The following is a 113376-nucleotide window of genomic DNA, read 5'->3' on the forward strand; positions in this document are numbered from 1 at the left end:
ACGATATCTATACCCAAAACACTTTTGAAAACAATGGTGCCGGTGTTGCGGTCATGTTCTCCAAGTTCATCACCATGAAGAACAATACCTTCCGCAAGAATTGGGGAACTGCCGCTTACGGCATGTTGTTGAAGGAAATCAATGATGCAGAGATCATTGGAAATACCTTTGAGGAAAACACCATCGGTATCAATATTGAGGGATCTAACCGAATCCGGTATACCAACAACGATTTTATAGGCAATGGTTGGGCCATTAGGGTGATAGGGGCCTGCTATACCAATAGTTTCAGGGGCAATAATTTCTTGTACAACTCCTTCGATATTTCTTATAACAGCAAATTGAACGACAATGTGTTCGAGGGCAACTTTTGGAGTGGCTATACCGGATATGATCTGGACAAGGATGGTATCGGGGATGTGCCCTACCGTCCGGTCAAGCTCTTTTCGTATGTAGTGAACCGCACTCCGGAGACCATTGTCCTGTTGCGGAGTCTTTTCATGGATATCATTGATTTCTCCGAAAGGGTCTCCCCGGTGTTCACCCCGGACAATTTAAAAGATGCCCAACCTTTAATGAAAATACGATCATGACCATAACGATAAAAGACCTGCACAAACAGTTTGGCAAGAACCAGGTATTGAAAGGTGTCGACCTGACCATAGACAAGGGCCAGATCTATGCCATTTTGGGCCCTAACGGTTCGGGAAAGACCACCTTGATCAAGAGTATCCTGGGCATGGTGCTTCCTGATAAGGGTCACATAACTGTGCTGGACAAGCCTATCAAAAAACAATGGAAGTACCGCAAGCAGATCGATTATCTCCCACAGATTGCCAACTTTCCACCGAACATCAAAGTGAAGGAGCTTATCCATATGATCAAGGACCTGCGGAACAGTCCCAGTGCTGAAAAGGAATTGATAGACCTATTTGGCCTTGGACCCTTTCTGGATAAAAAACTGTCCACCCTCTCCGGGGGCACCAAACAAAAGGTGAACATTGTACTGACCTTTATGTTCGACAGCCCCTTGCTCATTCTCGATGAACCTACCACGGGGCTGGACCCCATGGCCCTGATTCGTTTGAAGGAGTTGATCTTGAAGGAAAAGTCCAATGGAAAGACCATCCTCATCACCTCCCATATCATGCAATTTGTAGAAGAAATGGCCGACCAGATCGTATACCTGTTGGAAGGTGACATTTACTTTAAGGGAACCATCCCCGAACTTAAGAAACAGACTGGGCAGACCAGTTTTGAACATGCCATTGCAACCCTAACCACTTCTGAAAACCATGCTGAAAATACTGAAATATAGTTTTTACGACCTTATTCGTAGCCGCTGGAGCTATGTCTATTTTTTATTTTACTTGATTCTGGGATTTGTCTTGTTGTTCCTGAACAATGATGTCTCCAAGGCCGTGATCACCTTAATGAACGTGATCATTGTTCTTATACCATTGATAGGTACCATTTTTGGGGTCATGTACTATTACAATTCCCGGGAGTTCACCGAACTGCTCTTGGCACAGCCGATCAATCGCACCTCCATTTTTATGGGCCAATACCTGGGCGTGGCGGGTTCCCTGGCCCTAAGCCTGATACTGGGCTTGGGTATACCTTTTTTACTTTATGGACTTTTACGGAGCGATGCCATTTTTGATTTCTCACTGCTGTTGGTGACAGGGGCGTTTCTGACCTTCATCTTTGTGGGTCTGTCATTTGTCATTGCCATATCCAACGAAAACAAGATCAAGGGTTTTGGGTATGCCGTCCTGTTATGGCTTTTTTTGGCCGTAGTATATGACGGACTATTTTTAATGTCACTCATTGTTTTTGAGGAGTATCCCTTGGATACCTTTTCCTTGGTGGCCACTATGCTCAATCCCATTGATCTTTCCAGGATATTGATACTGCTCAAATTGGACATTTCTGCCCTGTTGGGCTATACGGGGGCAATCTTTAAAAAATTCTTTGGGACCGACATAGGGTTCTTGGTTTCCATGGCAATTCTTGTATGCTGGACCAGCTTGCCGCTGTTGGTGCTGGGATACAAGGCAAAAAGAAAGGATTTTTAGGAAATTCTTGGACAATTTTAATTACTGGTTACATGACACGTGGCCAAGCTCTATTTTAATTGCTCCATGTTTTGGCCTCTTTACTCGAACACATTCCTTGCCTATTTTTGTGGTTCCGCGGTTCCCATTCCATAAACAAGTATCTTTGCAATTCGCTAATCGGATTAATCAAAGAAAATTACCAACAGAAGATACAATGGCCCACTTTATATTTAAACTGAACTACAAAGTATTTTAGATCACAATGATTTTTTCCAAAGCATGTGAATATGGTATCCGAGCGGCAGTCTATGTAACATTGCAATCACTGGACGGAAGACGTGTAGGTGTTAATGAAATTGCTAAAGAGATTGACTCTCCCATTGCATTTACCGCAAAGATTCTACAACAACTCACAAGATACAAAGTCATTCATTCCGTAAAAGGACCCAATGGTGGGTTTGAAATAGAAAGGCCTGATATGGATACGGTGAAATTAAGCATGATTGTGAATGCCATTGACGGTGACCAAATATATGTAGGTTGCGGTCTTGGACTAAAGGAATGTAATGCCCAAAAGCCGTGTCCTTTACATGATAGATTCGTTGATGTTAGGACCGACTTAAGAAGAATGTTGGAAAACACAAGCCTTTTTGATTTGGCTACAGGACTTGAAAAGGGATTGACCCAGTTGAAAAGATAGGGCGTACTTCAAAGAAGTGGATTAGCATTTTAGTGATTGTTTATAATTCATTGATTAATGGTTGCTCCTGAAAACCAAAACATTTGCTTCAAACATCATTATTGACTTTTTTTTGCATACAAAATCGGTTTTTTAATCCCTTGCTTTTGGAAATATTCCTGGTTCATGATAAAATGGGAAACCGTCATTTCGTTCATGCGGTCCACAATCGGAATCAGGCCCATCCGTAATCTTCTCATGTCAATTCCAGTGGTGTCCGACATGTTTTTAGGAAAGGCCTGTCCCAACTCATTGTAATCAAATTGGGTGCCGTAAATCTGTTCTTTACCCATGTTCAGGTTCACCCGGTCCGTCAAAAATGCATAATACTTATGGGAAGCATTGCCTCTTTTCATGTGCTTTTCCATTTCCTTCAACACTTTAAGTTGAAATTCAGGGTCGTGGTCCGAATGTTGGACCATCAGCCAAAAATTATCGGAACCTTCCTCACCCGCCAAATCATACCCTACAAAGCCATATTCATTAAAAATTTCCTCGATTCTTTTTTGATGGGTGGTAAAAACACTGTCTTTGAACGCATTCCATTCCTCGGTTGACATTTTGGCGTATTCCCCTTGTGGAATATAAGCCGCGATTTGGTCCACTTCCTTCATTTTTTCCAGTTCTTCGGCCAATGCTGGGTTGAAAACAATTTTTTTCTCCTCCGGTTGCTGCTCTGCTGGTTTGTCCTTACAACCTACTAAAAGTACGATCAAGGTGAGGGTTACATAAAGTCTTTTCATTGTATTCGAGGTTTATTGATGATGTATATTTTTTGATTTAATCGTCCTTTGGTTCATTAAGGGTATCGTCCACAATATCCAAAATGGATTGCCTTTGTCGATTTACCGTCAATTTGGTGACATCGGGACGGGAGTAATGACCCACGGGGTCAAAGTTTTGTCGTTCTTCCAAAACCCGGTTAAAGTCGATAGTGGCCACAATCAAGTCTTCTTTTTCGATAATTGGCGGGATGATCCACTCACCATCCGGACCAGCTATGCAGGAGCCCCCATTGGCCAAAATCGGTGGGGCATTCTTCAAAATTTCTTCAAGATGTGGTGTGTCTGTTGGGAAATCTTCAATCCGCATTAAACTGGATACAGAAACAACGAACGAACGGGATTCCCTGGCGATGAACCGGGTAATATCTTTGGTGTTGTAGTCCGAACCGGGCCAGACGGCAATATGAAGATCCTCTCCAAGGCCATAAAGTGCCGTTCTGGAAAGGGGCATCCAATTTTCCCAACAATTGAGACCACCCACGGTAAATTGCTTTAAAGGGTGTACTCGTAGACCATTGCCGTCACCGGGCGACCATGTCAATCGCTCCTCATAGGTGGGTTGCAACTTTCGATGTACCGATTGAATTTTGCCATTTGGGTCAATATAGACCAACGAACAATAAAGGCTATGCCCACCTCTGTTTTTTGCACGTTCAATAATGCCCAAATAAATGGCAAGGTGGTATTTTTTGGCTAGTTCAGCAATGGCATCCAGTTCCCCTGATTCTATTTGTATCGCATTTCGGATATAATGTGCATGGATCTCTTTCTGGAGCGTAGAATCAAATTCGGCCCCATTGGTTAGGGAAACCCAAAAAGGATATCCGGGAAGAAACCCTTCACCAAAAACCAAAAGCTCGCAATTCGCCTCAGCGGCTCGTTTGATGGCGGACAGAATCTTGTCAACGGTTTTTTGTTTGTTCAACCAAACCGGGGCCAATTGGGCCATGCCAATTTTTAGGGTGTTGTTCATTTCAAATAGGGATAGATTGAAATACTTATTTTTCTTAAAAATACTCTTGTCACTGGTTTTTTCAAATCGAATGCCCAAATATTATAAGACAACATATGGTCAGAAGAACAATCGCAATGTTAGATTTGGCGTAAAACCAAGCGAATGCCGATGAATAACCTGTTCCAATAGTAAAGTGTTATCGGTTTGATTGGTCCGGTATGTTACGGATAAGGGCACGACCCTGCGGTACAAATTGAGTGCTGAAACCCCGACCTGAAGTTTCGATTGGTTTTGGTTTAACGGAATCTGATACGTAGCCGATGCATCCAACCGATGGAATGTTGGTAATCTTGCACTATTGATGGTGCCAAAATCAACCTGATGGCTGTCTTCATTGTAACTATTGATCGGGGTAAAAGGACTTCCAGTCCGAAGTTGCCAACCTAGGGACAACTGAAAATTATTCAATTGCAAACTATTGGAGAATTGAAAATTGTGGGTAATATCGTTATTGCCCGGAAACGTACCATCCTGAATTGCCTCAAAAGTAAAATTGATATCGTTGAATGCGTAGCCCATCCAAAACCGATAGTTGCCGACTCTTTTTTTGAGCAACAAATCCATACCCAAAATCGAACTTTTGCCCACACTGAGGCTTGGTTGTGGTAGGTTGAAGCCCTGACTGTAACTGGTGAGTCCCGAAAGACGTTTGTAATATCCTTCAATGTCCAGTGTCCATCCATTTTTATGGAACAGCAATCCCGTAGAAATTTGATTGCTCTGCAACAAGGGAAAGTTCACATCATCCGAAAGCCTCCAAAGGTTGTTCTCCAGTCGTAGCTCGGTTTGATTGAACTCAATGAGCTGTGATATGGGTTGGTTTTTTCTTTCCAAGCCTGCCCTGAGCCGCAGCGCTTTGGCAATGGGCAATTCCATATTTAACCGCGGTTCCAGATATACTTGGCCCAAACTACCGTAGTGAACCAGTCGTATTCCGAATTTCAATAGGCCTGTATTGGGTTTGATCAAGGAATATTCCCCAAAAAGCACATTCTTAAAATTGCTTTCATTAGCCGGAAGGTTCACATTGTTTTCAGGGTCCAAGCTTGTGGTGCTAAGGTCTACCTCAACATTGGTATTGGATAGCTGGTAACCGAACATAAAACGGTTGCCGTTTTGTAAATATCGGTCCGATTTTAGATCCAAACCAAAATCGCTGATGCGGTTGCCCCGGATATTGGTTTCTTCTTGGGTGTCCCCGAAAAATTCCTCATTTTGGTAAAACGAATCGTAGGAAGAGAAATAGGCAGTGATTTCTTCAGTACGGTTTGGAGTGCTTTTGTGGGCCCAATTGACACTGAATCCTCCGTTTCCCGTTGTCAGTGAATCCCGTTTCGATTCCCCACTGTTGGCAAATGAGAATTCGGTCCGATTTCGGGTCATTAGGGCGCTGATGGAAATTTTGTCTTGCTCCGTTGGTTGTAAAATGTATTTCGCATTAATATCATAAAATCGAAAATGGGTGTCGCTCGATTCATAGGTATACCCATCATCTGAGGTAACGTTCAAGGGATTACCATCACGGTCCGTAACGGCCCCCATATTATTGAATATTTTTTTGGCATAGGCTTCGTAGGTCGGGCTTTTATACACATCGGGGTACGAGCGTCTGGCATATAGGAAGAAAGAAGATTTTCGATTCAATGGTGCTTTTACATAGCCATCCAAACTCAATCCATCCAGACCAAAACCACCCTCGAACTCCTCGACCACTTCATCGGTTGTGCTGATATCGACCACTCCCGACACCCTATCTCCATAAGCGACACTGGTAGCTGTTTTAAAAATGGTTGCCTTTTCGGTGGCATAGGGGTTGAATCTGGACAACATGCCAAACAAATACCCTGTATTGAACAATCGGATGTGATCGAACAAAATGAGGTTTTGGTCGGGAGTACCGCCGTGTATTTGAATGCCCGAAGCGGACTCGTCCAAACTGGAAACCCCCGGCACCATTTGTATGCTTTGTAAGATATCGGGAGTTGTGAGGCCTGGAATGGCTCCCAAAGGTTTTTGACTTAGGGTAACCGAACCATCCCGATTACGGTCGATACCGGTTGTGATGTACGAAGTAACAACGACTTCATTCAATATTTTATAAACAGGGGATAGGTAAAGGGATGTGCAATGATCTGATGGTTTCACTTCAACCGTTTCATACCCCGTTACCACCAAGGAATGGGCAGGTCGGTCTTCAGCGGCAAAACGGATCAACCCATTCATGGTTGTTTCCAATACTTTGATCGAATCGATTACCACCTGGTTTTCCGAAATGGGCATCCGCGTTTCTTTATCCAAAAGGAACAGACAAATTTCGTTGTTGGGGGTAATGGGAACAACAATGACCTGGGGCTGGCCTACAACTTTTTCAAAATGGAGACCGGTCTGTGCCCCCAATACCGATAAAATGGCCTCGATGGATAAGGGTCCTCTTCGGATTGTTATTTTTTTATCCTTGACCAAATCTTCGGCATAGGAAAAACTGAGTCCGGTTTCTTTTTCTACGTATTGAATGACCGTTTTCAGGGGAGTCTCTTCAAAATCGACCAATGGTAACTCTTGGGCATTGGAAATGCAAATACCCCATAGCAAGCAGGATAAAACGAAAAGTAAGTGCCTCATCTCTTAGTTGGACAAGGTAACAATTCTTTTGTCCTCTGAAATATGATATTTGATACCCATGGGTTCCATGGTGGTTTTTAGGGCACTTTCAAGATTGTTGTGGGCGAATTTTCCGGTGAATTGTCGATTGGTGTTTATACCATTGGTATTTAGGGTAATGGGAAATTGCAGGGCAAGTTCTTCCAGGACATCGGAAAAGGGTTGTTGCACAAAGGCAGAAAACCCTTCCTTCCAATCGGGAACACGTTGCGAAATTTCCCTTGTTTGAAGCGTTGCGCCATCCGATATCAATTCATTGCCGCCATTGAGGGTGAATGGGGCCAAATGTAACAGTGCTGGTGTGAAAACTATCGTTCCTTCATAACATTGGATCTTGATATTTTTTCTATCCCGCACATTGAATTGGGTTCCTAGCACGGTAATGGTTCCCGAAGCGGTTTTTACCGTAAAATCCTTTCCGGCACGTACATCAAAAAAAGCCTCGCCTTCAAATTCAACGGCCCGGTCCTCTTCCCATCCGAAGCGTTTGAACGAAAGCTTGGAATTGGCATTCAGTTCCACCGTGGAGCCGTCGGCCAGTAACACAATTTCCTTTTCACCAATACCGGTTTGGCAGGTTTTGTTACCCAGGAAGTAATTGAAAGCACCAAACAATAAAGCTACCGAAGCAGCAATGGCCGGCAACCACCAAAGTTTTCGAACCGGTGTTTCTTTTTTCGTGTTTTTATTTTTTGCAGTAACGAGGGCCAACGCCTTTTCCACGTCGATTTCCGGTTTTTCCAAAGATTCCATGGCCTGATCGATGCGAACGAGCTGTCTGTGGACATCGGAGGCCAGGAATCCATCCAGTTCCTCCTGGCTCAATTCCCCTGCCATCCATCTGACCAAAAATTCCTCGGTGGCGTACTTTTTATCCATAGACTTTGACTCTCTTATTTATTTGACAGGCAAACACTTGATTACCCTATTTTAAAATTTAAATTCTTTGCCAAGTTCCTCCCTAAGTTGCAGCAAGGCTTTGCTCATTCGTCTTTCCACGGCCTTCACGCCAATGCCCACTAGTTCTGAGATTTCCCCATAGGTTTTCTTTTCCATACGACTCAAAAGGAACACTTCTCGTTCCTTTTCTGGCAGTGCCCCGATGGCTTCCTTCAATTTAAGTTGAAATTCGCCCATCTGCAGTACAAATTCGGGATCCTCGTTATCGATGGGATTGGACTTTTGTTTTACGTGCTTTAGCACAATTTTTTCGTGGGCTTTTTCATTGAGGAATGAATTACTGGCTGCCCGGTACAGATACGCCTTCACTTTTGAGAAAGAAACCGTGGCGCATAACCTCCAAAGTTTTATAAAAACATCCTGTACAATATCCTCTGCTTGCTGCAGGTCGCCACATTTATAATAGATGTATCGGGTAACGCTCCCATAATGGGTGCGAAAGATGCTTTCGTACACTTTTTGCTCACAAATGGAAGGATCTTGTTCTGTCATGCACGTGTTGTTGGCATCCTTTTTTGGGTCGACAACAAAAATAAATAGAAAAAAATAGGGTGAAGCTGCATTTGCCTGTCTAAGTAATGAAAAAGAGATTAAATATCCCGATATGAGTTTTAAAAAAATGATGCTGGCCTTGGTGTTTGGAAGCATATTGACACTAAGCCAAACCCATGCCCAAGAGTGGCAAACCAATTTTGAAAAGGCCAAGACACTGGCCCAAAAGGAAAAACAACATATTGTTTTGGTCTTTCAGGGTTCTGATTGGTGTACCCCCTGTATTAAGCTGGATAGGGAAATATGGAGTTCCCCTGAATTTCAAGAGCTGGCAAAAGGTCATTTTGTGATGCTAAAGGCGGATTTTCCCAGAAAACAGAAGAACAAGTTGCCAGCTGACCAAGAAGCCCATAACAAGGCATTGGCTGCAAAATACAATCCGAACGGGTATTTTCCATTTGTAGTGGTCCTCGATGCTTCAGGCAAAAAATTGGGTGAGACCGGGTATGAAAAAATTCCGCCCAAGGCCTATTTCAACAAGTTGAATGCATTTTAAGAACCGCGATATGTTGCCATTAAAGCGAATATTGTTCATAGGTGTATTCTGGTTGTCCGTGAGTGCTGGATTTGCCCAGCAATCCAATGCCGATCCCAAACTTGGGGTGTACCAGCGAACCTTAAAGTTGATGGGCAGCCGATTCGACCTTACGGTGGTGGCGGAAAACCAACAACAAGGAAATGCCTATTTGGACCTGGCCATTGGGGAAATTTCCCGGATAGAGCGATTGATTTCATCATGGGATCCCAACTCACAAACCTCGGCCATCAATGCCAATGCGGGCATTGCCCCGGTAAAGGTGGATGCAGAACTCTTTCACTTGATCGAAAGGGCTTTAAAGATTTCCAAATTGACCCAAGGTGCTTTTGATATCAGTTATGCTTCCATGGATCGCATTTGGAAGTTTGATGGGTCGGTAACCGAGATGCCCGCTGCAGAGGTAATTCGTCAATCTGTGGAGAAAGTAGGATACCAAAACATTGTTCTGGACAGGGAGAATATGACCGTGTTTTTGAAAAAAGAAGGAATGAAAATTGGTTTTGGTGCCATTGGAAAGGGCTATGCTGCGGATCGGGCAAAGGAACTTTTGATGAAAAACGGGGTAACCTCCGGTATCATAAATGCATCCGGCGACCTGGATGCCTGGGGCACCCAACCCGATGGTAAGGATTGGATGGTGGCCATTGTGAATCCGCTGAACAAGGACAAGGTTTTTTCGTGGTTGCCTGTAAGGGACCAGGCAGTGGTAACCTCCGGCAATTATGAAAAATACATCATTCTGGATGGGCAGCGCTATACCCATATCATCGATCCCCGAACCGGATATCCCAGTAAAGGAATCCTTAGCGCTACCATTTTTACCAAAAATGCTGAATTGGCAGACGCCTTGGCCACTTCCATTTTTGTTATGGGCGTGGAAACCGGTTTGGATTTTGTCAATCAATTGCATGGCGTGGAATGCATCATCGTCGATGAGAACAATACAATCAGTACCTCAAATAACATCAACCTAAAAGAGGTTGGAAAAAAAAGTAGTTAACCCCATATGAAGAAAATAGTGATTGCCCTATGTAGTCTTACAAGCTTATCGTCCTGCGTGGTTCTGCACGAGTACGATAAAGTGAATATCAATGATCCGGACATGGTCTTGGCGGATAAAAAACTGGCAAAATTTGAAACAAGTTATCAAGTGTACCGTGAAGGTGCCTCGGGCGGTAATGGAGGAAAAACAGGAGGGGGTTGTGGTTGTAATTGAAAAATATGTAAGCAAAGCTTTCTGGTTGATCTTGTTGTTACCCCTTATTGGGATGGCCCAACAGGAAAATGTAAGTGCCTATAAAAAACGGGTGTTGGAGTCCACGGAAGTGGATATCCTTTCCAGCTATTACGAACAAACCGGAAACAATGCTTCCGTTACAGGAGGTATCGGTACGGAGCAATTGACCGATGTGGCACCCTCCATTGTGGTGAGTGTGCCTTTAAATGCCGATGACGTACTAAGCGTTGATGTGGGTATCTCTACCTATACTTCGGCTTCTTCCAGTAATTTGAACCCTTTTGATTTGACGCGTTCGGTAGGTGGTGTGAGCGGCGCCAGTAATAGTGCTCCAGCAACCAATAATGGGTATGAGGGAGTCATTGGTAGTCCTTGGGTGGCATCATCTGGTGCTTCCCGTCAAGATACTTGGGGAGGAATTACCGTGGGGTATTCGCATAGCTCGGACAGTCGCGACCAGATTGTAAGTGGCCATGCCTCTTTTGCTTCCGAGTACGATTACGTTTCTGTTGGCTTTGGAGGGGGGTACACAAGACTCTTCAATGAAAAGAACACGGAGGTGAGCCTTAAGGGCAGTGTGTATTTGGATACTTGGCTGCCACGTTATCCCACTGAATTGGACAGCTATCTGGAAGCGGGTGGCAATTTGAACGGTGGATTTTTTAACGGTGTGGATATTTTGAACGCTGATGGGGAAGTAACAGATAAAAATGGGTCCGAGTCATGGCACCCCATCAATGGATTTGGTTTGATTTCGGACAAAAAACGGAACAGCTTCGCACTTTCCGTTTCTTTTTCACAGATTTTGGGCAAAAATACCCAAATGTCCCTTTTTGCCGATGTGGTCAAACAACAGGGTTGGCTGGCCAACCCCATGCAACGGGTCTATTTTGCCGATGTCGACAATTATTTTATTGGGAATCCGGCCAGTATTCCAAATTACACGTCGGCACAGAATACCGATGTGTTCATGTTGGCGGACGATATGGAGCGACTGCCCGATAGCAGGCTCAAAGTGCCGATTGGTGTTCGGTTGAATCATTATTTTAACGAAATCCTGACCGTACGCACTTACTACAGGTATTATTTTGATGATTGGGGGTTGCAATCCCATACGGCAAGTGTGGAGGTGCCCATCAAAATTGCACAGAAGTTTACGCTCTATCCATCGTATCGGTATTACACCCAATCACAGATCGATTATTTCGCTCCTTTTGATTCTCATTTGTCGACCAGCGCATTTTACACTTCGGATTTTGATCTTTCCCAGTACGATGCACATCAAATTGGGTTCGGCATCACCTATACAGACATATTTACCAAGTTCCGTACCTGGAAATTTGGACTGAAAAGTATCGATTTAAAGTATAACAACTATCACCGAACCACCGGGCTGAAGGCCAATTACATCGGGATCGGTTTCAAATTTGAAACGGACTGACACGGTTTTTATGCCATAAAGTTACTTAAAGTGTTGATTCAATAATAAAGACATGATACGAAAGATTTTCACTTCACGTTTTGCCATCATCAATGCATTTGCATTGTTGTTTCTTGCGGTTTCATTTGTTGTACGTACCCTGTTCTTCCTTTGGGATATTTCGCAAGTGGACCATTCGTTTTTGGGTGTGATCAAAGTTTTCCTCATAGGCTTCTTTTTCGATTTGGGGACCATTTCATTCTTCTATATGGTGGGTGCCCTCTATTTTCTACTGGTGCCAAGAAAGTTTTATGGCTCCATATTGGATAGGGTCATCAGTTATTTTGGATTGGCCGTAGGGCTATTGATCGTTTATTTCTCCTTTTTTGCAGAGATCACCTTTTGGGACGAGTTTCAAAGGCGCTTCAACTTTATAGCTGTCGACTACTTGATATACACCTACGAAGTGGTCAAAAACATCAATGAATCCTATCCATTGCCGTTGCTGATCGGGGGTATGGTACTTTTGGTGGTGTTGACCATTTGGATATTCAAGCGCAAAGGGGTGTTCAAAAGTGCTTTTGGTTCGGCAACCACCTTTCGTCAAAAATTGGTGCCCACCAGTATTGGTCTGGCCATAATGGTGTTTTTTAGTGCGGTCATCGAAAATGAAAATGCGGAAACATCGAACAATCGTTACAACAATGAGTTGTCGAAGGCCGGTATTTATTCCTTTTTTGCCGCTTTTCGGAACAACAAACTAAGCTACACTGAATTTTACAGCACCATTTCCGAGAAAAAGGCCCTTAAAAATGTGCAGGAACATGTGGCCAATCCAACCGATAGTTTACTGGCACCCGATTCAGGCATTTTACGCGAAGTAGGGGGAACATCGGAGCAGCAGCCCAATGTTATTTTAATATGTGTGGAAAGTTTGAGCGCCAAGTTTTTGGGTGTTTTTGGCAATCCGGACCGTTTGACCCCCAACTTGGATGCGTTGGCACGGACGGAAACCTATTTTTCGAATTTGTTTGCCACCGGTACCCGAACGGTGCGGGGCATGGAGGCTATTACCCTGAGCATACCACCGACACCCGGCAGGAGTATTGTGAAAAGGGAGGTAAACCAAAACCTGTTTACAATCGGGGAGGTCTTCAAGCAAAAGGGATATAGCCGAACGTTCTTTTATGGGGGCGATGGCTATTTCGATAATATGGACAAATTCTTCAGTGGCAACGGATTCGATATTGTAGATCGTGGCCGAGGTTTTTTACCATCAGGAGATATTGTTACCACCCGAAAGAACATCGAGGATGATGAGGTTACTTTCGAGAATGCCTGGGGTGTTTGCGATGAGGATATCTTCAACAAGGTTTTGAAGGAGGCGGATGCATCGGCCGACCAAGGCAAACCCTTCTTTGATTTTATCATGACCACCTCCAACCATAAGCCATATACCTATCCCGAAGGAAAAATTGATATCCCATCGGGTTCGGGCAGGAATGGGGCCGTAAAGTATACCGATTTTGCCATTGGACAATTCTTGAAGGAAGCACGGACCAAACCTTGGTACGCCAATACGGTTATTGTGATCATGGCCGACCATTGTGCCAGTAGTGCCGGTAGGTGGGAGTTGGATGTGGCCAATTATCGAATTCCGGCCATTATCGTCAATTTGGGCGATGGGCAAAAGGGCGAGATCCAAAAACAATGTTCGCAGATCGATGTGATGCCCACCCTGTTCTCCATGTTGGGATGGCACTACGACTCCAACTTTTTTGGCAGGGATGTATTTTCACTACCAGCGGATGAAGAAAGGGCCTTTATTGGGAACTATCGAAAGTTGGGACTCTTAAAATCCAATACGTTGATGGTGTTGGCCGATGGTAAATCTGCCAACGAATACACCTGGGATAGCCAGGACAACAGTTTGGAAAAAATACCCACGGACAACGCTTTTTTGAACGAAACCATTTCCTATTACCAAGTCGCCGATTTCCTGTATAACCATGGGGGGCTGGAACTTAAAGGCGCCAACCGATGAACAAGCTCCATTTTATAGTAAATCCCATTGCGGGAAAAGGGCAGGCTGTGTTGGACGAAGCATTTTTGACCAAGCATTTCACGGACGACAACAACCAAATTGCAGTAAGTGTTTCGGAGTATCCGGGCCATGCCACCCTTTTGGCCAAGGAGGCCCTGGAGGCCGGGGCCGATACCATTGTGGCCTGTGGGGGCGATGGCACCATCAATGAGGTGGCTTCCTGTTTGGTGCACAGCCATGCCAAACTTGGCATTGTTCCCCTAGGCTCCGGAAATGGCCTGGCGGAATCCTTGAAAATTCCAAGAAATGTCCCAAAGGCGTTGCAAGTGATCAAGACCCAATCCGAAAAGAAAATAGATGTGGCCACGGTAAATGGAAAACCATTTTTCAGCAATATGGGCATAGGTTTCGATGCCCAGGTCATATCGTACTACAATGCCTCGGGCCACCGAAGGATGTGGGCCTATTTCAAGGCATTTTTCAAATCGTTGCGAACCTTTAAAAATGAAGGGGAAATGCAAGTGGAGCTGGATGGTAAAAAGTTTAGGACACAACCCTTTTTATTTTTTGTGTCCAATTCCAAGATCATGGGGTACGATATCTCCTTGACCCGTATGGCCTCGCTGCAAGATGGAATTTTGGATGTGGTGGTCATTGATGCGATGGGTAGGTTGCACATCTTGTTTATGGGCCTGTTGGTATTGCTGCACCTGAACAAATATTTGAAAAGAATACACTACTATAAAACCAAACGATTGCGGGTTTTGTTCAAGGATAAGGCGAATACCCATTTGATGCAGGCAGATGGGGAACTGCACCAACTCCAAACCAAGGAAATGGTGGTTGGGGTGGAGCAGGGGGCCTTAAAGGTGTTGTGTCCGGTATGATCCCTTTTTTGACTTGTATTTCCGATTGGCCCAGCGGTTGAAAAACGTATTCAATTTGGCAAAAGGAATACCCGAATTTCCGAAGTATTCAATACCTTTGCAGCCCTGAATGTCCCAAACGGATTTCAGTACCAATTGCTTTGCAGTATGATCGCCACCATTTGTAGAAAGGCCCATTTTAATGCCGCGCACAGGCTCCACAATCCCAAGTGGAGCGATGAAAAGAACAGGGAAGTTTTTGGAAAGTGCAACAGTCCGAGCTTTCATGGCCATAACTTTGAGCTCGAAGTGCGGATCAGGGGCGAAGTGGATCCCGATACGGGTTTTGTGATGGATTTGGCCGATTTGGGCGTTTTGATCAAGCAAGAGGTCGAAGATCGTTTCGATCACAAGAACCTGAACGAAGACTGCCCGGAGTTTGCCGATTTGTTGCCCACCACGGAATATTTTGTGAAGGTGATCTACGATATTCTAAAACCGAAGCTGAAAAAAGGGCAGTTGCTGCACATTACCTTGCAGGAAACCGCAAAGAATTCGGCGGAGTATGGAGATTGGTAATAATTTCCGATATTGCACCACTTTTTAATGGGATATTAGCTCAGTTGCCTGCCCGCCGTACGAAGTAAATTTGGAGTGTTAGCTCAGTTGGTTTAGAGCACCGCCTTGACAGGGCGGGGGTCGTTGGTTCGAATCCAATACACTCCACTAAGGCAGGCGGGGTTTAGAGCGTTCCGAAAGCTTTCGGAAAGGTCACTGGCCTGCCGGCAGGCAGGTTCGAATCCAGTATATCCCACTTTTTCTACTCGTATTTAGACACCCTTTTTCTTAGTTTTTGATTGATACGCTCCAAGCGTTCGTTTTGGTACCGCAATCGGCCCACTATCTTTTGCAGGGCCTGAAGACTTTCTTGTTGTAGGCCAATGATCTGTTCCAGGTCGGATTTGGTGAATTCTTTTGCCATAATCATGTTTTTGATCATTAAAAATCTTTAAAAGTTTATTTATCTCCCAATAAAGCATATCAAAGTTATGTAAAGATTTTTAAAACACCCAATAAAGCATATTTTAATACTAATAACATTTATTTTTCTTACTTAATTTTAAAGTGAAATCATTGCATTTGCTATGGATAAACCAGTCTATAATAGAGTTAAGGCAGTTTTGGCTGAAAAGGGGAAAACCAACAATTGGTTGGCAGATCAATTGGGCATGAATACAAATACCATCTCGAAATGGTGTAGGAATGATATGCAACCGAGGGTCGAAACTTTATTCCAGATTGCTAAGGTTTTGGATGTGGATGTACGAGAACTTTTGGTCTCGACCAAGTAGGGATCAATAAACGATGATCAAATACATCGATAGTATGCCATTTTGGGGGTATATGGATGTATTGTATGTTTATATTAAAAAGTTGTAAAGCATTTAACAAAAAATGAAGTTTAACCAATTTATTCTTTTAACAATCTTACTTTTTTCTTGCCAACAGAAAAAGAAAGAGAATATGGAATCAATTGTCGAATTGGAAAAAAAAATTGAACAAAATAAAACTGAAAGAGTAGAAAACAAGACAATTGAATTAGAAAAAAGAGTTATAGGATTTGACACAATTAACATCTTTCCAAAGGACACAATTATTAACTCTTGGAATTTGGCTTTCAAACAAATAAACGAATCTGACTTTAAAGCTCAAATCAGGAAACAAGTAACAACCTTATTTGAGCAAGACAACACCAGTGAATTTTTGATTAAAATTGACTCTTGCTACTACTTGACTTTAAATTCAAAAGAAAAAGACACACTTTGTAATTTTGACGATGGAGAATATCACGAAAAATATTCTTTAATAGGGTTTTCAAAAAAAACTAACACATTAATTTTTGACTGGGAAAATTGGGAAGAGGCGCATCCTATTCTGATAAATCTGAATGAAAATAAACACTGGATTTTATGTCCAGAATATGAGATTTCACCAGACCAAAGTTGGGTAACAACATTTTCTAATTATATCGACAATCCTATTTACGAAGAGAACGAACTATTTCTATACGAACTTACCAAGAATTCTGTAAATGAAATTTATCGTTTTTCTAATGAAAACTATGGAGTTTTTGCAGTTAGATGGACTGATACAAATACAATAATAATTGAATTAAAAAAGGTTGATTTTGAAAGTTTTAAAGCTACAGAATCTTACTTTTTCAAACTAACAAAAACGCTTTACAACAATGGCTATAAGTAATTGCTTGTTCTCGCCTACTTCTGAAAATCCTCGCGGATTTTCAGTTTGGTGTGTACTTGGAAAGTTAAGTGCTAACACAAGCAACTACTCATAGCCAAGGCCGTTGGCAACAAGCATAAAAACCGAAAATAATAACACTTGTTTGCATAAAACCACAACCAAACCATAACCTCCTAAACATGAAACCACACTACACCATTGCAACCTGTCTTTTGATCATTACTTTATGCGTAAGCCCTATTTCGGCCATGGCCCAAAACCATACCGGCCTAACATGCAGTGTGTTGCCCGCCGAAGTAAATTCGGAGCTGTTCTTTGGCATGAACTTGGCCGATGTGCAGCAACTATTGGGGAGCAACTTCCAATCACAATCAAACAGTCTTACAGATTTTAGGCTTGTTTATTTGCAGAAAACCTATTTGCGGGAAATATCTTCCATTGTCTATTACTTTGACAATGAAAACAATAAACCCCTTTATGAGGTGATCATCAATTATCAAAACGAGGAACAGGCCCAAAAGGCGGCCACCCATCTTTTTGGAAATCCCAATTATAAACAAACCGATTGGCGAATAAAGATGCAAGGTGTTCCGGAGATCTGGAGCTGGGTCTATAAAAACAAACTGGTAGTGGCTGCAAAAATTCCGGGAAGCGAATGGGCAGAGGAATGGGATAAATAATGACCCATTTTTGATTGAGGTGGATTATCATCATTTTATTGCACCTTACCACTGGGCATAGCTGAAACCATAGCAACAAATGGTATGAAAGAAAGGATCATCAAAACGATTGCAACACACATTGCATTAAGTGCAGAAGAAGAAAATGCAATTGGCACCTTTTGGACCGAAAAAACGCTGGAAAAGGGAGATTACCTGTTGAGAAATGGCGAAACCTGCAAAACCGACAATTTTGTGGTTGATGGAGCCTTAAAGGCCTATTACATCAATGCCGAAACAGGAAAAGAAGAGATTCTCTATTTTGCCATTGAAGACTGGTGGGCAACGGATATGGGGAGTTTTCAAAAACAAAAACCGTCCATGTACAACATTCAGGCCTTAGAACAAACTACGCTGTTGCAGATCAGCTACGACTCTTTTCATGCAATGCTAAGGCAAATCCCAAAACTGGAACGTTTTTTTAGAATCATCCTCGAAAATTATTTGGCAAGCCTGCAAAGACGAATCATCTTGAACAATACCCTTGATGCGACACAGCGCTATTTGGATTTTCTGGAAAACTATCCCAAAATAGCCGACAAAGTGCCCAACTACCTAATAGCCTCGTACCTGGGCATTTCTGCTGAATTTTTAAGCAGGATCCGTAAAAAAAACGAGGCATCTTGAACTACATCAATTTTTTTCACTTTCACGAGTTGGAACTTTGCTTCATAATCAAAATTAAAGGATATGAACAAGGTATTGATCATCAACGCAAGTGTACGAAATGAAAGGTCCCATAGCCGAAAACTGACACAATTGTTTGAGGAAAACTGGAAAAAGAAGAATCCAAACGACCTTTTTACCTACCGGGAAGTGGGATTACAGGAGATACCGCCCATTAATGAAAAATGGATTGCAAGTGCCTTTGTGAAACCAGAAGATCGAACGGAAGAAAACCAGTTGGGCGTAGCATTGAGCGATCAGTTGATCAAAGAGTTCAAGGAGCACAACATCTACGTTATTGGCACGCCGATGTACAATTGGTCGATTCCGAGTGGACTAAAATCCTATATCGACCAGCTGATGCGAATCAACGAGACCTGGAAATTTCGCTCCGGTGAGCCTGATAGTGATTATGTTGGACTGCTGAAAAACAAAAAAATGTTCATTCTGTCCAGTCGAGGCGACACCGGCTATGGAGAAAACGAAAAAAATGAACATATGAATTTCCAGACCACATACCTCAAGTTTGTATTCGGAATAATGGGGATAGAGGATGTTTCGGTCATCTCTTTGGACAACGAGGAATTTGGTGGCGAACTGTTCGAAACCTCAAAACGAAAAATATACCAAGAAATCGAAAGGATCTAAAGGTGGTTGCCCACACTGTATAACCGCAAATATAGCGGATTCGACTTCCCTTCGACTGTGGTCAGGGCTGGCTGAATCTGCTCTACCTGTATGCAGGAAGAGCGGATTTGCTACCAGTGGTGCCAAAAATTAACGTATTTTAACCCCGTTAAGGATGGTTATATTGGAACCTTGGGTGTCAATTGGAAAAAACCTTTACCAAAGGAAAAAGAAATTAAACTTTAAATAGTTGAATTATGAAAACATTCTGTTTGTTCTTAATAAACTTCACTCTCATTGCTGCGTTTGCCTTTGGACAATCAAATGATGACATGGAAATTAGAAAACTAGAAAAACTTTGGACAGAATTGCTTGATAAGGGAGATACGACTTTATTGTTGGAAATATGGTCAGAGAACTATGTGGTAAACAATCCAAATGGAAAAATTGTTACTCCCAAAGAGATTGTAGCGCTTATGAAAGGTGGACATAAATTCCCTGCAGTTAAAAGAATTATTGAAAACATAACATTTAATCAAGACATTGCAATTGTAATGGGAAAAGAGCTACAACAGCCTTCAAATATGAACCCTAACAGTGAAGAATGGATACCGAGGAGATTCACCAATGTTTGGATAAAAACTAAAAGTGGATGGCACTTGGCAGCAAGACAATCATCAAAAGTATTTACAGATTAGCCCAGTAATAAGTTATAAAAGCGAATACACAACAATGGAGATTAGTAATTACGGGTTTTAATTGCCTTTTATAATCCATGCAACCGCTGATTGCCAAGACCCTTATCAAAGTTCACTTTGCCTTTGGATTTTACAACAAATCCAATACCCGTTCCAAAGCCATGCCCCGAGATCCCTTGATCAACAAAGTTCCTTTGGAAAGGGGATGGGAGGAAAGGTGTGCTTTTAGATCTTCAAAAGTGCGGTATTTTTGCAATGGCGTCTGGGTCCCGAAGAAATTTTTACCTACCAAATAGGCCGATTCAAACCCCAGTTCCTGTACCAAATCCGCAATGGCCTGGTGTTCTTCTGCGGCTGTTTCGCCCAGTTCAAACATGTCTCCGATAATGACGGTTTTGTCCGTTTCCTGCATGCCACTGAAATTTTCCAGAGCGGCACGCATACTGGTCGGGTTGGCATTGTAGGCGTCCAAAACAATCTTGAACCCATTTTTGGTTAGGATCTGCGAACGGTTGTTTTGGGGTTGATAGCTTTCCAAGGCCGATTTGACATCCGTTAAGGGCACGTTGAAATACTTGCCCATTAAAATGGCGGCGCAGCAATTGGAAAAATTGTACTTGCCGATCAATTGGGTTTCGATGTCCACATCCTCCACTATTAGGGTAACAAAGGGGTTGGCTTGTACCAATTGAATATTATAAAACTGATGGTCCTCCGTGCTAAAACCCAATTTTTTGGCATAGCTGTTCAATTTTTCCCGTTGAATGGGGTCGTCGGCATTCATAAAAATGTACCTATTGTTCGCCATCAAGAATTGGTACAGTTCGCTTTTCCCTTTGATCACGCCTTCCACGCCTCCAAAGCCTTCCAAATGGGCCTTGCCGAAATTGGTGATATAGCCAAAATCGGGCTGGGCAATGTTGGATAGCATTGCAATTTCACCTTGGTGGTTGGCCCCCATCTCCACAATGGCCATTTCGGTATCTTCTTGCATCGAAAGCAGGGTCAAGGGTACACCAATATGGTTGTTGAGGTTGCCTTGGGTGGCAATGGTCCTGTATTTTTTGGAGATCACGGCATAAATCAGTTCCTTGGTCGTGGTCTTGCCATTGCTCCCGGTAAGCGAAATAACTTTTGCCTTGCAATGCTTTCGGTGGTACGTAGCTAATTGTTGTAGGGTCTCCAACACATGGTCCACCAAAATGGTACGCTCGTCAACATGGAATTCGGCCTCATCGATAACGGCATAAGCGGCACCTTTGTCCAAAGCTTCGGTGGCAAAGGCATTCCCGTTAAAATTATCACCCTTAAGGGCAAAAAAGATAGAATTCTCAGCTATTTTCCGGGTATCCGTGGATATGTGCGGATGCTCCAAAAACAGGGCGTGTAATTGTTCCAAAGTCATAAATCGAAGATAAAAAAAAGCTCCGACCAAAGATCGGAGCTTCAAAAATAAGTTGGCTCAATTTATTTCGCCTTTTTGTGGCGAACTGTTTTGTTCTTCGATTTGGATTTTGATCCCACCCTGGACATGGCACATCTGAAACCGATATCGTCAGTGGCCATATATTGTGGTAGGTATCTTCTTTGTGCTGGATCCAACCAGTAGGCACGATCTCTCCAAGAACCTCCTTTGTACACACGAACTTCATCGTTGATCAATGTGGTTCTGTAATTGGAAGTATCGTACTCACGGATCAATTTTCCGGTGGAATCACGCTCCACGGTAAACTGTGGTGAATCGTACATTTTTCTGTTCTCATCCTCATCACTGAATTTGGATAGGAACCTGGACGATCCTGGATCACCATCGCGATACCCACGGTTGTCACTTTGGTCAAAATTCGTCCTTAAATAGGTTTCTTGATCGCCAACAGGTACTTCCTTGATTTCACCAGGAAGGTTGATGGCCACAATTTTACCATTGGGCAAGGTGTCGTATACAATCTGATCTGTAAGAATTTCGACTTTTCCGTCTTCACCGATGGCTTTCTTCATAAACACGTTGCCACGGTAGTAGTTAAAGTCACTGATTTCATCGTCCACAATGGGGCGATATACGTCGGCAACCCATTCACTTACGTTACCGGCCATGTCGTAAAGACCAAAATCGTTCGGCTTGTATGATTTAACCTCGGCAGTGATGTCGGCACCGTCATCGGACCAACCGGCAATTCCGCCGTAATCACCTTTTCCTTGCTTAAAGTTGGCCAACTGATCCCCACGTCCAACACGTTGTCCGTTTCGGGTATAGTCACCTTCCCAAGGATATTTTTTTCTTCCTCTGTAGTTGTTGTATTCCCTAGATCCTACCAAGGCTTGGGCAGCATATTCCCATTCGGTCTCGGTGGGCAGTCTATATTCGGGCATGATCACACCGCTGCTTCGTTTGGCAAAGGCATTGATCGAATCGCGTTTCTGTTTTCCTTGAAGGGAGTCAATTTCACCACCGTATACCGATTCTGGGTTGTTCAGGTAGGCCTCGGTGCTAAAAGTACCGTTTACCTCACCGTTCAACACTTTGTATTTGGTATCATCGGCCAAATAGCCTTCCCTTTCCAACATGGCTTCGTTCACCCTATCGGTACGCCATTCGGCATATTGGGTGGCCTGAACCCAATTCACACCAACAACGGGATACTCCGCATAGGCTGGGTGACGTAGGTAGTTGTTGGTCATGGTCTCGTTGAAGCCCAATCGGTTTCTCCAAACCAAGGTATCGGGCAAGGCACCGAGATAAATATTGGCATAGGTTGGATTTTCCGGTGGATATACTTCTTTCAAGTAATCCAAGTACTCCAAATACATGACATTGGTAACTTCGGTCTCGTCCATATAAAAGGACTGTACGTGTTGTTGCGTAGGCGTGTTGTTCCAATCGTGCATGATGTCGTCCTGTACCTTACCTTTGGTAAAGGTTCCGCCTTCCACAAAAACAGTTCCTGGAGGCGTTTCCTGTTCCTTGAAATCGGAATTGTATTGGAATCCTCCTTCTTTGGCGTTGATTTTCCAACCGGTGGCTCTGGAGATATCCTTGGAAGATCCGGAGTTTTTACAGCTCGAAAAACTTCCCATCACAATAGCGCAAGAAAGTACAACTTTGATAAAGTGTTTTTTCATAATTTGGGCTTGAGTACTTTATACTTAGGGTTTTTGGGCCCTCAGTAACTTCAACTTGTTTTGATTTTTTTAATCCTTCAATGGCATTAAAACGACGTTTTTGCCATTATATTTTGTGTTGATCAAATATTTGTGGCAATTGCAATTTTGGCAATGGCTACACATTTCTAACGGAAAGGGAAGCAAAATAGTATCGACCATTCACCTTTTAACGTGTATTTGATGTATGATGATTGCTTTATAGGGTAATTAATTTAAAAAAGATGTAAAAATATACCTTGCTTTATAAGAATTTCGCCAATCCATCGTTTAACATGTTATGTATCCGAAGCTTTTTTTGGATCGTGAACTTTACTAAACGCTAAAAACTTCGAATGAAAAAGTTACTCATTTTCGTAGTGTTCTTGGTCCTGGCCCCACAGATCAGAGCACAACAGGAGAGAGCGATTACCACAGCAGTTCCATTTTTGACCATTGCGGCAGATGCTAGGGCATCCGGTATGGGCGATATGGGCGTAGCCACCTCTTTTGATGCGTATTCACAGCAATGGAACCCGGCCAAATATGCCTTTGCCACCCAAAAAATGGGGGTTGGTATAAGTTATACGCCCTATTTGGAGACCATTGTAAACGATGTTTCCCTGTTGAATGCCACCTATTTCAATAAATTGAACGATCGAAGTGCCTTCGCTTTCGGATTGCGCTATTTTGGTTTGGGTGAGATTGAACTCCGCCAAACCATAGATCAAGAGGCCACCTTGGTAAAACCCAATGAGTTTGCCCTCGATGGATCGTATTCCCTAAAATTGAGCCAGAGTTTTTCGATGGCTGTTGGCGGTAGGTTCATCAGTTCCAATCTCAGGTTTCAGGACGGTACCCAGGATTCACAGGCGGCCAACGCATTTGCAGTAGATATTGCCGGATTTTATAGGTCACCAGAAATCGCCTACAGCAATTTTGATGGCCGATGGAGATTGGGATTCAATATTTCCAATATCGGTGGGTCCCTTCAATATGATGAGGGCGGACAGGAAAACTTTTTGCCGACCAATTTAAAATTTGGTGCCGGGTTCGATTTCATATTCGATCAGGACAATGTCTTGGCGATCAATACCGAGTTCAATAAACTTTTGGTGCCCACACCTCGGGATTTTAACGGGGATGGCCAGATCACTGCCGAGGATAATGATGAGTACCAAAATATTGGTTTTTTCAGTGGAATATTCGAGTCTTTCGGAGATGCCCCGGATGGATTCAGTGAAGAGCTGAAAGAGGTTACTTGGGCATTGGGAGCGGAATACCGTTTCCGTGAGGCCTTTATGCTGCGAAGTGGTTACTTTAACGAAAGTCCTGAAAAAGGGGCCCGTAAATATTTCACCTTGGGTGCCGGGTTCAAATTCAAATCGGCCCAGATAGACCTTTCGTACCTGTTCTCCACTTCACAAGTAAAGAACCCATTGGAAAACACCTTGCGTTTTTCGTTGACCTTTAATTTTGGTGAGGAATTTTTCAACGATTAAACAGCTAAAAATATAAAGGAAAGAACCTGTCCCCATGGACAGGTTTTCTTATTTTTGGACATAGCCCGATCACATGGAGAAAAAGAGAATTGCCTTTGATCTGTTCGTTTTTGAGCATGACAATGAGTTGTCACAAAACGAGCAAAAATTGTTACACACGGCCGAAGCTGCCCGTGAAAATGCCTATGCGCCTTATTCCCGTTTTAAGGTGGGGGCAGCGGTGCTCCTCGAAAATGGTGAGACCGTGATCGGAAACAATCAAGAAAATGCATCCTATCCATCGGGTCTTTGTGCGGAGCGCGTGGCGATCTTTCAGGCCGGGGCAAGGTTCCCTGGTGTGGCCATAAAAGCAGTGGCCATCAGTGCTGCTGCCATGGATCATGTAGTGGACCAACCTGCCGCCCCTTGTGGCAATTGTAGGCAGGCCATTATGGAATACGAACAAAAACAGCAATCGCCCATCACTATTTTGCTCAAAGCAGAAAAAGGCCCCATTTACAAATGCAGTTCCATGGCCGATATTTTGCCCTTGGCATTCAACAATTCATTTTTGGGCGATTCTTAATCCAAATCTTTTTCCAAAAGAGATATATATGTATTTTTGCTGTTCCCCACGACAGGGAAAATTCAATTAATTCAACCGTTGATGAAAAAAATCACCAAAGAAGTTTACCTAAAATGGTATGAGGACATGTTGTTCTGGAGGAAATTCGAGGACAAATTGGCCGCTGTATATATTCAACAAAAAGTAAGGGGCTTTCTCCATTTGTACAATGGGCAGGAGGCCGTTCTGGCAGGTGCCTTGCATGCCATGGACCTTACCAAGGACCGTATGATCACTGCATACAGGAACCACGTGCAGCCCATTGGAATGGGTGTGGATCCCAGAAAAGTAATGGCCGAATTGTATGGAAAGGTAACCGGGACTTCCAAGGGAATGGGAGGTTCCATGCATATTTTCTCCAAAGAGCACCGTTTTTATGGTGGTCACGGTATCGTGGGTGGACAAATTCCATTGGGCGCCGGATTGGCATTTGCCGATAAGTATTTTAAACGCGATTCTGTTACCCTTTGTTATATGGGTGATGGTGCGGTAAGACAAGGTTCGTTGCACGAGTCGTTCAATTTGGCCATGCTTTGGCAGTTGCCCGTGGTTTTCATCTGTGAGAACAACGGTTATGCTATGGGAACATCAGTGGCTCGTACCGCATACACCACGGATATCTGGAAATTGGGCTTGGGCTACGAAATGCCCTGTGGTCCTGTTGACGGAATGGATCCAGCTGCTGTTGCCAAGGAAATGGACAAGGCCATTGAACGCGCAAGATCGGGCGGTGGACCAACTTTCCTTGAAATGAAAACGTACCGTTACCGCGGTCATTCCATGTCCGATGCACAGCATTACAGAACCAAGGAAGAAGTAGAGGAGTACAAAAAAATAGATCCCATCACACAGGTTAAGGACGTCATTTTGGAAAAAGGTTATGCCTCCGAAGATGAGATAAAGGTTATTGACAAGCGTGTGAAGGCATTGGTGGATGAGTGTGAAAAATTTGCGGAAGAATCCGATTTCCCACCGATCGAACAATTGTACGACGTTGTTTACGAACAAGAAGACTATCCATTTTTATCACATAAATTATAGCTAGATGGCAGAAGTAATCACCATGCCTAGATTGAGCGATACCATGGAGGAAGGTACCGTGGCAAAATGGCTCAAAAAAGTAGGGGACAAAGTTGAAGAAGGAGATATATTGGCCGAAATCGAGACCGATAAGGCTACCATGGAGTTTGAATCCTTTCACGAAGGAACGCTTCTTCATATTGGGATCCAAGAGGGCGATGGTGCCCCGGTGGACTCCCTGTTGGCCATCATTGGTGATGAAGGGGAAGATATTTCTTCATTGTTGAACGGAAGTGACGCAGCTCCTGCTGCGGAAGATAAAAAGGAAGAACCAGCTCCAAAAGCAGAGGCTAAACCTGCCGCTGCCGGTTCGTCAGCTGCCATTCCTGAAGGAGTGGAAATTGTGACCATGCCCCGATTGAGCGATACCATGGAAGAAGGAACCGTGGCCAGTTGGTTGAAGAAGGTAGGCGATAAAGTGGAAGAAGGCGATATTTTGGCCGAGATCGAAACGGACAAGGCCACCATGGAATTTGAATCCTTCTATTCTGGAACGTTACTCCATATAGGCATTCAGGAAGGGGAAGGTGCCCCGGTTGATTCCCTTTTGGCCATCATTGGTCCCGAAGGAACAGATGTGGATGCCGTATTGAAAGCACAAGCAGGCGGTGGATCATCCGCAGACAGTACAGCAACCGAAACCAAGGCCGAGGAGCCCACAAAAACGGAAGCCTCAGCCCCAACTGAAACCGTAACCACTACCAATGACGGTCAACGCATATTCGCCTCCCCATTGGCTAAGAAAATAGCCAGTGACAAAGGCATCAACTTGGCCGATGTGAAAGGTTCCGGTGACCACGGTAGAATTGTGAAGAAAGACGTAGAGAACTACCAACCTTCCAAAACTGCCTCCGCGCCAGCTGCCGCTGCAACTGAAACGGCTGCTGCCCCAGTAGCTCCAATTTCCTTGCCAGTTGGCGAAGAAAGTATGGAGGAAGTAAAAAATTCAACCATGCGTAAGGTGATTGCCAAGCGTTTGGGTGAATCCAAATTCTCCGCACCACATTACTATTTGACCATTGAGGTGGATATGGACAATGCCAAGGCTTCACGTGCTCAGATCAATGAGTTGCCCGATACCAAGGTATCGTTCAACGATATGGTCCTAAAGGCATGTGCCATGGCACTTAAAAAGCACCCACAGGTAAATACCTCATGGAACGGGGATACCACGGTGTACAAGCACCATGTGCACATGGGTGTTGCCGTGGCCGTGGATGAAGGCTTGGTGGTACCGGTAATCAAATTTGCCGATCAATTGACATTGTCCCAATTGGGTACTGCCGTCAAGGATTTGGCAGGACGTGCCAGAACCAAAAAGATCAAACCTGACGAAATGGAGGGCAGTACATTTACCGTATCCAATCTGGGCATGTTCGGTATTTTGGAGTTCACCTCCATTATCAATCAACCCAACTCAGCAATTTTGTCGGTAGGGGCAATTGTGGACAAGCCAGTGGTAAAAAATGGCCAGATCGTAGTGGGAAGCACCATGAAGATTACCTTGGCCTGTGACCACAGAACAGTGGACGGTGCCACAGGGGCCCAGTTCCTTCAAACATTGAGGGCTTATCTGGAAAACCCTGTGACCATGTTGGCATAAAATCACTTCATCGATTGTCGGTTCAATAGCAGTCGAGAACGTAATAATGGAAGCATCCTTTTTAGGATGCTTTTTTTATCTTTAGAAAATGCAAAAAACGATAGACATGAAAATTGTATGGTATAGTTTGGTAGCCCTGTTCGCATTGAACTGCGGAACAACGCAGGTGGCCCAACCGGCTGGGGAACCCATTTCCGAAACAACAAAGACTACAACTCCGTTTACCGATGCCGGGCGTATTGGGGAAATGATGCATTATTTGGCTTCCAACGATATGAAGGGCCGGGATACCGGAAGTGAGGGTATCGAAATGGCAGCCAAGTACATTGAAAACTATTTCCGTTCGTATGGTTTAAAGCCCTATTTTGAAGCGTATCGGGATACCCTGTCCAATTTTAAAAAGCCGGCATACAACATTGTGGGTGTTGTGGAAGGGTCCGATCCCGAATTGAAAAAGGAGTTTATTGTAATCGGGGCACATTACGATCATATTGGGATCATAGACATGGAAAACGGAGATGCCATTGCCAATGGAGCCAATGACAATGCTTCGGGAACAACGACAGTTCTGGAATTAGCCCGATACTTTGGAAAGCAGAAAACCAATAAACGCACGATCATCTTTGCTTTGTTCAGCGCGGAGGAAAAAGGACTGCTTGGGGCCAAGCATTTGGCGAAAAAGCTTAAGGAGGCAGATTTGAATCTCTATACCATGCTCAATTTTGAGATGACAGGCGTTCCAATGATTGGCAAGGATTATTTTATGTACATCACAGGCTACAATAGATCCAACTTGGCTGAAGTAAGCAACACCTATGCAAAGGAAAACCTGATAGGTTTTTTGCCTACCGCCAAGGAATACAACCTGTACCAACGGTCGGACAATTATGCATTCCACCAAGAATTTGGAGTACCGTCCCATACCTTCTGTACGTTCGATTTCACCAATTTTAACCATTACCACAAAGTGGGTGATGAACCGGACCTAATGGATTTTGAGCACATGGCCAAGGTGGTGAACAAGATGATTCCGGTGTTGGAAGGTATTGCCAATGCACCCATTCAGGAGATTAAGCTAAGTGAATAGGTGTCATTTCGAACCTCTTGTAAAGGTTGGGAAATCCACATATCAGGTGTTGGAAGTATTGGGAATGGAGAAAGGTAAAGTCTGGAGTTTTTCATGGCTATTCGTGCCATAAGTGTAGAGCAAAATAGAAATAAACAATTGGTATTGGATTCCTGCCTTCGCAGGAATGACAAACTATAATTACAATGGCAAATATTATCATCACGGGAACCAGTAGGGGAATAGGATTGGAATTGGTCAAATTGTTTGCCCAAGCAGGCCATCAGGTACTGGCCTTGTCACGGAATGCCAAACCGGTATTGGAGTTGGGATTATCCAATGTACATGCGTTTTCGTTCGATTTGGGCAATCCAACCGATTTTGAAAAGGTCAAAGAATTTCTGAAACAATGGCATGTGGTGGATGTGCTCATCAACAATGCGGGAAAATTGGTGAACAAACCCTTTGAAGAAATCACAGCGGACGAATTCGAGGCCGTTTACAAAGTAAACGTGTTCGGTGTGGCGGAAATCACCAAAACGGTACTGCCCCAAATGGGCAAGAACGGGCATGTGGTCACCATCAGTTCCATGGGGGGCGTTCAGGGCAGTGTAAAGTTTCCGGGATTGTCCGCGTATAGTTCCAGCAAAGGAGCAGTGATTACGTTGACCGAACTCTGGGCCGAAGAGTTCAAGGACACAGGTCCCAGTTTCAATGTGTTGGCTTTGGGAGCCGTGCAAACGGAAATGCTGGAAGAGGCTTTTCCGGGATACCAAGCTCCGGTAACGGCTGTGGAAATGGCCACCTACATCAAAGATTTTGCCTTGAATGGAAAAAAACTATACAATGGAAAGTTGTTACAGGTGAGCAATAGTACGCCTTGATATTTTTTAGCATGTTGGGATGAAGTATTTTCCCATAAGAATAAATTCTTTAAAGGATTGGGGTTTTGGATTTTCTTTAGAATCATCCTTTTGGATGTTAAGAAACTCAAACCTATTTGTGTCTCCGTTCCACTTTAAAGAAAAACTTGTGAAATCAACCTGCTTATTTACATCATATATATTTTTTAATAGGAATAGTTTTTCGGAAAGTTCATCAAGTGATTTGACGGGCCATGGTCCTTCTTCGTTGATTTCCAACTTAAGTATGTTTTTGTCATTTACGGAAATTTCATCAAACTTCTTATTTAATAAGTAGTCGATTGTGGAATCATCTGTTAGCTTTAAAATAACCTCCTTGGTTTTGACAAGTACTTCACTATTGATTGAATTGCCTTCGAGCCTGATGGTTGAGGGTAGAATCAATGATGGGTGCTCTATAAAATTTCCAAAAGGAATCAATGTTAAGTATACAAAAATCTCATCGCCATTAACAGGTATCTCAACATTTAAGGTATAAATAGCAAAGTCTATTTCAGAAGATATTTTTCCATCATTGGTGAAGGATTCGAGTGAAAATATTTCTGATGGCAAAATGCTATAAATAGATTTATTGGAGTGGATTCCTTTTGACATGTCACAACCGTTTTCTTCCTGCATGATCAACGTATAGTCTTCAGTGTCACCAAACGCTTTGATGGTAGAAGAACAATAGCAGTCGCAAGTCGGAAAGTTGCCTGATATGGATAAATATTCACCGGTGTACTGTATGGAAAAATTACCGGGTTCCGTGACATTTATCGTTACTCCATCTTCATTGTTTTGATCGAGCGTAAAACAGCTTTGTAACTCCCATAGATGTGAGCCGGATATTTGGCCATGCCCATTAAAAATTGGAAATTCTAGAATTAGCAAAAGGAGAAGTAATTGTTTACGATTCATAAATTTTAAGTCTGAAATGATAATTTCTGTGGTTAACTAGCCCAATTCTGATACGTTAAGCCCAATTAAAGATGTTAAATTTGGTTGGGCAAAAGCCTTAATAATTGATGAATGGCTAATTTCGTTTGACGAATCCATGAACACTACTCTTCAAAAATATTTACCCGAACGTGCCGTAGATCCCTGTTTTGAACTCATCAAAACACATGGGGTGCATTTGAAAATTGTGGACCATAGAGTAACACGGCATGGGGATTACCGGAAAATGCCCAATGGGTTGCACCTGATCACTGTCAATGCATCTTTGAACAAGTATCGTTTTCTGATCACGCTTATCCATGAAATCGCCCATTTGGTGGCCATAGAGACCTATGGTCGTCGCATAAAACCCCACGGTACCGAATGGAAACGTACCTTTCAACATTTAATGGTTCCATTTATCCGGCCAGAGGTGTTTCCCATGCAATTATTGCCTATTATTGCGAACCATTTTAAGAACCCAAAGGCCAGTAGCAGCACCGATGCCCGATTGTCCATTGCCCTAAAGGCTTTTGATGAAAAAGAACGGAACAACAGCTATGTCTATGAACTTCCGTTTGGAAGTGTTTTTAGACTGTATAATGGCAAGTTGTTCCAAAAAGGGGAACGCAAGGTGAAACGGTACGAATGTGTCGAACTTTCATCGGGACGGGTATATTTGTTTCAACCGAATGCCGAAGTGGAATTGGTGAGGGATGCAGCCTCAGGAAATTGAAAAATTACAAAGAATGAACCAAAATTATTATGCCGTATTGATGGCAGGAGGGGTGGGATCTCGATTCTGGCCCGTAAGTACAACCGCAAACCCTAAACAGTTCCACGACATGCTGGGGAGTGGCAAGACCCTAATTCAAAAGACCTTTGATCGGTTGAACCGTTTTATTCCCACGGAAAATATCTTGATATTGACCAATGAGCGGTACAATGATTTGGTATTGGAACAATTACCAAAGGTAAAACCCGATCAAGTCGTGTTGGAACCCGCCATGCGAAATACAGCCCCATGTATTTTGTACGCTTCCCTTAAAATTCAGAAGATGAACCCGAATGCGGTGATGATCGTGGCGCCCAGCGACCACTGGATCGAGGATGAGGATGCATTCGAAAACGATGTGATAGCTTGTTTCGATAAGTGTGAAAAGGAGAACGTGCTTTGTACATTGGGGATCCAACCCACTTTTCCCAATACAGGATTTGGCTACATCGAATTTGAAAAAGGAAGTGACCAAAAATTGAAAAAAGTGTCCCAATTTCGGGAAAAGCCCGATTATGAAACAGCGAAGGAATTTTTGGCCCAAGGCAATTTCCTTTGGAATGCCGGGATTTTCATGTGGAGTGTGGAAACCATTGTGAACGCTTTTAAGAACTATCAGCCCTCACAATACGAATTGTTTGGCGGTGGCATTTCCTGTTACAATACGCAAGAAGAGCGTGCTTTTATACAGGAAAACTATGCGAAGGCCGACAACATTTCCATAGATTATGCTATCTTGGAACAGTCCGACGCCATTTACACCCTGCCCGCTACCTTCGATTGGAATGATCTGGGAACCTGGGGGGCACTGTACGATAAACTGGATAAGGATGCATCGGACAATGCCGTGGTGAATGCACAAGTGGTCTTGGAAAACGCCAAGGGCAATATGATCCGGTCACCCAAAGGCAAAATAGTAGTTGTGGATGGGCTTGAAGATTATATCATTGTGGATAAGGAAGAGGTGTTGTTGATTTATCCGAAGGCCAAACAACAAGATATTAAAAAGGTGTTGGGAGAAGTAAAGGACAAATTTGGCGACCAGTTCGCATAATATATGATAGAGAACAGTTCAAAAGAGGGAGCCTCTCAGGGCCAAGATAGTGGTGAAGAGGTGAAAAAGGACCTGAAAGGACTTTTGGGCAGTGTCCGGAAGTTTCTATCGGAGCTTTTGGAAATCCGCACCAATACCGACGCTGTGGCCACCAAAGAGTCCATTACGGCGGATATTCCCTTCAAGGGGCATACGTCTTGGATTTTGGTCTGTTCCATTTTTATTGCTTCCATCGGCTTAAATGCCAATTCTACTGCAGTTGTGATCGGTGCCATGTTGATCTCGCCCCTTATGGGACCTATTTTGGGAATGGGGATGTCCTTGGCCATTAACGATATTGATACGTTGCGAAGGTCTTTGAAGAACTTTGCGGTAATGGTGGTGCTCAGTGTGATCACTGCTTTTTTGTTCTTTTACCTATTTCCATTACGGGATGAATCCTCGGAACTTTTGGCGCGAACCAAACCGGATATTCGTGATGTGCTCATTGCCTTTTTTGGTGGACTTGCCCTTGTGATTGCCCGGGCAAAAAAGGGGACCATTGCCAGTGTTATCTTTGGTGTAGCGATTGCCACAGCTCTGATGCCGCCCCTTTGTACGGTTGGTTTCGGATTGGCCATTGGAAAGCCATGGTATGCAGCAGGGGCCATGTACTTGTTCATCATCAATACCATATTTATTGGATTGGCCACGTTCTTGGTCATCAAGTTTTTGCGTTTTCCCATGGTGCGTTACGCCAATTCCCACAGAAGGCGGCTCATTGCACGAATGGCATCCATTACCGGTATTTTGGTAATGATTCCGGCTGGATTTACTTTTTACAAAGTATTTCAAGAATCCCTGTTCACAAAACAAGCACAGGAATTTTTAAAAGAAACCGTGGAGGTCTATCAGTTTGAAGGCGCTGGAAGATATGTGGATAACCTGACCAAGTTGGATTATGTGGACGATGGTACTTCCTTGATTGAGGTTGTGTTCATGGGCGACGAATTGGTTCCGGACAATGTCATCAATACCTGGAGGACCCAAAAGAACCAGTTTTCAAGATTGAAAAATTCTGAATTGCATATCATCCAAGGGGGTAAGGACGACTCGGAAGAAAAGTTCAATTATGTGAGCGAACTCTACGAGAAAAACAAGGCGGAACTACTGAACAAGGATGAACAAATCCGTTTGTTGGAGGCTGAAGTGGCCACTTTGACCAAAAATGCCGGTAAGCAGATTCCATTTAGGGAAGTCAGTGCCGAGGCCAAGGCCAATTACGAGAACATTTCCGAACTGGGCTTTTCTTATCAGGTCAAAACAGATTTCAAAAAGCTGGATACAGTTCCGGTTTTTGAGGTTAAATGGAAAGAGGGGGTACGTAACAGCCAAAAGGAGGCGGATTCCAAAAAAATGCTCGCTTGGTTAAAGTTGAGAATACAGGACAGCACTTTGGTGATCAAAGAGGTGGAATAAGCCTAGTTGCGCTCTTCGATATACATCTGCCGTACCTTTTTGAACAGTTCTGAGGAGTATACAAAATCGGTTACGGCCTGGTTATCGGTCTTAAAGATTTCCTTGTTGGTCCCTTCCCATTCCTTAAAACCATTTTTTAAGAACACGATTTTTTCACCGATTTCCATCACAGAGTTCATATCGTGGGTATTGATTACCGTAGTGATATCGTATTCCTGGGTAATTTCGTGTATGAGGTTGTCGATCAAGATGGCCGTTTTGGGATCGAGGCCCGAGTTGGGTTCATCACAGAACAAGTATTTTGGATTCATCACAATGGCACGGGCTATTGCCACCCTTTTTTGCATGCCCCCCGATATTTCTGCCGGATATTTTTTGTGGGCATCGATGAGGTTCACACGTTTCAATACAAAATCGACCCGGTCCTGCATTTCCGATTTGGACTGGTTGGTGAACATATCCAAGGGAAACATAACGTTGCCTTCCACGGTCATCGAATCGAAAAGGGCACTGCCCTGAAATACCATCCCCATCTCTTGCCGAAGGTTCCGGCGCTCCTTCGCACTTAATTCGGAATAGTACTGGCCATTATAGCAAATGTTTCCTTCATCAGGTTCAAAAAGGCCCAACAAACACTTCAAGAAAACCGTCTTGCCCGAACCACTCTGTCCAATGATCAAGTTGGTCTTTCCTTTGTCAAAAACAGTGGAAATACCTTTAAGTACATGATGGTCACCGAACGATTTATGTATGTTGTCTACCTCGATCATTAGCCAAGAAGCAATTGGGTTAGTATGTAATTCACGATGATGATGACCACACTGGTCCACACAAAGGATGTGGTACTGGCCTTGCCCACCTCGAGTGCGCCACCCTTCATGTAATACCCATGAAAAGAGGGCACCGTGGCAATGATGAAGGCAAAGACCACTGATTTTATAAAGGCATAGGTAACGTGGAACGAATCAAAATCCATTTGTAATCCCTTTATGAATTCACCACTGGGGGCATAGTCACCAAAAACGGCGGCTACCCATCCCCCGGTTACCCCAACGAACATGGAAATGGCCACGGCAAAGGGATACAACATGGTGGCGATGATCTTTGGAAACACCAAATAGTTCAATGAGTTGACGCCCATAACTTCCAAGGCATCGATTTGCTCGGTTACCCGCATGGTGCCTATACTGGACGTGATGTACGACCCCACTTTACCTGCCATGATGATGGAGGTGAACGTAGGTGCAAACTCCAAAATAACGGATTGTCTGGTGGCAAAACCAATAAGGCTTTTGGGCAAGAATGGACTGTTTAGGTTCAATGCGGTTTGAATGGTGACCACCCCACCGATAAAAAAGGAAATAAAAACGATGATACCCATGGCGCCATAGATCAAGTCATCGATTTCCTTTAAGATCAGGGTTTTCATGATCGGCCATTTGGTCGGTTTCTTGAAAACCTCCCAGATCATGATGAAGTATTTTCCAATCGCTTCTAGGTGTTTCATGCGTTTATTTGGACTTGAGTTGATAAAAATAAGAATATTGTCCAGCATTTAACCTTGATTTAAACATTTTAAAGGGGTTATTGAATAGCTTTGCCATTGTTTGATTAAATCCTATTCATGAAAAAGACCAACCTTCTTGTTACGATTTCACTGATTTGTGCCATTGGCTTTTCCTTCGGACAGCGCAAAAAGAAAGATGCTGTTGAAGTGCAAACCACCGAATTTATCGCCCAAACTCCCAAATTGGTAGTGGGCATTGTGGTAGATCAAATGCGTTATGATTACCTCACCCGCTTTTGGAATCAATATGGTGAAGGGGGTTTTAAGCGTATGGTGAACGAAGGATTTAACTGTAAGAACCATCATTTCAATTATGCTCCCACGAGTACAGGTCCTGGCCATGCTTCCGTTTATACCGGCACTTCTCCGGCCATGCATGGAATCATAGGAAACGATTGGTACGATAAGGAAGCGGATAAAATGGTCTATTGTGCTGGAGATGATACTATGACTTCCGTGGGTACCAACTCGGCTGCCGGACAGATGTCACCCCACCGTATGTTGACCACAACGATTACCGATCAATTGCGTTTGCATACCCAACAACGCGGAAAAGTAATTGGAGTGGCACTGAAGGATCGTGGTGCCATTTTGCCAGCGGGTCATTCGGCCAATGCCGCCTATTGGTTTGAGGGGGGCGCCACCGGAAATTGGATTACAAGTTCCTATTATATGGATGCCTTGCCACAATGGGTTGTGGATTTCAATGCATCGGATGCGGTGGAGCAATACAAAAAACCGTGGACCACATTAAGGCCTATCGAAACCTATGTGGAGAGTGGAACCGATGCCAATTCCTACGAAGGATTGCAAAAGGGTGAGACCACCACTACCTTTCCCCATGATTTCCCCAAACTGTGGGAGACCAATGGCGAATTCGAGTTGTTGAGAAGAAGTCCATACGGAAATAGCATGACCACGGATTTTGCATTGGCTGCTTTGGAAGGAGAAGATTTGGGAAAGGACGCCATCACCGATTTTTTGGCAGTCAGTTATTCCAGCACGGATTATGTAGGCCATTTTTATGGGGTAAACTCCAAGGAAATTGAGGATACCTACATTCGTTTGGATCAAGATTTGGCCCGCTTGTTCAGCGAGCTTGATGAGAAAGTGGGCGAAGGGGAGTATACGGTATTCCTGACCGCGGATCATGCGGCCATAAATGTGCCGGCCTATCTGCAAGACCAAAAAATCCCAGCTGGGTATTTGGATATGAATGGGATGAAGGAAAAATTCAATGAATTTTTGAAATACAAATACGGCACTACGGAAATGGTGAAAAACTTGTCCAATTATCAATTGTTTTTGGATCATAGGATTTTATCCAATTTGGACATCGATATTGTAATTGCACAAGAAGAAATGGCAAAGGAACTATTGTCTTACGAAGGTATTGGACAAGTGTACACCGGCCATCAAATGTGGGCCAATGAATATACCCGTGGTATTCCGTACATTTTGCAGAACGGTTACAATCAAAAACGTTCGGGTGATGTGCTGATCGTGCCCAATCCAGGGTTTATTTCTTACGGCAAAACAGGTTCTACCCATGGTTCCCCGCAGATTTACGATACCCATTCCCCTTTGTTGCTTTTTGGTAAGGGCATAAAGCAGGGCAGCACGGTGAACCGGACCGAAATACCTGATATTGCACCGACCATTTCGGCATTGTTGGGCATTGCTTTCCCGAATGGCACTACCGGGAAACCGATTGGGGAGGTGTTGGAGTTTGAGTAGTTATATTTTCGACCAAATCCCCTTCCAGCGATAGTTACGAATAAATTTTCCCTCTGTTTTGGAAACAAAGCGTGGTTTGTTTTGAAACCAGGCAATGAGATAACCCATTACCATTTGAAGGTATAAAATGGGACTTTTGGCCTGCCAGGCCATTTTTAAAGCTGCGATTTTGGCCAAGACAATTCCATATCGCATTTTGTACAACGCTTCCCCTTTGGCTTGATATTTTTTAGTGCTATACCCCTGTCCGGTTGGGCGAAGGTGTTTTACGTGCAGTTCCGGTACGGTCAATGTATCAAATTTGTAAAATTTGGCCAGTAAGGTATCCACCGTGTCCCAACCCACCCCTGGTCGTAAACCACCAATTTTGTTGAAACAAGCCTTGTGGTACAATTTAATCGGGCCACGGATATGGTTTTTGTCCGCGATGTTTTCATGGACCCAAGCATCACCCTTTTTTATAAAAAGAAGTCCCGAACACATGCCCAGCATCCAATTGGATTGGAATTGGTTCACCATGGTTTCAAAATAGTTGGGCGGTAAAACGATATCGGCATCAAACTTTCCGATCAAATCAAATTCGGAAGTGTGCTGCAATCCAAAATTAAAGGTGTCCACCACTTTTTTACCGGGGATGTGCACATCGGTCGATTCGCGTTGGATGACCTTGATCCAATCGTATCGATGGGCATACACCTGAGCAATCTTAAACGTGTTGTCGGAAGAATTATCGTCGACCACTATTACCTCATGGGGCACGTAGGTCTGTACCACGAAGGAATCCAAACAGGATTTGAGGTAAGTTGCCTCATTATGGACGGGAATGACAATGCTGATTCGCATGTGCTAAAATTCCAAAAAAGAAATTATAAAACCTAAAGAAGTTTAAGTTTATGTTTAGGAGACAGGAGACAGGAGACAGGAGACAGGAGACAGGAGACAGGAATTGTCATTTGTTGTCATTCTGAAAGAACAAAGTGATTGAAGAATCCAATTAAAAAGGCGAAGACAAATGATATCGAATTTACAGGCACAGAGTAAATCTTTAGAATTTCTTGACTACGCTCAAAATGACAAGGCAATATTGAACTTTGATAATTGTTTACTGCTAATTGAGCGGACCTATCGTTCTGCGTAAACAATGTAATAGCGATCGGTGAAGTAGCGGAGCAAGGGTCGAAATCCAATTTTTTTGGTAGGATTGGTCCATTTGGCCGAATCTTTTATGGTCCACCCGGCTTTTTCAAGGAGCCAATCAAATTGCCAGTCCTCGAATTCGTGGTAGTGCCTATCCCAAGGGTCGGTTTTACTTCGGTAAGCCGCAGAAAACCAGAGTCGCATGGGAATACTGGCTACCAATTTGTTGGATTTTATTTCTTTCAACACATTGTAAGGGGCCACCAAATGTTCAAAAATTTCGAAAGCAGTCACCACATCGGCATCCGATTGGGTCACGGTGGAAAAATCCACGTCCAAATCCTCACCTTTGGTGTTGGAAACGGTATACCCGTTCGATTTCATGATTTCCGTAAAAGGATTTTCCACGCCCAAATCCAAAATGGTCTCGGTGGTGTTGATGTGTTTCTGCAAAAACGCCAAGGTATGTCTGTAGCGTTTATTGGGAAAGTTGTTCTCGTACATGGGTTAAAATTCCAAAAAACAAATTACAATTCCCAAATTAGTTTTGATGTTTGGCGAATTAAGGAAAAAGGAGTAGAATAGGTATATCTGTACGTGTCAATTGATATAATTCGTGTCAAAAATTCATGGATGACACTTAACCTCGATTCGACTCCAGTTATTGAATTGTTGATTTTAAGTCAAAAAAATCAATAACGATAAACGATTGCGTTGATGTTCATTCCGGCACCAACGCTTGCAAAGATCACAACATCTCCCTTTTGAAGTTCATGTTCCGGTAACTCACCTTTCAACACCATGTCGTATAGCGTGGGAACGGTTGCCACGGAACTGTTGCCCAATTCATGGATGCTCATGGGCATCACATTGGCGGGTACCTCCTTGCCATATATTTTATAGAATCGTTTGATGATGGCTTCGTCCATTTTTTCATTGGCTTGATGGATAAAGATTTTCTTTACATCATCGATGGCCACTCCACTGCCGTCCAAACATTCGGCCATGGCTTTGGGGACATTCACACAGGCAAATTCATAGATTTTACGTCCCTGCATTTTAATGTAGCGTGTATCCGTACAGCCCTTGGGGCTATTGGTTTTATCATAATAGAGATAGTAGGCTTCCTCATTGGCATAGGTAACCGAGGCATGCGAAAGGATTTCACCGGATTCGGGATTAGCTTGCAACACGGTTGCGCCCGCTCCATCGGAAAAAATCATACCGTCGCGATCATAGGGGTCAATAACTCTGGAGAGGGTTTCTGCGCCTATGACCAAGCAATTTTTCGCCATGCCACTTTTGATGAAAGCCGAGGCTTGAATCACGCCCTCGATCCAACCTGGGCAACCGAAAATAAGATCGTAGGCAACGCATTTCGGATTTTGGATGCGCAACAGGTGCTTCACTCTTGTGGCCAAACTGGGTAAGGTGTCCCCTTGGATTTTTCCAGGGGTAAGGTCGCCAAAATTGTGCGCGAAAATGATGTAATCGAGTGTCTCCTTATCGATACCCGCATCCTTTATCGCCTTTTCTGCTGCGAGATAGCCCATATCCGACGTTTTGAGTTCCGGTTTGGCATAACGACGTGCTTCTATGCCAGTAATGGCCTTAAACTTTTCCACAATTACGGTGTTGGATTGCCCAAACGCAGAGCCATCGGTCTCCAAAAATTTGTGGTTTAAAAAATCTTCATTTTTGGTGATGATGGAAGGAATGTAGCAACCTGTGCCGGTGATGCCTATTTTCATATCGAGGTACAATTTGATTCAAGTTACGCGAATCATTTTTGGTTATTATGCATGCATAATACGTGTTACAATGTCCAAAAGGGATTTGCAATGGGTAAAAGATAGAAAAAGCCCTGAACAAAATGAATGATCAGGGCTTAATATCAGTATTTATAACGGTTTTTACGCCTCCATGTACTCCTCGATGGGGGCACAGGTGCAGATCAAATTACGATCCCCAAATGCCTCATCGGTTCTTCGGATACTGGGCCAAAATTTATTTTCGGCCACATAGGCCAATGGATAGGCCGCTTTTTCCCTGGAATACGGAAAGTCCCAGGTATCGCTGGTCAACATGCCCAAGGTATGGGGTGCATTTTTCAATACATTATTGGGTTCATCAGCAGATGCTTCATCAATTTCTGCGCGAATGGACAGCATGGCATCGCAGAACTTATCAAGTTCGGCCAAACTTTCACTTTCAGTGGGTTCGATCATTAACGTACCCGCCACTGGGAAGGATACCGTTGGTGCGTGAAAACCATAATCCATCAAACGTTTGGCGATATCGGTAACTTCAATACCATTGGCTTTGAAAGGACGGCAATCCACAATCATTTCGTGGGCAGCCCTACCGCGTTCCCCGGTATAGAGTACATCAAATTTACCTTTTAAGCGGTCTTTGATGTAGTTGGCATTCAAAATGGCCGCTTTGGTGGCATTGGTCAACCCTTCGGCCCCCAACATTTTAATGTATCCGTACGAAATCAAACACACCAAGGCACTGCCCCAAGGAGCAGCGGAAATGGCTGTAATGGCTTCACTGCCTCCCGTTTTTACCACAGGGTTGGAAGGTAAGAACGGTTTCAATTGCTCTGCCACACAGATTGGTCCAACACCGGGACCACCACCTCCGTGGGGAATGGCAAAGGTTTTGTGCAAATTCAAGTGGCATACGTCGGCCCCAATGGTTGCCGGATTGGTCAAACCAACTTGGGCGTTCATATTGGCACCGTCCATATACACCTGTCCGCCATTATCGTGGATCAATTTGGTTATCTGTTTTATGGACGATTCAAAAACTCCGTGTGTGGAAGGGTAGGTGACCATCAATGCGGCCAGATTATCGGCATGCTGGTGTACTTTTTCCTCCAAATCGGTCATGTCAATATTTCCTTGGTCATCGGTCTTGGTAACCACCACTTTCATTCCGGCCATAACGGCAGAAGCTGGGTTGGTACCGTGTGCGGAGGCGGGTATCAAACAGATGTTCCTATGTCCTTCACCACGCGACTCGTGATAGGCACGGATCACCATAAGTCCGGCATACTCCCCTTGTGCACCCGAGTTGGGCTGTAATGAGGTAGCCGAAAATCCGGTGATCACATTCAATTGTTCTTCAAGGGTTTTCAATACCTCTTGGTAGCCCTGGGCTTGTTCCAAAGGAACAAAGGGGTGGATGTTGCCCCAATGTGGCCAGCTCAGTGGCAACATTTCGGAGGCTGCGTTCAATTTCATGGTACAGCTTCCCAAAGAGATCATGGAATGGTTCAATGCCAAATCCTTGCGCTCCAATTTTTTAATGTACCGCATCAATTCGGTTTCGGAATGATAGGCATTGAATACCTCGTGCTCCAAGAAGGTACTTTTTCGTTGTAAATTGGCAGGAATAACTTCCTTGATGCCACTGGTAAACGAAATATCCTTTTTGTCGCCTTGGGCAACGATGAAGCAGGAAAGCAAAAGCTTGATGTCCTCGTCGGAAGTAGCCTCGTTCAAGGAAATGGAAACGGTCTCCTGATCGATATAATTCAAGTTGATCTCCCTGCTTTCACAGATCTCCCGCAACTTGTTCGTATTGTTGAACCGTACCTTAATGGTGTCAAAATAGGCGGTGTTCACTTGCTCCAAACCAATGGATTCGAGTCCTTTTGCCAATAATCTAGTGGCATTGTGCACCTTATTGGCGATAAATTTCAATCCGTTCGGACCATGGTATACGGCATACATACCGGCCATAACCGCCAATAATACCTGTGCGGTACAAATGTTGGAAGTCGCCTTATCCCTTTTTATGTGTTGTTCCCTGGTCTGCAACGCCATTCGTAGGGCGCGGTTGCCGTCCGTATCCTTGGTAACCCCAATGATTCGTCCAGGGAGGCTTCGTTTATATTCTTCCTTGGTGGCAAAAAAGGCAGCATGTGGACCGCCATAGCCCAATGGAATTCCAAAGCGCTGTGTTGTTCCCACTACCACATCCACTCCCCATTCTCCGGGAGGTGTCAACAATACCAAGCTTAAAATGTCGGCTGCAACGGCCACTTTGATCTCTTGCTCTTTGGCTTTTTGCGCAAATTCAGCATAATCGTGAACTTGGCCATGTTTTCCTGGATATTGCAACAAAGCACCATAAAAGGCAGTTGAAAAGTCAAAGGTTTGGTGGTTGCCCACAACCAACTCTATACCTAAAGGTATAGCTCTTGTCTTTAGAAGATCCAAGGTTTGTGGCAATACTTCTTCAGAAACAAAGAATTTTACGGCGCCGTCCTTTTTTTGCTGTCTGCCGCGTACATCGAACAACATGGTCATGGCCTCGGCAGCGGCGGTACTTTCATCCAACAGGGAAGCGTTGGCGATTTCCATGCCGGTAAGGTCAGTGATCATGGTCTGGAAATTGAGCAAAGCTTCCAATCGGCCTTGTGCTATTTCTGCCTGATAGGGGGTGTAGGCGGTATACCATCCCGGATTTTCCAAGATGTTTCTTTTGATGACGGATGGCGTTAGGGTTTCATGGTAACCCAATCCGATATACGTCTTGAATATTTTATTTTTTTGTGCCAATTCCTGCAGGTGGCCCAAGAATTCATGCTCACTGATACCTGCTGGAAGTTCCAGGGGTAGTTTCAGTTTGATGTCGTCAGGAATGGTTTCGGAAATAAGTTGTTCCAAACTGTCCACTCCAATCGTTTGCAACATGCGGGGCATGTCGTTTTCCGTAATGCCTATGTGTCTGGCGGCAAAAACTTCTGTGTTCATGTTCAATCCAATAAAGTGCACAAAATTAGGGATTAATTCGATGAAAATGGCCATTTTTGAATGGAGGTCGACCAAAGTTGTTAACCACTGATCAACCGTTTTTAACGGACCTTGATATCAATCCCATGAAAACGCTGAAAGCCCTATTTGATTTTTATCTGGATGCCAGTATCCATGTGGCTTTGTCGGTGTTGGCCATGGCCGGGGTCACCTTTCATTTGTTCGACACATTTTCCGATCTGGATCTTTTGGGCTTCATTTTTTTCAGTGTGATCGTATGCTATAATTTCATCAAATATGGAGTAGAGGCCTACAAGTATCTCATTGTCTCGAATGCCTACCATAAAACCATACAGCTATTCAGTTTTGCGTCCTTTGGCGGAGCCCTTTATTTTTTGGTGCAATTGGATGCCCAAATTTGGTGGGGCACCCTTATTTTGGGTTATTTGTCTGCATTGTATGCGGTGCCTCTTTTGCCAAGGGCAAAGAACCTCAGAAATTTGGCGGGACTTAAAATTTATATTGTGGCCTTTGTTTGGGCAGGATTTACCGTGTTGTTGCCCTTATTGGATGCAGGACTACCGTTGAACTGGGATTTTTGGATCACCTTTATCCAACGATTTTTATTGGTGCTGGTTTTGATCTTGCCTTTTGAAATACGGGATTTGCAGTGGGATGATAAAAGTTTGCGGACACTGCCCCAAGTGTTGGGGATTAAAAGCACCCAAAGACTGGGTGTTGTTTTGACCGTACTTTTCTTTAGCCTTACTTTTCTCAAGGATGACATCCATCCCTTGGAAATTGGCCTACGGTTGTTGTTGGCCCTAGTTCTGATTACGGTATTATTGGCCAACAAAAAAATGCAGACGCGCTATTTTGTGTCCTTTTGGGTGGAGGCCATTCCCATTTTTTGGTTCTTGCTATTTTGGGGAATCGAGCGTTATGTTTAGAGTTTTTTCTCCAGATCCCTTTTCATCTGGTCCTTGTCGTCCTTGGAAAGCATATTGAGCCCGGCACGATCGCACATGGAAGTGAGTTCACTGTTCTTTTTCGAATAGGCCTTGCAAGCCTTACAATACAATAGATGGATGCGCAGCTTGAAAATATCCCAAAAGCTTGCCTCCTTATACTGTGACTTGTCACAAATGCTCGATGCCTCTTCGCAACTGATCTTCATAATTAAAACCAATTTTCATTTAAACAGCCCATCAAGGCGGTTCGCGCCCTATGGATCATCACCCAAAGATTGGACGGATTTATTTCCAGTTCATTACATACATCTTCGGTGCTCATACCCTGAATGGTCTTTAATTTAAAGACCAATGCCTGTTTTTGGGGCAGTTTGGATATGCAATCTTGTATGGCCAATCCCAATTCCTCATTTTCCATTACATTGTCACCATCCCTGCTAAAAGGGTCTGCTACTTGTTGCTCCAACCAATCGCCCTCAGCATCGGAATCCGAGCTATAGTTCATACGTACCTCGGCCTTTCCTTTTTTGGAATTGATCTTTCGGTAATGGTCAATCACTTTTCGCTTCAAAATCGAAATGAGCCAAGTGCGTTCGGCCGCATCGCCCTTATAGTTTTTGGAAGAATTTAATCCGGCATAAAAGGTTTCCTGCACCAAATCTTTGGCAATTTCTGCATCGCTTACCCTGGTAATAGCGTAATTGAACAGATAATCTGCATACAGGTCAACCCAATTTTCCGGATGTAGTTCGTTCACGGCCATAGTCCTATTGAGGTACCAAATGTAATCGTTTTTTTGGATAGCACGGCCTAAAGGACCTGCTTGTGGTTAAAATCCCATTAGACGATATGGAGTGGGTTAGCTAACAAATTGATTAAAGTTTAACGCTTATTTAGGATTTGGTTGAAGGAATCTGTGCAAAAACAATGGTGTGTATGTATGGGAAAACAGTTGTAATTTGTATATAATCAGTCACTAACAAAAATACGTGGAACCAAAAATCAGAATAATCATTCCCATAATAGTGCTGGTACTGTTTCCCAGTTGTTACAGTTACAAAAATATGGCGGACACCCAAGATTCCTATAGTGTAGGTGAAAAATATGAGATACAAATTGGTGCTGGAAACTTGGAAAAAGTGACCGTTACGTCGGTTACCGATTCTACAGTTACAGTATTGCAGCGGGGGTAACGAAATTACGATTCAAAGGGCTTTGATTACTGAAAGAAAGCAACGCACTTTTTCCACTGAAAAAACCATTATAGGAATTTCTGTCGGTGTCCTTGTAACCATCTTTACCTTGGGTGTAGGGTCCCTTGCAACTTAATTGGAACTTGTTCTAGGTCTTGGCGAGAAGCCCGGCCCGTTCCAACAAGGCATCAATGTTGGGTTCGGAGCCCCGGAATCTCTTGTATAGATCCATTGGGTTTTCCGTGCCACCTTTGGACAGTACATTTTCCTTGAACTTTTCAGCAATTTCCCTGTTGAAAATCCCATTCTCCTTGAAAAATGCAAACGCATCCGCATCCAACACCTCTGCCCACTTGTAGCTGTAGTACCCGGAGGAATAGCCTCCCTGAAAAATATGGGAAAAGGAAGTGCTCATGCAGGTTTCCGGTGTTTCGGGGAACAAACGGGTGCCTTCGAAAGCCTGGTCTTCAAATGCCTTTACATTATTGATGCTGGAAGGGTCCTTACCGTGCCAAGCCATGTCCAAAAAGCCAAAACTCAATTGACGTAAAGTGGCCATTCCTTCTTGAAAATTGGACGACTCCTTTATTTTTTCCACCAATTCCATGGGGATGAGTTCCCCGGTCTCATAATGAAAGGCAAACAATTCCAAGGCCTCTTTCTCATAACACCAGTTTTCCATTACCTGGCTGGGCAATTCCACAAAATCCCAGTACACGGATGTTCCCGATAGACTCGGGTAGGTGGTGTTGGCCAACATCCCGTGCAATCCATGTCCGAACTCGTGGAACAGGGTAGTAACCTCATTAAAGGTCAATAATGACGGTTTTTTGCTGGTGGATCTGGTAAAGTTGCAGACGTTGGAAATATGTGGTCTGCTGTTTGTGCCATTCAACGTAAATTGGGGTTTGAAGGAAGTCATCCAGGCACCGCCGCGCTTGCCGGGTCGTGGATGAAAATCGGCATAGAACAACGAAATGAAGTTGCCGGCATCGTCATAGACTTCATAGGTTTTGACCTCCTCGTGGTATTTGTCAATAGAGGAAACTTCCTTGAAGGAGAGTCCAAATAGTTTTTCGGCCACTTTAAACACCCCATCGATCACATTTTCCAATTTGAAGTAGGGCTTCAACTTTTCATCATCCAAATTGAACAACTTCTGTTTCAGTTTTTCTGAATAATAGGCGCTGTCCCATTTCTGAAGGGTATCGATGTTGTCCAATTCTTTGGCAAAGGCCTCCAATTCGGCAAATTCACGTTCTGCGGCAGGCTTTGCCTTTTCCAGTAGTTCGTTCAAAAAATCCAGGACCTTCTTCGGGGTCTCGGCCATGCGTTCCTCTAACACAAAATGGGCATGGGTAGGGTAGCCCAACAAATTGGCCCGTTCATGACGAAGGTTCACAATTTTCAATACATTTTCTTGATTGTCCAGTTCATCGCTATGGAACCCTTTGCTGCCAAAAGCCATGGAAAGTTCTTTTCGAAGTTCCCGGTTTTCGGCGTATTTCATGAATGGAATGTAACTTGGATAATCCAAGGTTATGAGCCAACCTTTTTTTCCTTTGGATTCGGCCAAATGGGCGGCCGCTTCTTTTTCACCTTCAGGAAGTCCCTTCAAGTCCTCCTCGTCGGTAAGGAGCATTTCATATTTATTGGTCTCGGCCAACACATTTTCCCCAAAGGTCAATTTCAATTTGGCCAGTTCGGCATCAATTTCACGCAGTCGCTTTTTGTCCGCATCGTTCAAATTGGCCCCATTTCGGCTGAAGCTCTTGTACTTTTTCTCCAATAGGGTGTACTGCTCCGGATTCAGTTCCAGGCTGTCTCGTTGTTCATAGACTGTTTTGATACGTTGAAACAACCCTTGGTTTAGGGTGATATCGTTGCTGAACTCCGATAATAGCGGAGATATCTCCTGGGCTATTTTCTGGATTTCCTCATTGGTCTCCGCAGAATTCAGGTTAAAGAAAACACTGGAAATCCGGTCCAACTGCTGGCCTGCAAAATCCAAGGTGGCCACCGTATTTTCAAACGATGGTGGTTCCGGGTTGTCCACAATGGCATCGATTTCCTTTTTGGCATCTTCAATGGCCTGTAGGAAAGCAGGTTTAAAATGTTCGTTCTTTATTTTTGAAAACGGAGCTTGATCAAATGGCTCCAATAATGGATTGTTCATACAGATTTCTTGTATTCTTGAATTTTTAATCGGGTTACGGTCCAATCGTTGATCAAATAGGCAAAGCCTATGATCGAAGAAAGTGCAGCCATGGTCAAAGGCGCATAAATCCGCACATTGGTTCCGTAGGTTTTTTTGTTCATGGCTTTAATGGCCTCCTCAGAATATTCGTTCAGGTCGACAAAACCGTTACCGTTCAAATCATATTTGTCGGCATAATCGGAAATAAATTGCCAGTGGATCTCGATATAGATCAATAGCGCAGCATATAATGTAAAAACCAGAAGACCACTTTTCCAGATGCTCAAGAGATAGGGATTGTGTACTTTCTTAAAGGTGACTCCAAGAAACAGGAGCATACAAACCCCCAATAAAATGCCAATCTGGTTGTAGTTCATGGTGAAGCGATCGATTAGGATTTTTTCTTTACCTCTTCCGCCCCTTTGATGACTTTTGCTTTTAGTCCTTCTTTGTAGGAAGCAATTTTTTCCAAAACTTCGGGATGTGCACTGCCGATGATCTGTGCTGCCAAAATTCCCGCATTCTTGGCACCATTAAGCGCCACGGTCGCAACCGGAACACCGCCCGGCATTTGCAAAATGGACAGGACCGAGTCCCACCCATCGATGGAATTGCTGCTTTTTACAGGAACGCCGATTACGGGCAACGGTGACAAAGAGGCCACCATTCCGGGTAAATGGGCTGCCCCACCTGCCCCGGCAATGATTACCGAATAGCCATTTTTATGTGCGTTTTTGCCAAAATCGAACAGTTTCTCGGGGGTACGGTGTGCCGATACAATATCCACGTCCACATCGATTCCGAATTCCTTCAGTATATCAACAGCGTCCTGCATTACGGGGAGGTCGCTTGTACTTCCCATGATCACGGCTACTTTGCTCATATCGTTATTTGCTTATCACTTTTATCGTTTCCTTTACTTCTTGGGCCACTTGGCGTGCCCTTGCCATGTTTTCGTCCACAATGGTCACATGGCCCATCTTACGAAAAGGACGGGTTTCTTTCTTTCCATAAATGTGCGGTGTAACCCCATCCATGTGCAGAATTTTTTCCATGTTTTCATAAATCACATCACCAGTATAGCCTTCGGCACCAACAAGATTCACCATAATACCGGCAACCTTGCTGTCTGTTTTGCCCAAGGGTAGTCCCAAAATGGCCCGAATGTGTTGCTCGAATTGATTGGTGTAACTGGCTTCGATACTGTAATGGCCACTATTATGCGGTCTGGGTGCCACTTCGTTCACCAAAATCTGATTGTTTTTGGTTTGGAACATTTCCACGGCCAATAGTCCTACTTGTTCCATCTCTGCGGATACCTTCAAGGCCACTTCCTGTGCCTTTTTGGCCACAACCGCATCGATTCGGGCAGGGCAGATCACATATTCCACTTGATTGGCCTCGGGGTGGAATTCCATTTCCACCACCGGATAGGTGGCCACCTCACCTTTGGTGTTCCGCGCTACGATCACGGCCAATTCATTTTTAAAATCGATCATTTGCTCGGCAATGCACTCCACATTGGGAAGGTTGGTAAGATCTTCCATTTTTCTTACAACTTTCACACCTTGACCGTCATAACCGAATTGGGCACTTTTCCAAACAAAGGGCAGTTGCAGCCCACCGTTGTGGATGCTGTCTTCGATTTCTGAGGTGTATGCAAACCGGGTAAAGGGCGCTGTTGGAATGTCGTGGTCCACATAGAACAACTTTTGTGTTGCTTTGTTTTGGATGGTCCGTAGGGCTTTGGTCGGTGGATATACCGTAATCCCCTCGTGTTCCAATTTTTCAAGGGCATCCAAATTAACGTTCTCGATCTCTATGGTGAGGACGTCAACATCTTTGCCAAAATTGTAAACGGCATCAAAATCCATCAGGCTGCCCAGTACAAATTCATTGCAGGCTATTTTGCAGGGAGCTTCGGGCGAGGCATCCATCACCTTGGTGTAAATGTCCCATTTTCGGGTTTCGTAGAGCATCATTTTGCCCAACTGTCCACCTCCTAAAATGCCCAATTTAAAGTTGGATGAAAAAAATTGCATTGATCAGCGAATTGGAATGAATACAAAAATACGTGAAATCCCCGAAGCTATGAAAGATCGCTGGGAATACCACCTGTAAAAATGCTATCTTTGCCAACCTAAATATAAAAAGAGAACATTGATAAAGCTTCACGACAAGGTTTTTAAGCCCTATTTGAAGGAAGAACAGATTCTTGCGGCCGTTGCCAAAATGGCCAAGGAAATCGCAAAGGACTACAAAGATGAGACACCACTTTTTGTTGGGGTGCTCAATGGTGCCCTTATGTTCGTTGCCGACTTCTTGAAGGCCTATCAACACCCTTGTGAAGTATCCTTTGTTCGATTGAGTTCCTACCAAGGGCTTACCTCCACGGGTATTGTGGAAACGCTGTTGGATGTCCCCGAGGATTTGGATGGCAAAAGTGTGATTATTTTGGAAGATGTGGTGGATACCGGGCGCACACTGAAGCAATTGGTGCACCTGTTTTCGAATGCAAAAGTTAAAGAGTTCAAAATTGCCACCCTTTTTTACAAATCCGAGGTGTACAATGGCGAATATCCCATCGATTACTTTGGAATTGACATCCCGGATAATTTCATTGTGGGCTACGGTCTGGATTATAACGAATTGGGGAGGAACCTAAGAGAAGTTTACCAATTAAATCAATCAGATATGATCAACCTAGTGCTCTTTGGCAAGCCAGGTGCAGGCAAAGGAACCCAAGCAGGGTTTTTGAAGGAGAAATACAATTTGAAGCATATTTCCACAGGGGATGTGTTCCGCTACAACATTAAAAACGGAACCGAACTGGGAGTATTGGCCAAATCTTACATTGATAAAGGCGATTTGGTGCCCGATGAGGTGACCATCGACATGTTGAAGGATGAGGTGGAGAAAAACCCGGATGCCGCTGGTTTCATTTTTGATGGATTTCCACGTACCGCTGCCCAGGCAGAGGCATTGGACAACTTTTTGGAGTCCAAGGATATGAAGGTGAACGCAACCATCGCTTTGGAGGCTGAGGACGATATTTTGGTGGCCCGTTTGTTGGAACGTGGCAAAAGCAGTGGTCGCTCCGATGATCAGGATGAGGACAAGATCCGCAACCGTTTTGATGAATACAACCAAAAAACAGCCCCACTGAAAGCCTACTACGAAAAACAGGGCAAGTTCCATTCCGTTAACGGTATTGGCGATATCGATGAGATTACGGAACGTTTGAGCAACGTTATCGATTCATTGATGTAAGAACCTTGAAGGACCAATGTTAGGTTCCTAAATTAATAGTACTATTTTAGGTGAAGGCCGGCCTAAGGGCTTTTGGCAATACCTTGATACTAAACATTCCAAATATGACCGAGGGCAATTTTGTGGATTATGTAAAAGTGCATATCGCTTCTGGAAACGGGGGTAAAGGTTCTGCGCATTTACATCGTGAAAAATATGTTGCCAAGGGAGGCCCCGATGGTGGTGATGGTGGTCGTGGTGGACATGTGATTATCAGGGGAAACAAAAACCTTTGGACCTTATACCATTTTAAGTTCAAAAAACATTTTAAGGCGGGCCATGGTGAACATGGTGGAAAAAGTCGCAGTACCGGTGCCGATGGTGAGGATGTGTATTTGGAAGTGCCGCTTGGCACCGTAATCCGCGATTCCGAAACCAAAAAGGTCCTTTTTGAAATAACGGAGGACCAAGAAGAAAAAATCATTCTTGAAGGAGGAATGGGAGGTCGGGGAAACTGGCATTTTAAAACGGCCACGAACCAAACCCCAAGATACGCCCAACCAGGGATTCCGGGTCAGGAAACCTACATTACCTTGGAGTTGAAAGTGTTGGCCGATGTAGGGTTGGTCGGTTTTCCCAATGCGGGAAAATCAACACTGCTTGCGGCGATGACCTCTGCCAAACCTAAGATTGCCGATTATGAGTTCACCACACTTAAACCCAATTTGGGCATTGTGGAATATCGGGATTTCAAGAGCTTTGTGTTGGCCGATATCCCAGGAATTATAGAAGGGGCAGCTGAAGGCAAGGGCTTGGGACACTACTTCTTGCGTCACATCGAACGCAATGCCACATTACTCTTTTTAATCCCGGTAGACAGCAAGGACATCAGTCAGGAATACGCCATTCTTTTGGATGAACTGCGCCGATACAATCCGGAATTGTTGGACAAAAACAGGCTGGTCGCCATCTCCAAGTGCGATATGTTGGATGAAGAGCTCATTGAGGAAATGCGGGATGATATGAAAGAAGATTTCAAGGATGTGCCCTACCTCTTTATATCTTCGGTGAGTGGACTGGGTATCCAAGAACTGAAGGATAGACTTTGGGCGTTGTTGAACGAATAAGTCCCAAATTTTCCACTGGCAATCGGTTTATTCCGTAAATTTAGGTGCATCCAAAAACGCCCCAAATGCGGTTTCTTATGTCTTTGGTCTTGTTGTTTTTGATGGTATCCTGTACTACCATCAGGGTGAATTATGATTACGACAAGGAGACCAATTTCTCCAATTATACGACCTATAATTATTTTTCGGATTTGCAAACCGGTCTATCTGAACTGGATGAACGGCGCTTGGTCCGTATACTGGATTCCACTCTGCAATCCAGGGGCTACCGCTTGGCCGAAGAACCCGAAATGTACATCAATATCCTGAGCAGTAAGTTTCGCAATGCACCAAACAATGCTGTGGGTGTTGGTATTGGTGGTACGGGCCGAAATGTTGGAGGCGGCATATCCGTTGGTATCCCGGTTGGAAGTGGTGGCATTCAACGCAGCATTCAGATCGATCTGGTAGATGCCCAGCGCGATGCCCTGATCTGGCAGGCGGTTGCCGAAAGCGGCTATCGCGACAATGCCTCGCCCAGCGTAAGGGAAGCCAATCTAAAAGCATTGGTGAAAAAGGTGTTTTCAAAATACCCGCCCGAGCACAAATAGTCTGAAAACCAGCATTTAGGAGTCGTAATCACACTACAATTAAATCCGTTTACCGCTCAGCTCATCAAATTTACCACTGGTCATAATTTGGTTTCCCACCTTACATCACGTGCTTACATTAGCTGAACAATTACAAATCAATAGTCATGATCGCACTAGCCAAATTGATAATTTCCGTTCTGGTCAGTATTCTGATCTAAGGTGGATAATAATAGTAAAAACGATATGAAAAAGTTCAGTACAACGCAAATTGTAATCATTGCCATTGGTATTATAGGTGGTGCCATTGGTATTTTTGGAAAGTTCGACGGATGGGACTATAACCGTTATTTTCCTTTCTTCTATTCAGGGTTGACCATGGTTTGGATAGCCTTTTTGCCCAAGAAGGATTGTTGTTGCAATCTTTTTAAAAGAAGAACAGCACAGAAATCTTAGTTGTGGTTCTGTGAAGATTGTGGAATCCAATAAACTAGAGGTATATTTGATAAAACTTCCATGTCTCAATGGAATTGAGCGATAAAAAAAGAAATTACATATTTTGGGGGCTCCAATTGTTTGGTTGGAGCTTCCTTAATTTATTGGCGGTATTTGTGCCCAAAAACATCAGTTGGCAACTCACACTATATTCGGTGGTCATCGGTATTTTTATCGGGGTTTTTTCCACATCGTTGCTTCGGTATTATCTTAAACGAAACATTAAGTTTGAATCGTTTGGGGGTCGGGAGCTCATCAAAATAGTGGTTTCGATATTGTTGGCTTCCCTATTGTTTGGTCTACTCAACGTATTTTTCGGCTTTATCTATGTTCATTTTGGACCTGCTTTGACCGATGCGGAGCTCCAATTGTACAGGAGCTATGATAATTTTTGGATCCAGGTCATCAATTCCTTGTTTATGATCGGTTCTTGGGTGGTCACCTATTTGGTCATTAAATTGTTGTTGAAACTCAACCAAGATCGCATTGAACGCCTCGAACTCAACACTACCTTGAAACAGGCGCAGCTAAACACATTGAAAGGCCAGATCAATCCCCATTTTATGTTCAATAGTTTGAACAACATTCGTGGATTGATGTTGGAAGATGTGGAAAAGTCGAGGGAAATGCTCACCAAATTATCCGAGATCCTCCGCTATTCCCTTACCAAGAACAACATCAACGATATTCCGGTGCGTGAGGAATTGGAGGTGGTGGACAACTATATCGACCTCTCCAAGATTCAATTTGAGGACAGGCTGGAGTTTGTCAAAAATGTGGATGCCGATACCTTAGATCTTCGGATTCCTCCGATGGTGATCCAATTACTGATAGAAAATGCAGCCAAACACGGGATAGCCAACCTAAAAAATGGGGGTAGGATTGTTTTGACCATTACTAGGGAAGGGGACAACCTGCTCATTGAGGTACGCAACACGGGTAAATTGAAAATTGAAAAAGGGTCCACCCAATTGGGCCTAAAAAATATCAAGCAGCGTTTAAAACTGTTGTATGCCGATAAAGCATCCTTTGATCTCCAAGAGGTTTCCGAAGAGGTGGTGGCCAACATCATAATTCCCATGTCATGAAGATCAGGGCAGTCATAGTAGAGGATTCCCGTTTGGCCAGAAACGAGCTGAAGGAACTTATCAACCAACACGATGACTTGCTCATTGTTGGGGAAGCCGAAAATGTGGATGCTGGTGTTGAACTTATCCAGAACGAAAGACCCGATTTGTTGTTCTTGGACATCAACATGCCCGAAAAGGATGGTTTTGAACTGCTCGAAATGTTGGATGAGGTACCCATAACCGTTTTTACGACGGCCTACGACGAATATGCCATCAAGTCCTTTGAATACAACGCACTGGACTATCTGTTGAAGCCTGTTAGTGCCAAACGTTTTGATCAGGCGTTGGAGAAGGTGAGAGTGAAACTGGATGAATCCCGGAATACCCATAAGGCCAAAAAGCTCACCGAAAGCAGCCAAATATTTATTAAGGATGGGGAAGCATGTTGGTTGGTTAAAATCGGTGAAATCTCTCTTTTTGAGATTGTTGGGAACTATACCCGTGTCTTTTTTGGGGATCAGAAACCCATGTTGTACAAATCGTTGAACCAAGTGGAAGAGAAGTTGCCGGAGGATTGCTTTTTTCGGGCCAACCGCCAACAGATTGTCAATACCAATTATGTGGTTGATGTAGTGCCGTGGTTCAATGGTAAATTAAAATTGACCCTTCAAAACGGGGAGGAGGTTGAGGTTTCGCGCCGACAATCCTATATTTTCAAAGACAAAATGAGTCTATAAAAAAAAGCCTTCAAATTGAAGGCCTTTTTTATGGTCAGGGTCTTAAAATATCCTTGTATCTGTCCTTGTAGCCGTATAACACCACAATATTTAAAATAAGCAGTGCCAATGCGGGCGCAATCCCTTCCATGGCCATGGTCAGGTGGAACAAAACCGCACACACCGAAACACTCATCAAAATTAGGGCCATCAGGGCGCCATATTTGTTCAGGATAAAGGCAATTCCTGAAACCACTTCCACCAATCCCACCAATAACAAGGTTTTGGATACGGTTAGGCCGGTGAAATAGGTCATCATTGCTTCGGGCATTTCTTCGGGGGCTGGAAGAAAGGGATACAGTTTGTTGGCCCCAAAAACGATGACGAACAATCCCAGAAGGATACGCGCCACCATAAAAACTTTAGAATTCATAGGTGATTGTTTTGAAGGTTGTACACTAAAAGTACCCAAAAAAAGAATAGCCCTGTATTTTTGATACGGTTATTTTACTGAAAATGAATCAGTTTTAAAGCGATTTTAGAAGCCCGCCGTCAATGGGAATATTGGTTCCCGTAATGAAGGCAGCGTTATCGGAGGCCAGAAATGTGACCAAATATCCGTACTCCCTTGGCTCGCCAATACGTTTAACGGGAACCTGCTCTTCCATATTGGAACGCACTTCATTTGGGGAAATTCCCAATTTTTCCGCTTTTTTCGAATTCAGTTGGGCAATGCGGTCGGTATCGAAATATCCCGTTAGTGTACTGTTCACCGTTATGCCGAAGGGGGCCACATCGTAGGCCAGACTTTTGGCCCATGTGACCACTGCAGCTCGAATGGAATTGGACAGTGCCAAATAATTTAGGGGTTCCTTCACCGAAATGGAAGCCACATTGATAATCCGACCCCATTTTTGTTGTTGCATATGTGCCAAGGCCAGTTCAGTAGTGTACACCACCGACTTGAACAAAAGGTCGAATGCCCGTTGGTAATCGTCCACTTTTTTTTCCAAGGCGCCACCGGCTTCGGGTCCCTGGGTGTTGTTCACCAAGATGTCTACGGTGTTGTTCTGAAAAAATTCGGAAATGGTTGCTTTGTATCCTTCGAAATCGGTAAAATCAACCACCAGATATTGATGTGTCTGCCCATGGCTTGTATCCATTTCCGCAATAATGGATTTCATGCGCTCTTCGTTTCGGGCCATCAGTGTTACACTGGCGCCACTGGCCGCCAATTGTCGTGCTATGGCCTCGCCAATGCCTTTGCTACTGCCTCCTACAAGGGCTTTTTTTCCGTTTAGTGCAATGTTCATGTTTACTTGTATTCTTCCCGGGCCGGGCTAAAAATATCCATCAATTTACAAGGCGTCAACGCTTTTCCGCTGTGCGGGGTATGGGAAGGGATGACTACAATATCACCGGGTCTGTATACCTTGGTGTTCCCATCAAGGGTGAATTCAAACGAACCTTCCACCACGTGCATGATCTGTTCGTTCATATGGTGGTGCTCAGGCACTTCGGCATTCTGCTCCACATCCCAAAAAACCCAGCTCATTTGTTCGCCATGTACCAATTTGCCATGGTAGCCGGGCATAATTTCCTTTGATTTGATATCCGATAAGTTCATTGTTCTAAAATTTAAGGCAAGATAAAAATTAATAAGATGGTTTCTTTGTTTGTATTGGGTAGGGCAATGGCTATTTTTGAACGATAATCCATTTTCATGCATATACATTTTATCGCTATAGGAGGCAGCGCCATGCATAACTTGGCATTGGCATTACTGGAAAAGGGCTACACCATTACGGGCAGTGACGATGCCATTTTTGAACCCTCGAAGAGCAGATTGCAGTCCAAAGGACTTTTGCCCGAAGCCCTCGGTTGGTATCCTGAAAAAATCCATGCACAATTGGATGCCATAATCTTGGGAATGCATGCCAAAGCCGATAACCCCGAATTACTGAAGGCGCAAGAGTTGGGACTGAAGATTTATTCCTACCCCGAGTTTTTGTACGAGCAATCAAAGTTCAAGACCCGAGTGGTGATCGGGGGCAGCCATGGCAAGACCACCATTACGTCCATGATATTGCATGTGCTCCAATATAACGAGATGGAAGTGGATTACATGGTCGGGGCCCAATTGGAGGGTTTTGACAGGATGGTGCATTTGACCGATACGAACGATTTTATTGTTTTGGAAGGGGATGAATACCTTTCCTCAGCCTTGGACAGAAGACCCAAATTTCATCTGTACAAACCCAATATTGCCTTGTTGAGTGGTATTGCCTGGGATCATATTAATGTATTTCCAACTTTTGAAAACTATGTGGAGCAATTCCGGATTTTTGTGGACAGTATTGTGAAGGGTGGGAGCATTACCTATAATCTGGAAGATGTGGAGGTTAAGAACGTGGTGGAGGCCACCGAAAATCCCATTCGAAAGTTTCCGTATGGGGTACCCGAGCATCGCGTAGAAGATGGAATTACCTATTTGGAGACCCCAGATGGGGAAATGCCGCTTGAAATATTTGGAACGCACAACTTAAGCAACTTGGCCGGAGCCAAGTGGATTTGTCAACAAATGGGTGTGGACGAGGCGGATTTTTATGAGGCTATAACCACCTTTAAAGGCGCGGCCAAAAGGCTTGAAAAGATTGCCGAAGGTAAAAACAAGATTGCTTACAAGGATTTTGCCCATGCGCCGAGCAAGGTGCGCGCCACCACCAAATCGGTGCGGGAACAATATCCACAAAGAAAATTGATCGCCTGCCTGGAACTACATACCTATAGCAGTTTGAATCCTAAATTTCTTTTGCAGTACAAAGGTGCATTGGATGGGGCAGATGAGGCCATTGTTTTTTATTCGCCCGATGCCCTGAAGATCAAGGGACTTCCCGAGGTTTCCGCCCAACAAATTTTGGAGGCCTTTGGTAGGGAAGACATCCATGTTTTTACCAGGGCCGAAGATTTTCAAGAGTACGTAATTGCGCGGAATTATGACGGAGCTGTTCTGTTATTAATGAGTTCCGGCAATTATGGTAACTTGGATTTTGATGGATTGAAATCAAAATTTACGTCCTGATCAAACCCCGAATTGTCGCAAATGGTGATCTAGGTGCTTGTACTGCATCTGTCCCCATTGTTCTGGGGTAAAGGATCCAAAAGCTGGATGGGGATCCCATTTCTCCTTGTTTTTTTCTTGGTGAAAATCGTTGATGAGTGCTATCAATTTGGCTTTCTCTTCTGCAAAATTCTTGTCTTCGGTCACCCGTAACCCTTTGGCGGTTGGCAGTCCCTTGCGCCATGGCTTGTCGTTATACAGGCTATTACGAAAGAGTTTTCCCATCAGTTTCAACATGGGGTTGGGCTTGTTGTTGGGATTATATCTGCCCAAGGCAATTTTAAGGGGAAATTGACAGTGGTGTAACATTTGTCCGACCTTCATTTTACCCCATTGTCCTTTGGTTTCCTCGGACAAAGCATCCATGCGTTCCAAGATTTCTTGGTAGGCCTCAGTGTTGAAAAGTGATTTCATGGTGAAAGGATTATCTTGAAAATTACATAAAATTATTCTTCTATCTTTAGGCCATGCAAGAAAAGACCGCTTCCTTTTCCATTAAAAATTGGGCTGATGATGACCGGCCACGGGAAAAATTGGTTCAGAAGGGAAGTTATGTCCTGTCAGATGCCGAATTGATAGCCATTCTTATTGGATCGGGCAACCGGGAAGAGAGCGCTGTGGAACTATCCAAGCGTATTTTGGCTTCAGTGAACCATAACCTGAACGAGGTCGGAAAGCTTTCCGTGAACCAATTGATGCGATTTAAAGGAATTGGTGAGGCAAAGGCAGTTACCATTGCTGCCGCATTGGAAATTGGTAGGCGAAGAAGGGTGGAGGCTGTCGACAAAATAACCAAGATCACAAGTAGCCATGATGTTTATGAACTCTTGTATCCCTTGATCGGGGATTTACAGCATGAGGAATTTTGGATTGTATACTTGAACAATTCCAATAAAGTGATTCATAAGGCCCAATTGAGCAAGGGTGGCATTACCGGAACACTGGTCGATGTGCGTTTGGTTTTGAAACAAGCTTTGGAACTCGGTGCAGTGGGTATCATTTTGGCGCACAACCATCCCTCGGGCGCTATGATCCCCTCCCTCGCAGACAAACAGATCACAGATAAGTTGAAGTTGGCATCTGAGGCGTTGGACATCAAAATTTTGGACCATTTGATTTTGGCCCAACAGGATTATTTCAGTTTTGCGGACAAAGGGATTTTATAAACGACCATGTTGTTGATTTTCACACATAAGGTAACGAACAGATTGACCTACACGGCCAAGCAGCTTTTTGAGAAGATTCTTGGTATGGAGGTTTCGTTTACCACCAAAGTGGAGGAATTCATTAAGCACAGTGGACCAAAAATGACCTACTCCAAACAGCCTTTGCAGAACGAATTCTTTATCCGAAGCAACGACCTGTTGTTTGAACAAGGTATCAACGATGTGGATATAAAGGTGGCTGATTGGGACGGTGTGCCTTGCTTTTTTGCGGCTGGAGATAAAAGTGCCATTCCGTTTGATATATTTTCGGCCAGTTTTTTTCTACTGAGCCGCTATGAGGAATACCTGCCTCATGTGAAGGACAGTGTGGGGCGGTTCCCGGTTAAGGAGAGTCTGGCCTACCAACATAAATTCTTGGAAATGCCCGTGGTGGATCTATGGGCCTTTAAATTGTTGGCAGCATTGAAGGAACGATTTCCCAATATACGGCGAAAGGATCGGACCTACAGTTGTACCAGTATCATCAATGTGACCACGTCCCATGCCTATGCCATGCGTGGTTTTATCCGCACGCTGGGCGGTATGTTCCTGGATTTGGGCAAATTGAAATTTGGCCAGGTGGTGCAACGTTTTTCCGTGTTACTTGGAATCAAGAAAGATCCTTACGACAACTTTTTTGAATTGGTGGACATCCATAAAAAATATCCCATAAAAACCATGTTCTTCTTTCAATTTGCCAAGCATTCGGCCCATGATAAAAACATTTCCATCAACAACAACAAATTTCGTTACCTGATCAAGTCCATTGCGGATTATAGTATGGTTTCGTTGAGTACCTCCTTTCTTTCCTCTACCAACAAAGAAGTGCTCAAGGAAGAAAAAAGACAACTGGGCAATTTGATCAATAGGCCCATCAACTATTCAAGATTGCGCTACAACAGGGTAAATGTGCCAGCCGCCTATCGCAATTTGGTGGAAACCGAGTTTACCGATGATTTTTCCATGGGCTATACCCACGAAATCGGTTTTCGGGCAGGTACCTGCACACCATTCCATTTTTATGACATCAACATGGAGGTACGCCAGCCCTTAAAGGTCCATCCCTTTGCCATGCATGATTATGCCTTGGTCAATTATCGGAAGAAAGATGAGGTCTTTGAAAAGATGGATCGCGTATACCGATCGGTAAAACAGGTGAACGGAAACTTTGTCATGGTGTTTTCCAACGAATTACTGGGGGGCAAACAGCATTTGGATTGGATGGATCTCTATCAATCATTTATTAAGCGCTATTATGTTTGAGTATCAGGTAACCGATATTTTTTTCGATCTGGACCACACGCTTTGGGATTTTGAAAAGAACTCATCGCTCACTTTTGCCAAGATTTTGAACGAAAACAACGTTGGTGTGGACCTGAATGGCTTTTTGGAGGTGTATTCACCCATAAACCATCAAATGTGGGCCCTCTACCGTGAAAACCGGGTTACCAAATCCGAATTGCGCTATCAAAGGCTACGGAGAACATTCGACAGCTTGGGTCATCGGATTGCCGATGAGACCATCGACCTTTTGGCCCATGAGTACATAGAACACCTATCTTCCTTTAATCATTTATTGCCCAATACCATCGAAGTTTTGGAATACCTAAGTCCCAAGTATCGATTGCATATCATAACCAATGGATTTCAGGAAGTACAGTCCAAAAAGTTGAGGGGCAGTGCCATCGACCATTATTTTGATAAGATCATCGATTCCGAAACCGCCGGGGTAAAAAAGCCCCATCCCTACATTTTTGAATTGGCTTTGGAGCAAGCTAAAGTGGAACCGCATAAAAGCTTGATGGTTGGCGACAATTTGGAGGCCGATGTGCTAGGGGCAAAAGCAATGGGCATGCAGGTAATACACTATAATTCCAACTTAGAGGCAGTGCATCCAGAATGCATTACGATTCACGATCTTATTGAAATAAAAACCATTTTATAGAGTTATAGTAAAAGCAGTTCACACCCATTTGGGACACTTGAAAATGTTTTTGCTATGAAAAAAAGAATTGACCTGATGCTGCTGGTTACTGCCTGTGCGTTCTTAATGTTTTCGTGCACAGAGGAACAGAACTTCGACCAGATAGACGACCTTACCGTTACGCCTACGTTGGCAACGCCTCTTTTTTATGTGGAATCGGATGAGCAGACCATAAACAATTCGGTAACTACCACTACATTTTACACGCAAACAGTCGATTTTGAAGTCTTTAGCGAAACCTATGTGGCCGAGCGCTTATTGGAGGGGACGATTACGTATGCCATCGATAACACCACAAGTAAGAATCTGTTTTTGACCATAGAATTTCTGGATGCATCGGGCAATGTGCTTGATGTGGAATCGTTCAATATTGAGGCGAATTTATCTGAAACATTCATTCGCGAAGTGGTATATGGCCCCGGTGGTAAAAGTCTGGACATCTTGACTGCTACAACCCAACTGCGCATTACGGCTACCAATCTTGGCGACACCACAAGTACATCGACCAATGCCGACCCAAAAATTGAATTGGGTTCTGCAGCTGAATTTTTATTCCAATTAAAATGAAGGTATTGTTGCGGATAGGTTTTTTGGTACTGTTGGGTGCATTTTCGGTTTGTGCACAGAACAAAGAACTGCTCTACGATTTTTATGAGATTCCCCAGGCATTAATGCTTAACCCAGGGGTAAAGACACCCCAAAAATGGCATGTTGGTGTGCCGCTGATCTCCGGCCTATCCTTTCAAGGTGCCACGAGCGGGGTTACAGTAAACGATCTTTTTGCCAATGATGGCATCGATTTTACTACAAAAGTACAAGAGCGTTTGTTGGATGTGATGACCCGCAAGGACGATTTTAGTACCACAAGCCAGATAGAGGGTATAACAGTTGGTTTTCGGGGAAAGAACAGGCCCGACGATTATTATTCCTTTGGGATGTACGGCGAAACCGATATTATCGCCTATTGGCCAAAAGACTTGGCCATTTTGGCCTTTGAGGGCAATGGGGGTGCCAATTTGGGCAGACGTTTCAATCTAGGAGATGTAAATGTTCGGGGTGAAATGATCAATGTCTTTCATTTTGGGATCAATCGTAAAATGGGAAATGACCTCACCATTGGTGCCAGGGCCAAATTATATTCCAGTGTGTTTCAGTTTCAATCTATCAAAAATAAAGGAAGTTTCACCACCACACAAGGTCAGGATAATATCTATGTGAGTGCATTGGATGCCGATCTACAACTTCAGACCGCCGGGGTTAGGGGTTTCTATGATATTGTGGATGAAGATACTTCGACCACTCAAAAGGATTTGACCAGTTTGTTTACAGAACGAGTGTTGTTGGGCGGTAACCTGGGTCTGGGCTTCGATGCCGGATTCAGCTATCAGTTGTCGCCACAGACCACTTTGACCGCAAGCGTTCTGGATGTCGGGTTTATTTACAATTCCAAAGATGTGTGGAACTACACGTTGAAAGGGAGCGCCAGTACTGAAGGAATCACGGTGTATCTTCCTGAAGACATCAATAACCTGAACAACGACCTTTGGCAGGAGCTTTTGGATGATATTGAGGCCGATCTACCATATGGTGAAAACACTTCGGGGTATATTTCTTTTCGACCGGTTAAGGCTTACGGGTCCATTCGTTACGATTTTGGCGAAGGTGGAAATTCATTGATGGACAATTGTGGCTGTGGTGTAAATGCTGGGGGAGGCAGTAACTCGGATATGTACCGGAACAGTGTCGGTGGCCAGTTGTTCATGATGAAAAGGCCTCGCGGGGTACAAGCGGCCCTAACCGGATTTTACCAAAGGCGATTTGGCAGGGTGCTGGCTTTAAAAACCACCTACACGGTTGATAAATATTCATTTTCTAATATCGGTTTAGGATTGAATTTGCAAGCCGGGCCCGTTAATTTCTATGTCATGGGCGACAATTTGTTGAGCTATCGCAATTTGGCGGATAGCCACTATCTATCTTTACAGTTCGGATTTAATATCATATCTTGGAACGATAATTGATTATTCCATAGGTATGAAGACGAATTGGATATTTTTGATAATGTTTGCCATGGTTATGGGCGTAAATGCCCAAGGCTCTCTAAATGAATACAAGTATATTGTTGTGCCCAAAAAGTTTGCCGCGTTTAAGGGTGAGAACAAGTTTCAGACCAGTACCTTGACCAAGTTTTACTTTACTAAGGCTGGGTTTACAGTTGTTTATGACGACGAAATGCCCATGGATCTTGCCACGAACAGATGTTTGGGTTTAATTGCGGATATCTTGGATGACTCCTCCATGTTATCGACCAAGGTTACCATAACTCTCAAGAACTGTAAAAATGAAGAGGTGTTCAGGACTCTGGTGGGAAAGAGTAAACTGAAAGATTATAACGATGCCTATAGAGAAGCCATTCAGGATGCATTCAGGTCATTTTCAAATATTAATTATAGCTATCAACCCAAAGAGGAGACCTCAAAGGAAGATGCACCCATTATTATCAGTTTTAAAGATGATGTGAAAAACATAAAGAAGAAACCGGATTCCCTTGTTGTGGAGCAAAAAGCAACCTTGGAAGAACAGGTCTATAAAAGTGTGGAACCCGTTCCTTCCAACATTGTAAAAGCCGAAGAAAAAAAGCACATGTCCCCGACTTGGCATGAAAGTTTGCTCTATGCGCAACCGGTGGAAAATGGCTATCAGTTGGTGGACAGTACACCAAAAGTGGTTTTAAGGTTGGAGGCGACTTCCATAGACAATATCTTTTTGACAAAATACCAAGGTAACAGTGCCATGATCTTTAAAAAAGGCGAGCAATGGTTTTTGGAATATTCCGAAAATGGTGAAAAGCACCAGATTGAACTCCAAATCAAATTCTAAAAATCATATTTTTCCTTCCAGCGGCTTTTTAAAAAGTCCTTCATTGCTTTTTCCCTGGGGTTGTTGCCCGGTCTATAAAAAGTAGTTCCTGAGATTTCATCGGGCAAGAACTCAAAATCCACAAAATTGTTTTCGTGATCGTGTGCGTAGGCATAGCCTTTGCCGTACCCCAAATCTTCCATAAGCTGGGTCGGGGCATTCCTAATGGCCATGGGTACCGATAGATCACCAGTTTCCCGAACCTTTTGTTGTGCCTCTTTAATGGCCGCATAACTGGCATTGCTCTTCGGAGAACTGGCCAAATAAGTGGCACATTGGCTTAGGACAATCCGTGCTTCGGGATACCCGATGGTGGTTACCGCCTGAAATGTGGTATTGGCAAGTACCAAGGCAGTGGGATTTGCATTCCCAATATCTTCAGAAGCCAAAATGAGCATCCGGCGGGCAATGAACTTAACATCCTCACCGCCTTCGATCATGCGTGCCAGCCAGTACACAGCAGCGTTGGGATCGCTTCCCCGAATGGATTTGATAAACGCCGAAATGATGTCGTAATGCTGTTCCCCAGTTTTGTCATACAGCACCGTATTTTTTTGAACCTTGTTCAAGACCGATTCGTTCGTAATGATAATGGAATCGGAAGTTTCAGAATTGACGATAAGTTCAAAAATATTGAGGAGTTTTCTGCCGTCACCGCCAGACAAGCGTAACAGTGCCTCAGTTTCCTGTAGTTCAATTTTTTTGTCTTTCAATAACCTGTCCGTAGCGATGGCTCTTTTTAATAGGGATATAAGATCTTCCTTTCCAAAAGGTTTGAGGACATACACCTGACATCGCGAGAGTAAGGCCGGAATTACCTCAAAACTGGGATTCTCTGTTGTGGCGCCGATAAGGGTCACCCATCCTTTCTCCACTGCGCCCAGTAATGAATCCTGTTGGGATTTACTGAAGCGATGGATCTCATCAATGAACAATATGGGATTTTTTGAGGTGAACAAACCGCCACTTTGCTTTGCTTTTTCAATAACTTCCCTAACATCCTTTACACCACTGCTAATGGCACTGAGTGTATAAAAGGGACGTTGGCTTTCCGTAGCGATAATCTGGGCCAAGGTTGTCTTTCCGGTGCCTGGTGGTCCCCAGAAAATCAACGACGGTATAACCCCATTCTTTATCTGGTTGGTAAGCGCCCCCTGTTCACCCACCAGATGTTCCTGACTAATATAATCTTCCAGTGTTTTGGGACGTATCCGTTCGGCCAAAGGTTCATTCATGGTTTAAAAATAATACAATTTTAGGGGCGAAGTGCTGTTTTAAAAGTAGGGGATATCAAATGCCTGACAATTTGTGTAAATTGATGGTTCTGGTAGGATAATTGATTTTCTTGCTCGATATGGGTAATAAGGAACATTTTAAGTTTTCGAACGCTGTGATATTGGCACCCTTGTTGGCGGTGCTTTCCATTTGGACCGTATTTTGGGTGGAAGTGAAGTTTGGCTTCAATTTCAATGATTATGGGATTTATCCAAGAAGAATTTCAGGTTTAAGGGGAATTGTTTTCAGTCCGTTTATTCATGGCTCCGTGTCCCATCTATACAACAACACCATTCCCTTGGCGGTGCTCACTGCTTTTCTTTTCTATTTTTATAGACAATCGGCAGTAAAGGCACTTTTCATTGGGGTTGTCTTGTCTGGATTCATCACTTGGGCAATCGCTAGACCATCCTACCATATTGGTGCCAGTGGTATTATTTATGTATTGGTAAGCTTCATTTTTTTTAAAGGGATATTTACCAAATATTTTCGATTGGTCGCATTATCGTTGGTGGTGGTGTTCATTTACGGGAGTATGATCTGGTATGTGTTCCCGGTGGAAGGCAATATTTCTTGGGAAGGCCATTTGGCAGGTTTTATTACTGGATTGTTAATGGCATTGTTTTTAAAAGTGAATATCCCAGAACCCAAAAAATACGAATGGGAGAAGGAGGACTATGAAGAAGAACATGATCCATTTCTCCGGCATTTTGATGAAAATGGCAATTTTATTGAGGACAAATCAGATGCTGAACCGGAAATTAAGGTCAAATACCATTATAGAGAGTCCAAGGAAGAGTAATATTAGATACTTCGCTGCCGAACTACCTCATAAAGGAAAACCCCACAGGCTACAGAGACATTTAAGGAACCAATAGTGCCAAATAAGGGCAATTTCGCCATGTGGTCCACTATGGATAGAATGGAAGGGGAAATTCCTTTTTCTTCAGAGCCCATAATGATGGCGGTAGGTTTGGAAAAATCAACGGAGTAGATTTCACCTTCAGCCTTTTCTGTGGCAGCGGTAACCTCGATTCCTGACGACTGCAGATAGAAAATGGCGTCTTTAAGATGGTCGACTTTACAAATGGGAACATTGAAAACGGCGCCTGCGGAAGTTTTTACCGTATCATCCGTAATTGGTGCTGCTCCATTTTTGGGAACAATAATGCAGTGAACACCACAACACTCCGCTGTTCGGATGATCGCTCCAAAATTCCGGACATCGGAAACTTGGTCCAATAAAAGAAAAAAGGGTGCTTTTTGAGTGGACATCACTTCTTCCACAACGGTTTCAAAATCTTGGAACTGAACCGGGGAGATTTGTGCCACAGCTCCTTGATGGTTGTTTCGGGTCAGTCGGTTCAATTTTTCCACGGGAACATAGGAAGAGCTGATGCCCATTTTTCGAATGGTGGTTTCCAACTCCTTGAACAGGTCGCCTTTTAACCCTTTCTGTAGAAAAATTTTATTGATGGGCTGATTGGCATTGATGGCTTCTATGACCGCCCTTATACCGTAAATGAGCTGGTTGTCTTTCATAGCGCAAAAGTAACCAAAAAACCGCCCCGGAATAGGGACGGTTTATTTTTTGTACACGGGGCCAAAGTGACCCGAAACTTCGTCGGGAAGTTAAATCTTAATTATAAATTGATATTAGAATTTGCTCCACATCTTCCTCAGAACTGAACGATAGCCGGTTTTCTTTGGCGAACATCACTGCTTGCTCGGTCAATGAAGGGTCTTCAATTTGCTTTAAAACGTTACGCTTGTTCAGATTAAAAGGCTCAAGGGTGTCATCAATGGCAGTATAGTATTTGCTTCTTTTCTTGATCTGGTTGGTTGGCCGATTGATCATAGGATTTGGTGAGCCCTCAACCTCTTTGATGTAATGGTTCTTCAAAATCCTTACTCCGTTGGCGTCATAGATGACTTCGGCAAAAACAATTTTATCCTTGGAGGCCGGGTCATAAAATTTCTTGAACATCTTATTGTTTACCGATATACTATCAACACTGTATTTATTGAAAATGAAGAGTGAATCATTTTCCATTTGAGTGATAAAATGCCCAACCTTAATATCGTAGTTGATATTGCTCAATCGATAGACCTTTTCTCCAACGAAAAGCATAGCATTGTTATCCCAGTCCTCGAACAAAAATTTTTCCCCTTTGGTTTGCATGTCACCATATTTCAGATTTTCCACATTGGTGACGCTACCAAAAGAGTTTATTTTGGAAATATCGTATTGACTGCCGAACAAAGAATTGAAATCGGAAGTAGTCGCTCCTACCAAATTACTGGGGTCGGCATTTGGAATTTGGGCCAAAATAACTATAGGTGTCACCAAGGCCATAAAAAATAGCAAGGATTTTTTTTTGAACAATGATTTCATTTTCAACTGTTTTTTTTTGAGATTTAGGTTTTAATATACTAATAAATACACCTTTGGGCAAACTCTTATTCTATCTTTTGTTGAGCTTCAAATTACTTAGGGCATATTGCCATTTTTATAAAATAAAAATCCATTGATTAGGAATATTGGAATGGAAAAACAGTTTAAATAACAAACGCCTGAATATCGGGCGTTCTGAGTTTTGTATTCTGGAATTGTCCTATTCCATTTGGTTCAAGGTGTGCTTAAGGATCATTGTAACGTCCGAGTCCGAATTGAAGGATAGATGGTTTTCCTTGGCAAAGTTCTTTGCCAAATCCTGTTGTTTGGAATTCTTTAATTGTCTGAGAACGTTTTTTTTGTTCAAATTAAAGGGTACCAATGTATTGCCACTGGTAGTAAAATATCGGGTTCTTTGTTTAATAACATCTTTAGGTCTATTGATCATGGGGTTCGGGGAACTCTCAACCTCACTCAGGTAATAACCTTTAAGGATGTTGATGCCATCGGAATCAAAAATGATCTCGGCGAATACCACCCGATCTGTGGTTGAGGATGGGTCATAGTATTTTTTGTATTTTTTGCCATTTACTGCGATGCTATCAATACTGTTTTTATCATAAATGAAAAGGGAATCCTTGTCGGTTTTGGTCATGAACTGACCCATTTTTATATCGTAGTTGATATTGTTGATTCGAAATACTGTTTTACCAACATAAACGGATCCGCTGTTTTCCCATCCTGAAAACAAATAATGTTCGGGGCTCTTTAATTTACTGGTTGAACCGGTACTGCCACCATAATAGGAAAGGTAATCTCCCATTCTCGTACCGGACATACCACCAATATCTCCGTATTGGGCCAATAGGATGAAAGGTGAGATTAATAGCGTTACGATTAATAGTCGATGTTTAATTGAAATAATCATTCTTGATTGATATTTAAATGGTTAGATTCAAATATACTTAAAAAAAAAGACCGTAAGACTTAGTCTTACGGCCCATTTTCTTAAATAAATGTTATTTGTTATAGACAGTTGGTCACTGCCAAAAGACCAGCAGAACCTTCACCTACGCCAACAGCCAAAAGTAAAGTTCCATCCGGAGCATAAACCTCAAAGGAAATTTCACCATATCTATCACCAGGGAAAGACCAATTGGCCTCTGACGTTCCTGCTGGGATGGTAACAACGGCTGAACCGTCGAAACCGTCGTTGGGAGTACAATCAGAACCTCCAAGGAAAGTTCCTGCTGCTGCAGCATAAGGTGAACAAAGTCCAATTTCAATAACGGTACCATCGTCTAAAGTAACTTGGATACCACTACCACCATTACCGTCGTCAGTTTGCCAACCATCACCATAGGTGTCATGCATGTCCACAACATAATCTCCAGGAACTGGAGTACAGGTCAACAATGCATTGTACTGGAATGGGGACGCAAAGAAACCACCGGTAATGATACCTGCTGCACTAGCTGCACCAAACGTTCTTCCATCAGTCAAGTTCAAGCGTAGCTCAAAGATGAACAAATCGCCAGGAAAATAATCGTCCGATCCAATGCCCAAAGCTGCAACCGATTCACCAAAAGTTGCAGAAAGGGTGGCTCTTGGCAGACCGACAGGACCAGTAGTAAATGCAGAAGCTGGAATGGTCTTCACCAATGAATTGGTTGTCGTTGTGGTTCCGTTGTCTGGTGAAAGGTCACGCATATTGACATAGATATCCACGCTTTCCAACAAAGCACCATCTTGTTCGTCTTGCTCCTCAACCTCTACAATAAAGGAAGAAGAATCGTCACTGGAGTTCAATACTGCGTTTACAACATTGATAGTACGCAGAACCGCTCCGGTTTCATATTGAAGTACCTCATCAATGGTCTTGTTGCCATCCTCACAAGAGGAGAAGCTGAAGACCGTCAGGCATACCAATAGTAAAGTTTTGAATGTATTTTTCATCGAATTAATTTTTTAGTTTGCGGGATTAAGCGTTCCGTTATCCCAGAATACCTGTGTTGAGTTATCCGTACGTTGGTTGATGTTCGGGTTGGAACTTACCTCGTTACCTGGATACAACAAAGTTCTTGGGAACGCTCCTGGGTTAATCTCAACGTTTCTGGCCAAGGTTCTTGGATATCCTGTTCTTCTGATAAAGTTGAACCCATCAGCGCCAGCACCGTACATAGCGATAAAGTATTGTTCGCCCAAAAGATCCATTTTATCTTTTTCAACTGGCCATCCAAAACCGTCAACACCAGTGGATCCAGCTGCATTATCAAACTCGTCCACTTTATCGGCAATAAACTCGAGGATTCTGTCTGCATCTGGTGCTACTGATGTATCAGCTTGACCATCCAGTGCACCAAAAGAAACCACTTTTTCAATTGATTCTGTAATTCCTGCTTCAAAAGCATCCAACGCATCATCAGGATTACCTTGGGCCAAATAAGCCTCGGCTCTCATGAATTCAACGTAAGAAGAGAGCATGATCGGCTCGATACCGGCACCGCCACCACCAGAACCTAGGGCCAAGCGGTTTTTATAACCAGTCAATTCTTCTTGATCGGCTGATAGGATCACATAATCGGGATGATCGTCAAAGTTTCCTCCAGCAGGGTACACACCTACAGCAGTTCTGGTAAAGTTGTCTGGTGGAATACCATCGTCATCACCGTGCATCCTACCCCAGTAACCAATTCGCATAGAACACCAGTAATCTTCGTCTGGAGTAAATTCCAATTGAGAGGGAACGGTTTCCAAAGAGCAGGATAGAGTTTCACCGTTTGGATCACCTGTGTAGTTATAGAAATTATCATCAGCTTCCCACAATAGGGTGGTAAAGCTTCCTGGAGTAACCGCTACTTGTCTGTAAAAATAGTAACGTCTTCTAGGATCGTCGTCACCAGTAACATCACCGCGGTTGCCAACCATGTTGTTCATCAACCAATTGGAACGGTAAATGTTTGCACCATCGCTACGGTAATCGGCTGCGTAATCAGGATGTCTTGTATCAGGAGAGTTGGCATTGGTGCCATAAGTGAATGCAAAATCATCCGCTGCACTTTCAATAACGTTGGACGCGTTAATTACACCAGCGTAGTTGCCAGTTGTCAAATCGGCACGCATTTTTAACGTGTTGGCCAATTTTATCCATTTACTGGCATCACCTCCATAATAGAAGTCTGTACCGGTACCAATGGTAGCACCATTCAACAAAGAGGTTGCCTCATTAAGTAGCGCAATGGCTGCTGCATAAACAGCTGAGTCAGAGTCAACGCTCGGGTTTGGGAATACATCAGGCTGATTGATTTCTGAATAAGGAATATCGCCAATGTAATCCACAAACAACATCAAGAGGTGGGCTTCCATGATTTTACTGATACCCCTGTGGAAAGAAAGATCCACATCGGTATTTGCTTCATCGATCGCTTCAATGGCAGCAAGGTCAGGTACAATGTTGGCATAAAGGTTGGTCCATGCCCCGTTGAAGGTACCGGAACCCCATCTATTGAAATAGTTACGTCCAGACATGTATTCAATCCTACTCAATTGTGAACCCACATTGTTGAATGTAGTTGCAGCTGATAGATAGCTCAACTGAATGGAGGTCAATAGCAAATCGGGATCAGCCTCCGTCAATTGGTTTGGGTTGTTAACCTGTTCAAGTTCAATGGTCTCGCAGGAATGGAATATTCCGACAGCCAGAATCAAACTTAATATTATTGATTTGTTAAAATATTTTTTCATAATTCAATTAATTTTTTTTTAGAAAGTGGCTTTTACACTAAGTCCAAAACGCTTGGAACTAGGACCGTTGATGTAGTCGAAGCCTCTACCGTTACCAATACCCACACCCGCTACGTTGGGATCGAAGTTGGCGGCTTTTGGCGTATTGTAGGCATCGTACCACAAGTTAAATCCACTGGCCGTAATGGTCAACGTTCCAAATGGAGTCTTGTCCAAGAATTTCGATGGGAAACTATAACCCAAAGAAACTTCTTGTAAACGGAGTACGGAACCATCATAGATTTGAAGTTCTTTTGGACCGAACAATACGTTGTTGAAGTAATAGGTAGAGTTGTTGATCTGCTTTCTGTTTAGCTCACCAGTAGTCTGGTTGATACCTGGCAGAATAAACGTATTCTTACGATCTTCCACAATCAAACCACGACCAAGTAATGTAGCAACGGTTGCGGAGGCAATATCACCACCTTTGGTGTGATTTATTTGGAAGTTGAAGTTCCAATTTTTGAAAGACAGGCTGTTGATGAAGTTCATCACATAATCAGGGTTTGGATTACCGATGATCGGTGTGATAGATCTACCATCGGGCAAAACTACGTTGTCTTGTACCAAATAGTTACCATCAGAACCAACAATCAAATTGCCGGCATCATCACGCTGCACACGGGTACCAACGATCACACCCAATTGCTCTCCTCTAATGGCCGCGTTTGCACCCAAAATTGGATCGGTGGAACCGGCATAAAGAATTTGGTCATCCTCTTGCTCGGTAACGATTTGTTCGTTGGTGGTAAAGTTCACTCTGGAATTCCAGTTGAATCCGTCGCCTTGGTTTCTGAAAAGATCAACACCAAGGTCAATTTCCCAACCGGTACCTTCTACCTTACCAACGTTATCTTGGGTTTGGGTATAACCAGAAGAAGAAGCCAAAGGTTTGAATACGATCAAATCCTTGGTTGTTCTATCATAGTAAGAAAGATCAAGGCTGATTCTGTTGTCCCAAAGTCTGGCATCAAAACCAACTTCGAATTCACTGATAAGCTCAGGTTTAAGATTAGGATTCGCTTGGAAGTTGTTAACCGAGTTGGTTACAGTACCTGTGGAACCACCTACCAAACCACCAGGAACCTGCGTAGTCTGGTTAACCGTGTTAACGGTTGGATAACCTTCTGGGAAACCAGCAGACTGACCCAAACCAGCTCTCAATTTCAGGTAGTTCAACACGTTGGAGTTATATCCACCCAAAGAGGTTGGGATAAAAGATCCACTCACACTTGGATAGAACTTGCTGTTGTTGGCGGTTGGAAGGTTTGAAACCCAGTCATTCCTTGCAGAAGCTGTCAAGAACAAGAAGTTGTTATAATCCAAAGTGGTTTCACCGAATACCCCAACAATGTTCTGTTGCTCGTAGTATTGGATTGGAGACTGTGTTTGGAAGTTGAAGTGTCTCAACACGCCAAATACGATCTGACCATTACTTGCAGTACCATTTCTATCATAAGTTCTTTGTCTGGTAGTACCACCCGCAACAAAGGACAGGCCAAATTTCTCGCCAATGTCATAATCACCGTTCAAGGCCAAGTAGTGGTCCCAAATGGTAACGTTATTGTCCCAAGTGTTATAGAAGCCAAAAATTGCAGCATCAAATCCAACGCCATTTTTGTTGGATTGCGCATGGTTTCTTTCGTTATAGAAGTCAAGACCTGCACGATACGTAAGGTTTAAGTTATCATTAATGGTATAGCCCAATGAGGCGCTACCGAACACACGGTGGGTCAACTGACCGTTTTGTGCGTTTTTAACAGACCAACGTGGGTTGATGATGTCGTTACCATTACGATAATAGATACTACCACCGTTCTCGGGAAGTTCGAAAGGTAAGCCCATCAAATCCACGTTACGGGGCGTGAAGAATACGTGACCAAAAGTTGACCAACCCAAAGAACCGTTACCACGGGAAGCGGCAACTGGTGGCGTAACCATGCTGTTTCTTGAGAAGTTCAATGTACCGGTTACGGTGAACTTGTTGCTCAATTGAGCGCTGCCGCCAACAGACAAGGTATTTCTGGCCACTTTGTTGCCTGGAGTAAATCCTTGCTCTTCCAAGTGTCCATAGTTAAGGTTGTAACTAACCGCGCCATCGGAGGAAGAACCTCTAATGTTCAGGGAAGTATTCAAAACTGTTCCTGTTTTAAAGAACTCTTCTACGTTGTTGTATGGCTTCCATTGGTATCTGGTACCCGTGTACTGTTGGTTCAACAGGTTGTTACCGCCCAAGAAGTTGTTCAAGAACGCGGAAGATCCGTAAGGGTGTTCCACAGTTCCATCAGGTTGGATAACACCTGCAGGGTCGTTCAGGTAACCATCAACACCATTGGCGTTGAAAGAAGGTCCCCAGTTACTGAAGAACCATCCGAAAGATTGGTCGAAACCACCACCGTAAGAGTTTTGATAATCAGGAAAAGAAGCGATCTTGTTGAAGAACATGGATTGCGTTACCGAAATCTCTGTTTTCTTTTGGGCAGTTTTTGAAGATCCTGATTTGGTTGTGATCACAATAACACCGTTTCTACCAGCAGTACCATAAAGTGTGGCAGCGGCCAAACCTTTCAATACGTTTACGCTTTCGATGTTGTTCGGATCCAAATCCAAGAACCTGGAAGAACCTGTGTTACCGTTTAGGAAGTTGCCTTGTGCGTTGGTGTCACTACTGAAAGGAACACCGTCAACGATGAATAGTGCCTGGTTACTACCGTTGATGGACGTATAACCTCGGATTACAACGTTTGTACCGGAACCTGAAGTACCACTCTGTGAAGTAATTTGTACCCCAGAAGCCTTACCGGAAAGTACCCTTGCGACGTCACCTTCGGTACGTTGCTCAAGTTCTTCGGATCCAACTTCGCTCACCGCGTACCCCAGCGCTTTTTTCTCGCGCTTGATACCTTGAGCGGTTACCACAACCTCTTCAAGAGCTTGGGTGTCTTCCACCATTTGAACATTGATCACGCTACCAGCTCCGACAACCCTTGTAGAAGGTTTTTGTCCTATGTAAGTAAAGATCAAAGTTTGACCCTGACTTGCACTGATCGAGTAGTTTCCGTCAAAATCTGTTTGGGTACCATTGGTGGTCCCTTCAACGACAATGTTGACCCCAGGTAACGGAAGCCCATCAGCATCCGTAACAGTACCTGTAATCGTCTTGTCTTGTGCAAAGGATATATGCACAACAAACGCCAATAATAGCGTTAACAATCCATTAAGTTTTGTTCTCATTGTTAAATTATTTGAATTAGCTAATCGCTAAAATCATAATTTCATGTTAATAATCCAAACTAATTTTATAAAATCTTTAAGAGTTGATCGTTAAATGCAATAAGTGTAAAATGATGAACTTTCATTGTTAAGTCTTTAATTATTGCGGTAATGATCTGCTCAAAATGCAAAAAGATCCAGGGCAAGGGTTGTGAAGCCTTGATTTTGCAGGCTATTTTAAAATTAACAAATACTTAAGAACGACCTGTGCTTTTTTGGTCGGTGGCATGAGATGAGCCAGATGTGGAAGTGGGAAAACATTTTTTATTGGCCTTTACCTTAATATATATACATAACATTTGGACCTGAAATTTTTGATTAAATGGAAGAGTGTTAATCGCGTAAAAAAATATTTTTGGCCCTTGAAGTAAATTTAATTGGGATGGATTTGAATTATTCCGAATAATCACTACATTTGCAGCCCTCAAAATGAGGGTTATTTAGTTTTTAAAAGAAATTTAATGCCAACAATTTCACAATTAGTACGAAAAGGAAGGGCCACAATTACCAAGAAGAGTAAATCGGCTGCTTTGGATTCGTGTCCTCAACGAAGAGGGGTTTGTACGCGTGTGTACACTACTACGCCGAAGAAACCAAACTCTGCAATGCGTAAAGTTGCAAGGGTAAGGCTGACCAACGGTAAAGAGGTGAACGCATACATCCCCGGTGAAGGTCACAACCTCCAAGAGCACTCGATAGTATTGGTTAGGGGCGGAAGAGTAAAGGATTTGCCTGGTGTTCGATACCATATCGTTCGCGGTGCGCTTGATACTGCCGGTGTTGCCGGTAGAACGCAACGTCGATCTAAATATGGTGCTAAACGTCCGAAGAAGTAATCAACTTTAAGAAGAAGCAATGAGAAAAAAGCAGGCAAAAAAAAGACCACTATTACCAGATCCAAGATTTAACGATCAGCTTGTAACGCGTTTTGTGAACATGATGATGTGGGATGGTAAAAAGTCGATAGCGTTCAAGATTTTCTATGATGCCATCGATATAGTTGACGAGAAAAAGACCGACGAGGAAAAAACGGCTTTGGAGCTTTGGAAAGATGCATTGTCCAACGTAATGCCGCACGTAGAAGTACGCAGTAGAAGGGTTGGGGGTGCAACGTTCCAGATTCCTATGCAAATTCGTCCGGATAGAAAAATATCCACTGCAATGAAATGGTTGATCAGCTACGCCAGAAAGCGTAACGAGAAATCAATGGCCCAAAAATTGGCCTCCGAAATCTTGGCTGCTGCCAAAGAGGAAGGTGCTGCAGTGAAGAAGAGAGTAGATACACACAAAATGGCGGAGGCCAACAAAGCATTCTCACACTTTAGATTCTAATTCACAAAATGGGAAGAGATTTAAAATATACAAGGAATATCGGTATTGCAGCTCATATTGATGCTGGTAAAACAACTACTACAGAGCGTATTCTTTTTTATACAGGTGTGAGTCATAAAATTGGTGAGGTGCACGATGGTGCCGCAACCATGGACTGGATGGAGCAAGAGCAGGAGCGTGGTATTACAATTACCTCTGCCGCTACAACCTGTACTTGGAAGTTTCCAATGGAAAATGCGCAGCCATTGCCTGATACCAAAGATTATCACTTTAACATTATCGACACCCCCGGGCACGTGGACTTTACCGTAGAGGTAAACCGTTCATTGCGTGTTTTGGACGGATTGGTGTTCTTGTTCAGTGCCGTTGACGGTGTTGAGCCACAATCCGAAACCAACTGGAGGCTTGCTGATAACTACAAAGTGCCACGTATCGGTTTCGTGAACAAGATGGACCGTCAAGGTTCCAACTTCTTGAACGTGTGCAAGCAGGTTCGTGAAATGTTGGGTTCCAATGCGGTGCCAATTGTATTGCCTATCGGTGACGAAGCTGATTTTAAAGGAATTGTTGACTTGGCCAAAAACAGGGCTATTGTATGGCACGATGAGAACTTCGGTTCTACTTTCGATGTTGTGGATATTCCTGCCGATATGGAGGCCGAGGTTAAGGAATATAGAGCGGCTTTGATTGAAGCGGTTGCAGAATATGATGAGAACTTGATGGAAAAATTCTTCGAAGATGAGGATTCCATCACTGAGGAAGAAGTGCACGCCGCATTAAGAGCTGCCGTAATGGACAGGGCGATCATTCCAATGATCTGTGGTTCATCCTTTAAAAATAAAGGAGTTCAGTTTTTGTTGGATGCCGTATGTCGTTACTTGCCATCTCCATTGGATAAGGATGATATCGTTGGTATCAATCCTGACACAGAGAAAGAAGAAAGAAGAAAGCCGGACCCAAAAGAACCATTTGCTGCCTTGGCATTTAAGATTGCAACCGATCCATTCGTAGGTCGTTTGGCATTCTTCAGGGCGTATTCTGGACATTTGGATGCTGGTTCCTATATCTTGAACAACCGTTCAGGAAACAAGGAGCGTATCTCCCGTATCTATCAAATGCATGCCAATAAGCAAAACGCCATCGATTTCATCGAGGCTGGTGATATTGGTGCTGCTGTTGGATTTAAAGATATCAAGACAGGGGATACCCTTTCGGATGAAAAACACCCAATCGTATTGGAGAGCATGCAGTTCCCCGATCCAGTAATCGGTATTGCTGTTGAGCCTAAGACTAAGGCTGATGTGGATAAATTGGGTATGGCTTTGGCTAAATTGGCTGAAGAGGATCCAACGTTCCAGGTAAAAACTGACGAAGCTTCAGGACAGACCATTATTTCAGGTATGGGTGAGCTTCACTTGGATATCATTGTTGACCGTTTGAGACGTGAGTTTAAAGTGGAAGTGAACCAAGGTCAGCCACAGGTTGAGTACAAAGAATCCCTTACTGCAAAAGCAAACCACAGGGAAACCTATAAGAAACAGACCGGTGGTCGTGGTAAGTTTGCGGATATCGTATTCGCCATGGAGCCTGCTGAAGAAGGTAAGGTTGGATTGGAGTTTGTTAACGAGATCAAAGGAGGTAACATTCCTAAGGAATATATCCCATCAGTAGAAAAAGGATTTAAGGAAGCCATGAAAAATGGACCTTTGGCCGGATTTGAGATGGATAGTATGAAAATTACCCTTATCGATGGATCTTTCCACCCTGTGGATTCCGATTCATTGTCCTTCGAATTGGCCGCAAAAATGGGTTACAAGTCTGCCGCTAGGGCCGCTAAAGCTGTTTTGATGGAGCCTATCATGAAATTGGAGGTGCTAACACCAGAAGAGAACATGGGTGATATTGTAGGCGACTTGAACCGTAGAAGGGGTCAGGTGAACAACATGGATGATAGGGCAGGTGCCAAAGTGATCAAAGCTGAAGTACCACTTTCTGAAATGTTCGGATACGTTACCGCATTGAGGACGTTGTCTTCAGGTAGGGCCACATCCACAATGGAATTTTCACACTATGCCGAAACACCTTCCAACATTGCGGAGGAAGTGATCAAGGCAGCTAAAGGAGTAACCGCTTAATCAATCAGCAAGATGAGTCAAAAAATTAGAATTAAATTGAAATCTTACGATCACAATTTGGTGGACAAATCTGCTGAAAAGATCGTGAAAACGGTAAAAACAACCGGTGCGGTGGTTACGGGACCTATTCCGTTGCCAACGAACAAAAAAATATTTACGGTTTTGCGTTCACCCCACGTGAACAAAAAATCTAGGGAGCAGTTCGAATTGAGCTCTTACAAGAGACTATTGGACATTTACAGCTCCTCATCCAAAACCATCGATGCCCTTATGAAGCTTGAGCTTCCTAGTGGTGTGGAGGTTGAGATCAAAGTTTGATGAAGTTTCTGTCTTTGGGCAGGAATTACATGTCCTGGACGACGGTTCGGGAAAAACGGTGAAAGAAAAAAAAATCTGGGTCAGAGCAGAATGTTTTTCTTGACCCAATTTTTTTGCCAAGAAATTGGCGCAAGTAAAAAGTAAACAATTAATAATTAATATTTATGTCTGGGTTAATAGGAAAAAAAATCGGTATGACCAGCATCTTCGACGAGAATGGAAAAAACGTTCCGTGTACCGTTATTGAAGCTGGACCATGCGTGGTTACCCAAGTCAGAACCGAAGAGGTTGACGGGTACAGTGCCCTTCAACTTGGTTTCGATGACAAGGCAGATAGACATGCTAATAAGGCCGAAAGTGGTCACTTTAAAAAGGCAGGTGCATCTCCAAAGAAAAAAGTCGTTGAATTCCAAGGATTTGAAGGTGAATACAAATTAGGTGATACCGTTGGTGTCGACATTTTCATGGAAGGTGAATTTGTTGATGTTGTAGGTACATCTAAAGGAAAAGGATTTCAAGGTGTTGTTAAACGCCACGGTTTTGGAGGAGTTGGACAAGCAACCCACGGTCAGCACAACAGATTGAGGGCTCCAGGTTCCATTGGTGCTGCTTCTTACCCAGCCAGGGTTTTCAAAGGAATGAAAATGGCCGGTAGAATGGGTGGTGACCGAGTAACAGTACAGAACCTACGTGTATTGAAAGTAGTGCCGGAAAAGAATCTTTTGGTTGTCAAAGGATGTGTTCCAGGCCATAAAAATGCATATGTAACTATTCAAAGGTGGCAATAATGAAGGTAGCAGTATTAGATATCAAAGGAAAAGAAACAGGTAGAAAGGTAGACCTTTCTGACGATGTTTTCGCCATAGAGCCAAATGAGCATGCCATCTATTTGGATGTTAAACAATATTTGGCACACCAAAGACAAGGAACCCACAAAGCCAAGGAAAGAGCTGAGATTGCAGGAAGTACCAGAAAGCTTAAAAAGCAAAAGGGTACCGGTACCGCCAGGGCGGGTAGCATCAAGTCTCCTGTTTTCCGTGGTGGTGGTAGAATCTTTGGTCCAAGACCAAAAGATTATACCCAAAAGTTGAACAAGGGTCTTAAGCGTTTGGCCAGAAAATCGGCTTTGAGCCTTAAGTCCAAAGAGAATGCTTTGGTGGTTGTGGAAGACTTTAATTTTGAAGCTCCAAAGACCAAGGATTTCGTTAGTTTCTTGACTTCATTGGGCTTAGAGAACAAAAAGTCTCTTATTGTGTTGGGTGATACAAATAATAACGTATATTTGTCGTCGCGTAATTTGGAGCGTTCCGAAGTTGTAACTGGTTCAGAATTAAATACTTACAAAATAGTTAACGCTAATAGTATTGTTCTTACCGAAAGCGCTTTGGAAGGAATTGAATCGAACCTAAAGAAATAAGAAAGTCATGAGTGTGTTGATAAGACCGATAATTACGGAAAAAATGACCGCTGACAGCGAGCTTTTCAATCGTTACGGTTTCTATGTTGACCCTAAGGCCAACAAATTGGAAATCAAAGAAGCGGTAGAGACTACTTATGGTGTTTCTGTGGAAAAGGTGCGAACCATGAACTATGGTCCAACGCGTAAGAGTCGCTATACAAAAACCGGTATACAGCACGGTAAGACCAACGCCATGAAAAAGGCGATCGTTGATGTTGCTGAAGGTGATATTATTGATTTTTACAGTAATCTATAAAGACGAGAAATGTCAGTTAGAAAATTAAAACCGATAACCCCTGGGCAGCGTTTTAGAGTAGTAAACGGATTTGACGCGATTACTACTGATAAGCCGGAGAAAAGCTTGCTTGCTCCGTTAAAAAAGTCAGGTGGTAGGAACAGTCAAGGTAAAATGACCATGCGCCATAGAGGTGGTGGACATAAACGTAGATATCGTATCATCGATTTCAAGCGGGACAAACAAGGAGTGGATGCCACTGTGCAGTCCATCCAATACGATCCCAACAGAACTGCATTTATCGCCTTGGTAGAGTACAAGGATGGAGAAAAAAGGTATGTTGTGGCCCAGAACGGGATGCAGATCGGTCAGACCATCAATTCAGGGTCTGGTGCTGCACCTGAGATTGGAAATGCTCTTCCATTGGGCGAGATTCCATTGGGTACCATCATTTCCTGTATCGAATTGAGACCTGGTCAAGGTGCTGTAATGGCACGTAGTGCAGGTACTTTTGCCCAGTTGATGGCAAAAGACGGCAAATTCGTGACCATTAAATTGCCATCTGGGGAGACCCGTATGATTTTGGCCACATGTATGGCGACGATCGGTGCGGTTTCCAACTCCGACCACCAGTTGCTTGTTTCCGGTAAGGCCGGTAGAAGCAGATGGTTGGGTAGAAGACCAAGAACAAGGCCAGTGGCCATGAACCCTGTAGATCACCCAATGGGTGGTGGTGAAGGAAGGGCTTCCGGAGGTCACCCAAGATCTAGAAACGGTATTCCTGCCAAAGGATTCAGGACCCGTTCCAAGACCAAGGATACCAATAGATATATCATAGAACGTAGAAAGAAATAAAAGAAAAAGTAAATGGCACGTTCGTTAAAAAAAGGACCATTCGTTCATCTTAGTCTGGAGAAAAAAGTCCAGGCCAATATAGAATCAGGAAAGAAATCAGTTATCAAAACGTGGTCTAGAGCCTCTATGATAACCCCAGACTTTGTGGGACAGACCATCGCGGTGCACAACGGAAAACAATTTGTTCCCGTATATGTAACCGAGAATATGGTAGGTCACAAACTTGGAGAATTTTCACCAACACGCTCTTTTAGAGGGCATGCTGGGGCTAAAAACAAAGGTAAAAAGTAAGTAAGCTATGGGAGTTCGTAAAAGACAAATGGCCGAAAGGTTGAAAGAAGAGAAAAAGCAACTTGCTATCGCAAAGCTTAACAATTGCCCGACATCTCCAAGAAAGATGCGTTTGGTGGCAGATTTGGTAAGGGGAAAGCAAATCGAAATGGCTTTGGCCATCTTGAGGTTCAACCCTAAGGAAGCATCCAGAAAATTGGAGAAACTATTGCTTTCTGCCATCGCCAACTGGGAAGCCAAAAATGAGGATGCCAGCATTGAGGATGCCGATCTTTACATCAAGGAAATCCGTGTGGATGGAGGAACCATGTTGAAAAGATTGAGACCAGCTCCGCAAGGAAGGGCCCACAGGATCAGAAAGCGTTCCAACCATGTTACCATGATTTTGGAATCCAATAACAACGTTCAAAGCTAGAAGAAAGAATATGGGACAGAAGACCAATCCAATAGGAAATCGCTTAGGAATTATCAGAGGATGGGAATCCAACTGGTACGGAGGAAACGATTACGGCGATAAGCTGGCTGAAGACGATAAGATCAGAAAATATGTACACGCTCGTTTGGCAAAAGCCAGCGTGTCAAGGGTAATCATTGAGAGAACCTTAAAATTGATCACCATTACCATTACCACGGCCCGTCCTGGTATCATCATCGGTAAAGGTGGACAAGAGGTGGATAAACTTAAGGAAGAGCTTAAGAAAATCACCAACAAAGAGGTTCAGATCAATATCCACGAAATAAAAAGACCTGAATTGGATGCCAATTTGGTTGCTGCAAGTGTAGCACGTCAAATTGAAAGCCGAATTTCATACCGTAGAGCCATTAAAATGGCGATTGCAGCTGCAATGCGTATGAATGCAGAAGGTATCAAAATACAGATATCAGGTCGTTTGAACGGTGCTGAAATGGCACGTTCAGAATCTTACAAAGAAGGAAGGATTCCATTGTCCACTTTCCGTGCCGATGTTGACTATGCCTTGCACGAAGCCCACACTACCTACGGTAGATTGGGAATCAAGGTATGGATCATGAAGGGTGAGGTTTATGGTAAAAGAGAGCTTTCCCCATTGGTAGGATTGAGCAAGAGTCAAGCAAAAGGCGGTAAACAAGAAGGTGGCAAAAAACCACGCCGTAGAAAGTAATAAGATAAAGTAAGGTAAGATGTTACAGCCAAAAAGAACAAAGTTTCGTAAAGCCCAGAAAGGGCGTATGAAAGGAATTTCGCAAAGAGGTCACCAACTTTCCAATGGAATGTTCGGTATCAAATCTTTGGATTCCCACTTCATCACTGCCCGCCAAATTGAGGCTGCACGTATCGCTGCGACAAGATACATGAAGAGACAAGGTCAATTGTGGATCAAGATATTCCCGGACAAGCCCATCACCAAAAAACCGCTTGAGGTTCGTATGGGTAAAGGTAAGGGTGCTCCTGAATACTGGGTGGCCATCGTTAAACCAGGACGTATTATGTTCGAGGTTGCCGGTGTGCCCATGGATATCGCCAAGGAAGCCTTGAGGCTTGCGGCCCAAAAGTTGCCTGTTAAGACTAAGTTTGTGGTAGCAAGGGATTATTCCGCCTAATTTTTAATTGAGGATTAAGATGAGACAATCAGAGATAAAAGAACTTTCAATTGAAGAGCTAAAGGAGAAGTTGGCCGAGTTCAAAAAACAACACGCCGACCTTAAAATGGCTCACGCCGTTACTCCATTGGAAAATCCTTTACAGATCAGAAAAACTAGAAGGACGGTAGCAAGACTTGCAACTGAATTAACTAAAAGGGAATTACAATAATTGGTTCTGCCTTATGGAAAACAGAAATTTAAGAAAAGAAAGAATAGGCGTTGTTACCAGCAACAAAATGGAGAAATCAATTGTGGTTTCTGAGGTAAAACGAGTAAAACACCCCATGTACGGGAAATTCGTTTTGAAGACCAAGAAATATGTTGCCCACGACGAAAAGAACGATTGCAACGAAGGCGATACCGTTAAAATAATGGAAACCAGACCTATGAGCAAAACCAAATGCTGGAGGTTGGTAGAAATCCTAGAAAGAGCTAAATAATTATGGTACAGCAAGAATCAAGATTAAGGGTTGCGGACAATACTGGTGCAAAAGAAGTTTTGACCATCCGCGTACTGGGAGGAACAAAGAGAAGGTATGCTTCCTTGGGTGACAAGATCGTTGTTACCGTAAAAGAGGCTACCCCCAACGGTACTGTAAAGAAAGGTTCTGTTTCGACTGCAGTTGTGGTTCGTACAAAGAAAGAGGTAAGAAGACCAGATGGCTCTTACATCCGTTTTGACGACAACGCATGTGTTTTGTTGAACCCTGCCGGTGAAATGAGAGGTACCCGTGTATTCGGACCTGTTGCCAGGGAGCTTAGGGACAGACAGTTCATGAAGATTGTTTCATTGGCACCTGAAGTGCTGTAAAAGAAATATCAGAGAGATGAAGTTGAAAATAAAAACAGGGGATACGGTCAAAGTCATTGCGGGAGACCACAAAGGCAGCGAAGGAAAAGTACTTCAGGTAGACCGTGAGAAGAACAAAGCCATCGTGGAAGGCATCAACATGGTGTCCAAACACGAAAAGCCAAGTGCTAAGAACCCTCAAGGAGGCATAACAAAGAAGGAAGCACCTATGCACATCTCCAACCTTGCATTGATCGATCCAAAATCAGGTGATGCCACCAGAGTTGGATACGAAGTAAGGGATGGGAAGAAAGTTAGGGTTTCCAAAAAATCCAATGAAGTAATTTAGTCATGAGCTACATTCCAAGATTAAAGCAAGAATACAAGGAGCGTGTGATCAAGGCGCTTACCGAAGAATTTGGTTACCAGAACGTAATGCAGGTGCCCAAATTGCAAAAAATAGTGGTTAGCCGTGGTGTAGGTGCTGCAGTATCCGATAAAAAACTTATCGACCATGCAGTGGACGAGTTGACCATGATCACCGGTCAAAAAGCGGTTGCCACCCTATCCAAAAAGGACGTTGCTACCTTTAAATTGAGAAAGGGAATGCCAATCGGTGCCAAAGTGACCTTGAGAGGAGAGCGTATGTACGAATTTTTGGATCGTTTGATCACTTCTGCCCTTCCAAGGGTACGTGATTTCCAAGGTGTAAAAGCTACCGGTTTCGACGGTAGGGGAAATTACAACTTGGGTGTTACCGAGCAGATCATTTTTCCAGAGATCAATATAGACAGGATCAACAGAATCAACGGTATGGATATCACATTCGTTACCTCTGCTGAAACTGATAAAGAAGCAAAATCGTTGTTAACCGAATTGGGAGTACCCTTTAAAAAGAACTAGTATGGCCAAGGAATCAATGAAAGCCCGTGAAAGAAAAAGGGCAAAAATGGTTGCAAAATATGCCGAGAAAAGAAAAGCGCTAAAAGAAGCTGGGGACTACGAAGCCCTTCAAAAGCTTCCCAAAAATGCCTCTCCGGTACGTATGCGCAACCGTTGCAAATTGACCGGGAGACCAAGAGGGTACATGAGAACCTTCGGTATATCCAGAGTTACTTTCAGGGAAATGGCCAACCAAGGTCTTATCCCAGGAGTTAAAAAGGCAAGTTGGTAATTTAGATAAAGAAAAGAAATGCTTACAGATCCAATTTCAGATTATTTGACCAGAATCAGAAATGCCAGCAAGGCAGGTCATAGGGTAGTGGATATTCCCGCTTCCAATCTTAAGAAACAGATTACCAAAATATTGTTCGATCAAGGATATATTTTGAGCTACAAGTTCGAGGACGACCAAGTTCAGGGTAACATCAAGATTGCCCTTAAGTACGATAAGTTCACCAAAGAACCCATTATCAAAAAATTGCAGCGGGTAAGTAAGCCTGGTTTGCGCAAGTATTCCGGTTCTGAAGAACTACCAAGGGTCTTGAACGGTTTGGGTATTGCCATCGTGTCCACTTCACATGGAGTGATGACCAGCAAGCAAGCCAAGCAAGAGAATGTAGGTGGTGAAGTATTGTGCTACGTATATTAATTGAGAAAAGAGAAAAAAAATGTCAAGAATAGGTAACAATCCAATTGCAATTCCTGAGGGTGTCACTGTAGAGGTGAAGGATGCTGTTGTAACCGTAAAAGGTAAAATGGGAGAGCTTACTCAGGAGTTTTCAGATGTTGACGTAAAGGTTGAAGATGGCAATGTTATGGTAGCAAGGCCTTCCGATTCCAAGGAGCACAAAGCAAAACACGGTCTATACCGAGCTCTAGTGTCCAATATGATCAAAGGAGTATCACAAGGTTGGACCAAAGAATTGGAATTGGTAGGGGTAGGATATAGAGCCAGCAACCAAGGTCAGAAATTGGACTTGGCCCTAGGTTTCTCCCACAATATCATTATGGATATCGCTCCCGAGGTAAAAATCGAGACCGTATCAGAAAAAGGGAAAAACCCGATTGTAAAACTAACATCACACGACAAGCAATTGGTAGGACAAGTTGCCGCCAAGATCCGCTCTTTCCGTAAGCCAGAGCCTTACAAAGGAAAAGGTATCAAGTTTGTGGGTGAAATACTAAGAAGAAAAGCAGGTAAATCAGCTTAATAATTAAGACTATGGGATTATCTAAGACTGAAAGAAAACAACGCATCCGAAGAAGAATACGCAAAGTATCCTTCGGAACTGAAGCAAGACCAAGATTGTCTGTTTTCAGGAGCAATAAAGAAATATATGCCCAATTGATCGATGACAACAAGGGGGTTACCCTGGCCGCTGCATCATCCAGAGACAAGGATGTTGATGCCAAAGGGACCAAATCCGAGGTTGCCACCCAAGTGGGCAAGGCCATAGCGGAAAAGGCCCTTAAGCTTGGTATTGAGGCCGTGGCATTCGATAGGGGAGGAAACCTATATCACGGAAGAGTAAAATCATTGGCTGAAGGAGCTAGGGAAGCCGGACTTAAATTCTAAGAAACTATGTACCAGAATTACAAAAACGTAGAGATAGTAAAGCCAGGTGGACTGGAGTTGAAAGACCGTTTGGTTGGAGTACAACGAGTTACCAAGGTAACAAAAGGTGGTAGAGCCTTTGGTTTTTCAGCCATTGTTGTTGTTGGTGATGAAAACGGTGTTGTTGGACATGGTTTGGGTAAATCCAAAGAAGTTGCCACTGCCATCGCAAAGGCCATCGAGGATGCCAAGAAGAATTTGGTACGTATTCCTTTGAACAAAGGAACCCTTCCACACGAACAAAAAGGAAAATTTGGAGGTGCCAGGGTTTATATCCAGCCAGCTTCACACGGTACCGGAGTAATCGCTGGTGGTGCTGTTAGGGCGGTATTGGAAGCCGTAGGTGTGCACGATGTATTGTCGAAGTCACAAGGTTCTTCCAACCCTCACAACGTGGTAAAAGCAACTTTCGATGCCCTTTTGCAATTGAGAAGCGCGGATACCGTAGCAAAACAAAGAGGAGTTTCTTTGGAAAAAGTCTTTAAAGGATAAACAAAGGATAGTATGTCAAAGATTAAGGTAAAACAGGAAAAGAGTGCCATCAAAAGGCCAGAGAACCAAAAAAGAACATTGGAGGCACTTGGATTGCGTAAAATCGGACAGGTTGTTGAGCATGATGCAACACCCAGTATCCTTGGAATGATTAGTAAGGTAAAACACTTGGTTTCCACCGAGGAAGCTTAAAATATTACAAGCAAATGGATCTAAGTAATCTAAAACCAGCGGAAGGCGCTGTGCACAAAGAAGGAAAACGTGTTGGTAGAGGTGAAGGCTCTGGTAAAGGGGGCACCGCCGCTCGTGGACACAAAGGAGCCAAGTCTAGATCTGGATATTCCAAGAAAATTGGATTTGAAGGTGGTCAGATGCCATTGCAAAGACGTGTTCCCAAGTTTGGTTTCAACAATATCAACCGTAAGGAGTACCGTGGTATCAACTTGGGCAAATTACAGGAGTTGGTGGACAAAGGTGCCGTTAAGGGAGAAGTTACCTTGGAACACCTTCAGGCCAACGGTTTGGCACACAAAAATGATTTGGTGAAGATTTTGGGCGATGGCGAATTGAAGGCATCCCTAAAAGTATCGGTTCATAAATTTACTGCTTCCGCAAAAGCTGCCATCGAAGCTGCTGGAGGTGAGGCAATAAGTTTATAAGGATTTTACAGCATGAAGAAATTTATTGAGACCATATCAAATATCTGGAAAATTGAGGAGCTGAGACAACGCATCATCCTTACCCTTGGGCTACTGTTGGTTTACCGATTTGGCGCCCAAATTGTGCTTCCAGGTATTGATACATCCCAATTGGCCGAATTGTCCTCCAACACGGAGCAAGGTATTTTGGGAATATTGAATGCCTTTACAGGGGGTGCTTTTGCAAATGCCTCTGTTTTTGCATTGGGTATCATGCCCTATATCTCCGCTTCCATTGTGGTCCAGTTGATGGGAATTGCCATTCCTTATCTTCAAAAACTGCAAAAAGAAGGAGAGAGCGGTAGAAAGACCATCAATCAGATTACCCGTTGGTTAACCATCGGTATCTGTATTGTACAAGCCCCTGCCTATTTATATGGATTGGGTGCTTTGGGTGTTCCAGACAGCGCATTTGTGTTGGGCAAAGGAATGGATTTCATCATACCTGCCGTGATCATCTTGGTAACGGGGTGTGTATTTGCCATGTGGTTGGGTGAGAAAATCACCGATAAGGGTATCGGAAACGGTATTTCCTTGTTGATCATGATCGGTATCATCGCTAGAATGCCTCAGGTATTCGCCCAAGAATTTGTTTCAAGGACTACCAACAACACAGGTGGTATCATGTTCATGTTGATCGAAGTAATTGTTTGGTTCTTGGTGATTTTGGCCAGTGTGTATTTGACCATGGCCGTACGACAAGTACCTGTGCAATATGCAAGAAGAACTGCTTCCGGTGGTTATGAAAAGAACATCATGGGAGCTAGGCAATATATTCCGTTGAAGTTGAATGCTTCCGGGGTAATGCCCATCATTTTCGCACAAGCAATCATGTTTGCGCCCGGTTTGTTGGGTAGAACGTTCAACAATACAGCGGTAGGTCAGTGGATGGAGGTTCAGTTCCAAGATATTTTTGGTTTGGCCTACAACATTTTGTTCGCAGTATTGATCATCATTTTTACCTACTTCTATACAGCGATCACCGTGCCTACCAATAAAATGGCCGATGATTTGAAAAGAAGTGGTGGTTTTATCCCTGGTATTCGTCCAGGTAAGGAAACCGGTGACTTTTTGGATAAGATCATGTCCTTGATCACCTTCCCAGGTTCCATATTCTTGGCCCTTTTGGCAGTGCTGCCAGCAGTAGTGGTCAAGTTGATGGACGTGCAGGCAGGTTGGGCATTGTTTTATGGTGGCACCTCCCTATTGATCATGGTAGGTGTGGCCATCGATACGGTACAGCAAGTAAATTCTTATTTGTTGAACAGGCATTATGACGGCTTGATGAAAACCGGCAAAAACAGAAAAGTAGCATAATTTATGGCAAAGCAGCCAGCAATAGAACAAGACGGGACTATTATTGAAGCATTGTCAAATGCAATGTTCAGGGTAGAATTGGAAAACGGACACGTGGTAACCGCGCATATCTCCGGAAAAATGAGGATGCACTACATCAAATTGCTTCCTGGGGATAAAGTGAAGTTGGAAATGAGCCCATACGATTTAACAAAAGCAAGAATTACTTATAGATACTAGTTACATGAAGGTAAGAGCATCAATAAAGAAGAGAAGTGCCGACTGCAAAATTGTACGCAGAAAGGGCAGATTGTACGTAATCAACAAAAAGAATCCTAGATTTAAACAAAGACAAGGGTAATTATGGCAAGAATTGCAGGTGTAGATATACCTAAACAAAAGCGTGGCGTTATTTCACTTACCTATATCTTCGGAGTGGGTAAAAGTAGGGCGCAAGAGATTTTGAAGACCGCCCAGGTAAGCGAGGATACCAAGGTTTCCGATTGGACCGATGATGAAATCGGAAGAATCCGTGACGCTGTTGGGGCTTATACCATTGAAGGAGAACTTCGCTCAGAGACCCAAATGAACATCAAGCGTTTGATGGACATAGGTTGTTACCGAGGAATCCGTCACAGAGCTGGTTTACCACTTAGGGGTCAACGTACCAAGAACAACTCTAGGACCAGAAAAGGAAAAAGAAAAACAGTTGCCAACAAGAAAAAAGCAACTAAATAATAAGAACATAGTCATTAGTATTTAGACGTTAGAAGAATCTGTTTGAAATGTAAAAGTCTAGGATTCCAATAACTAAGAGCTAACACTAGAAACTAAAAAATATGGCAAAAGCAAGTACAAAAACCGCAGCTAAAAAGCGCAAAGTAATCGTAGAGTCTACGGGCGAGGCGCACGTAGTTGCATCTTTCAACAATATCATCATTTCCCTTACCAACAAAAAGGGTGATGTGATCTCTTGGTCATCCGCTGGTAAAATGGGATTCCGTGGTTCCAAAAAGAACACGCCCTATGCGGCCCAGGTCGCGGCAGAGGATTGTGCAAAAGTGGCACACGAAGCTGGATTGAGAAAAGTGAAGGTATACGTTAAGGGACCAGGTAACGGTAGGGAATCTGCTATCCGTTCCATCCACAATGCTGGGATCGAGGTAACCGAGATCGTAGACGTTACCCCACTTCCACACAACGGATGTAGACCTCCAAAAAGAAGACGAGTTTAATTATCAATTATTGTTTAACGGGCCCCCTAAAAAGGGTCTTCACAGAAGGTGCAGTTAGATTATCGAAGGATAAGCCTTAATTCATAATCGCATTTTCAAATTTAAAGAAGATGGCAAGATATACAGGACCAAAAACAAAGATCGCCAGAAAGTTCGGCGAAGCAATTTTCGGAGACGACAAGTCTTTTGAAAAGAAAAATTACCCTCCAGGACAACACGGCAACAACAGACGCCGTGGCAAAAAATCGGAATACGCAATCCAGTTGATGGAAAAGCAAAAAGCCAAATATACCTACGGTATTTTGGAGCGTCAGTTCCGTAACTTGTTTACCGAGGCCAAAAGAAAAGAAGGAGTAACCGGTGAAGTGTTGCTTCAATTGTGCGAATCCCGTTTGGACAACGTGGTCTACAGAATGGGTATCTCCACATCAAGGAGAGGTGCACGCCAGTTGGTATCGCACCGTCACATTACCGTTAATGGTGAGGTAGTGAACATTCCATCATACAAACTAAAGCCAGGTGATGTGGTAGGTGTTAGGGAAAAATCCAAATCCGTACCATCCATCGTTGATTCTTTGGCTGCAAATAGTGCTGTTTACGAATGGATTACCTGGAATTCTGAAAAGAAAGAAGGAACCTTCGTTACCGTGCCAGAAAGACTTCAGATCCCTGAGAACATCAAGGAGCAACTGATCGTCGAATTATACTCTAAATAAGAATTCAACATTAATCCAATTATGGCATTACTTAATTTTCAGAAGCCCGATAAAGTTATAATGATAGATTCAACAGATTTCGAAGGGAAATTTGAATTTCGCCCTTTGGAACCTGGCTATGGATTAACAGTTGGGAATGCGCTGAGAAGGGTATTGCTTTCCTCTTTGGAAGGTTTCGCCATCACTTCTGTGCGCATAGATGGAGTTGAACATGAATTTTCTGTTATCCCAGGCGTTGTTGAAGACGTAACTGAGATCATATTGAACTTGAAACAAGTTCGTTTCAAAAGACAGATTGATGATGTTGAGAGCGAGACTGTTTCCATTTCCGTTAGCGGGAAGGAACAGATGACCGCTGGTGATTTCCAAAAGTTCATTTCAGGGTACCAAGTATTGAATCCTGATTTGGTGATCTGCAACATGGATCCCAAAGTGAGCATCAACATGGAAATCGTTATCGAGAAAGGACGTGGTTATGTTCCTGCCGAGGAAAACAAAAAATCCAATGCTCCCCTTGGAAGCATTGCGGTCGATTCTGTGTACACTCCGGTTAAGAACGTAAAATATAGCATCGAAAACTATAGGGTTGAGCAAAAGACCGATTACGAAAAATTGGTTTTTGAAATCATCACCGATGGTTCCATCCACCCTAAAGATGCTTTGACCGAAGCTGCTAAAGTTTTGATCCATCACTTTATGTTGTTCTCCGATGAGCGCATCACCCTTGAGGCTGATGAAATCGCCCAGACCGAGACCTACGATGAGGAATCATTGCACATGCGTCAGTTGTTGAAGACCAAATTGGTGGACATGGACTTGTCCGTAAGGGCATTGAACTGTTTGAAAGCTGCCGAAGTGGATACTTTGGGAGATTTGGTTTCCTTCAACAAGAACGATTTGATGAAGTTCAGAAACTTTGGTAAAAAATCCTTGACCGAATTGGAAGAGTTGGTGATCAACAAAGGCCTTCAGTTTGGAATGGATTTGAGCAAATACAAATTAGATAAAGATTAACCATCATATTTTGCTCTCCCGGTTCAAAAAGGGATTTGGTAGCAAGATGATAAATTAGAAAAATGAGACACGGTAAAAAAATCAATCACCTAGGTAGAAAGTCGGCCCACAGAAAAGCAATGTTGGCCAACATGGCTTGTTCGTTGATCGAGCACAAAAGAATCAATACCACAGTTGCCAAGGCCAAGGCCCTTAAGCAATTTGTGGAGCCTTTGATCACAAAGGCCAAAACCGAGAACAACCAAACTGCCGAGAAAGGCATGCACAACAGAAGGATTGTTTTCAGTAACCTGAGAAACAAACATGCCATTACCGAATTGTTCGGCACCGTAGCCGAAAAAGTAGGTGACAGACCAGGTGGATATACAAGAATCATCAAGTTGGGTTCCCGTTTGGGTGACAACGCTGATATGGCCATGATCGAATTGGTCGATTTCAACGAATTGTACAACGCAGGGGAACCTAAGAAAAAATCTACCAGAAGAAGTAGAAGAGGTGGTGGTAAAAAAGCTGAGGCCCCAGCTCCGGCGCCAGCAGCAGCTGAAACCCAAACCGACGATTCTGAAGAATAAGAACGATGTTATTAACTATTGTATTAGTGGAAAAAGGATAAGTGAAAACTTATCCTTTTTTTATGTTTTTTTGTCATAACTGAAATCTAGAACACAACATGAAGTATCACACAAAGAAGAAAGCGTTGATTTTGTTGGCCGATGGGACCATTTTCTACGGTAAGGCCGTGGGGGGCAGGGAAGGTACCGCCGTTGGAGAGGTATGTTTCAATACCGGGATGACGGGCTACCAAGAAATTTTCACCGACCCTTCCTACTATGGACAATTGATGGTGACCACCAATGCCCATATTGGCAATTACGGTACACACCAAGATGAAGTGGAATCCGACTCCGTAAAGATAGCCGGATTGATCTGCAAAAATTTCAGTTACGAGTATTCCAGACCCAGCGCCGACCAAAGCTTATTGGATTTTCTGGACAAGAACAACCTATTGGCCATCTCCGATGTGGATACCCGAGCGTTGGTAAGCTATATTCGCGATAATGGAGCCATGAATGCCTTGATTTCGACCCGAGTGGATGAAATTGACGCCCTTAAGGAAGAATTGAAAAAAGTGCCCAGCATGGAAGGTTTGGAGCTTTCATCCAAAGTTTCCACCAAGGAGCCGTACTTCTATGGTGATGAAAATGCCGAATTCAAAATATCGGCCTTGGATATCGGGATCAAAAAGAACATTCTTCGAAACTTGGCTAAAAGAGGTGCCTTCATCAAGGTGTATCCCTACAACACTTCGTTTGATGAAATGAAGGCGTGGAACCCCGATGGTTACTTCGTTTCCAATGGTCCTGGCGATCCAGAACCGTTGACGGATGCCATTGCAGCCACCAAAGAGATGATTCAATCCAACAAACCGTTGTTCGGTATCTGTTTGGGGCACCAAGTATTGGCCTTGGCCAATGGGGTAAGCACCTACAAGATGCACAACGGACACAGGGGAATCAACCACCCGATTCTCAATTTGATGACCGGTAAGGGGGAAATTACCTCACAAAACCATGGTTTTGCCGTTAATAGGGAGGAAACAGAAGCACATCCGGAACTGGAAATCACACATACCCACCTGAACGACCATACAGTGGCCGGTATCCGAATGAAAAACAAAGATGTGTTCTCGGTGCAGTACCACCCCGAGGCAAGTCCGGGACCACACGATGCCGATTATCTTTTCGACCAATTTTTCGATGCGATAAGATCAGCGAAAAACTAAAACGTTATAGTTTAACTTTTAAGCATTTAAGTGTGTTTTATGGGCACTATCTTAGAGTAAAAAGGGACTCCTTTTGTATCTTAGCCTAATTAATCACAACTAAAAACATTGAACTAACATGAGCATTATTATCAACATTCATGCAAGACAGATATTGGATTCAAGAGGTAATCCTACCGTAGAGGTGGACGTAGTTACCGAAAATGGTGTTTTGGGACGCGCTGCCGTTCCCTCTGGAGCCTCAACGGGAGAGCATGAAGCGGTTGAATTGCGCGATGGAGGAAGTGCGTTCATGGGCAAAGGGGTGACCCAGGCCGTGAAGAACGTGAATTCCGTTATCGCCGAAGAATTGATCGGAACCTCTGTTTTTGAACAGAACTACATAGACCAGACCATGATCGAACTGGATGGCACTCCAAACAAATCCAAGTTGGGCGCCAATGCCATTTTGGGGGTTTCCTTGGCCGTGGCCAAAGCAGCTGCCAATGAGTTGGGCATGCCATTGTACCGTTATGTCGGTGGTGTAAGCGCCAATACGCTTCCTGTTCCCATGATGAACATCATCAATGGAGGATCGCACTCCGATGCACCGATTGCCTTCCAAGAGTTTATGATCATGCCGGTAAAGGCAAAAAATTTCAGCCACTCCATGCAAATGGGTACCGAAATTTTCCATAACCTGAAAAAAGTATTGCACGATCGTGGTTTGAGTACTGCCGTAGGTGATGAAGGCGGATTCGCCCCAACGTTGGAAGGTGGAACCGAAGATGCCTTGGATACCATCGCTAAGGCCGTGGCCAAAGCAGGCTACAAATTGGGTGACGATGTAATGATCGCCTTGGATTGCGCCTCAGCAGAATTTTATGTGGATGGTGCGTACGATTATACCAAGTTTGAAGGTAGCAAGGGTATGGTGAGGACTTCTGAAGAACAAGCACAATACCTAGCCGACCTTTGTGAAAAATATCCGATCATATCCATCGAGGATGGTATGGACGAGAATGACTGGGAAGGCTGGAAATTGTTGACCGAAAAAATTGGTGACAAAGTACAGTTGGTTGGTGACGACCTTTTTGTGACCAACGTGGAGCGTTTGTCCAGAGGTATCGAAAACGGCATTGCCAACTCCATTTTGATCAAAGTGAACCAAATTGGAACGTTGACTGAAACCATTGCTGCCGTGAACATGGCAAAGAATGCAGGATATACTTCGGTAATGTCGCACCGTTCTGGTGAGACCGAGGACAATACCATTGCCGATTTGGCCGTGGCATTGAACACCGGACAGATCAAAACAGGTTCCGCTTCCAGAAGTGATCGTATGGCCAAGTATAACCAATTGCTTCGTATAGAGGAAGAATTGGGGGATATAGCCTACTATCCTCAGGAGAAAGCCTTTAAGGTGAAGTAATCATAAAGATTAGTTAGCATATCAAAAGCCTTTTTCGTTTGGAAAAGGCTTTTTTTTGTTACAGTTCCAAACTTTGGTTAAATTGACGTTGAACTAAGCTAAAAAGGCAAAACTTCCCTTATGAATAATTTTCTTTTTGTTTCCGCAGAAAATGATGCACTCGCCGCTTGCAAGGCTGGAGGTATGGGCGACGTGGTCCGTGATGTACCCCGACAGATATCTGAACGTGGCGATAAGGTACATGTAATCGTACCCGCCTATTCCAGATTGCATCATGGTGGACTGCCTAAGGCGACATTGAATTTTTCATTACGGGGAATGACCTATACTGCGGAGTTGTATGAGGTAAAGCCCAAGAAAGAATTTCCGAACATTTTCCACTACGTCTTGCACCATCCGGAGATAGAGGCCGGCGATATTGCACATATTTACCATAATGATCCGGAAGAGCCGTTTTATACCGATGCCATCAAATACTTCATTTTTTGTACAGGGGTGGCCGAGGCCGTTAAAAAAGGTGTTTTCGGTGATTTGGATGTGGTACACCTGCACGATTGGCATACCAGCCTTATGCTGTTCTTACGGGAATACCATGCCGATTATGGTAACTTGAAGGATATCCGCTTTGTTTACAGCATCCACAACTTGGCCATTCAAGGTATACGACCGTTCACCGGAAATTATTCCTCCGTGAAGAACTGGTTCCCCAACGTTCCTTTGGATTACCAGCGGTTGATGGACCCGAGATATCAGGATTGTATCAATTTGATGGCTGTGGGCATTCGTTTTGCCGATGCCGTGCACACCGTTTCCCCATCTTATAAGGAAGATGTGCTACTGCCCAGTTCGCCGCCCGAATTCATCGGCGGAGAAGGATTGGAAAAGGACTTACAGCAGGCCGATGAGGAAGGCCGCTTGTTCGGTATCCTCAATGGATGCAACTATACCAACATCAATAAGGAGAAAAAGGGCAACATTTATAGAAATACCGTTAAGGCACTCTTCCAATGGTTGCAGGAGGAATCCAAAAAATACAAAGCCGACTTTTTGGCCCATACCGGGGAAAAGATCATGGAGTTTGTGGATGACAGGCCTAAATTCATCGCTTCCAGTGTCGCCCGATTGACCGAGCAGAAGTTCTACTTTATCATGCGCTCACCGGAGGCATTTGTGGAAATATTGAAGAAATTGGAAAAAGTGGATGGCATCTTCATGTTGTTGGGCACCGGTGCCCCTGAGTATGAGGAACTATTCCGGAAATTGAGTTACGAGCACAAGAACTTTATCTTCACCAACGGGCAGTCCGAAAAACTTATCGATTCGATGTACCTGGAATCCGATCTTTATTTCATGCCCAGCCTTTTCGAACCCTGTGGCATTAGTCAAATGTTGGCCATGCGGAATGGAAACCCCTGTTTGGTGCACCACACTGGTGGTCTAAAGGATACGGTGGAACATATGCGTACCGGGTTCAGTTTTGATGGGGACAGCTACGATGAAAAAATCGAGAACATGTTGGCCGTTTTTGATGAAGCCTTGGATGTGTTTGCCAACGACAAACCCACTTGGAAAAAGATTCAGGCTGCGGCCAAAAGAATGCGCTTTACCTGGAAGAAATCGGTAGACGAATATTACACGGTGCTCTATAGGTTGGATTAACCCGATTTTCTATACCAAATTAGCGTTAAGTTCTACACAAATAGTTGCTGGAAATTGTTAATGGTTGCGGTTTTTCGTAATTTTCCAGTTCTTATTTTACTAATCTTTTAAAATATAAAATGTCGGATAAAGCTATACTCGAATATGGGGAAAATCGGTATGAATTCCCTGTGATCAAAGGTACGGAAGATGAATTGGCCATAGATATCAAAACATTGAGGGCCACTACAGGAATGGTAACGATCGATCCCGGATATAAGAACACCGGATCTTGCGAAAGTGCCATAACCTTCCTCGATGGTGAAAAGGGAATTCTGAGGTATCGTGGTTACGCCATTGAAGAGCTAGCGGAAAAGGCCGATTTTTTGGAGGTGGCCTACCTTTTGATTTTTGGAGAGTTGCCCAATAAGGAACAGCTGGCCAAATTCCACCACGATATTAAGGAAGAGTCCCATGTGGATGAGGAAATGAAAAAGATTTTGGATGCTTTTCCAAAAGCAGCGCACCCAATGGGTGTTCTATCCTCGTTGACAAGTGCTCTGATCGCCTTTAATCCGAGTTCTGTGGATGTGTCCTCAGAAAAAGATATGTACAATTCCATAGTACGTATTTTGGCTAAATTTCCTGTGTTGGTCGCTTGGACCATGCGCAAAAAGAAGGGATTGCCGTTGGATTATGGCGATGATTCACTCGGATATGTGGAGAACATCCACAAAATGATGTTCAAAAGACCCAATCAAGAATACAAGAAGGATCCAATCGCCATCGACGCGCTGGATAAACTCTTGATCTTGCATGCCGATCACGAACAAAACTGTTCCACATCCACGGTACGGATCGTAGGATCGTCACATGCCGGGTTGTTTGCTTCCCTTTCTGCAGGTATCTCCGCATTGTGGGGACCATTGCATGGCGGTGCCAACCAAGCCGTATTGGAAATGTTGCAGGCCATTGAGGCAGATGGAGGCGATACCAAAAAATACATGGGCAAGGCAAAGGACAAAGACGATCCTTTCCGATTGATGGGCTTTGGCCACCGAGTGTACAAAAACTTTGACCCTCGGGCCAAAATCATTAAAAAGTCCGCTGATGATGTTCTGGGTAATTTGGGTATCGAAGACCCTATTTTGGATATTGCCAAGGGCTTGGAGCGCGAAGCATTGGAGGATACCTATTTCGTGGATCGAAAATTGTATCCGAACGTGGATTTCTATTCAGGAATTATTTACCGTGCGTTGGGCATACCAACTGAAATGTTCACAGTAATGTTTGCTTTGGGCCGTTTGCCCGGATGGATAGCCCAGTGGAGGGAAATGCGTTTGCGCAAGGAACCGATTGGAAGACCACGTCAGGTGTACATAGGAGAAAATCTCAGGACGTTTGTTCCATTGGAGAAAAGATAATAAGGAAACATAAGAATATAAAAAAAGGGCGGTTACCGCCCTTTTTTGGTTTTATAGCTGACCGATGGAACCGATGTTCAACTGTCGATCGCTATCAAAGCAAATTCGCATAATCTCGCAATGGTAATACCTGCGTATTTCGGTTAAGTTTTCTTCCTGTAAAAGGGTTTTACTGCGTTCAAATTCTTTATGGATAAAGTTATGGGCATCAATGGAGCTCAAGTTTTTCAAAGTGGAATCCATCGAATGTCGAAAGCGTTGAATTGAAGAATTCACCTTCAACAAATCCCAATCATGCCCAAGTTCAATCTGATTTTTGGAATCATCCAGGTCAAAAGGAAAATCCTCCTGTGTAATGCAATCATTATATTTAATCACATAATTGGTGGTCACCTTTTCATTCTGATGGGTACCAGTGGGGGTATGGTAAAAATGATTGTACAAATTGACACCGGCCAAGATGACAAAGGTACCCCCCGTTAAGATGCCTAAGCATAAAAATTTTTTCATAAGTAGGAAAAATCTTATTGCAAATGTAATCATAAATTTGTTTGGTTGCCTCTTGGTATTTAAAAATGTCGATATAATACCTGAATTTTAAGCATTTGATAAACAAAAGGTTATTGAATTTTATAAAATCATATTTTGGCTGATAGTTTCCCTAATTTCATTGCATTTTTTCCATTTTTTAAGTGTGTGAAATTTGCGGCAAAACACTAGATTTGCCCCATCAAGACCATGGTTTTTGTAAGTAAGGTGAACCATGTGATCCACGACCAATTGAATTCCTATGATGCAGTTGCATATTGTTGACGAAACCAGTCCTTTAAAGGAAGTTATTTTGGGCACGGCCAAAAGCTGTGGACCTGTTCCTACCTTGGAACAGGCCTATGATCCCAAGTCCATGGAGCACATAAAGGCCGGAACCTATCCGAAGGAAGCCGATATGGTAAAGGAAATGGATGCCTTTGTTGAAGTTTTCAATAAGTATGGTGTTAAGGTCTATCGGCCTGAAGTATTGGAAAATTGCAACCAGATTTTTGCTCGTGACATTGCCTTTGTCATTGAGGACAAACTGTTTCACTCCAATATTTTACCAGATCGTGAACGGGAATTCGTGGCCATCCATGAAGTGCTGGACCTTATCGATCCCAATAAGATTATGCGTCCACCAGAAGAGGTGCATATTGAAGGGGGAGATGTGATGCCCTGGAACGATCATATATTTATCGGAACCTATACCGCTCCCGATTACGCCAGCTATATCACCGCTCGTACCAACAGAGAGGCCGTGGAATATATCCGGGACATGTTTCCCCACAAAACCGTAAAATCCTTCGAACTGCGAAAGTCCAATACCGACCCAAGGGAAAACGCCCTGCATTTGGATTGCTGTTTTCAACCCGTGGGCAAGGACAAGGCCATTTTACACAAGAATGGGTTTTTGGTGGAAGAAGAATACCAGTATTTGGTGGATTATTTTGGTCCGGAAAACATTTTTGAAATCGATAAGGAGGAAATGTACCAAATGTTCAGCAATGTATTTTCCATATCACCCGAAGTGGTGGTATCCGAAAAGCACTTTACCCGTTTGAACAATTGGCTACGCGACCACGGATTTACCGTGGAGGAGATTCCCTATGCAGAAATTGCCAAACAGGAAGGACTGCTCCGATGCAGTACCATGCCTTTAATCAGAGAATAAATTAGTATATCACAGCCTGCTGCCACAGGGTAAAGCAAATCGAAACCAAGTAGTGAGAGCGCAAGTTACCAACACCATTTTAATGGTTCGTCCGGTAAGTTTCCGGATGAACGAACAGACCGCGGTCAACAATTACTTTCAGGAAGACCCGCATTTAAAGAACACGGAGATCAACCGAAAGGCACAGGAAGAATTTGACCAATTTGTAAATGTGCTTCGGGAATATGGTGTAAACGTCATCACCGTGGACGATACGTTGGAACGCGACACGCCCGATTCCATTTTCCCGAACAACTGGGTCTCGTTTCATGAAAGCGGTACGGTATGTTTGTACCCCATGTTTGCCGAAAACCGAAGAAAGGAACGCCGGGAGGATATCTTGGATCTATTGGAGGAGAAAGGCTATGTGATCAACGATGTGATGGATTACACCGCTGCCGAGAACGAAGGCGTGTACTTGGAGGGTACGGGCAGTATTTTAAAGGATCGAACCAACCAAAAGGCCTATTGTGCCTTATCGGAACGGGCCCACGAGGAACTCTTTATTGAATTCTGTGAGGATTTTGATTGCTTTCCGGTCATTTTTCATGCCAACCAAACCGTGGATGGTCAGCGTTTGCCCATTTACCACACCAATGTGATGATGGCCATGGCCGAGACCTTTGTGGTGATCTGCTTGGATACTATCGACGATAAAAAAGAGCGGAAGAACGTGGTGGACCACATCAAAATGGATGGTAGGGAAATCATCGAGATCAGCGAAAAGCAGATGTATCACTTTGCTGGCAACATGCTCCAGGTTATCGGGGCCAATCAGCAACGCTACATGGTCATGAGCACTCAGGCCTATAACAGCCTTACCGATGCACAGATAAAAGCCATTGAAAAACATTGCCCCATCATCCACAGCCCTTTGGATACCATAGAGACTTGTGGTGGCGGTAGTGCCCGTTGCATGATGGCCGAAGTGTTTTTGCCCAAAACCAATTAACAATAATCAATTATCAGTGTTCAATGGAGTGGATTCCTATGATCAGTCATGTGGATCAACTTCATTACTAATGAATATTGTTTATTGTAAACTGATCATTGATAATTGAACATTGAATTGATTATCTTCGACCATGCGCAGAAATTTTGAAATCCTGGGTTTTTCCATGGGCTGGTTTGCGGTGATTGCCCAGCTCATCTTGGCACTCCATAACCGACAGACCGAGGTGGGTGAGGCCCTGCTGCGCTTTTTCAGTTATTTTACCATTTTAACGAACACTTTGGTTGCTCTCTACTTTACGGTTCGGGTGTTCGGACTCAAACGCCGGGCGTGGATTTTGTTCCACCGTCGGCCCACACCCATGGCACTTACCGCTTTTATTTTGGTAGTGGGGCTGGTGTACCAAGTGGTGCTCCGCCAAATATGGAACCCCACGGGACTCCAACAAGTAGTGGATGAACTCCTGCACACCGTTATCCCCATTTTTATGTATGTGTACTGGTTGTTGTTCACCTCCAAAAACTTGGTGGGCTGGAAAGAACTGCAAGGCTGGTTGCTGTATCCATTGCTCTATCTGGTCTGGGTACTGGTGCGCGGCCGGTATTCCGGGTTTTACCCCTATCCGTTCCTCGATTTGGATACTTTGGGCAGTATGCAGACCCTGCTAAACAGTGCCTTGGTTTTGGTGGTGATCATATTGGTTATGGCGGCCCTGTATTTTTTGGGTAGACTGCTGAGGCCCAAACAATGATGACTGGGTAAAAGGAAAAGGGTAAAGGGTTAAAGGTAGGTGCGTCATGCTGAACTGGTTTCAGCATCCCATTATTTCGGATTGGATTTTATGTATGGCACATAATGGCCATTGAGTAGTCATTTTGAGCAAAGCGAAAAATTTTGACACGAATTGCACCAGTTTTCACGAGTACATTATTGTCATTTCGAGCGCAGTCGAGAAGTGCTTTTAGGTTCCTTCTTTGTTTTTCGGCTTCGACTACGCTCAGCCAACGGTATATTTGTCATTTCGAACCTTGTCCTGAGCCTTGCGAAGGAGCAGTGAGAAATCTCATTTTTCTATTGACACGAATTGCACGAATTATCTCGAAATGCTTTTGAGTTCCTTCTTTGTTTTTCGGCTTCGACTACGCTTTGCCAACGGAATATTTGTCATTTCGAACCTTGTCCTGAGCCTTGCGAAGGAGCCGTGAGAAATCTCAATTTGCCTTTTGACACGAATCACATGAATCTTCTCGAATAAGCAATCTAAACCCTCTCTGAGATTTCTCAATCGCTTTGCGCTTATCGAAATGACACACTACGCCAAACTGTTGTTTTATTACGGAAAACCGTAAGTTTTTTCTATCAAAAAAAGTATATTTAAAAGTTCTCCCACCCAAATTTTTAAGATCAAGATTAATTAAATCACACTTACCTAAATGGAATAGAATCTTTTAACGGTAAGGATTTGTGTTAATGTTTTCCTTTATAAATTAAAAATTATCAAAATGGCAACAGTTAATCAAGTATTAAGATCATATAGTGCTGCGGTGCGTAGAGCTGAACGAGAGCAGCAAAGAAGGGCAAGAGAAGCAGCAAAAAGATTTAAGGAACAACAGAAGATGCAAGCCATTGGAGATGCAAGCCAAGCAGTCTCTGATTACAACTATTATATTGACGTATTGCAATCGGTACACAAAAATTGCACGGACACAGTAAGTTGGGAAGCTATAAAAGCAGAGTCAAAACCTGAAGAGCCAGAAATTTCGAATACATTTGAAATGATTGCCCGAAAAAAAGTGGACACATTTAAACCATCATTGATGGATAAAATTTTTGGTTCATCAAAAAAGAAAATTGAGCGCTTAAAAGAGGAAATAGAGAAAGCAAAAGAAAAAGATAAAAAGAAAAATGACCTTAATTTTGAAGAATACAAATCAGAGTTGAAAAATTGGGAAGAACTTCAGGACATATGTAATGGGGTCGAGAACAAGAATACTGAAAGTTACCGGCAAGCACTCGAGTATTTTAACCCTTTTTCTGATATTGGAGAATTAGGTTCAAGATTAAACATTTCATTTTCTGAGAATTTTATTGATGTTGATCTACATGTCAATAGCATTAACATAGTTCCGGATTATGTGTTGAGCCAAACCTCAACGGGCAAACTTTCAAAAAAGAATATGCCGAAGTCAAAATTCAATGAATTATATCAGGATCATATTTGTAGTGCAGTTATCAGGATAGCTAGAGAAGTTTTTGCCTATTTACCTGTTGAATATGTCAGGGTTAATGCCATTTCTAATCTCTTGAATTCAAAAACAGGGTATATGGAGGAAACTCCTATCCTTTCTGTTATCATGCCACCGGAAACAATTGAGTCATTAAACCTTGAATTAATAGATCCCTCGGACAGTATGCAAAATTTTGTTCACAATATGAAGTTCAGTAAAACTATGGGGTTTAAAGGTGTAGAAAAGACAGAGTTAGAAAAGTGATTAGGATTAAAGTTCTTCAGAAAAGTAGCTGCTAAAATAACTCAATTAATACCCCCTCAACCCAACCACCAAACCCCTAAGCGCGGTAACCACCTGTTGCACTTCTTTGCGGTCAAAGGTATCTTCTTCCAAATAAAACAGCATTTCTACGGCCAGATCTAAGACTTTGGCCAGTTCTTCTGGAGTCCCATACCAATCCTCAATCCATTGCCAAAAGTTATGTTCTTTGTCCATTCTTACCTTTAGGTAAGCAAGTAACGACAATTGGGCATTCGGTTACATGTCATATATGACAACAAAAGGTGAAGGGTGAAAGATAAAGGGTAAAAGGAAAAGGGTAAAGGTAAAAGTATGAGCAAATAGCTTTCAACCATCAACCATCAACCATCAACCATCAACCATCAACCATCAACCATAACTATTGTTCCTCCTCAGAAACCGTAAACTCCCGAATGGCCTGGTTGGGCTCCATAATATTGTAGCCTTTCCAAAACTCGGGGTTGTAACGCGGCATGTAGGTGGCGCGTACGGTTTTGTCCTCTTTGTATGCGGTAAACTGGTTTTCGGAAATCTCACTCTGGTCAAAGACCACCAGTTCCCATTTGTTGGTCATGTTCATCCGAAAGTCGATGTTCAACAAAAGTTCGTTCTGCTTGCGGCGGCCTTTTACGTGCTTATTCTTTTCCACCACTTTTAACGGACGGTCCACGGCAAAATACCGGCCCTCGGTCAGGTCCATAAATCGGATATCGTACTTGCCATTGGGCAATTTGGCAAAGCGCACCGTGCCCTTGTACAGGTTTTCGCGGTAGGTAATGCCCAACAAACGGAAGTTGCGCAGGCGTTGGGTGTTTTCAAAATCGAGCTGCATAATGGCAAAATCCTCGATGTTGATATACATACGACCCTTAAAATCGGCACTGCCCCGCTTGGGAAAAAAGTCGATCACATACACCCCGGCATCGTCAATTTCTGCATAGCCCGCCAGTTCAAATTCGTATTTACGGGTCTTTTCCACAAAATCCACCTTCACATCTTCTTTATAGTACAGCCCGCTGAGCAGGGAGCGCAGTTCGCCGCGCTGGCTGTCCAACAGTCCCGAAATGCTGTCTTTTTGTACTTGGGCCTTCACCTGTTTTACTTGGTCCACCCGCTCTTCATCAAAAGTGTCCAAAATGGAATCCACCTGTACTTTCTCACTAAAAATCCCCGACTTGATCTTGAGGTAGGAGCCCGGTTTTACGTTCTTCTTAAAAATCTCCTCCATGTGCTCGGCCAATTCCTCAAAAGAGCTTACATCCTTTTTATCGAACAGGTCGGCGGCCTTTAAAATCTCCAATTTGTATTTGGTGTTGTGCTTGTAAAGGTCGCCCAGGCTTTCGGTATAGTGGTGGGCGTTTTTAGGGATGGAATTGGCGATGCTGTCCATCAATTGTTTGTTGAGTTCCTTAATGGACGATTTCTCGAAACCGAAATCCACCTTTTGCATGTTGGCCAGTTCCGCGGTCCGTAGAAAATACCGTTGCTTAATGGGTTCCTTATTCACGTTTTGCGGGATGCGTTCCTTCATCTTTTCGATAATGTCGTCCACTTCCAGTTCTTTATCGAACACATACACCCCGCTCAATTCGATGGCCTTGGCATTAAGGGCCACGATACTATCCTGCAACTGGCCCAGCGTAAAGCCTTTCTTTTCATACCCCATGGAAGTCACATAGATGGAATCGGGCAATGTAGCCCCTTCTTCCAACACAAAACTGAAGCGGCCTTCTTCGTTGGTGATCACGCCCTGGTACTCCCCATATTGCACCGTGGCATAGGGAATGCCCTTTTGAGTCTTGGCATCCACCAATCGGGAACTGATGGTTTGGGCCGCAAGGGGTACAATGGCAAAATTGAACAGGAAAGTGACTAACAGTGACTTGTGGATCGACATCGCTTTTTTGTTATCCGTTTATATGTTTAAGACGCCTTTTGGGGGAGAAAGGTTGCTTTGTTGGTTAGACGAGCGTGGTCGGTAATTGTGACAAAGATCGAAGAAATACTGAATCTTGGAAGTTGGTTAATAGTATTTTAACAGCTTTGAGTAATGGTGGCAAAAACCATCTCGACTGCGCTCGATGTGACAGCCATTAACCTTTTACCCTTCACCCTTCACCTTGAATTTTGCGATGTTTCTGATCATACCGCCAAAAATGAAGAGGTGGAACGGCAAAACGGAATACCAATACAGTCGGCCCCACAATCCTTTGGGTCGAAAAGTGGCCGTTTGGTAGAGCACACCATCCTCAATCTTGAACTCCAGCCATGCTTCGCCAGGGGTTCGCATTTCGGCAAAAAGCAACAAGCGCTTGTTCTTTCGGTCGGCCAACAGCACCCGCCAAAAGTCGAGGGCATCTCCGGGATAAATACGATAGGGATGGGTGCGACCGCGACGTAGACCGGGACCGCCCACCAGTTTGTCCAAAAAGCCCCTAAATTTCCAGAGCCAGCTGCCATAGTACCAGCCGGTTTCGCCCCCAATGCGCCAAATGTTGTCCAAAACCCGTTCCTCGTCGGCAATGGGAACAGACTTTTTATCTTGCAGCACCCCATATTTGGGCACTTGAATATAGGTTTCCAGGTCTTCCTTGATCTGTCCGCTCGCAATGCTGTCCTTCCAACTGCTCACGACCAGGTTTTGTTCAATTTTTTTGAAGGCCATCTCAATAGCTTCTTCGTAGGTATGGGTCTCAATGCCCAACAATTCCTGTAAGCGATTGTCTCGGGCCACCACTTCCATTTTCATGCTGTCCACCAAGTTTACGGCAAGTTTGTAAGAGGTAGAGGTCACAAAATAGAGCCAATAGGAGGAAAGTTTGGGGGTCATCACCGGCACGGTGAGGATATAATTTTTGAATCCACGCACCTTGGCATACCCGTGCAGCATGTCCTTGTACGTGAGCACGTCGGGTCCGCCAATATCGAAGGATTGGTCAAAAGTCTCTGCATTGCCCAACACTTGGGTCAGAAATTGGATCACATCGCGAATGGCAATCGGTTGGGTTTTGGTGAGCACCCATTTTGGCGTCATCATAAAGGGGAGTTTCTCGCACAAATCCCGAATGATTTCGAAGGATGAGCTTCCGGAGCCCACAATGATCCCTGCCCGGAGCACGGTAAGGTGAAACGGCCCTTGGTAGAGGATGTCCTCCACATTTTTGCGGGAGCTGAGGTGTTTGGACAGTTCCGTATCGTTCACAATGCCACTCAGGTAGATCACTTGTTGGCAGTTGGTGCCTTCGATCAGCGTATTGAAGTTTTTGGCAGCCTGCGCCTCCTTTTCATCAAAATCGGTAACGGAGGAGGTCATGGAATGGATGAGGTAGTAGGCGGCATCAATATTCTTGGGAATGGATTGGTCTTTGGGGTCTTCCAAAAAATCGATCTCCACTACCTCTATTTTGCTGCGTGTTTTGGCATCCACCGAAAGGCGATTGGCATCCCGCACGGCACAGACCACTTGGTGACCCATCTCCAACAAGTTGGGCAATAGTCGCATTCCGATATAGCCGTTGGCACCAGTGAGCAATGTTTTCATAAGTCTTCGATGGAGGTTGGAAGGTGGTCTGCCCGGTAATCGAGCAGTTTTCGGAAAAATCTCTGGATGGCTTTGGTGTCACTACGTACTTTGATGAAATAATGGTCCATATAAATGGAGTGGATGGCCAAATCTCCTTTGTACAGGTTCAATTTGTAGTAGGGGATAATGAGCCCGTAGGTTTCCAACAATGAGCGAAACCGAACAATGATGCCCTTGGGTCGCAATTCGATATTGCAGGTGTTCAGGTTATTGTCCAAAACCAGCAAATTATAAATGTCGATGCTGCATTCGGTAATGTGCAGTTTTGGGGAACCAATACCGCCCATGGCAAATCGTTCCTGAATGGGAAAGGGCTTGCCTACGGTTTCGTCTATCTTTTTGGTGATGTTCTTGTCCGTGTAGGATACGTTCAATAGCATGTTTATAGTTTTTGTCCAAAGCGCAATAGGTTGCCTTCACCATCCAAAGCGGAAAATTCACGAAGTCCCCAAGGTTTGTCGCCAATGGGCCCATTGGGATGTACCACCCCTGCTGCCTTTAGTTCAGCGTACAGTCCATCCACATCTTCCACATGGATGTAGCAACTGGTGTTTTCAGGAAAAGTCTTGTCGTTGCAATTGGCAATGTGCAGTTCGATCAAATCCCGTCCGATCACCGCATAATGGTCGTCTACCCGACCTTGTTTGTCAAAACCAAATTTCTCATTGTAGAAAGCGACCGACTTGCGCACATCCAGTGCGAAGAGTACCGGAACCGCACGTTGTAAATGGTTCATAGCTCTGTTTTTCATAAAAATAAGGATTCCATGGTTGCAACACCACGCCAAAATGCCATTAAAGGGCAAAAAATATGTAGTTTTGCGGGCTGAAAAGTCTTTGAGATGAGTTTGCAGAACGATTTGACCCAGAAAGTGATCGAGGCGGTAAAACAACTGTACCAAGTTGACCTACCTACCGTGGAATTTCAACCGACCCGAAAGGATTTTGAAGGGGACATTACCGTGGTGGTGTTTCCCATGTTACGCTTTGTGAAGGGGAATCCGGTGCATATTGGTACCCAGATCGGGGACTATTTGCAGGAGCATGTGGACGAAGTGGCCAAATGCAATGTGGTGCAAGGCTTTTTGAACATTGTGATCGAAGATGCGTACTATCTGAATTTCTTCAACGCCATCAAAGATGAGGTGGATTTTGGTTATGTGAAAACCATTTCCACCGATGCTGTCATGGTGGAATACTCATCCCCCAACACCAACAAACCCCTGCACTTGGGACACATCCGAAACAACTTGTTGGGCTATTCGGTGGCCGAGATTTTAAAGGCTTCGGGAAAGAAAGTATACAAAACTCAGATCATTAACGATCGGGGTATTCATATTTGCAAGAGCATGTTGGCCTGGCAGAAATTTGGTAAGGGAGAAACCCCTGCTTCTTCCGGGATGAAGGGCGATCATTTGGTGGGGAAATACTATGTGGCCTTTGATAAGGCCTACAAGGAGCAGATTGCCGAAATGATGGATCAGGGTGTTGCAAAAGAAAAGGCAGAGAAGGAAGCACCCATTTTGTTGGAGGCCCAAGAAATGCTGCGGAAATGGGAAGCCGGTGATGAAGCCGTTGTGTCCCTCTGGAAAATGATGAACGGTTGGGTGTATGAAGGGTTTGATACCACTTACAAAAATTTGGGTGTTGACTTTGATACCCTTTATTACGAAAGTGATACTTATTTGTTGGGCCGTGATGTGGTGAAGGATGGTCTAGAAAAAGGTGTGTTCTTTAAAAAAGAAGATGGCAGTGTCTGGATTGATCTTACCGAAGACGGTCTGGATGAAAAAATAGTTTTGCGATCGGACGGTACGGCCGTTTACATGACGCAAGATATCGGAACCGCCATTCAGCGGGTAACAGATTTTCCAGACATCAACGGAATGGTGTACACTGTTGGGAATGAGCAGGACTATCATTTTAAGGTGTTGTTTCTCATCCTTAAAAAATTAGGATTTTCCTGGGCCGAACAATTATACCATTTGAGCTACGGCATGGTGGACCTGCCCAGTGGCAAAATGAAGAGTAGGGAAGGTACTGTGGTGGATGCCGACGACCTGATTCAGAGCATGGAGGACACTGCGGCAGAAATTTCCCAAGAACTGGGCAAGCTGGACGGTTATTCAGAACCAGAGAAAAAGGAGCTCTATCGCATCATTGGTTTGGGAGCGTTAAAATATTACATCCTCAAGGTAGATCCCAAAAAACGGATTCTCTTCAATCCTGAAGAATCAGTGGATTTTCAAGGGAACACGGGGCCGTTCATCCAATATACCTACGCCAGGATCCAATCCATTTTAAGAAAGGCTGATAATGTCGGGTCGAGCGCAGTCGAGACCGCTTTGGAACTGCATGAAAAGGAAAAGGAACTGTTGAAACAGATCCAGCTCTTTCCAGAAACGGTGCAATTGGCAGCAGAAAACTACAGCCCGGCCTTGATTGCCAACTATACCTACGATTTGGTGAAGGAGTTCAACTCGTTTTACCAACAGGTTTCCATTTTAGGGGAGCCTGACGAGCGGAAAAAACAGTTTAGGGTGCATTTGTCCAAAAAAGTGGGCGAAGTGATCCAATCAGCCTTTAGACTATTGGGTATCCAGGTACCTGAACGCATGTAATGGGGCAATTGACGCAATCGGAAAAGGAAATCGTTGCCATTTTTTTGGTTGTCGGTTTGGTTTTTGTTTTTGTCAAGGTCCTTTATGAACGAATGACCAAGGAGCGGTTGACCCTGTTCAACATCCTGCATCCCATAAAAAAAATCAATGCCAAGGAGCGACAGTTCATTTCGGAATTTCTGCATCCCTACCATTATTTTTCAACCGAGCAGCGCAGGATCTTTTTGGAACGGTTTGCTTGGTTCAAGTCCAAAAAGCACTTCGTCTTTTATGGAAATATCGGGAACAAAGAAGAGATCAAGGCCTATGTGAGTGCCTCTGCCGTATTGCTGACCTTGGGTATGGCCAATTATCGGTTTGAAAGGTCGATCAAACGGATCATCGTATATCCCAGCGATTATTACTCCCGAATTTCAAGAAACCATCATGTAGGTGAATATAATCCGAGGCTTCGCACCCTGGTGTTTTCCGCGGAAAGTTTAAAGGATGGTTTTAGCATTCCCAATGACAATGTGAATTTGGGTATCCATGAAGTGGCCCATGCCCTTATGATCGAAACGTTCCGCAAACCTTCATTCGAGGCGAGGCGATTTCAAAAAGGGTTGGCCAAGATCAAAGAACTGTACGACTCGGAAACCTTTACGACCCAATTGGCCAATTCCCACTATTTTCGGGATTATGGCAAGACCAATTTTGTGGAATTCTTCGCGGTAATCACTGAAAATTTTGTGGAGACCCCATTGGAGTTCAAGCAGCAATTTCCCTATGTGTTCGAAATTGTCCGCACCATGCTCAACATGGATTTGAACGATATGGGCTGGCAGGCTAAAAATCGATTCTAAAACTGAAGTTTGGAGTGATTCCCAAGGAAACATTGTCCACGGTTTCGATCTCATCATTTTCATTGACCCGATAGTAACGGTTCAAGGTATTTCTTCGATTGGTCATGTTCAAAAGGGAAAGTCCGGCATTGGCTTTCACCCTTCTGCCCAATGGAAAACTGTACACAGCTGAGGCATCTGCCCTTATGTATTCTGGCAATCTGCTGCTATTTGGTTCTTTGTAATTGATGCGGGCAGGGGAAAAATCCGTGTCCAATCCCTCATTGCCATCCAGCGGTTGGGTATAGGGTTTGCCTGTTCGGTAATTGATGCCGATCCCCAATTTCAGGTTTTTAAAGGTATAGGTGCTGGCAAAGGTCAACGTGTGCCGAATGTCCAAATTGTTCGGGAACGTTTGGGGTACGATGGAATCGAAAGTATAGTCGTTCTTGTTGTATGCATAGCTCAACCAGGTACTGTAATTGTTCCCTTTTTTGTTGATGAGGAATTCCACACCCTGTACCTCATAGCTACCGATTTCACCGGAGAATTGGTTGGAATTTTGAAAGCCTTGTGTTCGTGTGCTGATACCATCCACCGATTTATAAAAGCCCTCTACACCAATATAAAAGTTGTTTTTTTCGTAGTTGATGCCCACCGAACCCTGTTTGCTTTGCGTTACAGGTAAGGTGCCATCATTGGATAAAATCCAGCGGCGCTTTTCCACACCGAGAAAATTTTGTTCCAAATCGATGATCTGGTTGGTGGTCTGGCTTTTGAATTCGCCCAACACTTCTGCTCGGAGGTAATTGGCCAATTTGAAATTCAAATTGAGACGGGGTTCAACCACCAATTTGGTAAAGGTTCCTATGTTTTCGATAAAATTGAAACGTGACCCTATTCGGGCAATGAACTTGTTTTCCGAACTATGGTAATTGATTTCGGTATAGGGAGCATGGATTCGTATTACGCCTTTGATCTCACTTTGGAACAAAGGTTGGTTCAAAATGGTGGCATTTGTGATGCCGGTTTCTATATATTGGTAGCCATTGTTCCAGTTGAATCGATCGTTCAGTTTGAACTCGGTGTCGAGTTTGGCCGCATTTTCGATGACTTGGTTGTTTTGGAAGAGTAGTTGTGACTGGTTTCCAAAAACGTTCTCGGCATCCAAATTGTATCGGGAATAATATACGTTTAGGAGGGACGAAAAGCGTTCAGTCCATTGGCTTTGCAACTGACCGCCCACGGAGGTGTTGCTCTGTTTCAACAAACTGGTGCTGGTAGCGTTGTTTGTAAGATCGGTCTCCACATACTTGAGGTCGTTGTTGATCTGTATGGCACTCAACCGGAACTGGTGATCGTCGTTGATGTTGTATAAAATTTTTCCTGAAAAGTCGTAGAAATAAAAGTCTTCGTCCCGAACAATATCATCATCCACCGCATTGTTGTTCTGGTCGCTGATCTCGCTATCCTGAAATGCCCGATCAAAAAATTGATTGTAAGTGGGCGTGCTGATAAAATCCGTTGTGGAACGCCGTCCTGCAAATTGAACCCCCAATTTATTGGAAATGGGAACCTCTGTGTAAAAATCGCCACTGATCAGGTTGAATCCGGCACCGCCTTTCCATTGTTCGGCAATGGTATTGCTGGTCTCCATTTGGATCACGCTGCTTACCCCATCGCCATAAGCGGAAGGTGTTCCATTTTTATAAATGGTCACCTTATCGGTCAAATAGGGGTTAAAGGCCGATATCAATCCAAAAAAATGCCCGGATTGGTACATTTTGATGCCGTTCCACAACACCAGGTTTTGATCGTTGGTGCCACCTCGAACATTGATGTCCGAAACCGTTTCGTCTATACTTTTGATTCCGGGAAGTGCTTGTACGGTCTGAAGGATATCCGGTTCTATTTGTCCGGGAAGGATACCAAACTCTGCGGTGTTTAAAGAGATACTGGCATCGTTTTCCTTGATGATACCTGTGGTGAGGAATTGGTATACGATCACTTCGTTAAGTTGTTCCAAGTGTGGAGACATGAGAATATTGGGACAATCACCAAGAGATAAAAATTCGGCAACACTCATATTTTTGGTAAGGTACCCCAAATAGCGAATGCGAATGGAGGCATCTTTTGGAACGCCGTCAATGGTGAACTTCCCATCGTCGCTCGTGATCAGTGCCCGGTTGGTGCCCAAAATTTCGATTGTGGAACCGGGAATGGAGTTTTCTGCGAAATTGTCGAGCACATGGCCACAAAGGTCAACGGTGTTGTCCTTAACCATGGTGTAGTATCGGTCATCCAACTTTTCTATCCTGATCTGGAATTTTTCCTGTATGATTTTTAGGATGGTATCGAGCGTAGTAGTTTGTTGTGGTATGGTAATGGTCAAATTTTCCAAGTCCTCGTTGAGGTAGGAAAATTTGATATTGAACCGATTTTCCAAACTTTGAATGTAGGAAATCAGGGGAATGGAAGCCTGCTGCTCTTCCTGTGCACTGATGGTAATGGTGCAATTCAGAAAAAACAGGAAACCCAGTATGAGGCCTACATGTTTATTGAGGTGTGTTCCCAGCATAAAAAAGTACGTTATCGTCTTCAACAGTATACTTTATGTGAGACGGGGTACTTATACTTTTTAACGCCATTTCGAGGTTTGTGTTGTCGAAGGAACCGGTAAAAATCAACTCGGTGTTCACATCTTTGGTTTTTACCGACACATTGAATTGTCGCTCCAACTCGGCTAAGACATATTTAAGGGGGATTCGGTCGAAACTGCTTTCGTTGTTCATCCATGCGGGATGGGCACCTTCGGGCTTGTTTGTGGGCTGTATAACGCCATCAATTACAACGAAGGATGTTCCTGCTGGTAATTTGGTCTCCTTACCTTTAAAGGTTACGCTGACCAAACCTTCAAAACAGGTTACTTCAAAAAAATTGTCGCGATTTTCCACATTGAACTGAGTTCCCAAAACGGCTACGGTGCCTTGGTCTGTGGAAACGGTGAATTTTTTTCCTTTGGCCACTCTAAAGAAAGCCTCGCCTTTTAAGGTAACATCCCTTTTTTGGTCCCATTTCTTTTTACTGAATGAAATTTGGGATTC

Annotated in this window: 125 protein-coding genes and 1 tRNA gene (1 of these 126 only partly in view); 86 read left to right on the forward strand and 40 right to left on the reverse strand. The window is 43.7% G+C overall.

Going from position 1 to position 113376, the window contains the following annotated elements; translation table 11 throughout:
* The 4 genes from EO131_RS14370 to EO131_RS14385 all read left to right on the forward strand — a co-directional run.
* The coding region (locus EO131_RS14370) for a NosD domain-containing protein (protein WP_206512903.1) at positions 1-593 on the forward strand (593 nt) is incomplete at its 5' end.
* Positions 590-1318, forward strand: coding sequence for an ABC transporter ATP-binding protein (locus tag EO131_RS14375; RefSeq protein ID WP_127019040.1), 729 nt, complete (start codon positions 590-592; stop codon positions 1316-1318). The genes EO131_RS14370 and EO131_RS14375, both read left to right, overlap by 4 nt.
* Complete coding sequence (locus tag EO131_RS14380) at positions 1296-2078, forward strand: ABC transporter permease (protein ID WP_127023708.1); 783 nt, start codon at positions 1296-1298, stop codon at positions 2076-2078. The genes EO131_RS14375 and EO131_RS14380 overlap by 23 nt, the downstream gene beginning before the upstream one ends.
* A 247-nt stretch (positions 2079-2325) precedes the next feature.
* Positions 2326-2760, forward strand: coding sequence for an RrF2 family transcriptional regulator (locus EO131_RS14385; protein WP_127025143.1), 435 nt, complete (start codon positions 2326-2328; stop codon positions 2758-2760).
* 98 nt (positions 2761-2858) lie between these two features.
* On the opposite strand, the gene EO131_RS14390 is transcribed toward EO131_RS14385, so the two are convergent.
* The 5 genes from EO131_RS14390 to EO131_RS14410 all read right to left on the reverse strand — a co-directional run bounded on the left by EO131_RS14390 (position 2859) and on the right by EO131_RS14410 (position 8712).
* Positions 2859-3542 carry a DUF6624 domain-containing protein gene (locus tag EO131_RS14390; RefSeq protein ID WP_127023711.1) on the reverse strand — a complete coding sequence of 228 codons (684 nt, stop codon included), beginning with the start codon at positions 3540-3542 and terminating at the stop codon, positions 2859-2861.
* Positions 3543-3579: 37 nt separating this feature from the next.
* Entirely contained in the window at positions 3580-4557 is a 978-nt protein-coding gene (locus EO131_RS14395) for a carbon-nitrogen hydrolase family protein (protein ID WP_127023714.1), read from the reverse strand.
* Positions 4558-4656: 99 nt separating this feature from the next.
* The gene (locus tag EO131_RS14400; protein ID WP_127023717.1) at positions 4657-7221 is read right to left on the reverse strand and encodes a TonB-dependent receptor; all 2565 of its coding nucleotides are present in this window, start codon (positions 7219-7221) and stop codon (positions 4657-4659) included.
* A 3-nt stretch (positions 7222-7224) separates the two neighbouring features.
* Entirely contained in the window at positions 7225-8139 is a 915-nt protein-coding gene (locus EO131_RS14405; RefSeq protein WP_127023720.1) for a FecR family protein, read from the reverse strand.
* Positions 8140-8190: 51 nt separating this feature from the next.
* On the reverse strand, positions 8191-8712 hold the full coding sequence (locus EO131_RS14410; RefSeq protein WP_127023722.1) for an RNA polymerase sigma factor: 522 nt from the start codon (positions 8710-8712) through the stop codon (positions 8191-8193).
* A 112-nt stretch (positions 8713-8824) separates the two neighbouring features.
* On the opposite strand from EO131_RS14410, the gene EO131_RS14415 reads away from it, so the two are divergent.
* From EO131_RS14415 to EO131_RS14450, 8 genes are all read left to right on the forward strand, one after another.
* Entirely contained in the window at positions 8825-9268 is a 444-nt protein-coding gene (locus EO131_RS14415) for a thioredoxin family protein (protein WP_164731710.1), read from the forward strand.
* A complete protein-coding gene (locus EO131_RS14420) occupies positions 9258-10310 on the forward strand; it encodes an FAD:protein FMN transferase (RefSeq protein ID WP_241243869.1) in 1053 nt (350 codons plus the stop codon). Before EO131_RS14415 ends, EO131_RS14420 begins: the two co-directional genes overlap by 11 nt.
* Before the next feature lie 6 nt (positions 10311-10316).
* Positions 10317-10526, forward strand: coding sequence for a DUF4266 domain-containing protein (locus EO131_RS14425; protein WP_127023725.1), 210 nt, complete (start codon positions 10317-10319; stop codon positions 10524-10526).
* Positions 10527-10578: 52 nt separating this feature from the next.
* Positions 10579-11988 (forward strand): DUF3570 domain-containing protein, encoded by a 1410-nt coding sequence (locus tag EO131_RS14430; protein ID WP_206512912.1) that lies wholly within the window; start codon positions 10579-10581, stop codon positions 11986-11988.
* Between the two features lie 52 nt (positions 11989-12040).
* Positions 12041-14011: an LTA synthase family protein gene (locus EO131_RS14435; RefSeq protein WP_127023728.1), complete on the forward strand. Its 1971-nt coding sequence runs from the start codon at positions 12041-12043 to the stop codon at positions 14009-14011.
* Positions 14008-14898 carry a diacylglycerol/lipid kinase family protein gene (locus EO131_RS14440; protein WP_127023731.1) on the forward strand — a complete coding sequence of 297 codons (891 nt, stop codon included), beginning with the start codon at positions 14008-14010 and terminating at the stop codon, positions 14896-14898. Before EO131_RS14435 ends, EO131_RS14440 begins: the two co-directional genes overlap by 4 nt.
* A gap of 147 nt (positions 14899-15045) precedes the next feature.
* Positions 15046-15456 carry a 6-carboxytetrahydropterin synthase gene (locus EO131_RS14445; protein WP_127023733.1) on the forward strand — a complete coding sequence of 137 codons (411 nt, stop codon included), beginning with the start codon at positions 15046-15048 and terminating at the stop codon, positions 15454-15456.
* Positions 15457-15528: 72 nt separating this feature from the next.
* Positions 15529-15603 (forward strand) — tRNA-Val (locus EO131_RS14450).
* Between the two features lie 94 nt (positions 15604-15697).
* Here the strand turns inward: EO131_RS14450 and EO131_RS17210 are convergent.
* Positions 15698-15859, reverse strand: coding sequence for a hypothetical protein (locus tag EO131_RS17210; RefSeq protein ID WP_164731711.1), 162 nt, complete (start codon positions 15857-15859; stop codon positions 15698-15700).
* A gap of 163 nt (positions 15860-16022) precedes the next feature.
* On the opposite strand from EO131_RS17210, the gene EO131_RS14455 reads away from it, so the two are divergent.
* From EO131_RS14455 to EO131_RS14480, 6 genes are all read left to right on the forward strand, one after another.
* Positions 16023-16229, forward strand: coding sequence for a helix-turn-helix transcriptional regulator (locus EO131_RS14455; protein WP_127023736.1), 207 nt, complete (start codon positions 16023-16025; stop codon positions 16227-16229).
* Between the two features lie 172 nt (positions 16230-16401).
* Entirely contained in the window at positions 16402-17139 is a 738-nt protein-coding gene (locus EO131_RS14460) for a hypothetical protein (protein ID WP_127023739.1), read from the forward strand.
* Positions 17140-17318: 179 nt separating this feature from the next.
* The gene (locus EO131_RS14465) at positions 17319-17819 is read left to right on the forward strand and encodes a hypothetical protein (protein WP_127023742.1); all 501 of its coding nucleotides are present in this window, start codon (positions 17319-17321) and stop codon (positions 17817-17819) included.
* An 84-nt stretch (positions 17820-17903) separates the two neighbouring features.
* A complete protein-coding gene (locus EO131_RS14470; protein ID WP_127023745.1) occupies positions 17904-18485 on the forward strand; it encodes a Crp/Fnr family transcriptional regulator in 582 nt (193 codons plus the stop codon).
* 63 nt (positions 18486-18548) lie between these two features.
* Positions 18549-19172 (forward strand): FMN-dependent NADH-azoreductase, encoded by a 624-nt coding sequence (locus tag EO131_RS14475; RefSeq protein WP_127023748.1) that lies wholly within the window; start codon positions 18549-18551, stop codon positions 19170-19172.
* A gap of 236 nt (positions 19173-19408) precedes the next feature.
* Complete coding sequence (locus EO131_RS14480) at positions 19409-19849, forward strand: nuclear transport factor 2 family protein (RefSeq protein WP_127023751.1); 441 nt, start codon at positions 19409-19411, stop codon at positions 19847-19849.
* A 130-nt stretch (positions 19850-19979) separates the two neighbouring features.
* Here EO131_RS14480 and EO131_RS14485 read toward each other — a convergent pair whose 3' ends face one another.
* Positions 19980-21254 carry a UDP-N-acetylmuramoyl-tripeptide--D-alanyl-D-alanine ligase gene (locus EO131_RS14485; protein WP_127023753.1) on the reverse strand — a complete coding sequence of 425 codons (1275 nt, stop codon included), beginning with the start codon at positions 21252-21254 and terminating at the stop codon, positions 19980-19982.
* A 62-nt stretch (positions 21255-21316) separates the two neighbouring features.
* A complete protein-coding gene (gene gldJ / locus EO131_RS14490; protein ID WP_127023756.1) occupies positions 21317-22969 on the reverse strand; it encodes a gliding motility lipoprotein GldJ in 1653 nt (550 codons plus the stop codon).
* Positions 22970-23343: 374 nt separating this feature from the next.
* Between gldJ and porV the strand changes: the two genes are divergently transcribed.
* From porV to EO131_RS14520, 6 genes are all read left to right on the forward strand, one after another.
* Positions 23344-24489: a type IX secretion system outer membrane channel protein PorV gene (gene porV / locus EO131_RS14495; RefSeq protein WP_127023759.1), complete on the forward strand. Its 1146-nt coding sequence runs from the start codon at positions 23344-23346 to the stop codon at positions 24487-24489.
* Positions 24490-24562: 73 nt separating this feature from the next.
* Entirely contained in the window at positions 24563-25054 is a 492-nt protein-coding gene (gene cdd, locus EO131_RS14500; RefSeq protein ID WP_127023761.1) for a cytidine deaminase, read from the forward strand.
* A gap of 81 nt (positions 25055-25135) precedes the next feature.
* On the forward strand, positions 25136-26134 hold the full coding sequence (gene pdhA, locus EO131_RS14505; RefSeq protein WP_127023764.1) for a pyruvate dehydrogenase (acetyl-transferring) E1 component subunit alpha: 999 nt from the start codon (positions 25136-25138) through the stop codon (positions 26132-26134).
* Positions 26135-26138: 4 nt separating this feature from the next.
* Positions 26139-27776: a pyruvate dehydrogenase complex dihydrolipoamide acetyltransferase gene (locus EO131_RS14510; protein WP_127023768.1), complete on the forward strand. Its 1638-nt coding sequence runs from the start codon at positions 26139-26141 to the stop codon at positions 27774-27776.
* 106 nt (positions 27777-27882) lie between these two features.
* Entirely contained in the window at positions 27883-28863 is a 981-nt protein-coding gene (locus EO131_RS14515; RefSeq protein WP_127023771.1) for a M28 family metallopeptidase, read from the forward strand.
* A 185-nt stretch (positions 28864-29048) separates the two neighbouring features.
* Entirely contained in the window at positions 29049-29726 is a 678-nt protein-coding gene (locus EO131_RS14520; protein ID WP_127023774.1) for an SDR family NAD(P)-dependent oxidoreductase, read from the forward strand.
* Between the two features lie 6 nt (positions 29727-29732).
* Here the strand turns inward: EO131_RS14520 and EO131_RS14525 are convergent, their stop codons facing one another.
* Positions 29733-30383: a hypothetical protein gene (locus EO131_RS14525; RefSeq protein WP_127023777.1), complete on the reverse strand. Its 651-nt coding sequence runs from the start codon at positions 30381-30383 to the stop codon at positions 29733-29735.
* A gap of 418 nt (positions 30384-30801) precedes the next feature.
* On the opposite strand from EO131_RS14525, the gene EO131_RS14530 reads away from it, so the two are divergent.
* Genes EO131_RS14530 through EO131_RS14540 form a run of 3 tightly spaced genes read left to right on the forward strand, consistent with a single transcriptional unit; the run spans position 30802 to position 33970 of the window.
* The gene (locus tag EO131_RS14530; protein ID WP_127023780.1) at positions 30802-31419 is read left to right on the forward strand and encodes a SprT-like domain-containing protein; all 618 of its coding nucleotides are present in this window, start codon (positions 30802-30804) and stop codon (positions 31417-31419) included.
* Between the two features lie 13 nt (positions 31420-31432).
* Complete coding sequence (locus EO131_RS14535; RefSeq protein ID WP_127023783.1) at positions 31433-32512, forward strand: mannose-1-phosphate guanylyltransferase; 1080 nt, start codon at positions 31433-31435, stop codon at positions 32510-32512.
* A gap of 3 nt (positions 32513-32515) precedes the next feature.
* A complete protein-coding gene (locus EO131_RS14540) occupies positions 32516-33970 on the forward strand; it encodes a DUF389 domain-containing protein (protein ID WP_127023786.1) in 1455 nt (484 codons plus the stop codon).
* 2 nt (positions 33971-33972) lie between these two features.
* Here EO131_RS14540 and EO131_RS14545 read toward each other — a convergent pair whose 3' ends face one another.
* Both EO131_RS14545 and EO131_RS14550 read right to left on the reverse strand, forming a co-directional pair.
* Positions 33973-34740: an ABC transporter ATP-binding protein gene (locus EO131_RS14545; RefSeq protein WP_127023789.1), complete on the reverse strand. Its 768-nt coding sequence runs from the start codon at positions 34738-34740 to the stop codon at positions 33973-33975.
* On the reverse strand, positions 34740-35477 hold the full coding sequence (locus tag EO131_RS14550; RefSeq protein ID WP_127023792.1) for an MlaE family ABC transporter permease: 738 nt from the start codon (positions 35475-35477) through the stop codon (positions 34740-34742). Before EO131_RS14550 ends, EO131_RS14545 begins: the two co-directional genes overlap by 1 nt.
* 117 nt (positions 35478-35594) lie before the next feature.
* Here EO131_RS14550 and pafA point away from each other — a divergent pair, with 117 nt between their 5' ends.
* Positions 35595-37274: an alkaline phosphatase PafA gene (pafA, locus tag EO131_RS14555; RefSeq protein ID WP_127023795.1), complete on the forward strand. Its 1680-nt coding sequence runs from the start codon at positions 35595-35597 to the stop codon at positions 37272-37274.
* Here the strand turns inward: pafA and EO131_RS14560 are convergent, their stop codons facing one another.
* The 4 genes from EO131_RS14560 to gcvP all read right to left on the reverse strand — a co-directional run bounded on the left by EO131_RS14560 (position 37275) and on the right by gcvP (position 43177).
* Positions 37275-38117, reverse strand: a complete 843-nt coding sequence (locus EO131_RS14560; protein WP_127023798.1) for a glycosyltransferase family 2 protein — start codon at positions 38115-38117, stop codon at positions 37275-37277. It lies immediately after the preceding gene.
* Between the two features lie 279 nt (positions 38118-38396).
* Positions 38397-38915, reverse strand: a complete 519-nt coding sequence (locus EO131_RS14565) for a class I SAM-dependent methyltransferase (RefSeq protein WP_127023801.1) — start codon at positions 38913-38915, stop codon at positions 38397-38399.
* A gap of 188 nt (positions 38916-39103) precedes the next feature.
* Positions 39104-40162: a 3-oxoacyl-ACP synthase III family protein gene (locus EO131_RS14570; protein ID WP_127023804.1), complete on the reverse strand. Its 1059-nt coding sequence runs from the start codon at positions 40160-40162 to the stop codon at positions 39104-39106.
* 162 nt (positions 40163-40324) lie between these two features.
* Positions 40325-43177, reverse strand: coding sequence for an aminomethyl-transferring glycine dehydrogenase (gene gcvP / locus EO131_RS14575; RefSeq protein WP_127023807.1), 2853 nt, complete (start codon positions 43175-43177; stop codon positions 40325-40327).
* 125 nt (positions 43178-43302) lie between these two features.
* Here gcvP and EO131_RS14580 point away from each other — a divergent pair, with 125 nt between their 5' ends.
* Entirely contained in the window at positions 43303-44127 is an 825-nt protein-coding gene (locus EO131_RS14580) for a UbiA prenyltransferase family protein (RefSeq protein WP_127023809.1), read from the forward strand.
* On the opposite strand, the gene EO131_RS14585 is transcribed toward EO131_RS14580, so the two are convergent.
* On the reverse strand, positions 44124-44354 hold the full coding sequence (locus EO131_RS14585; protein WP_127023812.1) for a hypothetical protein: 231 nt from the start codon (positions 44352-44354) through the stop codon (positions 44124-44126). The genes EO131_RS14580 and EO131_RS14585 overlap by 4 nt on opposite strands.
* Positions 44355-44356: 2 nt before the next feature.
* Positions 44357-44911 carry a sigma-70 family RNA polymerase sigma factor gene (locus tag EO131_RS14590; protein WP_127023815.1) on the reverse strand — a complete coding sequence of 185 codons (555 nt, stop codon included), beginning with the start codon at positions 44909-44911 and terminating at the stop codon, positions 44357-44359.
* A 226-nt stretch (positions 44912-45137) separates the two neighbouring features.
* Between EO131_RS14590 and EO131_RS14595 the strand changes: the two genes are divergently transcribed.
* Entirely contained in the window at positions 45138-45341 is a 204-nt protein-coding gene (locus EO131_RS14595) for a hypothetical protein (RefSeq protein WP_127023818.1), read from the forward strand.
* A 148-nt stretch (positions 45342-45489) separates the two neighbouring features.
* Here EO131_RS14595 and EO131_RS14600 read toward each other — a convergent pair whose 3' ends face one another.
* Genes EO131_RS14600 through EO131_RS14615 form a run of 4 tightly spaced genes read right to left on the reverse strand, consistent with a single transcriptional unit; the run spans position 45490 to position 49580 of the window.
* Complete coding sequence (locus EO131_RS14600; protein WP_127023821.1) at positions 45490-47517, reverse strand: M3 family metallopeptidase; 2028 nt, start codon at positions 47515-47517, stop codon at positions 45490-45492.
* Complete coding sequence (locus EO131_RS14605) at positions 47514-47915, reverse strand: hypothetical protein (RefSeq protein WP_127023824.1); 402 nt, start codon at positions 47913-47915, stop codon at positions 47514-47516. The genes EO131_RS14600 and EO131_RS14605 overlap by 4 nt, the downstream gene beginning before the upstream one ends.
* 14 nt (positions 47916-47929) lie before the next feature.
* A complete protein-coding gene (gene purE, locus EO131_RS14610) occupies positions 47930-48421 on the reverse strand; it encodes a 5-(carboxyamino)imidazole ribonucleotide mutase (protein ID WP_127023827.1) in 492 nt (163 codons plus the stop codon).
* 4 nt (positions 48422-48425) lie between these two features.
* Positions 48426-49580: a 5-(carboxyamino)imidazole ribonucleotide synthase gene (locus EO131_RS14615; RefSeq protein ID WP_127023830.1), complete on the reverse strand. Its 1155-nt coding sequence runs from the start codon at positions 49578-49580 to the stop codon at positions 48426-48428.
* Positions 49581-49698: 118 nt separating this feature from the next.
* Between EO131_RS14615 and EO131_RS14620 the strand changes: the two genes are divergently transcribed.
* The 6 genes from EO131_RS14620 (at position 49699) to EO131_RS14645 (ending at position 54785) form a co-directional block, all read left to right on the forward strand.
* On the forward strand, positions 49699-50808 hold the full coding sequence (locus EO131_RS14620) for an adenylate kinase (RefSeq protein ID WP_127023833.1): 1110 nt from the start codon (positions 49699-49701) through the stop codon (positions 50806-50808).
* 104 nt (positions 50809-50912) lie between these two features.
* Positions 50913-51914 carry a GTPase ObgE gene (gene obgE / locus EO131_RS14625; protein ID WP_127023836.1) on the forward strand — a complete coding sequence of 334 codons (1002 nt, stop codon included), beginning with the start codon at positions 50913-50915 and terminating at the stop codon, positions 51912-51914.
* Positions 51915-51979: 65 nt separating this feature from the next.
* Positions 51980-52504 (forward strand): DUF4136 domain-containing protein, encoded by a 525-nt coding sequence (locus EO131_RS14630; protein ID WP_127023840.1) that lies wholly within the window; start codon positions 51980-51982, stop codon positions 52502-52504.
* A gap of 225 nt (positions 52505-52729) precedes the next feature.
* A complete protein-coding gene (locus EO131_RS14635) occupies positions 52730-52939 on the forward strand; it encodes a hypothetical protein (RefSeq protein ID WP_127023843.1) in 210 nt (69 codons plus the stop codon).
* 68 nt (positions 52940-53007) lie between these two features.
* Positions 53008-54066: a sensor histidine kinase gene (locus tag EO131_RS14640; RefSeq protein WP_127023846.1), complete on the forward strand. Its 1059-nt coding sequence runs from the start codon at positions 53008-53010 to the stop codon at positions 54064-54066.
* On the forward strand, positions 54063-54785 hold the full coding sequence (locus tag EO131_RS14645) for a LytR/AlgR family response regulator transcription factor (protein ID WP_127023849.1): 723 nt from the start codon (positions 54063-54065) through the stop codon (positions 54783-54785). The genes EO131_RS14640 and EO131_RS14645 overlap by 4 nt, the downstream gene beginning before the upstream one ends.
* A gap of 34 nt (positions 54786-54819) precedes the next feature.
* Here the strand turns inward: EO131_RS14645 and EO131_RS14650 are convergent, their stop codons facing one another.
* The 3 genes from EO131_RS14650 to EO131_RS14660 all read right to left on the reverse strand — a co-directional run bounded on the left by EO131_RS14650 (position 54820) and on the right by EO131_RS14660 (position 56391).
* A complete protein-coding gene (locus EO131_RS14650; RefSeq protein ID WP_127023852.1) occupies positions 54820-55197 on the reverse strand; it encodes a DoxX family membrane protein in 378 nt (125 codons plus the stop codon).
* Between the two features lie 94 nt (positions 55198-55291).
* Entirely contained in the window at positions 55292-56077 is a 786-nt protein-coding gene (locus EO131_RS14655; RefSeq protein ID WP_127023855.1) for an SDR family oxidoreductase, read from the reverse strand.
* A 2-nt stretch (positions 56078-56079) separates the two neighbouring features.
* Complete coding sequence (locus tag EO131_RS14660) at positions 56080-56391, reverse strand: cupin domain-containing protein (RefSeq protein ID WP_127023858.1); 312 nt, start codon at positions 56389-56391, stop codon at positions 56080-56082.
* Between the two features lie 96 nt (positions 56392-56487).
* Here EO131_RS14660 and EO131_RS14665 point away from each other — a divergent pair, with 96 nt between their 5' ends.
* Positions 56488-57846 (forward strand): UDP-N-acetylmuramate--L-alanine ligase, encoded by a 1359-nt coding sequence (locus EO131_RS14665; protein WP_127023861.1) that lies wholly within the window; start codon positions 56488-56490, stop codon positions 57844-57846.
* On the opposite strand, the gene EO131_RS14670 is transcribed toward EO131_RS14665, so the two are convergent.
* Positions 57847-58299, reverse strand: a complete 453-nt coding sequence (locus EO131_RS14670) for a DUF1569 domain-containing protein (RefSeq protein ID WP_127023864.1) — start codon at positions 58297-58299, stop codon at positions 57847-57849. It abuts the gene before it with no gap.
* A gap of 53 nt (positions 58300-58352) precedes the next feature.
* On the opposite strand from EO131_RS14670, the gene radC reads away from it, so the two are divergent.
* From radC to EO131_RS14700, 6 genes are read left to right on the forward strand one after another with little or no spacing between them, the layout of a single operon-like run.
* Entirely contained in the window at positions 58353-59051 is a 699-nt protein-coding gene (gene radC, locus EO131_RS14675; protein ID WP_127023867.1) for a RadC family protein, read from the forward strand.
* Between the two features lie 6 nt (positions 59052-59057).
* The gene (locus tag EO131_RS14680; protein WP_127023870.1) at positions 59058-60353 is read left to right on the forward strand and encodes a polysaccharide deacetylase family protein; all 1296 of its coding nucleotides are present in this window, start codon (positions 59058-59060) and stop codon (positions 60351-60353) included.
* Entirely contained in the window at positions 60346-61035 is a 690-nt protein-coding gene (locus tag EO131_RS14685; protein WP_127023872.1) for a YjjG family noncanonical pyrimidine nucleotidase, read from the forward strand. The genes EO131_RS14680 and EO131_RS14685 overlap by 8 nt, the downstream gene beginning before the upstream one ends.
* Positions 61036-61089: 54 nt before the next feature.
* Complete coding sequence (locus EO131_RS14690; RefSeq protein WP_127023876.1) at positions 61090-61641, forward strand: hypothetical protein; 552 nt, start codon at positions 61090-61092, stop codon at positions 61639-61641.
* Positions 61638-63095, forward strand: coding sequence for a DUF5723 family protein (locus EO131_RS14695; protein ID WP_127023879.1), 1458 nt, complete (start codon positions 61638-61640; stop codon positions 63093-63095). Before EO131_RS14690 ends, EO131_RS14695 begins: the two co-directional genes overlap by 4 nt.
* A gap of 13 nt (positions 63096-63108) precedes the next feature.
* Entirely contained in the window at positions 63109-63954 is an 846-nt protein-coding gene (locus EO131_RS14700; protein WP_127023882.1) for a hypothetical protein, read from the forward strand.
* On the opposite strand, the gene EO131_RS14705 is transcribed toward EO131_RS14700, so the two are convergent.
* Positions 63951-65228: a replication-associated recombination protein A gene (locus EO131_RS14705; RefSeq protein ID WP_127023885.1), complete on the reverse strand. Its 1278-nt coding sequence runs from the start codon at positions 65226-65228 to the stop codon at positions 63951-63953. The two genes, EO131_RS14700 and EO131_RS14705, sit on opposite strands and share 4 nt — an antisense overlap.
* Positions 65229-65347: 119 nt before the next feature.
* Between EO131_RS14705 and EO131_RS14710 the strand changes: the two genes are divergently transcribed.
* Entirely contained in the window at positions 65348-66070 is a 723-nt protein-coding gene (locus EO131_RS14710) for a rhomboid family intramembrane serine protease (RefSeq protein ID WP_127023888.1), read from the forward strand.
* A 2-nt stretch (positions 66071-66072) separates the two neighbouring features.
* Here EO131_RS14710 and rlmB read toward each other — a convergent pair whose 3' ends face one another.
* The 6 genes from rlmB to EO131_RS14740 all read right to left on the reverse strand — a co-directional run bounded on the left by rlmB (position 66073) and on the right by EO131_RS14740 (position 74680).
* Complete coding sequence (gene rlmB / locus EO131_RS14715; protein WP_127023891.1) at positions 66073-66810, reverse strand: 23S rRNA (guanosine(2251)-2'-O)-methyltransferase RlmB; 738 nt, start codon at positions 66808-66810, stop codon at positions 66073-66075.
* A 97-nt stretch (positions 66811-66907) separates the two neighbouring features.
* Positions 66908-67663: a hypothetical protein gene (locus EO131_RS14720; protein ID WP_127023894.1), complete on the reverse strand. Its 756-nt coding sequence runs from the start codon at positions 67661-67663 to the stop codon at positions 66908-66910.
* A 220-nt stretch (positions 67664-67883) separates the two neighbouring features.
* Positions 67884-68591, reverse strand: a complete 708-nt coding sequence (locus EO131_RS14725) for a hypothetical protein (RefSeq protein ID WP_127023897.1) — start codon at positions 68589-68591, stop codon at positions 67884-67886.
* Positions 68592-68689: 98 nt separating this feature from the next.
* Entirely contained in the window at positions 68690-69619 is a 930-nt protein-coding gene (locus EO131_RS14730) for a hypothetical protein (RefSeq protein ID WP_127023900.1), read from the reverse strand.
* Positions 69620-69631: 12 nt separating this feature from the next.
* On the reverse strand, positions 69632-71407 hold the full coding sequence (locus tag EO131_RS14735; protein ID WP_127023903.1) for a SusD/RagB family nutrient-binding outer membrane lipoprotein: 1776 nt from the start codon (positions 71405-71407) through the stop codon (positions 69632-69634).
* Positions 71408-71425: 18 nt separating this feature from the next.
* Positions 71426-74680, reverse strand: a complete 3255-nt coding sequence (locus EO131_RS14740; protein WP_127023906.1) for a SusC/RagA family TonB-linked outer membrane protein — start codon at positions 74678-74680, stop codon at positions 71426-71428.
* Positions 74681-75180: 500 nt separating this feature from the next.
* Here EO131_RS14740 and rpsL point away from each other — a divergent pair, with 500 nt between their 5' ends.
* The 36 genes from rpsL to EO131_RS14920 all read left to right on the forward strand — a co-directional run bounded on the left by rpsL (position 75181) and on the right by EO131_RS14920 (position 98021).
* Positions 75181-75555 carry a 30S ribosomal protein S12 gene (gene rpsL / locus EO131_RS14745; RefSeq protein ID WP_013305196.1) on the forward strand — a complete coding sequence of 125 codons (375 nt, stop codon included), beginning with the start codon at positions 75181-75183 and terminating at the stop codon, positions 75553-75555.
* Between the two features lie 19 nt (positions 75556-75574).
* Complete coding sequence (rpsG, locus tag EO131_RS14750; protein WP_127023909.1) at positions 75575-76051, forward strand: 30S ribosomal protein S7; 477 nt, start codon at positions 75575-75577, stop codon at positions 76049-76051.
* Positions 76052-76059: 8 nt separating this feature from the next.
* On the forward strand, positions 76060-78186 hold the full coding sequence (gene fusA / locus EO131_RS14755) for an elongation factor G (RefSeq protein WP_127023912.1): 2127 nt from the start codon (positions 76060-76062) through the stop codon (positions 78184-78186).
* A gap of 12 nt (positions 78187-78198) precedes the next feature.
* Entirely contained in the window at positions 78199-78504 is a 306-nt protein-coding gene (gene rpsJ / locus EO131_RS14760) for a 30S ribosomal protein S10 (RefSeq protein ID WP_010519396.1), read from the forward strand.
* 164 nt (positions 78505-78668) lie between these two features.
* A complete protein-coding gene (gene rplC / locus EO131_RS14765) occupies positions 78669-79292 on the forward strand; it encodes a 50S ribosomal protein L3 (RefSeq protein WP_127023915.1) in 624 nt (207 codons plus the stop codon).
* Positions 79292-79921 carry a 50S ribosomal protein L4 gene (gene rplD / locus EO131_RS14770; RefSeq protein WP_127023918.1) on the forward strand — a complete coding sequence of 210 codons (630 nt, stop codon included), beginning with the start codon at positions 79292-79294 and terminating at the stop codon, positions 79919-79921. Before rplC ends, rplD begins: the two co-directional genes overlap by 1 nt.
* A 7-nt stretch (positions 79922-79928) precedes the next feature.
* Positions 79929-80219, forward strand: coding sequence for a 50S ribosomal protein L23 (gene rplW / locus EO131_RS14775; RefSeq protein ID WP_127023921.1), 291 nt, complete (start codon positions 79929-79931; stop codon positions 80217-80219).
* Between the two features lie 9 nt (positions 80220-80228).
* Positions 80229-81053, forward strand: coding sequence for a 50S ribosomal protein L2 (rplB, locus tag EO131_RS14780; RefSeq protein WP_127023924.1), 825 nt, complete (start codon positions 80229-80231; stop codon positions 81051-81053).
* Between the two features lie 12 nt (positions 81054-81065).
* The gene (gene rpsS / locus EO131_RS14785; RefSeq protein ID WP_127023927.1) at positions 81066-81344 is read left to right on the forward strand and encodes a 30S ribosomal protein S19; all 279 of its coding nucleotides are present in this window, start codon (positions 81066-81068) and stop codon (positions 81342-81344) included.
* Positions 81345-81351: 7 nt separating this feature from the next.
* A complete protein-coding gene (gene rplV / locus EO131_RS14790; protein WP_073181014.1) occupies positions 81352-81759 on the forward strand; it encodes a 50S ribosomal protein L22 in 408 nt (135 codons plus the stop codon).
* A gap of 10 nt (positions 81760-81769) precedes the next feature.
* A complete protein-coding gene (gene rpsC, locus EO131_RS14795) occupies positions 81770-82486 on the forward strand; it encodes a 30S ribosomal protein S3 (RefSeq protein WP_127023930.1) in 717 nt (238 codons plus the stop codon).
* A 19-nt stretch (positions 82487-82505) separates the two neighbouring features.
* Positions 82506-82925: a 50S ribosomal protein L16 gene (gene rplP, locus EO131_RS14800; protein WP_127023933.1), complete on the forward strand. Its 420-nt coding sequence runs from the start codon at positions 82506-82508 to the stop codon at positions 82923-82925.
* Positions 82926-82944: 19 nt separating this feature from the next.
* The gene (rpmC, locus tag EO131_RS14805; protein ID WP_127023936.1) at positions 82945-83136 is read left to right on the forward strand and encodes a 50S ribosomal protein L29; all 192 of its coding nucleotides are present in this window, start codon (positions 82945-82947) and stop codon (positions 83134-83136) included.
* A gap of 13 nt (positions 83137-83149) precedes the next feature.
* Positions 83150-83407: a 30S ribosomal protein S17 gene (gene rpsQ / locus EO131_RS14810; protein ID WP_119639413.1), complete on the forward strand. Its 258-nt coding sequence runs from the start codon at positions 83150-83152 to the stop codon at positions 83405-83407.
* A 2-nt stretch (positions 83408-83409) separates the two neighbouring features.
* Positions 83410-83778, forward strand: a complete 369-nt coding sequence (gene rplN, locus EO131_RS14815; RefSeq protein WP_127023939.1) for a 50S ribosomal protein L14 — start codon at positions 83410-83412, stop codon at positions 83776-83778.
* Positions 83779-83794: 16 nt separating this feature from the next.
* Positions 83795-84106 (forward strand): 50S ribosomal protein L24, encoded by a 312-nt coding sequence (gene rplX, locus EO131_RS14820; protein WP_127023942.1) that lies wholly within the window; start codon positions 83795-83797, stop codon positions 84104-84106.
* A gap of 2 nt (positions 84107-84108) precedes the next feature.
* A complete protein-coding gene (rplE, locus tag EO131_RS14825; protein WP_127023944.1) occupies positions 84109-84660 on the forward strand; it encodes a 50S ribosomal protein L5 in 552 nt (183 codons plus the stop codon).
* Between the two features lies 1 nt (position 84661).
* On the forward strand, positions 84662-84931 hold the full coding sequence (rpsN, locus tag EO131_RS14830) for a 30S ribosomal protein S14 (RefSeq protein WP_116218582.1): 270 nt from the start codon (positions 84662-84664) through the stop codon (positions 84929-84931).
* An 18-nt stretch (positions 84932-84949) separates the two neighbouring features.
* Positions 84950-85348: a 30S ribosomal protein S8 gene (rpsH, locus tag EO131_RS14835; RefSeq protein ID WP_127023947.1), complete on the forward strand. Its 399-nt coding sequence runs from the start codon at positions 84950-84952 to the stop codon at positions 85346-85348.
* 19 nt (positions 85349-85367) lie between these two features.
* Positions 85368-85910, forward strand: coding sequence for a 50S ribosomal protein L6 (gene rplF / locus EO131_RS14840; protein WP_127023950.1), 543 nt, complete (start codon positions 85368-85370; stop codon positions 85908-85910).
* Positions 85911-85921: 11 nt separating this feature from the next.
* Complete coding sequence (gene rplR / locus EO131_RS14845; protein ID WP_127023953.1) at positions 85922-86275, forward strand: 50S ribosomal protein L18; 354 nt, start codon at positions 85922-85924, stop codon at positions 86273-86275.
* A 6-nt stretch (positions 86276-86281) separates the two neighbouring features.
* Positions 86282-86806, forward strand: a complete 525-nt coding sequence (rpsE, locus tag EO131_RS14850; RefSeq protein WP_127023955.1) for a 30S ribosomal protein S5 — start codon at positions 86282-86284, stop codon at positions 86804-86806.
* Positions 86807-86818: 12 nt separating this feature from the next.
* A complete protein-coding gene (gene rpmD, locus EO131_RS14855; RefSeq protein WP_127023958.1) occupies positions 86819-86998 on the forward strand; it encodes a 50S ribosomal protein L30 in 180 nt (59 codons plus the stop codon).
* 14 nt (positions 86999-87012) lie between these two features.
* The gene (gene rplO / locus EO131_RS14860) at positions 87013-87465 is read left to right on the forward strand and encodes a 50S ribosomal protein L15 (RefSeq protein ID WP_127023961.1); all 453 of its coding nucleotides are present in this window, start codon (positions 87013-87015) and stop codon (positions 87463-87465) included.
* A 12-nt stretch (positions 87466-87477) separates the two neighbouring features.
* A complete protein-coding gene (secY, locus tag EO131_RS14865; protein ID WP_127023964.1) occupies positions 87478-88821 on the forward strand; it encodes a preprotein translocase subunit SecY in 1344 nt (447 codons plus the stop codon).
* A gap of 3 nt (positions 88822-88824) precedes the next feature.
* On the forward strand, positions 88825-89040 hold the full coding sequence (gene infA / locus EO131_RS14870; protein ID WP_014031991.1) for a translation initiation factor IF-1: 216 nt from the start codon (positions 88825-88827) through the stop codon (positions 89038-89040).
* A gap of 4 nt (positions 89041-89044) precedes the next feature.
* A complete protein-coding gene (ykgO, locus tag EO131_RS14875) occupies positions 89045-89161 on the forward strand; it encodes a type B 50S ribosomal protein L36 (RefSeq protein WP_010519235.1) in 117 nt (38 codons plus the stop codon).
* Positions 89162-89163: 2 nt separating this feature from the next.
* The gene (gene rpsM / locus EO131_RS14880) at positions 89164-89538 is read left to right on the forward strand and encodes a 30S ribosomal protein S13 (protein ID WP_127023967.1); all 375 of its coding nucleotides are present in this window, start codon (positions 89164-89166) and stop codon (positions 89536-89538) included.
* 101 nt (positions 89539-89639) lie between these two features.
* The gene (gene rpsK, locus EO131_RS14885) at positions 89640-90035 is read left to right on the forward strand and encodes a 30S ribosomal protein S11 (RefSeq protein ID WP_127023970.1); all 396 of its coding nucleotides are present in this window, start codon (positions 89640-89642) and stop codon (positions 90033-90035) included.
* A gap of 110 nt (positions 90036-90145) precedes the next feature.
* Positions 90146-90751 carry a 30S ribosomal protein S4 gene (gene rpsD / locus EO131_RS14890; protein WP_127023973.1) on the forward strand — a complete coding sequence of 202 codons (606 nt, stop codon included), beginning with the start codon at positions 90146-90148 and terminating at the stop codon, positions 90749-90751.
* Between the two features lie 21 nt (positions 90752-90772).
* Positions 90773-91765: a DNA-directed RNA polymerase subunit alpha gene (locus EO131_RS14895; RefSeq protein WP_127023976.1), complete on the forward strand. Its 993-nt coding sequence runs from the start codon at positions 90773-90775 to the stop codon at positions 91763-91765.
* A 62-nt stretch (positions 91766-91827) separates the two neighbouring features.
* Complete coding sequence (rplQ, locus tag EO131_RS14900) at positions 91828-92337, forward strand: 50S ribosomal protein L17 (RefSeq protein ID WP_127023979.1); 510 nt, start codon at positions 91828-91830, stop codon at positions 92335-92337.
* A gap of 98 nt (positions 92338-92435) precedes the next feature.
* Entirely contained in the window at positions 92436-93548 is a 1113-nt protein-coding gene (carA, locus tag EO131_RS14905; RefSeq protein WP_127023982.1) for a glutamine-hydrolyzing carbamoyl-phosphate synthase small subunit, read from the forward strand.
* Between the two features lie 118 nt (positions 93549-93666).
* Positions 93667-94959, forward strand: coding sequence for a phosphopyruvate hydratase (eno, locus tag EO131_RS14910; protein WP_127023985.1), 1293 nt, complete (start codon positions 93667-93669; stop codon positions 94957-94959).
* Between the two features lie 120 nt (positions 94960-95079).
* Entirely contained in the window at positions 95080-96618 is a 1539-nt protein-coding gene (locus tag EO131_RS14915) for a glycogen synthase (RefSeq protein ID WP_127023988.1), read from the forward strand.
* 119 nt (positions 96619-96737) lie between these two features.
* Positions 96738-98021, forward strand: a complete 1284-nt coding sequence (locus EO131_RS14920; RefSeq protein WP_127023991.1) for a citrate synthase — start codon at positions 96738-96740, stop codon at positions 98019-98021.
* Between the two features lie 51 nt (positions 98022-98072).
* On the opposite strand, the gene EO131_RS14925 is transcribed toward EO131_RS14920, so the two are convergent.
* The gene (locus EO131_RS14925; RefSeq protein ID WP_127023994.1) at positions 98073-98531 is read right to left on the reverse strand and encodes a hypothetical protein; all 459 of its coding nucleotides are present in this window, start codon (positions 98529-98531) and stop codon (positions 98073-98075) included.
* A 280-nt stretch (positions 98532-98811) separates the two neighbouring features.
* Here EO131_RS14925 and EO131_RS14930 point away from each other — a divergent pair, with 280 nt between their 5' ends.
* From EO131_RS14930 to EO131_RS14945, 4 genes are all read left to right on the forward strand, one after another.
* The gene (locus EO131_RS14930; protein ID WP_127023997.1) at positions 98812-99726 is read left to right on the forward strand and encodes a dimethylarginine dimethylaminohydrolase family protein; all 915 of its coding nucleotides are present in this window, start codon (positions 98812-98814) and stop codon (positions 99724-99726) included.
* A gap of 82 nt (positions 99727-99808) precedes the next feature.
* Positions 99809-100717 carry a citrulline utilization hydrolase CtlX gene (gene ctlX / locus EO131_RS14935; RefSeq protein WP_127025156.1) on the forward strand — a complete coding sequence of 303 codons (909 nt, stop codon included), beginning with the start codon at positions 99809-99811 and terminating at the stop codon, positions 100715-100717.
* A gap of 133 nt (positions 100718-100850) precedes the next feature.
* The gene (locus EO131_RS14940) at positions 100851-101468 is read left to right on the forward strand and encodes a Pr6Pr family membrane protein (RefSeq protein WP_127024000.1); all 618 of its coding nucleotides are present in this window, start codon (positions 100851-100853) and stop codon (positions 101466-101468) included.
* A gap of 751 nt (positions 101469-102219) precedes the next feature.
* A complete protein-coding gene (locus EO131_RS14945) occupies positions 102220-103209 on the forward strand; it encodes a hypothetical protein (protein WP_127024002.1) in 990 nt (329 codons plus the stop codon).
* A 45-nt stretch (positions 103210-103254) separates the two neighbouring features.
* Here EO131_RS14945 and EO131_RS14950 read toward each other — a convergent pair whose 3' ends face one another.
* The 5 genes from EO131_RS14950 to EO131_RS14970 form a co-directional block, all read right to left on the reverse strand.
* The gene (locus EO131_RS14950) at positions 103255-103443 is read right to left on the reverse strand and encodes a hypothetical protein (RefSeq protein WP_127024005.1); all 189 of its coding nucleotides are present in this window, start codon (positions 103441-103443) and stop codon (positions 103255-103257) included.
* A gap of 184 nt (positions 103444-103627) precedes the next feature.
* On the reverse strand, positions 103628-105145 hold the full coding sequence (locus EO131_RS14955) for a peptidase associated/transthyretin-like domain-containing protein (protein WP_127024008.1): 1518 nt from the start codon (positions 105143-105145) through the stop codon (positions 103628-103630).
* A 204-nt stretch (positions 105146-105349) separates the two neighbouring features.
* The gene (locus EO131_RS14960; RefSeq protein ID WP_127024011.1) at positions 105350-106789 is read right to left on the reverse strand and encodes an SDR family oxidoreductase; all 1440 of its coding nucleotides are present in this window, start codon (positions 106787-106789) and stop codon (positions 105350-105352) included.
* Positions 106786-107211, reverse strand: coding sequence for a hypothetical protein (locus tag EO131_RS14965; RefSeq protein ID WP_127024014.1), 426 nt, complete (start codon positions 107209-107211; stop codon positions 106786-106788). The genes EO131_RS14960 and EO131_RS14965 overlap by 4 nt, the downstream gene beginning before the upstream one ends.
* Before the next feature lie 2 nt (positions 107212-107213).
* A complete protein-coding gene (locus tag EO131_RS14970) occupies positions 107214-107582 on the reverse strand; it encodes a bleomycin resistance protein (protein ID WP_127024018.1) in 369 nt (122 codons plus the stop codon).
* Between the two features lie 90 nt (positions 107583-107672).
* Between EO131_RS14970 and argS the strand changes: the two genes are divergently transcribed.
* Both argS and EO131_RS14980 read left to right on the forward strand, forming a co-directional pair.
* Positions 107673-109451 carry an arginine--tRNA ligase gene (gene argS / locus EO131_RS14975; RefSeq protein WP_127024020.1) on the forward strand — a complete coding sequence of 593 codons (1779 nt, stop codon included), beginning with the start codon at positions 107673-107675 and terminating at the stop codon, positions 109449-109451.
* A complete protein-coding gene (locus EO131_RS14980) occupies positions 109451-110293 on the forward strand; it encodes a zinc-dependent peptidase (RefSeq protein ID WP_127024023.1) in 843 nt (280 codons plus the stop codon). The genes argS and EO131_RS14980 overlap by 1 nt, the downstream gene beginning before the upstream one ends.
* Here EO131_RS14980 and EO131_RS14985 read toward each other — a convergent pair.
* Together EO131_RS14985 and EO131_RS14990 are read right to left on the reverse strand one after the other, a co-directional pair.
* Positions 110277-112850 carry a TonB-dependent receptor gene (locus tag EO131_RS14985; RefSeq protein ID WP_127024026.1) on the reverse strand — a complete coding sequence of 858 codons (2574 nt, stop codon included), beginning with the start codon at positions 112848-112850 and terminating at the stop codon, positions 110277-110279. The genes EO131_RS14980 and EO131_RS14985 overlap by 17 nt on opposite strands.
* Positions 112828-113376: the 3' portion of a FecR family protein gene (locus EO131_RS14990; protein ID WP_127024029.1), read on the reverse strand. Its footprint extends 366 nt past the window's final position; only the last 549 of its 915 coding nucleotides appear in the window; its start codon lies off the right edge, out of view; it ends in the stop codon at positions 112828-112830. Before EO131_RS14990 ends, EO131_RS14985 begins: the two co-directional genes overlap by 23 nt.

Source organism: Flagellimonas beolgyonensis (assembly GCF_003992615.1).
GTDB classification, from domain to species: domain Bacteria; phylum Bacteroidota; class Bacteroidia; order Flavobacteriales; family Flavobacteriaceae; genus Flagellimonas; species Flagellimonas beolgyonensis.

What these genes read in the sequence shown, in the direction of transcription:
- EO131_RS14585 (WP_127023812.1), bottom strand. Translation starts at nt 44,354, where the DNA reads ATGAAGATCAGTTGCGAAGAGGCATCGAGCATTTGTGACAAGTCACAG.
- EO131_RS14480 (WP_127023751.1), top strand. Translation starts at nt 19,409, where the DNA reads ATGAAAACATTCTGTTTGTTCTTAATAAACTTCACTCTCATTGCTGCG.
- EO131_RS14455 (WP_127023736.1), top strand. Translation starts at nt 16,023, where the DNA reads ATGGATAAACCAGTCTATAATAGAGTTAAGGCAGTTTTGGCTGAAAAG.
- EO131_RS14400 (WP_127023717.1), bottom strand. Translation starts at nt 7,221, where the DNA reads ATGAGGCACTTACTTTTCGTTTTATCCTGCTTGCTATGGGGTATTTGC.
- EO131_RS14420 (WP_241243869.1), top strand. Translation starts at nt 9,258, where the DNA reads ATGCATTTTAAGAACCGCGATATGTTGCCATTAAAGCGAATATTGTTC.
- rplX (WP_127023942.1), top strand. Translation starts at nt 83,795, where the DNA reads ATGAAGTTGAAAATAAAAACAGGGGATACGGTCAAAGTCATTGCGGGA.
- rpsS (WP_127023927.1), top strand. Translation starts at nt 81,066, where the DNA reads ATGGCACGTTCGTTAAAAAAAGGACCATTCGTTCATCTTAGTCTGGAG.
- EO131_RS14690 (WP_127023876.1), top strand. Translation starts at nt 61,090, where the DNA reads ATGAAAAAAAGAATTGACCTGATGCTGCTGGTTACTGCCTGTGCGTTC.
- pdhA (WP_127023764.1), top strand. Translation starts at nt 25,136, where the DNA reads ATGAAAAAAATCACCAAAGAAGTTTACCTAAAATGGTATGAGGACATG.
- EO131_RS14435 (WP_127023728.1), top strand. Translation starts at nt 12,041, where the DNA reads ATGATACGAAAGATTTTCACTTCACGTTTTGCCATCATCAATGCATTT.
- gcvP (WP_127023807.1), bottom strand. Translation starts at nt 43,177, where the DNA reads ATGAACACAGAAGTTTTTGCCGCCAGACACATAGGCATTACGGAAAAC.
- EO131_RS14645 (WP_127023849.1), top strand. Translation starts at nt 54,063, where the DNA reads ATGAAGATCAGGGCAGTCATAGTAGAGGATTCCCGTTTGGCCAGAAAC.
- gldJ (WP_127023756.1), bottom strand. Translation starts at nt 22,969, where the DNA reads ATGAAAAAACACTTTATCAAAGTTGTACTTTCTTGCGCTATTGTGATG.
- infA (WP_014031991.1), top strand. Translation starts at nt 88,825, where the DNA reads ATGGCAAAGCAGCCAGCAATAGAACAAGACGGGACTATTATTGAAGCA.
- rpsN (WP_116218582.1), top strand. Translation starts at nt 84,662, where the DNA reads ATGGCCAAGGAATCAATGAAAGCCCGTGAAAGAAAAAGGGCAAAAATG.
- rpsE (WP_127023955.1), top strand. Translation starts at nt 86,282, where the DNA reads ATGTACCAGAATTACAAAAACGTAGAGATAGTAAAGCCAGGTGGACTG.
- EO131_RS14640 (WP_127023846.1), top strand. Translation starts at nt 53,008, where the DNA reads ATGGAATTGAGCGATAAAAAAAGAAATTACATATTTTGGGGGCTCCAA.
- EO131_RS14700 (WP_127023882.1), top strand. Translation starts at nt 63,109, where the DNA reads ATGAAGACGAATTGGATATTTTTGATAATGTTTGCCATGGTTATGGGC.
- rplC (WP_127023915.1), top strand. Translation starts at nt 78,669, where the DNA reads ATGTCTGGGTTAATAGGAAAAAAAATCGGTATGACCAGCATCTTCGAC.
- rpsL (WP_013305196.1), top strand. Translation starts at nt 75,181, where the DNA reads ATGCCAACAATTTCACAATTAGTACGAAAAGGAAGGGCCACAATTACC.
- rpsJ (WP_010519396.1), top strand. Translation starts at nt 78,199, where the DNA reads ATGAGTCAAAAAATTAGAATTAAATTGAAATCTTACGATCACAATTTG.
- rpsK (WP_127023970.1), top strand. Translation starts at nt 89,640, where the DNA reads ATGGCAAAAGCAAGTACAAAAACCGCAGCTAAAAAGCGCAAAGTAATC.
- cdd (WP_127023761.1), top strand. Translation starts at nt 24,563, where the DNA reads ATGGAGAAAAAGAGAATTGCCTTTGATCTGTTCGTTTTTGAGCATGAC.
- EO131_RS14630 (WP_127023840.1), top strand. Translation starts at nt 51,980, where the DNA reads ATGCGGTTTCTTATGTCTTTGGTCTTGTTGTTTTTGATGGTATCCTGT.
- rplN (WP_127023939.1), top strand. Translation starts at nt 83,410, where the DNA reads ATGGTACAGCAAGAATCAAGATTAAGGGTTGCGGACAATACTGGTGCA.
- rpsM (WP_127023967.1), top strand. Translation starts at nt 89,164, where the DNA reads ATGGCAAGAATTGCAGGTGTAGATATACCTAAACAAAAGCGTGGCGTT.
- EO131_RS14730 (WP_127023900.1), bottom strand. Translation starts at nt 69,619, where the DNA reads ATGAAAAATACATTCAAAACTTTACTATTGGTATGCCTGACGGTCTTC.
- EO131_RS14425 (WP_127023725.1), top strand. Translation starts at nt 10,317, where the DNA reads ATGAAGAAAATAGTGATTGCCCTATGTAGTCTTACAAGCTTATCGTCC.
- EO131_RS14515 (WP_127023771.1), top strand. Translation starts at nt 27,883, where the DNA reads ATGAAAATTGTATGGTATAGTTTGGTAGCCCTGTTCGCATTGAACTGC.
- EO131_RS14565 (WP_127023801.1), bottom strand. Translation starts at nt 38,915, where the DNA reads ATGTACGAGAACAACTTTCCCAATAAACGCTACAGACATACCTTGGCG.
- EO131_RS14685 (WP_127023872.1), top strand. Translation starts at nt 60,346, where the DNA reads ATGTTTGAGTATCAGGTAACCGATATTTTTTTCGATCTGGACCACACG.
- EO131_RS14665 (WP_127023861.1), top strand. Translation starts at nt 56,488, where the DNA reads ATGCATATACATTTTATCGCTATAGGAGGCAGCGCCATGCATAACTTG.
- rpsG (WP_127023909.1), top strand. Translation starts at nt 75,575, where the DNA reads ATGAGAAAAAAGCAGGCAAAAAAAAGACCACTATTACCAGATCCAAGA.
- EO131_RS14525 (WP_127023777.1), bottom strand. Translation starts at nt 30,383, where the DNA reads ATGCAGGAAGAAAACGGTTGTGACATGTCAAAAGGAATCCACTCCAAT.
- EO131_RS14895 (WP_127023976.1), top strand. Translation starts at nt 90,773, where the DNA reads ATGGCATTACTTAATTTTCAGAAGCCCGATAAAGTTATAATGATAGAT.
- fusA (WP_127023912.1), top strand. Translation starts at nt 76,060, where the DNA reads ATGGGAAGAGATTTAAAATATACAAGGAATATCGGTATTGCAGCTCAT.
- EO131_RS14485 (WP_127023753.1), bottom strand. Translation starts at nt 21,254, where the DNA reads ATGACTTTGGAACAATTACACGCCCTGTTTTTGGAGCATCCGCACATA.
- EO131_RS14960 (WP_127024011.1), bottom strand. Translation starts at nt 106,789, where the DNA reads ATGAAAACATTGCTCACTGGTGCCAACGGCTATATCGGAATGCGACTA.
- EO131_RS14710 (WP_127023888.1), top strand. Translation starts at nt 65,348, where the DNA reads ATGGGTAATAAGGAACATTTTAAGTTTTCGAACGCTGTGATATTGGCA.
- EO131_RS14550 (WP_127023792.1), bottom strand. Translation starts at nt 35,477, where the DNA reads ATGAAACACCTAGAAGCGATTGGAAAATACTTCATCATGATCTGGGAG.
- EO131_RS14390 (WP_127023711.1), bottom strand. Translation starts at nt 3,542, where the DNA reads ATGAAAAGACTTTATGTAACCCTCACCTTGATCGTACTTTTAGTAGGT.
- EO131_RS14720 (WP_127023894.1), bottom strand. Translation starts at nt 67,663, where the DNA reads ATGAAATCATTGTTCAAAAAAAAATCCTTGCTATTTTTTATGGCCTTG.
- carA (WP_127023982.1), top strand. Translation starts at nt 92,436, where the DNA reads ATGAAGTATCACACAAAGAAGAAAGCGTTGATTTTGTTGGCCGATGGG.
- EO131_RS14725 (WP_127023897.1), bottom strand. Translation starts at nt 68,591, where the DNA reads ATGATTATTTCAATTAAACATCGACTATTAATCGTAACGCTATTAATC.
- rpmD (WP_127023958.1), top strand. Translation starts at nt 86,819, where the DNA reads ATGTCAAAGATTAAGGTAAAACAGGAAAAGAGTGCCATCAAAAGGCCA.
- EO131_RS14735 (WP_127023903.1), bottom strand. Translation starts at nt 71,407, where the DNA reads ATGAAAAAATATTTTAACAAATCAATAATATTAAGTTTGATTCTGGCT.
- EO131_RS14680 (WP_127023870.1), top strand. Translation starts at nt 59,058, where the DNA reads ATGTTGTTGATTTTCACACATAAGGTAACGAACAGATTGACCTACACG.
- EO131_RS14945 (WP_127024002.1), top strand. Translation starts at nt 102,220, where the DNA reads ATGGCAACAGTTAATCAAGTATTAAGATCATATAGTGCTGCGGTGCGT.
- EO131_RS14445 (WP_127023733.1), top strand. Translation starts at nt 15,046, where the DNA reads ATGATCGCCACCATTTGTAGAAAGGCCCATTTTAATGCCGCGCACAGG.
- rpsH (WP_127023947.1), top strand. Translation starts at nt 84,950, where the DNA reads ATGCTTACAGATCCAATTTCAGATTATTTGACCAGAATCAGAAATGCC.
- EO131_RS14950 (WP_127024005.1), bottom strand. Translation starts at nt 103,443, where the DNA reads ATGGACAAAGAACATAACTTTTGGCAATGGATTGAGGATTGGTATGGG.
- EO131_RS14410 (WP_127023722.1), bottom strand. Translation starts at nt 8,712, where the DNA reads ATGACAGAACAAGATCCTTCCATTTGTGAGCAAAAAGTGTACGAAAGC.
- EO131_RS14535 (WP_127023783.1), top strand. Translation starts at nt 31,433, where the DNA reads ATGAACCAAAATTATTATGCCGTATTGATGGCAGGAGGGGTGGGATCT.
- EO131_RS14440 (WP_127023731.1), top strand. Translation starts at nt 14,008, where the DNA reads ATGAACAAGCTCCATTTTATAGTAAATCCCATTGCGGGAAAAGGGCAG.
- EO131_RS14415 (WP_164731710.1), top strand. Translation starts at nt 8,825, where the DNA reads ATGAGTTTTAAAAAAATGATGCTGGCCTTGGTGTTTGGAAGCATATTG.
- purE (WP_127023827.1), bottom strand. Translation starts at nt 48,421, where the DNA reads ATGAGCAAAGTAGCCGTGATCATGGGAAGTACAAGCGACCTCCCCGTA.
- EO131_RS14955 (WP_127024008.1), bottom strand. Translation starts at nt 105,145, where the DNA reads ATGTCGATCCACAAGTCACTGTTAGTCACTTTCCTGTTCAATTTTGCC.
- rplF (WP_127023950.1), top strand. Translation starts at nt 85,368, where the DNA reads ATGTCAAGAATAGGTAACAATCCAATTGCAATTCCTGAGGGTGTCACT.
- EO131_RS14475 (WP_127023748.1), top strand. Translation starts at nt 18,549, where the DNA reads ATGAACAAGGTATTGATCATCAACGCAAGTGTACGAAATGAAAGGTCC.
- rplE (WP_127023944.1), top strand. Translation starts at nt 84,109, where the DNA reads ATGAGCTACATTCCAAGATTAAAGCAAGAATACAAGGAGCGTGTGATC.
- EO131_RS14915 (WP_127023988.1), top strand. Translation starts at nt 95,080, where the DNA reads ATGAATAATTTTCTTTTTGTTTCCGCAGAAAATGATGCACTCGCCGCT.
- EO131_RS14980 (WP_127024023.1), top strand. Translation starts at nt 109,451, where the DNA reads ATGGGGCAATTGACGCAATCGGAAAAGGAAATCGTTGCCATTTTTTTG.
- EO131_RS14545 (WP_127023789.1), bottom strand. Translation starts at nt 34,740, where the DNA reads ATGATCGAGGTAGACAACATACATAAATCGTTCGGTGACCATCATGTA.
- rplR (WP_127023953.1), top strand. Translation starts at nt 85,922, where the DNA reads ATGGGATTATCTAAGACTGAAAGAAAACAACGCATCCGAAGAAGAATA.
- EO131_RS14590 (WP_127023815.1), bottom strand. Translation starts at nt 44,911, where the DNA reads ATGGCCGTGAACGAACTACATCCGGAAAATTGGGTTGACCTGTATGCA.
- EO131_RS17210 (WP_164731711.1), bottom strand. Translation starts at nt 15,859, where the DNA reads ATGGCAAAAGAATTCACCAAATCCGACCTGGAACAGATCATTGGCCTA.
- radC (WP_127023867.1), top strand. Translation starts at nt 58,353, where the DNA reads ATGCAAGAAAAGACCGCTTCCTTTTCCATTAAAAATTGGGCTGATGAT.
- EO131_RS14460 (WP_127023739.1), top strand. Translation starts at nt 16,402, where the DNA reads ATGGAATCAATTGTCGAATTGGAAAAAAAAATTGAACAAAATAAAACT.
- EO131_RS14470 (WP_127023745.1), top strand. Translation starts at nt 17,904, where the DNA reads ATGAAAGAAAGGATCATCAAAACGATTGCAACACACATTGCATTAAGT.
- EO131_RS14510 (WP_127023768.1), top strand. Translation starts at nt 26,139, where the DNA reads ATGGCAGAAGTAATCACCATGCCTAGATTGAGCGATACCATGGAGGAA.
- EO131_RS14540 (WP_127023786.1), top strand. Translation starts at nt 32,516, where the DNA reads ATGATAGAGAACAGTTCAAAAGAGGGAGCCTCTCAGGGCCAAGATAGT.
- EO131_RS14520 (WP_127023774.1), top strand. Translation starts at nt 29,049, where the DNA reads ATGGCAAATATTATCATCACGGGAACCAGTAGGGGAATAGGATTGGAA.
- EO131_RS14985 (WP_127024026.1), bottom strand. Translation starts at nt 112,850, where the DNA reads ATGCTGGGAACACACCTCAATAAACATGTAGGCCTCATACTGGGTTTC.
- eno (WP_127023985.1), top strand. Translation starts at nt 93,667, where the DNA reads ATGAGCATTATTATCAACATTCATGCAAGACAGATATTGGATTCAAGA.
- EO131_RS14930 (WP_127023997.1), top strand. Translation starts at nt 98,812, where the DNA reads ATGATGCAGTTGCATATTGTTGACGAAACCAGTCCTTTAAAGGAAGTT.
- EO131_RS14380 (WP_127023708.1), top strand. Translation starts at nt 1,296, where the DNA reads ATGCTGAAAATACTGAAATATAGTTTTTACGACCTTATTCGTAGCCGC.
- EO131_RS14465 (WP_127023742.1), top strand. Translation starts at nt 17,319, where the DNA reads ATGAAACCACACTACACCATTGCAACCTGTCTTTTGATCATTACTTTA.
- rplV (WP_073181014.1), top strand. Translation starts at nt 81,352, where the DNA reads ATGGGAGTTCGTAAAAGACAAATGGCCGAAAGGTTGAAAGAAGAGAAA.
- EO131_RS14560 (WP_127023798.1), bottom strand. Translation starts at nt 38,117, where the DNA reads ATGCGAATCAGCATTGTCATTCCCGTCCATAATGAGGCAACTTACCTC.
- EO131_RS14430 (WP_206512912.1), top strand. Translation starts at nt 10,579, where the DNA reads ATGGCCCAACAGGAAAATGTAAGTGCCTATAAAAAACGGGTGTTGGAG.
- EO131_RS14580 (WP_127023809.1), top strand. Translation starts at nt 43,303, where the DNA reads ATGAAAACGCTGAAAGCCCTATTTGATTTTTATCTGGATGCCAGTATC.
- EO131_RS14375 (WP_127019040.1), top strand. Translation starts at nt 590, where the DNA reads ATGACCATAACGATAAAAGACCTGCACAAACAGTTTGGCAAGAACCAG.
- rplB (WP_127023924.1), top strand. Translation starts at nt 80,229, where the DNA reads ATGTCAGTTAGAAAATTAAAACCGATAACCCCTGGGCAGCGTTTTAGA.
- obgE (WP_127023836.1), top strand. Translation starts at nt 50,913, where the DNA reads ATGACCGAGGGCAATTTTGTGGATTATGTAAAAGTGCATATCGCTTCT.
- EO131_RS14615 (WP_127023830.1), bottom strand. Translation starts at nt 49,580, where the DNA reads ATGCAATTTTTTTCATCCAACTTTAAATTGGGCATTTTAGGAGGTGGA.
- pafA (WP_127023795.1), top strand. Translation starts at nt 35,595, where the DNA reads ATGAAAAAGACCAACCTTCTTGTTACGATTTCACTGATTTGTGCCATT.
- rplP (WP_127023933.1), top strand. Translation starts at nt 82,506, where the DNA reads ATGTTACAGCCAAAAAGAACAAAGTTTCGTAAAGCCCAGAAAGGGCGT.
- rpsD (WP_127023973.1), top strand. Translation starts at nt 90,146, where the DNA reads ATGGCAAGATATACAGGACCAAAAACAAAGATCGCCAGAAAGTTCGGC.
- secY (WP_127023964.1), top strand. Translation starts at nt 87,478, where the DNA reads ATGAAGAAATTTATTGAGACCATATCAAATATCTGGAAAATTGAGGAG.
- rpsC (WP_127023930.1), top strand. Translation starts at nt 81,770, where the DNA reads ATGGGACAGAAGACCAATCCAATAGGAAATCGCTTAGGAATTATCAGA.
- EO131_RS14965 (WP_127024014.1), bottom strand. Translation starts at nt 107,211, where the DNA reads ATGCTATTGAACGTATCCTACACGGACAAGAACATCACCAAAAAGATA.
- argS (WP_127024020.1), top strand. Translation starts at nt 107,673, where the DNA reads ATGAGTTTGCAGAACGATTTGACCCAGAAAGTGATCGAGGCGGTAAAA.
- rplD (WP_127023918.1), top strand. Translation starts at nt 79,292, where the DNA reads ATGAAGGTAGCAGTATTAGATATCAAAGGAAAAGAAACAGGTAGAAAG.
- EO131_RS14920 (WP_127023991.1), top strand. Translation starts at nt 96,738, where the DNA reads ATGTCGGATAAAGCTATACTCGAATATGGGGAAAATCGGTATGAATTC.
- rplW (WP_127023921.1), top strand. Translation starts at nt 79,929, where the DNA reads ATGAGTGTGTTGATAAGACCGATAATTACGGAAAAAATGACCGCTGAC.
- rplQ (WP_127023979.1), top strand. Translation starts at nt 91,828, where the DNA reads ATGAGACACGGTAAAAAAATCAATCACCTAGGTAGAAAGTCGGCCCAC.
- ykgO (WP_010519235.1), top strand. Translation starts at nt 89,045, where the DNA reads ATGAAGGTAAGAGCATCAATAAAGAAGAGAAGTGCCGACTGCAAAATT.
- rpmC (WP_127023936.1), top strand. Translation starts at nt 82,945, where the DNA reads ATGAGACAATCAGAGATAAAAGAACTTTCAATTGAAGAGCTAAAGGAG.
- EO131_RS14600 (WP_127023821.1), bottom strand. Translation starts at nt 47,517, where the DNA reads ATGAACAATCCATTATTGGAGCCATTTGATCAAGCTCCGTTTTCAAAA.
- EO131_RS14940 (WP_127024000.1), top strand. Translation starts at nt 100,851, where the DNA reads ATGCGCAGAAATTTTGAAATCCTGGGTTTTTCCATGGGCTGGTTTGCG.
- EO131_RS14605 (WP_127023824.1), bottom strand. Translation starts at nt 47,915, where the DNA reads ATGAACTACAACCAGATTGGCATTTTATTGGGGGTTTGTATGCTCCTG.
- EO131_RS14740 (WP_127023906.1), bottom strand. Translation starts at nt 74,680, where the DNA reads ATGAGAACAAAACTTAATGGATTGTTAACGCTATTATTGGCGTTTGTT.
- EO131_RS14925 (WP_127023994.1), bottom strand. Translation starts at nt 98,531, where the DNA reads ATGAAAAAATTTTTATGCTTAGGCATCTTAACGGGGGGTACCTTTGTC.
- EO131_RS14660 (WP_127023858.1), bottom strand. Translation starts at nt 56,391, where the DNA reads ATGAACTTATCGGATATCAAATCAAAGGAAATTATGCCCGGCTACCAT.
- rpsQ (WP_119639413.1), top strand. Translation starts at nt 83,150, where the DNA reads ATGGAAAACAGAAATTTAAGAAAAGAAAGAATAGGCGTTGTTACCAGC.
- EO131_RS14570 (WP_127023804.1), bottom strand. Translation starts at nt 40,162, where the DNA reads ATGAAAATAGGCATCACCGGCACAGGTTGCTACATTCCTTCCATCATC.
- porV (WP_127023759.1), top strand. Translation starts at nt 23,344, where the DNA reads ATGAAAAAGTTACTCATTTTCGTAGTGTTCTTGGTCCTGGCCCCACAG.
- EO131_RS14405 (WP_127023720.1), bottom strand. Translation starts at nt 8,139, where the DNA reads ATGGATAAAAAGTACGCCACCGAGGAATTTTTGGTCAGATGGATGGCA.
- EO131_RS14650 (WP_127023852.1), bottom strand. Translation starts at nt 55,197, where the DNA reads ATGAATTCTAAAGTTTTTATGGTGGCGCGTATCCTTCTGGGATTGTTC.
- EO131_RS14530 (WP_127023780.1), top strand. Translation starts at nt 30,802, where the DNA reads ATGAACACTACTCTTCAAAAATATTTACCCGAACGTGCCGTAGATCCC.
- EO131_RS14695 (WP_127023879.1), top strand. Translation starts at nt 61,638, where the DNA reads ATGAAGGTATTGTTGCGGATAGGTTTTTTGGTACTGTTGGGTGCATTT.
- ctlX (WP_127025156.1), top strand. Translation starts at nt 99,809, where the DNA reads ATGGTTCGTCCGGTAAGTTTCCGGATGAACGAACAGACCGCGGTCAAC.
- rplO (WP_127023961.1), top strand. Translation starts at nt 87,013, where the DNA reads ATGGATCTAAGTAATCTAAAACCAGCGGAAGGCGCTGTGCACAAAGAA.
- EO131_RS14655 (WP_127023855.1), bottom strand. Translation starts at nt 56,077, where the DNA reads ATGAACATTGCACTAAACGGAAAAAAAGCCCTTGTAGGAGGCAGTAGC.
- EO131_RS14670 (WP_127023864.1), bottom strand. Translation starts at nt 58,299, where the DNA reads ATGAAATCACTTTTCAACACTGAGGCCTACCAAGAAATCTTGGAACGC.
- EO131_RS14395 (WP_127023714.1), bottom strand. Translation starts at nt 4,557, where the DNA reads ATGAACAACACCCTAAAAATTGGCATGGCCCAATTGGCCCCGGTTTGG.
- EO131_RS14635 (WP_127023843.1), top strand. Translation starts at nt 52,730, where the DNA reads ATGAAAAAGTTCAGTACAACGCAAATTGTAATCATTGCCATTGGTATT.
- EO131_RS14970 (WP_127024018.1), bottom strand. Translation starts at nt 107,582, where the DNA reads ATGAAAAACAGAGCTATGAACCATTTACAACGTGCGGTTCCGGTACTC.
- rlmB (WP_127023891.1), bottom strand. Translation starts at nt 66,810, where the DNA reads ATGAAAGACAACCAGCTCATTTACGGTATAAGGGCGGTCATAGAAGCC.
- EO131_RS14705 (WP_127023885.1), bottom strand. Translation starts at nt 65,228, where the DNA reads ATGAATGAACCTTTGGCCGAACGGATACGTCCCAAAACACTGGAAGAT.